The organism is Streptomyces fildesensis (assembly GCF_016107395.1).
Taxonomy (GTDB): Bacteria; Actinomycetota; Actinomycetes; order Streptomycetales; family Streptomycetaceae; genus Actinacidiphila; species Actinacidiphila fildesensis.
In genome coordinates this window covers 57,672-171,150 of the sequence record NZ_JAAIKO010000010.1, presented here as the reverse complement: position 1 = coordinate 171,150, position 113,479 = coordinate 57,672, and the positions used below count along the sequence as shown (strand labels likewise).

The 113,479-nt window shown below is 71.6% G+C and carries 98 protein-coding genes and 1 pseudogene (2 of these 99 only partly in view); 55 read left to right on the top strand and 44 right to left on the bottom strand.

Annotated features, from left to right (window positions below; all coding sequences use genetic code 11):
* The 4 genes from thrC to groL all read left to right on the top strand — a co-directional run.
* Positions 1–1,015: the 3' portion of a threonine synthase gene (gene thrC / locus C6N31_RS17700; RefSeq protein ID WP_232485322.1), read on the top strand. 284 nt of this gene lie to the left of the window's left edge; the window shows 1,015 of its 1,299 coding nt (coding positions 285–1,299); its start codon lies beyond the left edge, outside the window; the stop codon is at positions 1,013–1,015.
* Complete coding sequence (locus tag C6N31_RS17695; RefSeq protein WP_138355904.1) at positions 1,012–1,287, top strand: ubiquitin-like small modifier protein 1; 276 nt, start codon at positions 1,012–1,014, stop codon at positions 1,285–1,287. Before thrC ends, C6N31_RS17695 begins: the two co-directional genes overlap by 4 nt.
* 418 nt (positions 1,288–1,705) lie before the next feature.
* Positions 1,706–1,909, top strand: a complete 204-nt coding sequence (locus C6N31_RS17690) for a cold-shock protein (protein ID WP_009339379.1) — start codon at positions 1,706–1,708, stop codon at positions 1,907–1,909.
* 351 nt (positions 1,910–2,260) lie between these two features.
* A complete protein-coding gene (gene groL, locus C6N31_RS17685; RefSeq protein ID WP_138355905.1) occupies positions 2,261–3,889 on the top strand; it encodes a chaperonin GroEL in 1,629 nt (542 codons plus the stop codon).
* A gap of 147 nt (positions 3,890–4,036) precedes the next feature.
* On the opposite strand, the gene murQ is transcribed toward groL, so the two are convergent.
* Positions 4,037–4,978 (bottom strand): N-acetylmuramic acid 6-phosphate etherase, encoded by a 942-nt coding sequence (murQ, locus tag C6N31_RS17680; protein WP_138355906.1) that lies wholly within the window; start codon positions 4,976–4,978, stop codon positions 4,037–4,039.
* 128 nt (positions 4,979–5,106) lie between these two features.
* Positions 5,107–6,003, bottom strand: a complete 897-nt coding sequence (locus C6N31_RS17675) for a MurR/RpiR family transcriptional regulator (RefSeq protein WP_138355924.1) — start codon at positions 6,001–6,003, stop codon at positions 5,107–5,109.
* A 141-nt stretch (positions 6,004–6,144) separates the two neighbouring features.
* Between C6N31_RS17675 and C6N31_RS17670 the strand changes: the two genes are divergently transcribed.
* Both C6N31_RS17670 and C6N31_RS17665 read left to right on the top strand, forming a co-directional pair.
* Entirely contained in the window at positions 6,145–6,489 is a 345-nt protein-coding gene (locus C6N31_RS17670; protein WP_138355907.1) for a DUF8819 family protein, read from the top strand.
* Positions 6,490–6,556: 67 nt separating this feature from the next.
* On the top strand, positions 6,557–6,847 hold the full coding sequence (locus C6N31_RS17665) for a DUF4031 domain-containing protein (RefSeq protein WP_138355908.1): 291 nt from the start codon (positions 6,557–6,559) through the stop codon (positions 6,845–6,847).
* A gap of 66 nt (positions 6,848–6,913) precedes the next feature.
* Here the strand turns inward: C6N31_RS17665 and C6N31_RS17660 are convergent, their stop codons facing one another.
* Both C6N31_RS17660 and C6N31_RS17655 read right to left on the bottom strand, forming a co-directional pair.
* A complete protein-coding gene (locus tag C6N31_RS17660) occupies positions 6,914–8,158 on the bottom strand; it encodes a Cmx/CmrA family chloramphenicol efflux MFS transporter (RefSeq protein WP_138355909.1) in 1,245 nt (414 codons plus the stop codon).
* A gap of 107 nt (positions 8,159–8,265) precedes the next feature.
* Entirely contained in the window at positions 8,266–9,000 is a 735-nt protein-coding gene (locus tag C6N31_RS17655; RefSeq protein WP_138355910.1) for an HD domain-containing protein, read from the bottom strand.
* A 60-nt stretch (positions 9,001–9,060) separates the two neighbouring features.
* Here C6N31_RS17655 and C6N31_RS17650 point away from each other — a divergent pair, with 60 nt between their 5' ends.
* The gene (locus C6N31_RS17650; protein ID WP_138355911.1) at positions 9,061–9,777 is read left to right on the top strand and encodes a copper homeostasis protein CutC; all 717 of its coding nucleotides are present in this window, start codon (positions 9,061–9,063) and stop codon (positions 9,775–9,777) included.
* A 396-nt stretch (positions 9,778–10,173) separates the two neighbouring features.
* Here the strand turns inward: C6N31_RS17650 and C6N31_RS17645 are convergent, their stop codons facing one another.
* The 3 genes from C6N31_RS17645 to C6N31_RS17635 all read right to left on the bottom strand — a co-directional run bounded on the left by C6N31_RS17645 (position 10,174) and on the right by C6N31_RS17635 (position 15,021).
* Positions 10,174–12,066, bottom strand: coding sequence for a sensor histidine kinase (locus C6N31_RS17645; RefSeq protein WP_164295833.1), 1,893 nt, complete (start codon positions 12,064–12,066; stop codon positions 10,174–10,176).
* Entirely contained in the window at positions 12,056–12,763 is a 708-nt protein-coding gene (locus C6N31_RS17640) for a response regulator transcription factor (RefSeq protein WP_138358902.1), read from the bottom strand. The genes C6N31_RS17645 and C6N31_RS17640 overlap by 11 nt, the downstream gene beginning before the upstream one ends.
* Before the next feature lie 116 nt (positions 12,764–12,879).
* On the bottom strand, positions 12,880–15,021 hold the full coding sequence (locus tag C6N31_RS17635; protein WP_244809226.1) for a HelD family protein: 2,142 nt from the start codon (positions 15,019–15,021) through the stop codon (positions 12,880–12,882).
* A 287-nt stretch (positions 15,022–15,308) separates the two neighbouring features.
* Between C6N31_RS17635 and C6N31_RS17630 the strand changes: the two genes are divergently transcribed.
* Both C6N31_RS17630 and C6N31_RS17625 read left to right on the top strand, forming a co-directional pair.
* On the top strand, positions 15,309–15,479 hold the full coding sequence (locus C6N31_RS17630; protein WP_187144921.1) for a hypothetical protein: 171 nt from the start codon (positions 15,309–15,311) through the stop codon (positions 15,477–15,479).
* 49 nt (positions 15,480–15,528) lie between these two features.
* The gene (locus tag C6N31_RS17625) at positions 15,529–16,758 is read left to right on the top strand and encodes a glycosyltransferase 87 family protein (protein ID WP_381585048.1); all 1,230 of its coding nucleotides are present in this window, start codon (positions 15,529–15,531) and stop codon (positions 16,756–16,758) included.
* Positions 16,759–16,894: 136 nt separating this feature from the next.
* On the opposite strand, the gene C6N31_RS17620 is transcribed toward C6N31_RS17625, so the two are convergent.
* Positions 16,895–18,535 carry a DNA repair helicase XPB gene (locus tag C6N31_RS17620; RefSeq protein ID WP_138358904.1) on the bottom strand — a complete coding sequence of 547 codons (1,641 nt, stop codon included), beginning with the start codon at positions 18,533–18,535 and terminating at the stop codon, positions 16,895–16,897.
* Positions 18,536–18,666: 131 nt separating this feature from the next.
* Between C6N31_RS17620 and C6N31_RS17615 the strand changes: the two genes are divergently transcribed.
* A complete protein-coding gene (locus tag C6N31_RS17615; protein WP_187144920.1) occupies positions 18,667–19,413 on the top strand; it encodes a VanZ family protein in 747 nt (248 codons plus the stop codon).
* 16 nt (positions 19,414–19,429) lie between these two features.
* On the opposite strand, the gene C6N31_RS17610 is transcribed toward C6N31_RS17615, so the two are convergent.
* Both C6N31_RS17610 and C6N31_RS17605 read right to left on the bottom strand, forming a co-directional pair.
* Positions 19,430–21,970 carry a helicase-associated domain-containing protein gene (locus C6N31_RS17610; protein WP_198357809.1) on the bottom strand — a complete coding sequence of 847 codons (2,541 nt, stop codon included), beginning with the start codon at positions 21,968–21,970 and terminating at the stop codon, positions 19,430–19,432.
* Between the two features lie 532 nt (positions 21,971–22,502).
* Positions 22,503–23,375 (bottom strand): hypothetical protein, encoded by an 873-nt coding sequence (locus tag C6N31_RS17605; RefSeq protein ID WP_198357808.1) that lies wholly within the window; start codon positions 23,373–23,375, stop codon positions 22,503–22,505.
* 223 nt (positions 23,376–23,598) lie between these two features.
* On the opposite strand from C6N31_RS17605, the gene C6N31_RS17600 reads away from it, so the two are divergent.
* Complete coding sequence (locus C6N31_RS17600; RefSeq protein ID WP_138358912.1) at positions 23,599–24,240, top strand: HAD family hydrolase; 642 nt, start codon at positions 23,599–23,601, stop codon at positions 24,238–24,240.
* Here C6N31_RS17600 and C6N31_RS17595 read toward each other — a convergent pair.
* Positions 24,219–24,515, bottom strand: coding sequence for a hypothetical protein (locus tag C6N31_RS17595; protein WP_138358914.1), 297 nt, complete (start codon positions 24,513–24,515; stop codon positions 24,219–24,221). The two genes, C6N31_RS17600 and C6N31_RS17595, sit on opposite strands and share 22 nt — an antisense overlap.
* A 167-nt stretch (positions 24,516–24,682) precedes the next feature.
* Here C6N31_RS17595 and C6N31_RS45585 point away from each other — a divergent pair, with 167 nt between their 5' ends.
* Positions 24,683–25,066, top strand: a complete 384-nt coding sequence (locus tag C6N31_RS45585; RefSeq protein ID WP_138358916.1) for a cold-shock protein — start codon at positions 24,683–24,685, stop codon at positions 25,064–25,066.
* A 199-nt stretch (positions 25,067–25,265) separates the two neighbouring features.
* Here the strand turns inward: C6N31_RS45585 and C6N31_RS17585 are convergent, their stop codons facing one another.
* The 4 genes from C6N31_RS17585 to C6N31_RS17570 form a co-directional block, all read right to left on the bottom strand.
* Positions 25,266–26,102, bottom strand: a complete 837-nt coding sequence (locus C6N31_RS17585; RefSeq protein ID WP_138358918.1) for a 1,4-dihydroxy-6-naphtoate synthase — start codon at positions 26,100–26,102, stop codon at positions 25,266–25,268.
* A gap of 1 nt (position 26,103) precedes the next feature.
* Complete coding sequence (locus C6N31_RS17580) at positions 26,104–26,766, bottom strand: futalosine hydrolase (RefSeq protein ID WP_138358920.1); 663 nt, start codon at positions 26,764–26,766, stop codon at positions 26,104–26,106.
* Positions 26,767–26,779: 13 nt separating this feature from the next.
* Positions 26,780–27,271, bottom strand: a complete 492-nt coding sequence (locus C6N31_RS17575) for a hypothetical protein (protein ID WP_138358922.1) — start codon at positions 27,269–27,271, stop codon at positions 26,780–26,782.
* A gap of 143 nt (positions 27,272–27,414) precedes the next feature.
* Positions 27,415–28,845: an MFS transporter gene (locus C6N31_RS17570; protein WP_198357807.1), complete on the bottom strand. Its 1,431-nt coding sequence runs from the start codon at positions 28,843–28,845 to the stop codon at positions 27,415–27,417.
* 227 nt (positions 28,846–29,072) lie between these two features.
* Here C6N31_RS17570 and C6N31_RS17565 point away from each other — a divergent pair, with 227 nt between their 5' ends.
* Entirely contained in the window at positions 29,073–29,966 is an 894-nt protein-coding gene (locus tag C6N31_RS17565) for a DUF3027 domain-containing protein (RefSeq protein ID WP_138358926.1), read from the top strand.
* Positions 29,967–30,554: 588 nt separating this feature from the next.
* Positions 30,555–33,731: a sacsin N-terminal ATP-binding-like domain-containing protein gene (locus C6N31_RS17560; RefSeq protein ID WP_198357806.1), complete on the top strand. Its 3,177-nt coding sequence runs from the start codon at positions 30,555–30,557 to the stop codon at positions 33,729–33,731.
* 22 nt (positions 33,732–33,753) lie between these two features.
* Here C6N31_RS17560 and C6N31_RS17555 read toward each other — a convergent pair whose 3' ends face one another.
* Positions 33,754–34,218: a MarR family winged helix-turn-helix transcriptional regulator gene (locus tag C6N31_RS17555; protein ID WP_138353495.1), complete on the bottom strand. Its 465-nt coding sequence runs from the start codon at positions 34,216–34,218 to the stop codon at positions 33,754–33,756.
* A 120-nt stretch (positions 34,219–34,338) separates the two neighbouring features.
* Here C6N31_RS17555 and C6N31_RS17550 point away from each other — a divergent pair, with 120 nt between their 5' ends.
* The gene (locus C6N31_RS17550) at positions 34,339–35,769 is read left to right on the top strand and encodes an MFS transporter (RefSeq protein ID WP_138353496.1); all 1,431 of its coding nucleotides are present in this window, start codon (positions 34,339–34,341) and stop codon (positions 35,767–35,769) included.
* Positions 35,770–35,831: 62 nt separating this feature from the next.
* On the top strand, positions 35,832–35,999 hold the full coding sequence (locus C6N31_RS17545; RefSeq protein WP_164295951.1) for a hypothetical protein: 168 nt from the start codon (positions 35,832–35,834) through the stop codon (positions 35,997–35,999).
* Positions 36,000–36,047: 48 nt separating this feature from the next.
* Here C6N31_RS17545 and C6N31_RS17540 read toward each other — a convergent pair whose 3' ends face one another.
* Positions 36,048–38,441 (bottom strand): HAD-IC family P-type ATPase, encoded by a 2,394-nt coding sequence (locus tag C6N31_RS17540; RefSeq protein ID WP_198357805.1) that lies wholly within the window; start codon positions 38,439–38,441, stop codon positions 36,048–36,050.
* 86 nt (positions 38,442–38,527) lie between these two features.
* Positions 38,528–38,812: a DUF2530 domain-containing protein gene (locus C6N31_RS17535; protein WP_138353498.1), complete on the bottom strand. Its 285-nt coding sequence runs from the start codon at positions 38,810–38,812 to the stop codon at positions 38,528–38,530.
* A gap of 163 nt (positions 38,813–38,975) precedes the next feature.
* Here C6N31_RS17535 and C6N31_RS17530 point away from each other — a divergent pair, with 163 nt between their 5' ends.
* The gene (locus C6N31_RS17530; RefSeq protein ID WP_198357804.1) at positions 38,976–40,430 is read left to right on the top strand and encodes an NCS2 family permease; all 1,455 of its coding nucleotides are present in this window, start codon (positions 38,976–38,978) and stop codon (positions 40,428–40,430) included.
* 71 nt (positions 40,431–40,501) lie between these two features.
* On the opposite strand, the gene C6N31_RS17525 is transcribed toward C6N31_RS17530, so the two are convergent.
* Positions 40,502–40,690, bottom strand: a complete 189-nt coding sequence (locus C6N31_RS17525; protein WP_138353500.1) for a ribbon-helix-helix protein, CopG family — start codon at positions 40,688–40,690, stop codon at positions 40,502–40,504.
* A 101-nt stretch (positions 40,691–40,791) separates the two neighbouring features.
* Between C6N31_RS17525 and C6N31_RS17520 the strand changes: the two genes are divergently transcribed.
* The 3 genes from C6N31_RS17520 (at position 40,792) to thpR (ending at position 43,270) form a co-directional block, all read left to right on the top strand.
* Positions 40,792–41,232, top strand: a complete 441-nt coding sequence (locus C6N31_RS17520) for a MarR family winged helix-turn-helix transcriptional regulator (protein WP_138353501.1) — start codon at positions 40,792–40,794, stop codon at positions 41,230–41,232.
* Positions 41,233–41,364: 132 nt separating this feature from the next.
* Entirely contained in the window at positions 41,365–42,714 is a 1,350-nt protein-coding gene (locus C6N31_RS17515; protein WP_164295955.1) for an MFS transporter, read from the top strand.
* A 10-nt stretch (positions 42,715–42,724) separates the two neighbouring features.
* Positions 42,725–43,270 (top strand): RNA 2',3'-cyclic phosphodiesterase, encoded by a 546-nt coding sequence (gene thpR / locus C6N31_RS17510; RefSeq protein WP_138353503.1) that lies wholly within the window; start codon positions 42,725–42,727, stop codon positions 43,268–43,270.
* Between the two features lie 189 nt (positions 43,271–43,459).
* On the opposite strand, the gene C6N31_RS17505 is transcribed toward thpR, so the two are convergent.
* Positions 43,460–44,455: an aldo/keto reductase gene (locus C6N31_RS17505; RefSeq protein WP_138353504.1), complete on the bottom strand. Its 996-nt coding sequence runs from the start codon at positions 44,453–44,455 to the stop codon at positions 43,460–43,462.
* A gap of 83 nt (positions 44,456–44,538) precedes the next feature.
* A complete protein-coding gene (locus C6N31_RS17500) occupies positions 44,539–45,210 on the bottom strand; it encodes a GDSL-type esterase/lipase family protein (RefSeq protein WP_232485338.1) in 672 nt (223 codons plus the stop codon).
* A gap of 94 nt (positions 45,211–45,304) precedes the next feature.
* Here C6N31_RS17500 and C6N31_RS17495 point away from each other — a divergent pair, with 94 nt between their 5' ends.
* A complete protein-coding gene (locus C6N31_RS17495; RefSeq protein ID WP_138353506.1) occupies positions 45,305–46,333 on the top strand; it encodes a hypothetical protein in 1,029 nt (342 codons plus the stop codon).
* A gap of 57 nt (positions 46,334–46,390) precedes the next feature.
* Here the strand turns inward: C6N31_RS17495 and serC are convergent, their stop codons facing one another.
* On the bottom strand, positions 46,391–47,509 hold the full coding sequence (gene serC / locus C6N31_RS17490; protein WP_198357803.1) for a phosphoserine transaminase: 1,119 nt from the start codon (positions 47,507–47,509) through the stop codon (positions 46,391–46,393).
* A gap of 67 nt (positions 47,510–47,576) precedes the next feature.
* Here serC and C6N31_RS17485 point away from each other — a divergent pair, with 67 nt between their 5' ends.
* On the top strand, positions 47,577–50,459 hold the full coding sequence (locus C6N31_RS17485) for an FAD-binding and (Fe-S)-binding domain-containing protein (protein ID WP_138353508.1): 2,883 nt from the start codon (positions 47,577–47,579) through the stop codon (positions 50,457–50,459).
* Between the two features lie 139 nt (positions 50,460–50,598).
* On the opposite strand, the gene C6N31_RS17480 is transcribed toward C6N31_RS17485, so the two are convergent.
* Complete coding sequence (locus C6N31_RS17480; protein WP_138353509.1) at positions 50,599–51,699, bottom strand: citrate synthase 2; 1,101 nt, start codon at positions 51,697–51,699, stop codon at positions 50,599–50,601.
* A gap of 393 nt (positions 51,700–52,092) precedes the next feature.
* Here C6N31_RS17480 and pdxH point away from each other — a divergent pair, with 393 nt between their 5' ends.
* Both pdxH and C6N31_RS17470 read left to right on the top strand, forming a co-directional pair.
* On the top strand, positions 52,093–52,734 hold the full coding sequence (gene pdxH, locus C6N31_RS17475; protein ID WP_198357814.1) for a pyridoxamine 5'-phosphate oxidase: 642 nt from the start codon (positions 52,093–52,095) through the stop codon (positions 52,732–52,734).
* Between the two features lie 355 nt (positions 52,735–53,089).
* Positions 53,090–54,433, top strand: coding sequence for a PAS domain-containing protein (locus C6N31_RS17470; RefSeq protein ID WP_307811453.1), 1,344 nt, complete (start codon positions 53,090–53,092; stop codon positions 54,431–54,433).
* 116 nt (positions 54,434–54,549) lie between these two features.
* On the opposite strand, the gene C6N31_RS17465 is transcribed toward C6N31_RS17470, so the two are convergent.
* Positions 54,550–55,311, bottom strand: coding sequence for an SIS domain-containing protein (locus C6N31_RS17465; RefSeq protein WP_138353511.1), 762 nt, complete (start codon positions 55,309–55,311; stop codon positions 54,550–54,552).
* A gap of 117 nt (positions 55,312–55,428) precedes the next feature.
* Between C6N31_RS17465 and C6N31_RS17460 the strand changes: the two genes are divergently transcribed.
* Both C6N31_RS17460 and C6N31_RS17455 read left to right on the top strand, forming a co-directional pair.
* On the top strand, positions 55,429–56,121 hold the full coding sequence (locus C6N31_RS17460; protein ID WP_138353512.1) for an iron-dependent transcriptional repressor DtxR: 693 nt from the start codon (positions 55,429–55,431) through the stop codon (positions 56,119–56,121).
* Positions 56,122–56,433: 312 nt separating this feature from the next.
* Entirely contained in the window at positions 56,434–57,312 is an 879-nt protein-coding gene (locus tag C6N31_RS17455) for an alpha/beta fold hydrolase (RefSeq protein ID WP_138353513.1), read from the top strand.
* 16 nt (positions 57,313–57,328) lie between these two features.
* Here C6N31_RS17455 and C6N31_RS17450 read toward each other — a convergent pair whose 3' ends face one another.
* The 4 genes from C6N31_RS17450 to C6N31_RS17435 form a co-directional block, all read right to left on the bottom strand.
* Complete coding sequence (locus tag C6N31_RS17450; RefSeq protein ID WP_138353514.1) at positions 57,329–58,000, bottom strand: hypothetical protein; 672 nt, start codon at positions 57,998–58,000, stop codon at positions 57,329–57,331.
* A 13-nt stretch (positions 58,001–58,013) separates the two neighbouring features.
* Positions 58,014–58,907, bottom strand: a complete 894-nt coding sequence (locus C6N31_RS17445; RefSeq protein WP_198357802.1) for a hypothetical protein — start codon at positions 58,905–58,907, stop codon at positions 58,014–58,016.
* 109 nt (positions 58,908–59,016) lie between these two features.
* The gene (locus C6N31_RS17440) at positions 59,017–60,360 is read right to left on the bottom strand and encodes a putative T7SS-secreted protein (protein ID WP_198357801.1); all 1,344 of its coding nucleotides are present in this window, start codon (positions 60,358–60,360) and stop codon (positions 59,017–59,019) included.
* Positions 60,357–60,656, bottom strand: coding sequence for a hypothetical protein (locus C6N31_RS17435; RefSeq protein ID WP_187144916.1), 300 nt, complete (start codon positions 60,654–60,656; stop codon positions 60,357–60,359). Before C6N31_RS17435 ends, C6N31_RS17440 begins: the two co-directional genes overlap by 4 nt.
* Before the next feature lie 373 nt (positions 60,657–61,029).
* Between C6N31_RS17435 and C6N31_RS17430 the strand changes: the two genes are divergently transcribed.
* On the top strand, positions 61,030–63,282 hold the full coding sequence (locus tag C6N31_RS17430) for a serine/threonine-protein kinase (RefSeq protein ID WP_198357800.1): 2,253 nt from the start codon (positions 61,030–61,032) through the stop codon (positions 63,280–63,282).
* 80 nt (positions 63,283–63,362) lie between these two features.
* On the opposite strand, the gene C6N31_RS17425 is transcribed toward C6N31_RS17430, so the two are convergent.
* Entirely contained in the window at positions 63,363–67,925 is a 4,563-nt protein-coding gene (locus tag C6N31_RS17425; protein WP_198357799.1) for an FtsK/SpoIIIE domain-containing protein, read from the bottom strand.
* Positions 67,926–68,106: 181 nt separating this feature from the next.
* On the opposite strand from C6N31_RS17425, the gene C6N31_RS17420 reads away from it, so the two are divergent.
* Complete coding sequence (locus tag C6N31_RS17420; RefSeq protein ID WP_198357798.1) at positions 68,107–69,111, top strand: hypothetical protein; 1,005 nt, start codon at positions 68,107–68,109, stop codon at positions 69,109–69,111.
* 18 nt (positions 69,112–69,129) lie between these two features.
* Here the strand turns inward: C6N31_RS17420 and C6N31_RS17415 are convergent, their stop codons facing one another.
* Positions 69,130–70,152 carry a hypothetical protein gene (locus C6N31_RS17415; RefSeq protein ID WP_198357797.1) on the bottom strand — a complete coding sequence of 341 codons (1,023 nt, stop codon included), beginning with the start codon at positions 70,150–70,152 and terminating at the stop codon, positions 69,130–69,132.
* Positions 70,140–70,787, bottom strand: coding sequence for a hypothetical protein (locus C6N31_RS17410; RefSeq protein ID WP_307811451.1), 648 nt, complete (start codon positions 70,785–70,787; stop codon positions 70,140–70,142). Before C6N31_RS17410 ends, C6N31_RS17415 begins: the two co-directional genes overlap by 13 nt.
* Before the next feature lie 400 nt (positions 70,788–71,187).
* On the opposite strand from C6N31_RS17410, the gene C6N31_RS17405 reads away from it, so the two are divergent.
* The 10 genes from C6N31_RS17405 (at position 71,188) to C6N31_RS17360 (ending at position 80,557) form a co-directional block, all read left to right on the top strand.
* Positions 71,188–71,862, top strand: a complete 675-nt coding sequence (locus tag C6N31_RS17405; RefSeq protein ID WP_232485321.1) for a hypothetical protein — start codon at positions 71,188–71,190, stop codon at positions 71,860–71,862.
* A gap of 8 nt (positions 71,863–71,870) precedes the next feature.
* A complete protein-coding gene (locus tag C6N31_RS17400) occupies positions 71,871–72,671 on the top strand; it encodes a hypothetical protein (protein ID WP_138353523.1) in 801 nt (266 codons plus the stop codon).
* A gap of 13 nt (positions 72,672–72,684) precedes the next feature.
* Entirely contained in the window at positions 72,685–73,992 is a 1,308-nt protein-coding gene (locus C6N31_RS17395; protein ID WP_138353524.1) for a TadA family conjugal transfer-associated ATPase, read from the top strand.
* On the top strand, positions 73,992–74,882 hold the full coding sequence (locus C6N31_RS17390) for a type II secretion system F family protein (RefSeq protein ID WP_138353597.1): 891 nt from the start codon (positions 73,992–73,994) through the stop codon (positions 74,880–74,882). The genes C6N31_RS17395 and C6N31_RS17390 overlap by 1 nt, the downstream gene beginning before the upstream one ends.
* The gene (locus tag C6N31_RS17385; RefSeq protein WP_232485320.1) at positions 74,879–75,790 is read left to right on the top strand and encodes a type II secretion system F family protein; all 912 of its coding nucleotides are present in this window, start codon (positions 74,879–74,881) and stop codon (positions 75,788–75,790) included. The genes C6N31_RS17390 and C6N31_RS17385 overlap by 4 nt, the downstream gene beginning before the upstream one ends.
* A 92-nt stretch (positions 75,791–75,882) precedes the next feature.
* The gene (locus C6N31_RS17380; protein WP_138353525.1) at positions 75,883–76,131 is read left to right on the top strand and encodes a hypothetical protein; all 249 of its coding nucleotides are present in this window, start codon (positions 75,883–75,885) and stop codon (positions 76,129–76,131) included.
* Positions 76,132–76,139: 8 nt separating this feature from the next.
* On the top strand, positions 76,140–76,619 hold the full coding sequence (locus C6N31_RS17375; protein WP_138353526.1) for a TadE family protein: 480 nt from the start codon (positions 76,140–76,142) through the stop codon (positions 76,617–76,619).
* A gap of 8 nt (positions 76,620–76,627) precedes the next feature.
* The gene (locus C6N31_RS17370) at positions 76,628–77,065 is read left to right on the top strand and encodes a TadE/TadG family type IV pilus assembly protein (protein ID WP_138353527.1); all 438 of its coding nucleotides are present in this window, start codon (positions 76,628–76,630) and stop codon (positions 77,063–77,065) included.
* A complete protein-coding gene (locus C6N31_RS17365; RefSeq protein WP_244809219.1) occupies positions 77,062–77,520 on the top strand; it encodes a TadE/TadG family type IV pilus assembly protein in 459 nt (152 codons plus the stop codon). The genes C6N31_RS17370 and C6N31_RS17365 overlap by 4 nt, the downstream gene beginning before the upstream one ends.
* Before the next feature lie 55 nt (positions 77,521–77,575).
* Entirely contained in the window at positions 77,576–80,557 is a 2,982-nt protein-coding gene (locus C6N31_RS17360; RefSeq protein ID WP_198357795.1) for a BTAD domain-containing putative transcriptional regulator, read from the top strand.
* A 72-nt stretch (positions 80,558–80,629) separates the two neighbouring features.
* Here the strand turns inward: C6N31_RS17360 and C6N31_RS17355 are convergent, their stop codons facing one another.
* The 3 genes from C6N31_RS17355 to C6N31_RS17345 all read right to left on the bottom strand — a co-directional run bounded on the left by C6N31_RS17355 (position 80,630) and on the right by C6N31_RS17345 (position 83,789).
* Positions 80,630–82,231 carry a transporter gene (locus C6N31_RS17355; protein WP_198357794.1) on the bottom strand — a complete coding sequence of 534 codons (1,602 nt, stop codon included), beginning with the start codon at positions 82,229–82,231 and terminating at the stop codon, positions 80,630–80,632.
* A complete protein-coding gene (locus tag C6N31_RS17350; protein ID WP_138353530.1) occupies positions 82,228–83,055 on the bottom strand; it encodes an ABC transporter ATP-binding protein in 828 nt (275 codons plus the stop codon). Before C6N31_RS17350 ends, C6N31_RS17355 begins: the two co-directional genes overlap by 4 nt.
* A 77-nt stretch (positions 83,056–83,132) precedes the next feature.
* Complete coding sequence (locus C6N31_RS17345; RefSeq protein WP_138353531.1) at positions 83,133–83,789, bottom strand: bifunctional DNA primase/polymerase; 657 nt, start codon at positions 83,787–83,789, stop codon at positions 83,133–83,135.
* A 273-nt stretch (positions 83,790–84,062) separates the two neighbouring features.
* Here C6N31_RS17345 and C6N31_RS17340 point away from each other — a divergent pair, with 273 nt between their 5' ends.
* The gene (locus C6N31_RS17340) at positions 84,063–85,445 is read left to right on the top strand and encodes an NsdA family TPR-like regulatory protein (protein WP_198357793.1); all 1,383 of its coding nucleotides are present in this window, start codon (positions 84,063–84,065) and stop codon (positions 85,443–85,445) included.
* A gap of 273 nt (positions 85,446–85,718) precedes the next feature.
* Complete coding sequence (locus tag C6N31_RS17335; RefSeq protein ID WP_198357792.1) at positions 85,719–87,149, top strand: hypothetical protein; 1,431 nt, start codon at positions 85,719–85,721, stop codon at positions 87,147–87,149.
* Positions 87,150–87,183: 34 nt separating this feature from the next.
* Here the strand turns inward: C6N31_RS17335 and C6N31_RS17330 are convergent, their stop codons facing one another.
* On the bottom strand, positions 87,184–88,407 hold the full coding sequence (locus tag C6N31_RS17330) for an ABC transporter substrate-binding protein (RefSeq protein ID WP_232485318.1): 1,224 nt from the start codon (positions 88,405–88,407) through the stop codon (positions 87,184–87,186).
* A gap of 193 nt (positions 88,408–88,600) precedes the next feature.
* On the opposite strand from C6N31_RS17330, the gene C6N31_RS17325 reads away from it, so the two are divergent.
* Complete coding sequence (locus C6N31_RS17325) at positions 88,601–89,047, top strand: SCO4402 family protein (RefSeq protein ID WP_187145299.1); 447 nt, start codon at positions 88,601–88,603, stop codon at positions 89,045–89,047.
* A gap of 46 nt (positions 89,048–89,093) precedes the next feature.
* Complete coding sequence (purU, locus tag C6N31_RS17320) at positions 89,094–89,948, top strand: formyltetrahydrofolate deformylase (RefSeq protein ID WP_343241464.1); 855 nt, start codon at positions 89,094–89,096, stop codon at positions 89,946–89,948.
* Positions 89,949–89,988: 40 nt separating this feature from the next.
* On the opposite strand, the gene rfbC is transcribed toward purU, so the two are convergent.
* Both rfbC and rfbA read right to left on the bottom strand, forming a co-directional pair.
* Positions 89,989–90,591: a dTDP-4-dehydrorhamnose 3,5-epimerase gene (gene rfbC / locus C6N31_RS17315; protein ID WP_138353537.1), complete on the bottom strand. Its 603-nt coding sequence runs from the start codon at positions 90,589–90,591 to the stop codon at positions 89,989–89,991.
* On the bottom strand, positions 90,588–91,469 hold the full coding sequence (gene rfbA / locus C6N31_RS17310) for a glucose-1-phosphate thymidylyltransferase RfbA (protein ID WP_138353538.1): 882 nt from the start codon (positions 91,467–91,469) through the stop codon (positions 90,588–90,590). The genes rfbC and rfbA overlap by 4 nt, the downstream gene beginning before the upstream one ends.
* A gap of 139 nt (positions 91,470–91,608) precedes the next feature.
* On the opposite strand from rfbA, the gene rfbB reads away from it, so the two are divergent.
* Together rfbB and rfbD are read left to right on the top strand one after the other, a co-directional pair.
* Complete coding sequence (rfbB, locus tag C6N31_RS17305; RefSeq protein ID WP_138353539.1) at positions 91,609–92,595, top strand: dTDP-glucose 4,6-dehydratase; 987 nt, start codon at positions 91,609–91,611, stop codon at positions 92,593–92,595.
* Positions 92,592–93,509 carry a dTDP-4-dehydrorhamnose reductase gene (gene rfbD, locus C6N31_RS17300; RefSeq protein ID WP_138353540.1) on the top strand — a complete coding sequence of 306 codons (918 nt, stop codon included), beginning with the start codon at positions 92,592–92,594 and terminating at the stop codon, positions 93,507–93,509. The genes rfbB and rfbD overlap by 4 nt, the downstream gene beginning before the upstream one ends.
* A gap of 114 nt (positions 93,510–93,623) precedes the next feature.
* On the opposite strand, the gene C6N31_RS17295 is transcribed toward rfbD, so the two are convergent.
* Positions 93,624–95,234: a N,N-dimethylformamidase beta subunit family domain-containing protein gene (locus C6N31_RS17295; protein ID WP_138353541.1), complete on the bottom strand. Its 1,611-nt coding sequence runs from the start codon at positions 95,232–95,234 to the stop codon at positions 93,624–93,626.
* A 128-nt stretch (positions 95,235–95,362) separates the two neighbouring features.
* A complete protein-coding gene (locus C6N31_RS17290; RefSeq protein WP_198357790.1) occupies positions 95,363–96,688 on the bottom strand; it encodes a lipopolysaccharide biosynthesis protein in 1,326 nt (441 codons plus the stop codon).
* 307 nt (positions 96,689–96,995) lie between these two features.
* On the opposite strand from C6N31_RS17290, the gene C6N31_RS17285 reads away from it, so the two are divergent.
* From C6N31_RS17285 to C6N31_RS17270, 4 genes are all read left to right on the top strand, one after another.
* Positions 96,996–97,412 (top strand): DUF2304 domain-containing protein, encoded by a 417-nt coding sequence (locus C6N31_RS17285; protein ID WP_198357789.1) that lies wholly within the window; start codon positions 96,996–96,998, stop codon positions 97,410–97,412.
* Entirely contained in the window at positions 97,409–98,146 is a 738-nt protein-coding gene (locus C6N31_RS17280) for a glycosyltransferase family 2 protein (protein ID WP_138353544.1), read from the top strand. Before C6N31_RS17285 ends, C6N31_RS17280 begins: the two co-directional genes overlap by 4 nt.
* On the top strand, positions 98,143–99,093 hold the full coding sequence (locus C6N31_RS17275; RefSeq protein ID WP_138353545.1) for a glycosyltransferase family 2 protein: 951 nt from the start codon (positions 98,143–98,145) through the stop codon (positions 99,091–99,093). Before C6N31_RS17280 ends, C6N31_RS17275 begins: the two co-directional genes overlap by 4 nt.
* 164 nt (positions 99,094–99,257) lie before the next feature.
* Positions 99,258–100,928, top strand: coding sequence for a hypothetical protein (locus tag C6N31_RS17270; protein ID WP_138353546.1), 1,671 nt, complete (start codon positions 99,258–99,260; stop codon positions 100,926–100,928).
* Positions 100,929–100,952: 24 nt separating this feature from the next.
* Here the strand turns inward: C6N31_RS17270 and C6N31_RS17265 are convergent, their stop codons facing one another.
* Positions 100,953–102,086 carry a maleylpyruvate isomerase family mycothiol-dependent enzyme gene (locus tag C6N31_RS17265; RefSeq protein ID WP_198357788.1) on the bottom strand — a complete coding sequence of 378 codons (1,134 nt, stop codon included), beginning with the start codon at positions 102,084–102,086 and terminating at the stop codon, positions 100,953–100,955.
* Positions 102,083–102,640, bottom strand: coding sequence for a sigma-70 family RNA polymerase sigma factor (locus tag C6N31_RS17260; protein WP_198357787.1), 558 nt, complete (start codon positions 102,638–102,640; stop codon positions 102,083–102,085). The genes C6N31_RS17265 and C6N31_RS17260 overlap by 4 nt, the downstream gene beginning before the upstream one ends.
* 312 nt (positions 102,641–102,952) lie before the next feature.
* Here C6N31_RS17260 and C6N31_RS17255 point away from each other — a divergent pair, with 312 nt between their 5' ends.
* Positions 102,953–103,324: an STAS domain-containing protein gene (locus C6N31_RS17255; protein WP_138353549.1), complete on the top strand. Its 372-nt coding sequence runs from the start codon at positions 102,953–102,955 to the stop codon at positions 103,322–103,324.
* 76 nt (positions 103,325–103,400) lie between these two features.
* Here C6N31_RS17255 and C6N31_RS17250 read toward each other — a convergent pair whose 3' ends face one another.
* Positions 103,401–104,606: a tetratricopeptide repeat protein gene (locus C6N31_RS17250; RefSeq protein ID WP_187144914.1), complete on the bottom strand. Its 1,206-nt coding sequence runs from the start codon at positions 104,604–104,606 to the stop codon at positions 103,401–103,403.
* A gap of 236 nt (positions 104,607–104,842) precedes the next feature.
* Positions 104,843–106,519 (bottom strand): class I adenylate-forming enzyme family protein, encoded by a 1,677-nt coding sequence (locus C6N31_RS17245; protein ID WP_138353550.1) that lies wholly within the window; start codon positions 106,517–106,519, stop codon positions 104,843–104,845.
* Between the two features lie 164 nt (positions 106,520–106,683).
* Here C6N31_RS17245 and C6N31_RS17240 point away from each other — a divergent pair, with 164 nt between their 5' ends.
* The 4 genes and pseudogenes from C6N31_RS17240 to C6N31_RS17225 form a co-directional block, all read left to right on the top strand.
* Complete coding sequence (locus tag C6N31_RS17240) at positions 106,684–107,943, top strand: amidohydrolase family protein (RefSeq protein ID WP_232485317.1); 1,260 nt, start codon at positions 106,684–106,686, stop codon at positions 107,941–107,943.
* Between the two features lie 7 nt (positions 107,944–107,950).
* A complete protein-coding gene (locus C6N31_RS17235) occupies positions 107,951–109,117 on the top strand; it encodes an acyl-CoA dehydrogenase (protein ID WP_138353551.1) in 1,167 nt (388 codons plus the stop codon).
* A gap of 30 nt (positions 109,118–109,147) precedes the next feature.
* Positions 109,148–110,269 carry an acyl-CoA dehydrogenase family protein gene (locus C6N31_RS17230; RefSeq protein ID WP_198357786.1) on the top strand — a complete coding sequence of 374 codons (1,122 nt, stop codon included), beginning with the start codon at positions 109,148–109,150 and terminating at the stop codon, positions 110,267–110,269.
* A gap of 374 nt (positions 110,270–110,643) precedes the next feature.
* A pseudogene (locus C6N31_RS17225) lies at positions 110,644–111,051 on the top strand (ATP-binding protein); the annotation flags it as partial.
* A gap of 198 nt (positions 111,052–111,249) precedes the next feature.
* Here the strand turns inward: C6N31_RS17225 and C6N31_RS17220 are convergent.
* Positions 111,250–112,176, bottom strand: a complete 927-nt coding sequence (locus tag C6N31_RS17220) for a cyclase family protein (protein ID WP_138353553.1) — start codon at positions 112,174–112,176, stop codon at positions 111,250–111,252.
* 90 nt (positions 112,177–112,266) lie between these two features.
* Between C6N31_RS17220 and C6N31_RS17215 the strand changes: the two genes are divergently transcribed.
* Together C6N31_RS17215 and C6N31_RS17210 are read left to right on the top strand one after the other, a co-directional pair.
* Complete coding sequence (locus C6N31_RS17215; RefSeq protein WP_138353554.1) at positions 112,267–113,175, top strand: SDR family oxidoreductase; 909 nt, start codon at positions 112,267–112,269, stop codon at positions 113,173–113,175.
* A 54-nt stretch (positions 113,176–113,229) separates the two neighbouring features.
* Positions 113,230–113,479, top strand: the 5' portion of a protein-coding gene (locus C6N31_RS17210; protein WP_138353555.1) for an acyl-CoA dehydrogenase family protein. It continues 893 nt past the right edge of the window; only the first 250 of its 1,143 coding nucleotides appear in the window; it begins with the start codon at positions 113,230–113,232; the stop codon falls past the right edge of the window.

Sequence of the window (113,479 nt, the reverse complement as noted above, 5' to 3'; positions counted from 1 at the left end):
CCCGGGCTGGACCAAGCTCGTCAAGGCCGACAACCTGGCCCGTGAGCTGGGTGTCACCGGCGGCCTGTACGTCAAGGACGACTCCGGCAACCCGACGCACTCCTTCAAGGACCGCGTCGTCGCCATCGCCCTGGAGGCCGCCCGCACCTTCGGCCTCAAGACGCTCTCCTGCTCCTCCACGGGCAACCTGGCGGGCGCCGTCGGCGCCGCCGCCGCCCGCGCCGGGTTCCGCTCCTGTGTGTTCATCCCGCACGACCTGGAGGCCGGCAAGGTCGTCATGGCCGCGGTGTACGGCGGCGAGCTGGTCGGCATCGAAGGCAACTACGACGATGTGAACCGGTTCTGCTCCGAACTGATCGGCGACCCGATCGGCGAGGACTGGGGCTTCGTCAACGTCAACCTGCGTCCGTACTACGGCGAGGGCTCCAAGACCCTGGCGTACGAGATCTGCGAGCAGCTCGGCTGGCGGCTGCCGGACCAGATCGTCATCCCGATCGCGTCCGGATCGCAGCTCACGAAGATCGACAAGGGGCTGCAGGAGCTGATCAAGCTCGGGCTGGTCGAGGAGAAGCCCTACAAGATCTACGGTGCGCAGGCCGAGGGCTGCTCCCCGGTCTCCGCGGCCTTCAAGGCCGGCCACGACGTGGTGCGCCCGGTGAAGCCGGACACCATCGCCAAGTCGCTGGCGATCGGCAACCCGGCCGACGGCCCGTACGTGCTCGACATCGCCCGCCGCACCGGCGGAGCGGTCGAGGACGTCACCGACGAGCAGTGTGTGGCCGCGATCAAGCTGCTGGCCCGGACCGAGGGGATCTTCGCCGAGACCGCGGGCGGGGTGACGGTCGGTGTGCTGAAGAAGCTCATCGAGACCGGTCAGCTCGACCCGGCCCTGGAGACCGTCGTCCTCAACACCGGTGACGGACTGAAGACCCTCGACGCGGTCGCTCCGACCACCGGCCCGACCGCCGTCATCCGCCCGACCCTTGCCGCGTTCCGAGAGGCTGGCCTCGCATGAGTGCTTCTGTTCGTATTCCGACCATTCTCCGCACCTATACCGGCGGCCAGTCGGAAGTCCCGGCCGAGGGTTCGACGCTCTCCGAGATCCTTGAGTCGCTGGAGAAGAACCACACGGGTATTTCGGCGCGCGTTCTCGACGACACGGGCAAGCTGCGGCGCTTTGTGAACGTCTATGTGAATGACGACGACGTGCGCTTTTCCGAAGGTCTGCAGACCTCGGTTCCGGACGGCGCGAATGTCTCGATCATTCCGGCGGTAGCCGGAGGCTGACCTCCGTCCCTACCCAGTCCCGCGTGAACTCATGCCCGCCTCATGCCCCGTCCGCCCTGTGGTGGGCGGGGCATCTGGGTGTGGGGCGGTAGTTGAATCGAGGTACAGTTGCGGTGGACTCCCGCCCGGCCCCGCACGCGGTTCGACGATTTATCGCCAAATTCGCGAGATGATTGTCGTGTAGGCGAGGTATGTCCGGTCCGAGTTGCCCCGGATCCTTATTGTTCCTCCCCGTATTTCCGATCAGTCGTGCCTGGAATTCTCGTCGGATTGACCTGTTGCAGAGGGCATCCGTACGGATACATTCGGCCGCGGTCGACGCGTTCCGGCGCACGCCCCCGACCTTGGCGGGGGTGAGGTCTGACCCGGGTCCGCGAAGTGCGGATTCGCGATAGGGCCAGCAATAGGGGAGTTAGGGATGGCTCAGGGCACCGTCAAGTGGTTCAACGCGGAGAAGGGCTACGGCTTCATCGCGGTCGACGGTGGTGCGGATGTTTTCGTCCACTACAGCGCGATCCAGATGGACGGCTACCGCACCCTCGAGGAAGGCCAGCGGGTCGAGTTCGAGATCTCGCAAGGTCAGAAGGGGCCGCAGGCGGACATGGTCCGCCTGGCCGGCTGAAGCTCCGGAGCGTCGCCGACGGCGCTACGCACTCACGCCGAAGGGTCCGTGTCCCGACAGGGGCGCGGGCCCTTCGTGCGTCCCGGTCCCGGCGGTCGTGGAGGCACCCCTGGCCGAAGCTCGGGGAGCCGCGCGGCGCCCCTCCGGGACCCCGAGTTGTCCACAGTCGCTTGCACTCGACTAGGGCGAGTGCTAATCATTGGCGTTAGCACTCTGACAGTGAGAGTGACAGAAGGACCGGGTCGGCGAGGCCCGATCGAGCGCCGGGAAGAGCCCGGTGATCGGCAGGCCGTCCGTCGCGGGCGCCACGCGGTCCACTGAAATCCACCCCTGTCCGGGAGGACCACTTCTATGGCCAAGATCATCGCGTTCAACGAGGAAGCTCGGCGCGGCCTCGAGCGCGGGATGAACCAGCTCGCCGACGCCGTCAAGGTCACCCTCGGCCCGAAGGGCCGCAACGTCGTCCTCGAGAAGAAGTGGGGCGCCCCCACGATCACCAACGATGGTGTTTCCATCGCCAAGGAGATCGAGCTCGAGGACCCGTACGAGAAGATCGGCGCCGAGCTGGTCAAGGAAGTCGCGAAGAAGACCGACGACGTCGCCGGTGACGGCACGACGACCGCGACCGTTCTCGCCCAGGCCCTCGTCAAGGAAGGCCTCCGCAACGTAGCCGCGGGCGCCAACCCGATGGCCCTCAAGCGCGGCATCGAGAAGGCCGTCGAGGCCGTCTCCGCCCAGCTGCTCGAGCAGGCCAAGGACGTGGAGACCAAGGAGCAGATCGCTTCTACGGCCTCCATCTCCGCCGCCGACACCCAGATCGGCGAGCTCATCGCCGAGGCGATGGACAAGGTCGGCAAGGAAGGCGTCATCACTGTCGAGGAGTCGCAGACCTTCGGGCTCGAGCTTGAGCTCACCGAGGGCATGCGCTTCGACAAGGGCTTCATCTCCGCCTACTTCGCGACCGATCTGGAGCGTATGGAGTCGTCCCTCGACGACCCGTACATCCTGATCGTCAACTCGAAGATCGGGTCCGTGAAGGACCTGCTCCCGCTCCTCGAGAAGGTCATGCAGTCCGGCAAGCCGCTGCTGATCATCGCCGAGGACGTCGAGGGCGAGGCGCTCTCCACCCTCGTCGTCAACAAGATCCGTGGCACCTTCAAGTCCGTCGCCGTCAAGGCTCCGGGCTTCGGTGACCGCCGCAAGGCCATGCTCGGCGACATCGCCATCCTCACCGGTGGCACCGTCATCTCCGAGGAGGTCGGCCTCAAGCTGGAGAACGCCGGTCTCGACCTGCTCGGCCGTGCCCGCAAGGTCGTCATCACCAAGGACGAGACCACGATCGTGGACGGATCCGGCGAGGCCGACCAGGTTGCCGGTCGCGTCAACCAGATCCGTGCCGAGATCGAGAACTCGGACTCGGACTACGACCGTGAGAAGCTCCAGGAGCGCCTGGCGAAGCTCGCGGGCGGCGTGGCCGTCATCAAGGCCGGCGCCGCGACGGAGGTTGAGCTCAAGGAGCGCAAGCACCGTATCGAGGACGCCGTTCGCAACGCGAAGGCCGCCGTCGAAGAGGGCATCGTCGCCGGTGGTGGCGTCGCTCTCATCCAGGCCGCCGTCGCGTTCGAGAAGCTCGAGCTCGAAGGTGACGAGGCGACCGGCGCCGCGATCGTGAAGCTGGCCCTCGAGGCCCCGCTGAAGCAGATCGCCGTCAACGGTGGCCTCGAAGGTGGCGTCGTTGTGGAGAAGGTCCGCAACCTGCCCATCGGTCACGGCCTGAACGCCGCGACCGGCGAGTACGTCGACATGATCGCCGAAGGCATCATCGACCCCGCCAAGGTCACGCGCTCCGCGCTGCAGAACGCGGCCTCCATCGCCGCGCTCTTCCTCACCACGGAAGCCGTCATCGCCGACAAGCCCGAGAAGGCCGGAGCCGGCGCCGGCGCCGGTGGCGGCATGCCCGGTGGCGACATGGACTTCTGACCTTCTGGTCAGAACTCCGGTCAGCGGTACCCGTAGTAAGACCGAGGGCGGCATCCCCAGCTGGGGATGCCGCCCTCGGGCGTTGTGTGCCCGGACAGGCCCTACACGTCGGATCCGGTGGGCGTCAGGCGCCGGAACCAGTCGGTGTCAGGCGCCGGCCGACTCCAGGGCGGCGCGCAGATGGCCGTTGCTCTTCGCCAGCAGCCGGGCCGCCGTGGCCGCGTCCACATCGGCCAGGATCGCCAGGATGGCGTGCTTGACCTCGCCGTCCGCCGCGGCCAGCGCCGCCTCGATCGCGGCGTCCGGTGCCCCCGTCGCCAGGGCGACGATCCGGCGCGACCGCGCCCGCAGCTTCTCGTTCGACGCCCGGACGTCGACCATCAGGTTCCCGTACGTCTTGCCGAGCCGGATCATCGTGATCGTCGAGAGCATGTTCAGCACGAGCTTCTGCGCCGTGCCGGACTTCAGCCGGGTCGAGCCGGTGAGCAGCTCGGGGCCGACCACGACCTCGATACCGTGCTCGGCGGCCGCCGCGAGCGCCGAGTGCGCGTTGCAGGACAGCCCGACGGTGAGCGCCCCCAGCGAGCGGGCGTGCTCGACGGCGCCGATCGCGTACGGGGTGCGGCCGGACGCCGAGACGCCCACGACGGTGTCGTCCGGGCCCAGCGCCAGCGCGTCCAGATCGGCGGCGGCCAGCGCCCTGCTGTCCTCGGCGCCCTCCACCGCGGTGACCATCGCGGCCGGCCCGCCCGCGATCAGGCCGACGACCTGCCCCGGCTCGGTGTTGAACGTCGGCGGGCACTCGCTCGCGTCGAGCACCCCGAGCCGGCCGGCGGTGCCCGCCCCGGCGTAGAGCAGCCGCCCGCCGCGCGCCATCCGCTCGGCGATGTCGTCGATGGCCGCGGCGATGGCCGGCAGTTGTGCGGCGACCGCGGCCGGGACGGTGGCGTCCTCGGCGTTCATCGTCCGGGCGATCTCCAGGGTGGAGAGCCGGTCGATCTCGGAGAGCTCGGGCCGGAACGCCTCGGTGGTGAGGGTCTCCAGCTCCCGGCGCAGCTCGGTGTAGTCGGAGTCGGTGGAGGGGGACATGCGGCTCGTACGTCCTTACGTGAAGCGGTGAGCCATGGCGCCACGTCATCGCGCCACAGCATGATGCTGCGTCCTGTGTGCGGATAGCGGTCGGGGGATCGGGGGCTGGTGCTGGACGGGGGCTCCGGTCAGGAGCGGGAGGCGCGCGGACTGTGCCGGTGGGCCAGCGCCTCGTACGAGGCGGACAGTGCGGGTGCGGCGGTCTCGTAGGTGCGTTGCATGACGCCTATGAACAGGAAGTCCACCACGAGGAGCTGACTGGTCCTGCTCGACATCGCGGCCGGCCGCAGCTCGCTCTCCCGCGAGGTGGACGTGGTCAGCACATGATCGGCGTACTGGGTGACCGCGCCGTCCGGGCGGCCGGTGATCGCCACCGTCGTCGCACCCCGGTCGAAGGCCACCCGCAGCGGCTCGATGACGTCATGGGTGTTCCCCGAGTGCGTGATCGCGATCGCCACATCGCCCTGCCGCAGCTGGACCGCGTTGGTGATGGCCAGGTGCGTGTCACCGTGCGCGTGCGCGATCAGCCCGATCCGCAGCAGCTTCTGGACCAGGTCCTGGCCCACCAGGCTGGACGCGCCGATGCCGAACACCTCGATACGGCGCGCCGCGGCGAGGGCCCCGACGGCCGCCTCCAGCTGCGCCACGTCGAGCTGAGCGGCGGTGTCGGCGAGCGTCTGCTGCTCCTCGCGCGCCAGCTTCGCCACCACCTCGGTCAGCGGATCGTCCACGGCGATGTCCGCGGTCACGGCGGGCGGTACGCCCGCCGCCTGCTGCGCGGCGAGCGCGGCCAGCGCCAGCCGCAGATCCCGGTAGCCGGGATAGCCGAGCAGCCGCGCGGTGCGGACGACGGTGGCCTCGCTGGTGCCGGTGCGCTGCGCGAGCGCGGTCACGGTGAGGTGCGCGCAGCCGGCGGGGTCGTTGGCCACGGCCTCGGCGACCCGCTGCATCGAGCGGGTCATCGACGGCCCGACCGTACGGACCGTGGCCGCCAGCGTCCCGGGGTCGGGGCTCCTGTCGGGCACTCTGGACGTGGCGGGGGCGGCGGACGCGTCACGCGACGGCCGTGCGCGCTGGGGGAAAGTTTCCTTCACGCTGTACGTCACATCTTGAAAGATATTTTCAGGCGGTGGGGCCGTCAAGGGGACAGGAGGCAGAATGGACGGATGGATCGTGATCTGGAAGAGGCCCTGCACGGCGCGCGGGCGCTCATCCTCGCCGACCTCGCCGCCCGGGACGTAGCCGGACCGGACGTCGTCTCCCTGGTCGAGAACGCCGTCGCGCAGCGCCGCTGGTGGGTCGAGCAGTGGCCCGCGGGCATCGAGTTCGTCGCCGGGCTGGTCGCCCAGGACGTCCAGGACGCGCTGCTGGCGCGCTTCGGACGCTGGCCGCTGTGCCCGCTGTGCGAGGAGCCGCACGGGCTCGCCGTCGAACCGGAGCTCGGGCCCGACCCGCACTGGGTCTGCGAGACCGCCGGGGCGGTCGTCGCCCCGGTCGGCGGGCTGAGCTGACGATGACACCCTCCCGAACCGGGGCCCGGTCCCGGACGTGGACTCTGCCCCAGGGGACGGCGGTTTCATGACGCTCTACATCGACCCGCCGACCTGGCCGGGGCACGGCCGCATGTGGTCGCACCTGGTCAGCGACGTCTCCTACGAGGAGCTGCACGCGTTCGCCGCGCGGCTCGGCTGCCCGCCGAAGGCGTTCGAACGGGACCACTACGACGTTCCGGCCGCTCGCTACGCCTCGGCCGTCGAGCTGGGCGCGGTGGAGGTCGGCAGCAAGGAGATCGTGCGGCGGCTCATCGGCGCGGGGCTGCGCCGCCGCAAGGCCCCGCCGGCGGGTGACGCGTCGGCCGCGTCGGCCTGATGAGTGCGTCGAGGTCAGCCTGAGTGGGTCGAGGACGGCCTGAGTGGGTTCCTGAGTGGGTTGCGGTCAGCCTGAGTGCGTCGAGCCGGTGACGTCGGCGGGCGTCGAGCCGGTGACCTCGGCGGGCGCCGGGACCGCGGGCACCGGGTGGCTCGCGATGACGCGGCTCGCGCCGTGCCGGCGCAGCGAGACGAGTACGAGGCCGATGGCGACCGCGGCCATGGCGGCGCCCGCCCAGGCGGTGGCCGCGAAGCCGAAGCCGCCGCTGATGACGAGGCCGCCGAGCCAGGGCCCACCGGTGTTGCCCAGGTTGAAGGCGGACGTGGTGGTGGCGCCGGCGAGGGTGGGGGCGGCGCCCGCCACGTTGAAGATGCGGGCGTTGAGCGCGGGCGCGGTGAAGAACGCCGAGAGGCCCAGCAGGAACGACAGCACGATCACGGCGATCTGGTTCTGCGCGGTGAGCGCCATCGCGCCCAGGAAGACCGTGGACGCGGAGATGCCGCCGATCATCACACCGAACAGGTGGGCGTCCGCGAAACGGCCGCCGATCGCGGTGCCGATCAGCGCGCCGACCCCGAAGAGGCCCAGGATCGCGGGCACCGAGCCCTCGGGCAGCCCGGCGACGTCCGTGAGCAGCGGTGCGAGATAGCTGAAGGCGCAGAACACACCGCCCGCGGAGAGCGCCGTGATGGCGACGGCCAGCCAGACGTTGCCGTCGCGGTAGATGCGCAGCTCCTCGCGGAGCCGGGGGCGGACGTCCGGGATCGGTATGCGGGGGATCAGCGCGATCACGCCGACGAGCGCCACCGCCGACATCAGGGCCACCGCCCAGAACGCGGAACGCCAGCCGAACTGGTCGCCGAGGAAGGCACCGGCGGGGACGCCCAGCACGTTCGCGATGCTCAGTCCGCCGATCATCACGGCCATCGCCCGGGCCCGCGCGTTCATCGGGACCATGGAGATCGCGACGGCCGCGCCGACCGCCCAGAAGCCCGCGCAGGCGAGCGCGCTGATCACCCGGGAGGCGAACAGCAGCGCGTAGTTCGGCGCCACGGCGCCCGCGACCTGCCCCAGGCCGAAGAGCGTGATCAGCGCGATCAGGGTGGTGCGGCGCGGCAGCCGCAGCGTGGCCACGGCGAGCAGCGGAGCCCCGACGACCATGCCGATCGCGAACGCCGAGATCAGCAGTCCGGCCTGCGGGATGCTGACGCCGAGATCGTCGGCGATCGGCGGCAGCAGGCCGGAGAGCATGAATTCCGAGGTGCCGAGCGCGAAGACACTGAGCCCGAGGACGTAGACGGCTACGGGCATGCGGGAGCGGCTGGCGTCGGCGGAGGGCATAACAGTTACCAGCGCCTCGGGTGACCTGCGTATTCCCGCGTATTCCCGGACAGGCTCGGCCCGGTCAGGTGGCCCGGTCAGGTGGCAGGGTCGGTCGCGGGACCGGTTGCGAGGAGCAGTTCCAGCTCGGTGCCGAGGTTGCGGCGGGCGATGTGCTCCCAGCGCTCGTGGCCGACCGGGGTGCGGAAGAGCCGGGGCAGATCCAGCAGTTGGCGCAGGACGGCGGCGCGGCCGGACCGGAAGGCGTCGTCGGGCACGAAGCCGTACTCCTGGCGGACGGCGGCGGCGTAGGCGGCGTACGCGGCAGGCTCACCGGCCAGGACCGCGAGATCCGCGTCACACAGGACCTCGCCGTTCCGGTCGTCGGGTGCCGGGTCGTGGCTGGTCGTGAGCAGCACCAGCCGGACCACCTCGGCGATGCGCGCGGCGTCGACCCCGGCCTCGGCCAGCGCCCGCTCGGCCAGCCGGGCGCTGCGCTCCTCGTTCTCGGAGCGGTCCGGGCGGTACACGGCGTCGTGGAACCAGGCCGCGAGCAGTACGGCGTCCGGGTCGTCGGCGTAAGCGGCCAGCTCGGCGATGTGGTCGAGTACGGCGACCAGGTGATCCGTGGTGTGATACCACCGCTGCTCCTCGCTCCACCGGCCGAGCAGGTCCTCGCCGTAGGCGGCATCGGGTGCGGGGGTGGGGGCAGCGGTGGGGGCGGAGCCGGGAGTGTCCGAAATCGGGGCGACCCGGGTGCGGCGCAGCAGGTCACACCATTGGGTGAGCAATGCGGCATGCTGCGGGTGCTTCGTCGCGGGGGTGACAGCCATGGTGGCTATTGTGCGCCTGAGGGCTCGCGCGGGGGTGACGATTGTGGCACTCTTGGTCATATGTCTAGACCAATTTTCGAGGTGATCGCCCTCGGCGTCGATGACGCCGTAGCGGCCCAGACCGGCGGCGCCGACCGCCTCGAGCTGGTCACCGACATGGCCGCGGACGGCCTCACCCCGTCCCGCGAGACCTTCGCCGCCATCCGTGCCGCCGTGCACATCCCGCTGCGCGTCATGCTGCGGCTCTCCGACGGCTTCGGCGCCGGCGACATCGACGCGCTCTGCGCGGCGGCCGAGGGGCTGCGCCGCGAGGGTGCGGACGAGTTCGTCCTCGGCTTCCTCGACGGGCGCGGCGGGGCCGACCTCGAGGCGGTCTACGCGATCGCCGACGTCATCGACGGGTGCCGGTGGACGTTCCACCGCGCCATCGACCGCGCGGCGGACCGCGACGCGGTGCGATTGCAGCTGGCGGGGCTGCCGGGGCTGGACACGTATCTGACGGCCGGGTCACCCAAGGGCGTCGACGACGGCCTCGCGGTGCTGGTCGCCGAGGCGGCCCGGACGGCGGCGGAGCCGGAGCCGGAGCCGGGGTACGAGCCGCGGATTCTGGTGGGGGGCGGGTTGAACCGGGAGCATCTGCCGGCGTTGCGGGCGGCGGGGATCGACGCGTTCCACGTCGGCGGGGCGGTTCGCCCTGCGGGCTGGGCTTCCCCTGTGGACGTGGGTGCGATGAGGGAGTGGCGGGCGTTGCTGGATGCGCCGGTGCCGGTGGGTTAGGCGGGGTTGGTTTTTTGGTTCCGGTGCCCGGGTCCTGCGGGGCGGCGGTTCGAAATCGACTATTTAGGGCCTGGCGGCCCACAAATAGCCCGGCAGCATTTCGAACCCCCACCCCTCCGGCCCCGGGCACCTCGCGTTCCAGCCCGAGCCCCCGCTCGACCCTGTGCCACCCGCTCAGGTAGGGATGCCCCGGCTGCAGGCGCAACGGTCCGCGGGTAGCCGCGTGTCGGTGACGTGCATTTGTGACGGCAGTGGGGGGCACCCCCGGCCGAAGGTTGGGGGAGGGCGGGGACAGCTCGCCGCAGGCGGAACGGTGCGGTGGGGGCGATGTAACCGCACCCGCGCCGGAGGCGGCGCGGCTCGCCGCAGGCGCAACGGTGCGGTGGGGGCCGGGCTTCAGGCCCCGCCGCCCAGCCGGAGGCTGAACGTTGAGCCGTGGCCTCGGCCGGCGGAGGCGACTGTCGCGGTGCCGCCGTGGGATTCGGCCAGTTGGCGGACGATGGCCAGGCCCAGGCCGCTGCCTCCCGTTTGGCGGTTGCGGGATTTCTCGGCGCGCCAGAAGCGGTCGAAGACGTGGGGGAGGTCGTCGGGGGCGATGCCGGTGCCGGTGTCGGTGATGTCGATCACGATGCGGTCGTCGTCGGTGTAGCCCCGCAGGGAGACGCTGCCGCCCGGCGGGGTGTGGCGGATGGCGTTCGAGACGAGGTTGCCGACCGCCTGGCGGAGGCGTACCGGGTCGGCCTGGAGGCCGAGGTCGCCGGGGGTGACGGTGAGGGCGACGCCGGCCGAGGCGGCGCGGGCGCGGTGGGCCGCGGCGACCTGTTCCAGGATGTCGCCGAGGCGCACCGCTTCGGGGTGGACGCGGAGCGTCCCGGCGTCGGCGGCGGCCAGGTCCTGGAGGTCGTCGATGATGTGCTGGAGCTGGAGCGCCTCTTCGAGGAGCGAGGAGTTGAGGGCGTCGTCGGGTTCCGCGATGCCGTCCTCCACCGCTTCGAGCCAGCCGCGGATGTTGCTGACCGGGGTGCGCAGTTCATGGGCGACGTCGCTGACCATGGCCTTGCGCTGTTCGGCGAGGCGCTGGCGTTCCTGGGACATGTCGTTGAAGGCGGCGGAGAGCCGGCCGATCTCGTCGCCGGTGGCGACGGTGACGCGCGCCGAGTCGTCGCCGTCCCGCATGCGCTGGGCGGCGTCGGTGAGGGCGCGCAGCGGGCGGATGAGGCGGGCGGCGAGCAGGAGGGTGACGGCGGCGGCGAGGGCGAGGACGAGGGCCGCGACGCCGGCGACGCGCAGGGTGTTGGAGCGGGAGAGGGCGAAGCCGGGGGTGGTGGCGCCGCTCGGGTCCGTGACGAAGAGGTACGCGGCGGGGGCGACGAATTCGCGGAGCTGGTCGCGGCGCGCGGTGTCGACGCAGTCGGCGGTCTTGCGTTCGGTGATGCCGCCGCCCTTGGGGTCGCGGACGGCGGGGGCCGGAACGGCCCGGGGCGTCCGGACGGCGCTGGGCGTCGGGACGGGGGTGGGCCCCTGGGCAGCTGCGGCGCCCGTCCGGCCCCAGGTGAGGTCGGGGTTGAGTTCGAGGAGTGGCAGGTTCTCGGTGGTGAGGCACTTCTTGAGACGGGAGTTGAGGTCGGCGAGGGCGGAGCTCTCGGTGGCGGTGGGGGCGGCGAGCCTGCTGCCGTTGCAGGACTCGTCCAGCACGTCGGAGGGGTCGCCGCCGACGACCTTGATGTGCGGGCGGCCGCTGGGGCCGTCGGCGATCTCGCCGGCGATCATGTAGTCGGCGAGGCAGGAGACGCTGCGCCGGGCGAGGTCGTGCAGCTGCTTGCGTTCCGCGGGGAGCAGCCGGAACGGGCCGACGGCGCGCGGGTCGATGTCGCCCGCGGTGGCGCCGGGGACCATGGTGGCGTCGACGTGCAGCGGGTCGAGGGCCGCCGACTGGGTCTGCGGGAGCGGGGAGCCGGCCGGTGCGGAGTCGGCGACCGGCCGCCGGTCCTGGGTGGTGACGGCGATACGGCGCTGGGTGGTGGCGGCCAGCTGGCGGACGGTGGGCGCGATGCCGTCCCAGTTGGCGTGGGTGGCCGCGTACTCGGCGAGCTTGCCGTAGATCAGGGCGTCGTTGGCCAGATAGCGGCTCTGCTCCTGCTGGATGGAACCGGAGGTCGTCTGGACGGCCAGCCAGGTGGTGGCGGCGACCGAACAGGTCGCGACCAGGACGAAGGAGAACAGCAGCCGGCCGAGCAGGCTCCTGCGGAACGGGACCTTGCCGCGGGCCGGCCGGGGTTCACGGGCCATCGTGCCCGCCGTCCGTCAGCTTGTAGCCGACGCCGAAGACCGTCACCAGATAGCGCGGCCGGCGGGGGTCCGGTTCTATCTTCTTGCGGAGGTTCATGACGTGCACGTCCACCGTCCTGGTGGTGATGTACCGGTCGAACCCGTGGACGTGGTCCAGGAGTTGGGCCCGGCTGAAGACCCGGCCCGGCAGCGCGGCCAGGGCCGCGAGGATGTGGAACTCGCCGGGGGTGCAGTCGGCGGGTCTGCCGTCGACGGTCACCTCGTGCCGCGCCGGGTCCACGGTGAGCCCGCCGACGCGCAGTACGGCGTCGGAGGTGGCATCCGGCTTGCGGGCGCCGCTGCGCCGCAGCAGGGTGCGGATCCGGGCCATCAGCTCGCGGGGGCTGTACGGCTTGGTCATGTAGTCGTCGGCGCCCAGGTCGAGGCCGAGCAGCAGATCGTCCTCGGTGGAGCGGGCGGTGAGCATCAGGATCGGCAGGTCGGACTCGGCCCGCAGGACGCGGGCCACGTCCAGCCCGTCGACCCTCGGCATCTGGATGTCGAGCACGAGCAGGTCCGGCTCCCGGCGGCGCGCCTCCTCGATGGCGGCGCGCCCGTCGTGGACGACGGTGACCGTGTGGCCCTCCCGCAGCAGATAGCGGCGGACCAGCTCGGCCTGTTTCTCGTCGTCCTCGGCCACCAGCACGTGTGCGCACATGAGGGCGAGCGTAAGCGCATCGAGCGGCCCGAACACGATCGCGACCGCGACCTGACAACTTCTTCATATCTGCTGGTCAGGGTGGAGGCCGGCCGGATGCCTAGTTCGTCCCCCAGCTACCGCTGGGAGGTGCCCCCAGCGGCCAGCTCCTCCGGCAGCGGCTTCGCGTGGAGCACCGCGAGGCCGGAGACGGCCCGGGTGAGGGCGACGTAGAGGCGGCGCAGCCCGGTGCGCTCGTCCGGCTCGCCCGAGACGATGGCGGCGGGCTCGTCGAGCACCACGTAGTCGTACTCCAGGCCCTTCGCGAGCGTCGCCGGGACCAGGGTGAGCCGGGCCTGCGCCGAGGTCTCCTCGCCGGGGGCGAGGTACGGCAGGCCGGCCGACTCCAGGGCGGCGGCGAGCGCCGCGATGCGCTCGTCGGCGGCGATGAGGCCGATGGAGCCCTCGTACGCGAGGGCGTCGTGGCAGGCCGCGAGAACGGCCGCGTCCAGCTCCTCCGCGCCCGTCCGGCGGATCACGAGGTCGCCGGGCGACTCACGGACCGAGGTGGCCGGGGCCAGCCCGGGGGCGATCGTGGGCAGCAGCAGGGACGCGTAGGCGATCACGCCGCGCGGCACACGGAAGCCGCGGGTCAGCTCCTCGACCGGGGCGCCCGGCTTGCCCAGGTGCGTAAGGGCTTCCTCCCAGCTTGCGGTCGCCCACGGCGTGGTGCCCTGCGCGATGTCGCCGAGCACCGTCGCGGAACCGGTGGAGCAGCGCCGTCCGACCGCCCGGTACTGCATGGGGGACAGGTCCTGGGCTTCATCGAGCACCACGTGGCCGAGCGAGTGGGTGCGCTGTACGAGGTCGAGCGTCTCGTCGATCAGCACCGTGTCGGCCGGGGACCACTTCGCCGAGGCGAGGCTGCGGGGCGGCTTCTCCCACAGCAGCGTCGCCTGCTCCTCCGGCGTCAGGATCCCGTCGGCGCACTCCGCGAGGAACTCGGCGTCGGACAGCAGCCGCAGCACCGTCTTCGCCGGGTCGGCCTTCGGCCAGACCTCCTTCACCGCGGCCTTGACGGCAGGATTGCGGGCCACCGCGTCCTGGACGCGGTCGTCCGGCGCCTCCCCGGACTCCTCCATGCGGACGAGGATGTTGTGCGCGATCCGCTGCGGCAGTGCCTCGTGGGCGGCGCCGTACCGGATGTCACGCTCCATCAGCTCCCGCACCAGCTCTTCGAGTTCGTACGCGGGGACCCGCCAGCGCCGCGAACCGCGCACCACGACGATCGGCTCCTTCGGCATCCGGATGCCGCTGCGCACCGCGCGCCGCAGCACCTCCGCCATCCGGGCGTCGCCCTTGATCCGGGCGCGCTCCGCCGGGTCCGTGCCGCGCACCGTGACGTGCGCGACCAGGTCGTCGACCGTCGCCTGCTTGACCTGCAGCTCGCCCAGGGCCGGCAGCACCTGCTCGATGTACTGCAGGAAGGACTTGTTGGGCCCGATGACGAGGGTGCCGGTGCGGGCGAGCCGCTCGCGGTGCGCGTACAGCAGATACGCGACACGGTGCAGGCCCACGGCGGTCTTCCCGGTGCCGGGGGCGCCCTGCACACAGACGGTGCCGCCGATGCCGGCGCGGACGATCTCGTCCTGCTCCGGCTGGATGGTGGCGACGATGTCCCGCATCGGGCCGACGCGCGGTCGTTCGATCTCGGTCTGCAGCAGCTTGCTGGAGGTGCTGGCCTCGGCGGGGTCGGTGAGGTGCTCGTCCTCGTACGCGGTCAGTTCGCCGCCGGTGTAGCCGAACCGCCGGCGCAGCCGGACGTCCATCGGCTCGACGCGCGAGGCCCGGTAGAAGGGCTGCGAGACCGGCGCCCGCCAGTCGATGACCATCGGGTCGCCGTGGGCGTCGTGCACATGGCGGCGGCCGATGTAGAACTGCTCGCCCTCGGCGCCCTCAGCCCGCCCGTCTCCCGCCACCACCCTTCCATCGGAGCGCTTCGCGCTGCCCCTCCCCATTTCGACGCCGGGGGCGTGCAGGTAGTCCAGCCGGCCGAAGAACAGCGGGGTGTGCGAGAGGTCGGCGAGGGCCTTGATCCGGTTGTCGATCTCGGCGGCGAGGATCTTGGCGTTGACCCAGTTGCCGGTGACATCGGAGATGTCCAGCGCTTCCACGTCGGCGCGCATCGCGGTCAGCGCGGAACGGGATTCGGCGAGGTGGGTCTGTTCGGCCCGGAGCGGGTTCGCGTCCTGGGCGTGGTCGGGGTCGTGCAGGGGCACGGCATTGCCTCCGGCTTGTGCGTACGCAGGGAAGAAGAGAGAAGCCGACCGGTTTCCGTCCGGCCGGCGGCGCTCCCATCGGGAGGCGGCAAGACGGTGGATCTTACGCTCCCGCCCGCCGCACCGCGAATGCTTTTCCCGCAACCGGAGCGGCACCCCGGGGGCCCTCAGGGTTCACCCCGGGGGCGCCCTAGGGGACGGACGTCAACCCAGAGGCGTACGTGACACGGGAGACTTCAGACTTCCGCCCGATGTACTGCAAACGGCGGATTTCCTACCGTAGGGACATGACCACAGAAACCTTCACCCCAGGCCCCTCCGCCGCCGGCAGCACCGCCCTCGGCACCCACCACGAGCACCCCCGCCACCTGCTGGGAAGCACCCTGCGAGCCGTCCGCGTCTTCGCGCAGACCGCCGTCGAGGTCGTCCTCCTGGGCAGCGAGGGCAAGCACCGCTGACCCAGGACGGAGCACGGCCCCCACCCGGCGGTCCACTAACGTCGCGGCGGTGACCGCTCTCAGCGAGGTGCACCCGGCGCCACCCTCCGTACGCGCCCTGTCCCGCCGCCTGCTGCTCGTCCTGGCAGCCCTGCTGGCCCTCGCGCTGGCCCTCGCCGGATACGCGCTCTTCTTCTCGACGTATCCGGTCCCGATGGCGGACATGCTCGTCTACCGCGCCGAAGGCGCCGCCGTCGCCTCCGGCCAGGACCTCTACGGCTTCCGCGTCACCCGGTGGAACCTCCCGGCCACCTACCCGCCCTTCGCGGCGCTGCTCTTCGTGCCCACCACCTGGCTGCCACTCGGCGCTCTGCGCGGCGGCTTCGTCCTCGGCAACCTCGGGCTGCTCGCCGCCCTGACCCACCTTTCGCTGCGCTGCACGAGCCGCCCCGGCGGCTCCCGCCACCCGGCCGCGCTGATCGCGCTGCCCGCCGGCGCCCTGTGCCTGGAACCCGTCTTCCAGACGTTCGTCTACGGCCAGATCAATCTGGCGCTCGCCGTCCTCGTCCTGTGGGACCTGTCCCGGCCCGACGGCGCCCGCGGCAAGGGCTTCGCGGTCGGGATCGCCGCAGGCATCAAGCTCACCCCGGCGATCTTCGCCGTCTACCTCGCCCTGACCGGGCGCACCCGCGAGGCCACCACCGCGGCCTGCGCCTTCGCCGGCACCGTCCTGCTCGGCATCGCCGTGCTGCCCGGCGCCTCCGTCGACTTCTGGACCACGCGCCTCTACGAGACCGACCGCGTCGGCAAGGCCTGGATCATCGACAACCAGTCCCTCCAGGGCCTGCTCGCCCGGCTCCTGCACACCGAGCACCCCGGCCTCGTCTGGGTGGCCGCCGCCGCGCTCACCGCCGCCGCGGGCCTCGCCGTCGCCACGTGCGCCGCCCGCCGCGGCCTCGAAGCGTGGGGCGTGCTCTGCGCGGCCGTCACCGCGCTCCTGGTCTCCCCGATCAGCTGGTCGCACCACTGGGTCTGGTGCGTCCCGCTCCTCGCCCTGCTGGCAGCCCACACCCGCGGCCTCCCCTGGCGCCGCGCCGCGGTCCTCGCGACCGCCGCCGCCTTCGCCTGCCGCAGTATGTGGCTCACTCCCCACCAAGGCGACCTCGACCTCCACCTCCCCTGGTGGCAACAACCCCTGGCATCCCCGTACCCGCTCCTGGGCCTGGCCTTCCTGGCCGGCACGGCGTTATGCCTGCGGCGGGCCAATGGGCGACCCAGCGCGGCCACCCCCGGGCTGTGACGTGAGGGGGCCGGGGCCGCAGGCGTGGTGGTTCGAAATGCTGCCGAGCTATTGGTGGGCCGCCAGGCCCTGAACAGTCGATTTCGATCCGCCGCCCCGGAGGACCCGGCCCCCGGAACCGCGAACCGGCGGCTCGCTACGTCAGCAGCTCGTCCGCGTCCATGATCCGGTAGGCATATCCCTGCTCCGCCAGGAACCGCTGCCGGTGTGCCGCGAAGTCCTGGTCGATCGTGTCCCGCGCCACCACCGAGTAGAAGCGCGCCTCGTGCCCGTCCGCCTTCGGCCGCAGCACGCGGCCGAGCCGCTGTGCCTCCTCCTGGCGGGAGCCGAACGTGCCGGAGACCTGGATCGCGACCGTCGCCTCCGGCAGGTCGATCGAGAAGTTCGCGACCTTGGAGACCACGAGCACACTGATCTCCCCCTGCCGAAAGGCCTCGAAAAGCTTCTCGCGCTGGGCGTTCGACGTCTCGCCCTTGATCACCGGAGCGTCCAGGTGCTCCCCCAGCTCGTCCAGCTGGTCGATGTACTGCCCGATCACCAGCGTCTGCTCGCCCGCGTGCTTCGCGACCAGCGCCTCCGTGACCCGCCGCTTCGACGCGGTCGTCGCGCAGTAGCGGTACTTCTCCTCCGGCTCGGCCGTCGCGTAGGCGAGCCGCTCCGTGTCGGTCAGGTTGACGCGGACCTCCACGCAGTCGGCCGGCGCGATGTAGCCCTGCGCCTCGATCTCCTTCCAGGGCGCGTCGAAGCGCTTCGGGCCGATGAGGGAGAAGACGTCGGACTCGCGGCCGTCCTCGCGGACGAGGGTGGCCGTCAGGCCCAGCCGGCGCCGCGCCTGCAGGTCGGCGGTGAACTTGAAGACGGGCGCGGGCAGCAGGTGCACCTCGTCGTAGACGATCAGGCCCCAGTCGCGCGAGTCGAAGAGCTCCAGGTGCGCGTAGACGCCCTTCCGTTTGGTCGTCAGCACCTGGTACGTGGCGATGGTGACCGGGCGGATCTCCTTGCGGGTGCCGCTGTACTCGCCGATCTCCTCCTCGGTGAGCGAGGTCCGCTTGATCAGCTCGTGCTTCCACTGCCTCGCCGAGACGGTGTTGGTGACGAGGATCAGCGTCGTCGCCTTGGCCGTCGCCATGGCGCCGGCCCCCACCAGCGTCTTGCCCGCCCCACAGGGCAGCACCACGACACCGGAGCCGCCGTGCCAGAAGCCCTCGACGGCCTGCTGCTGGTACGGGCGCAGCGCCCAGCCGTCCTCCTTGAGCTCGATCGGGTGCGCCTCGCCGTCGACGTAGCCCGCGAGGTCCTCGGCGGGCCAGCCCAGCTTCAGCAGCGTCTGCTTGATCTGGCCGCGCTCCGACGGGTGCACGACGACGGTGTCCGGGTCGAGCCGGGCGCCGACCAGCGGCTGGACCTTCTTCGAGCGGAGGATCTCCTCCAGCACCGGCCGGTCGGTGCTGGTCAGGACCAGCCCGTGGACGGGGTGCTTGCTGAGGGTGAGGCGGCCGTAACGGTCCATCGTCTCGGCGACGTCGACGAGCAGCGCGTGCGGGACGGGGTAACGGGAGAACGCGACGAGCGCGTCCACGACCTGCTCCGCGTCGTGCCCGGCGGCGCGGGCGTTCCACAGGCCGAGCGGGGTCAGCCGGTAGGTGTGGATGTGCTCGGGGGCACGCTCCAGCTCCGCGAACGGGGCGATGGCGCGACGGCACGCGTCCGCGCGCTCGTGGTCGACCTCGAGGAGCAGCGTCTTGTCGCTCTGGACGATGAGAGGCCCGTTGTTCAAGTGCCACACCCTTCGGTTCGTGATGGAGGCAAGCCTCCAGTGTCGCGCATCCCGGTCATCGGCAGTGGCGCCCGCTGCGTACGACGGCGGGCAGGGGGTAGACGCCCCCTCGACCTGAATGGGGGGAACGCATGACCCGCACGGATCTGTTCCAACCGGCCCGCGATCGTCTGAAGGCGAAACGCACGTCCAAGCCGCGGTCGAAGGCGGCGGGGGCCCGGTGGAAGCCCACGTCGTGGAAGCCCGTGGGGAAGAACACACGGAAGCCGGCCGCGAAGCGGGTGCCGAAGCCGCGGACGAAGCCGGTGTCCCGGCCCGCCCGCGACCCCCGCGACCACCCCGGCGAGCCCCGGTCGTTCGCCGCCGGGCTGACGCGCGCGCTGGTGATGGTGCTGGCCTTCGTCTTCATGGTCGGTTTCGCCGTGGTGCTGGCGAAGCTGACGCTGCAGCCGTCGCCGGCGTCGGTCAAGCTCATCCACACGAATCTGCGGCCGGGCGACTCCATCCGCCAGTACATCGACCAGCCGGCTTTCCGCGACACGGTGAAGCAGATCGGCGGCAACCTGGTACTCGGCGTGCCGTTCGGGATCCTGCTGCCGGTGCTGTTCCCGAAGACCCGGGGTCTGCTGCGGGTGGTGCTGGTGACCGCGCTGGTGATGGTGCTGGTCGAGGCCGCGCAGGGCGCGATCGTCGAGGGCCGGGCCTTCGACGTCGACGACGTCATCCTCAACACCACGGGTGCGCTGGTCGGTTATCTGCTGCTCGGCCGGCGGCTGGGCCGGGCCCTGCATCCGCGACGCCACCACTGGTGGCAGCGGCGGGACCCGTCCGACGGCGAGGGTCGTGCCCGCCGCCCGCGCAAGCGCGAGGCCGCCTGACGCGGCATTCTCGGTGTCAGGCCGGGTCGTCGGCCAGTTCCGATACGCCGGTGATGCGGTGCAGGGCGAACGTGCGGACCTCGTCGGCGGTGTGGTCGTAGGCGGTGACGAAGCCGCCCTCGACACGCACCGGGCCGATGACGCGCTGGCTGGCGGCGCCGTCCGCGTTCACGTAACCGATCCAGAGCGAGTCGCCGGTCAGTACGGCGGCCTGCATCGTGGCGAGGGTCTCCGCCGCGGCGGTACGGGGCAGCCCGCCGCGGGCCGCGGGCGCGGGGACGCTCTCGCGGTGCACGGCCGTGGAGGCCCGGTCGCCGGCCCTGATCGCCTTCACCGCGGCGCCGAGCAGTGTGCCGTCCGGGACCGGCGGTCCGTCGGTGACGGGGGTGGGCGCGGCCCGCCGCGGGGTGCGGACGGCGTCGGCGCGGGTGATGACGACATCGCCGTCGGCGGATTCCGCGGCCGGCGCGAAGCCCATCGCGCGCAGCCGCTCCAGCAGCGTCTCCGGCGCGCTCTGGGCGGCGAGCACGGTCGGCGCGAGGCGGCGCAGGCCGAGGCCGGAGGCCCTGCGGTCCGCGAGCAGCTCGCTGAGCAGCGCGTCGTCGTCGCACCGCAGGTACGCGGAGGCCGCGCCGACACGCAGTCGGCCGTGCCGGCGGGCCACGTCGTCGATCAGATAGCTGAGCGGCTGCGGTACGGACGTCCGTGAGTGCTCGGCGAGGAACGCGTGCAGGTCGGCGGCCGTACGCCCCGCGTCGAGCGCCCGGCGCACGGACTCCGGCGTGAACCGGTACACCGTCGCCCCGCCCTTGGACTCGATGTCGGCCAGCACGCCGATCATCTCCGCGAGCGGTGCCTCCAGCGGGCCGGGCGCCACCGCGGTGAGGTCCGCCTGCAGCAGCACGTGGTTGAGGGGCTCGGGGAGGAGCGGCGCGAGGCGGCTCGCGGCGGCAGCGGCCGCCGCCGCGGCTTCGGCGGGGGTGATGGCCGCGTTCGTGGCCGCGTTCACGTCCACGTTGACGTTCGTGTTCGCGTTCGCGGAGGTGCGGCGGCGCGGCACCGTCCGGGCCGGCTCGACCAGGGCGCGGGCGTGTCCGGCCAGGGCGCCACGGCCGGTCAGGCCGAGGAGCTCGGCCTCGGTGACGGTCCAGCGCAGCAGTTCCGCGCGGAGCGCGTCCGTCCCCGCGCCGCCGCGCAGCGGCCGGTCCCAGCGCAGCCGGTCGAGCAGTTCCGCGGGGGCGGCGGAGGCTCCCTCGGGGAGCGCGGCGAGCAGTTCCAGAACGCGCCGCCTGACCTCCGGCGCGAGGGAGCGGTCCAGCTCGGGGCCGAGCGCGGACAGCGCGCGGCCCTTGGAGTCCCGGCTGCCGACCAGGCCCGCGACGCGGGTGGCGGACAGCCAGGCCACGGCGAGCACCGTCCAGCGGTCCTGCGCGGGCAGCCGGAGCCAGTCGTCCGAGGCGGGCGTCGGCGCGTACGCCTCGTCCAGCTCGCCGTCCGAGGCCAGCAGGCCCGCCGCGTACGTCAGTTCCAGCCAGAACGCGGCCATCGTCTCGGACACGTCCAGCGTCGTCGCCACCCGCTTCAGGTCGCGGACGCTGACACCGCCGGCCCGCATCACGGGCGGGCCGCCGGTCTCCCACGCCTTGAGCAGTTCCTCGACGGTGCGGACGGCGTTGAACGCCTGGCCGGCGGCGGTGCCGTCCACAGCCTGTGGAGAATGTTCGACGGGCGTGACGGCCGGCGGCGCCGGCTCGACGGTGCGGTGCGCGCGGCCCGCCCGCAGGTGCAGGGCCGCTTCGCGGGGGAGCACGACGTTGTGCTGCCCGGCGGGCAGCAGCAGGCCCCGGGCCAGCAGCCACTGCACGGGCGTGGTCGCGGTCGCGGCCCGCACCGGCGCGATGGCGTCGCCGACCTCGCCGTACGGCGGGCCCCACGCCAGCTTGCCGAGCGCGCCGGTGGCGCCGTCCGGCGCCGTCGCCAGCAGCTTCTTCATCCGCTTGCGATCGCTGAACAGATCGGCCAGGGCCGCCACCGCGCTCATCGGGTCGTGGGTCGCGGGCAGCCCCGCGTCGGCGAGGATCTCCTGCAGCCGGGCCGGCGACATGCCGGACGTCGCTTCCGCGACGGACGGGCCCAGGCCGGTGGGCGACGGTACGGACGCCGACGGCGCGAGCAGGTCGCGGGCGGTGCGCACCAGCCGCAGCCGGTCCTCGCCGCCCCACACCAGCCCCTGCGCGCGCAGGCTCTCCACGGCGTGCGGGAGGGCCGCGTCGGTCGCCTTGTCGGCGGCGTCGCCCGTCATCAGGGCGCGGAGCACGGAGTAGGCGCCGCCGTCGGGCATGACGGCGAGGGCTTCTGCGGTCTGCAGCGTGAAGCGGTCGAGACGCTCCAGGGCGCGGACGACGGAGGCGCGGGTGGCCGCGCGTGTCGCGAGCTGCGTGAGGTCGTTCGGAACCGGACTGAGCAGGTCCGGGCGGGCGCGGAGGAGCGTGGCCAGCGCTTCGTCGCCGCGGGCCCGCAGATCTTCTGCCAGCGTGCGGGGTGCGCTGCCGGTCACGGTCGGCTGCCGGGCTGGCCGGGCTGCTCGGTGGTCATCCGTCCCACATTACCGGTCCCCCCGGGTGGGTGGTTGTGGTGCCGGGGGCCGGGTCCTCCGGGGGAGGGGTCCGAAATCGTATGTTTACGGTCCCCCAACCTTCGGCCGGGGGTGCCCCCAGCGGCCCACACATACACGGCAGCATTTCGGACCCCTCCCCCTGTGGCCCCGTCCCCCTCACGCCACAACAGGTCCGTCCGGCCCGGCGCCCGAAGTCCGCCGCAGGCGCAACGGCGCGGCAGGGGCCGACGTCCCTGCGGGAGCGCGGGTGGTGTCTGTGGCGTGCATTCGTGACGGCGGTGGTGGGGGCACCCCCGGCCGAAGGTTGGGGGAGGGTGGGGGAAAGCCCGCCGCAGGCGTGACGGTGCCGCTGGCGCTGACGTACCCGCACCCCCGCCCCGCGTGCCTGTCCCTCGCCGTGGGGCGGACGCTCACCCCGCGGCCGGCAGGCGAAATCTGCAGGCCGGGTCGTTGGAAGGGAGCCGGCCGCAGGTCAGATGTGGCGGCTTCGCCAGAGGACGTAGAGCGCTGAACCGACCGCCGCCACCCTGACCACCACCGGAAGCCCGTCCTGCAGTGCCTGGCCCATCGTGCCCTGGGGCACGGGCTCGCCCCATTTGCCCGCGGTCCGGCCCCACAGCCAGACGAGGAGGCCGGCCGCCGCCATGCCGGGGATGCCGAAGACCGCGAACTTCGCCTGGTTGCGCGACAGGCGGCGGGAGAAGTAGGCGACGAGCCAGCCCAGACCCAGCGGAATCCACGAGCCCAGCACCGCACCGGCCACGAGCAGGGCGCCGGCCAGCAGCAGCATCGGGTTGGCGCGCCCCAGCGGTTCCCGTACTTCCCGGATGCGGCGCCGGCGCAGCAGCCGACGGCGTGGCGCGGCCTCCTCGACGCCCTCTTCCAGCACTTCCTCTTCGAGCGCCTCGGCTTCCTCCTCCTCTTCGTCCTCCTCGTCGAGGTCGAAGTCGAAGTGCGCCCCGCCCGTCATGCCGGGCAGCCCCGTCAGCTCGTCCCCCGGGCGCCCGGCCGGGGCTCCGACGCTCCACCAGTCGTGCTCGCCCGGTGCGTCGTCCCGCTGCTGGGGGACCTTCCGGACGGACGCGGGCTGCTCCGACGGTGTCTGCGGCCGGCCGGCCGCGGCCTCCACCACTTCGTCCGGCGAACCCAGCCGCCCCAGGATCCGCCGCACGGCCGCCGGACTGTCCCCGGCCCCGGGTCCCGAGGTGCTGACCCGCTCCCGGTCGATGTCGCGGCGCAACTGCGCCACGAGCCGCATCCGTTGGGCAGCGGGCAGCGTCGTCTGTGCCAGGTCACCGACCCGGCTCAAGTAGTCGAACACGAGCTGGTCGCTCTCGACACCCATCCGCCCCACCGCCCAAACCGCTGGCTCCACCGCTCCGTTGAAGGTACCGCGACGGCTCCCGCCGGCGGGAGACCGACGCCTCCGGCGGGGGCGCGGGTACGACGGCCCGCGCGGGCTGCTCGCGCCGCGCGCCGTGTGTGCCCGGGGCGCTGATCGGTGTGTGGTACATCGATCTGCTGGGGGTTCGCTCGGTGTGCAGGTGGTGCGGGGTGAGAATGGCGGTATGACTACCGCTTCGCATGTTCCCGGGACCCCCACGATCACGGTCGGCTTCGACCTCGACATGACCCTCATCGACTCCCGGCCCGGCATCAAGGCCGCCTTCGACCGGCTGTCCGCGGAGACCGGAGTCTTCATCGACTCGGAGCTGGTCGTCACCCGGCTCGGGCCGCCGCTCGACCAGGAGCTCGCCCACTGGTTCCCGGCCGACGCCATCGCGGAGACCGCCGACCGCTTCCGCGCGCTCTACCCGGACTACGCCATCGCACCGACGCCCGCGCTGCCCGGAGCCCGTGCCTCCGTCGACGCGGTGCGCGCGGCGGGCGGCCGGGCGGTCGTCGTCACGGCCAAGTACGAGCCCAACGCCAGGCTGCACCTGGACCACCTGGGCATCGAGGCCGAGGTGCGCGGCTGGCTGTGGGCCGAGGCCAAGGCGGAGGCGCTGCTCGAATACGGCGCCTCGATCTATGTGGGCGACCACACGGGCGATGTGCGCGGCGCCCGTGTCGCGGGCGCGCTCTCCGTCGGCGTCGCCACCGGGCCGTGCGACGCCGCGGAGCTGCGGGCGGCGGGCGCGGACGTGGTGCTGGACAGCCTGACCGAATTCCCCGCCTGGTTCGCCGGCTACGCGCCGGCGGCCGCCTGACCCTCCCTGGCCTCCTGGACCCGGCGCTTCTGCGCGAGGGCGGAGCGCAGCAGCCCGCCGAGCGCGAGCGCCAGACCGGCGCCCATCAGCATCGACACGAAGTACGCGGGCGTCGGCAGCGGGTCGGTGCCGAGGAGCAGCGGAACCATGGTGGCCAGCGTGCTCACGGCGCCCACGAAGAAGACGATCGCGCCGACGCGCACCAGGACGTCGCCCGCCCCGCGGGTTTCGGACGTTGCGGGGGTCGTCCCCCGGGAGTGAGGTGTGTTGGTCACCCGACCAGGGTAGATCGGGTCCAGAGAGATGGGGGACCACGGCGTCTTGTCACGGGCCATCGGGCCAATAGGCTGGTAGCACGAGCAGGTCCGGCCAGGACGGGCCTGCCGCACTGCTATCCAGGGCCCTTTCGGGGGCTTTACGAGCGATGAGGACGAGGTCGGACGTGCCTACCGGCAAGGTCAAGTGGTTCAACAGCGAGAAGGGCTTCGGCTTCCTCTCCCGCGATGACGGCGGCGACGTCTTCGTGCACTCGTCGGTGCTGCCCGACGGGGTGGCCGCGCTCAAGCCCGGTCAGCGTGTGGAGTTCGGAGTGGTGAACGGCCAGCGCGGCGAACAGGCGCTCTCCGTCACGCTCCTCGAACCCGCACCGTCCGTCGCGGCCGCGCAGCGCCGCAAGCCGGACGAACTGCTGCCGATCGTCCAGGACCTCACCACGCTCCTGGAGGAGGTGGCGCGCTCGCTGCAGCGGGGCCGGTACCCGGAGAAGACCCACGGCCACAAGATCGCGGGCGTGCTGCGCGCGGTGGCCGACCAGTTGGACGTCTAGGGCGTGTTGCGAAAGTAGCGCCGTTCGCCCGGAGGGCGTGGTCCACGGCGTCCGGTGCGTGCGCTCGCATGGCGGAGGGTCGTCCTCGTACTGGACGTACGTGGACGAGCCGGACAACGCGGCGAGGGCGCTTGCCGGGCGTCGTGGGCCAGGCGGGACTTTCGCAACACGCCCTAGGGGTCGCGGGGGATTCGCGGCGTCAGAACGTCAGCGCGTCGGGGCCGAGGGGCGGTACCAGTCCCTCGGCCGCCGCGCGGGTGAGCAGGCCGCGGACCGCCGCGTAGCCGTCCTCACCGAGGTCGGCCGTGAACTCGTTCACATAGAGCCCGATGTGCTGGTCGGCGACCGCCGGGTCCATCTCCTGCGAGTGGGCCAGCACGTAGTCGCGCGAGGCCGCCGGGTCGTCCCACGCCATCCGCACCGACGTCCGGATCGCGTCCGCCAGCGCGTTCAGCTGCTCGGCACCCAGCGACCGCTTGGCGATGATCGCGCCGAGCGGGATCGGCAGGCCGGTGGTGTCCTCCCAGTGCTCGCCCATGTCGGCGAGCTTGTGCAGCCCGTACTGCTGGTACGTGAAACGCGCCTCGTGGATGACCAGGCCCGCGTCGACCCGGCCGTCCCGCACCGCGGGCATGATCTCGTGGAACGGCATGACCACGACCTTGCCGATACCCTCCGGCACTTCGGCCGCCGCCCACAGCCGGAACAGCAGATACGCCGTCGAGCGCTCGCTCGGCACCGCGACGGTCTTCCCGGCCAGGCTCATGGGGTCGCGGGTCAGCACCAGCGGGCCGCAGCCGCGGCCCAGGGCGCCGCCGCACGGCAGCAGCGCGTACTCGTCCAGCACCCACGGCAGGACGGCGTACGACACCTTCAGCACGTCGTACTCGCACTCCGCGCCCTGCTCGGCCAGGGTGTTGGTGATGTCGATGTCCGCGAACGTCACGTCCAGGGCGGGCGCGTCCGGCACCAGGCCGTGCGCCCACGCGTGGAACACGAAGGTGTCGTTCGGGCAGGGCGAATACGCGATCTTCATGTCAGGTCCCCAGGTCCTCACCGTCGAGCGCCGCCGGGAGTTTCCCGAAAGCCCCGGTCAGCGCGGCGAGCGCCGCCCCGATCCGCCAGGCCGCGCGGTCGCGCGGGCCCACCGGATTCGACACCGTACGGATCTCCAGCACGGGTACGCGGTGCGCCGCCGCGGCCTCCGCGACGCCGAACCCCTCCATCGCCTCGACGACGGCACCGGGATGGCGGTCCGCCAGCTCGGCGGCCCGCTCGGCGCTTCCGGTCACCGTGGACACCGTCAGGACCGGTCCGTGGACCGCGCCCAGCGCCCGGGCCACGGCCGCGCTCAGCGCGGCGGGCGGCCGGTGCTCGTTCACTCCGAAGCCCAGTTCCGCGACGGGCAGGAAACCGTCGGGCGTCTGCGCGCCCAGGTCCGCAGCCACGATGGTCTCCGCGACGGCCACCGACCCCAGGGGAGCGGCGGGCTGGAAGCCGCCGCCGATCCCGGCGGAGACCACCAGGTCGTACGGGGAGTCCGCCGAGGCCAGCGCGGTGGCCGTGCCGGCCGCCGCGGCGGCCGGGCCGACTCCTGCGGCGATCACGTCGCAGTGCACCGCGGGGTGCGCGGCCGCGCACAGTCCCGCGGTCACGGCATCCCGTTCCGCCGCCACCGCGGTCACCACCAGCAGACGCATCTCCGCGGACCCGCTATGCGGCCTTCTCCAGCTTGAACTGCCAGACACCGAAGACGTTGTCGGCAGTGGCGTCGGAACTGCCGACGATGTTCAGCGTGGCGTTCTTGAGCGGCATCGAGCTGCCGGTCTGCGGGTCGCTGACCGTGAAGATCCCGGCGGACTCGGTGAGCGTCCAGTACGTCTCGTCCTTCAGGACGTCCGTCTTCTGGTTCACGCCCGAGGCGATCAGCCAGCCCTTCTCACCGATGGACGGGTCGACGCCGACCCGGATCTTCTCACCCGGCTTGACCTTGATCGTGTGCTTGGGGGCGGCGCTCAGGCACGCGATGAAGATCGCGCTCGGCAGCTTCTTGCCCTTGGCGTAGCACTTGTCAGTGGCCTCGGTGGTCACGGTCTTGGTGCCCACGGTCACGGTCGCCAGCGGGGTCGGCTTCTCACAAGCGGTGAGGAGGACCAGCCCGAGGGACACGGCACCGAGGGCGGCGGCAGCGCGGCGAATGCTCATGGAGGTGAGGCTACCGGGCGGTCGGCTTCCCGCCGCGCGGGGGTACGGCGTGGCGTCGCGCCGCGGGAGGTCGCGCGGCGGGAGGTCGCGCGGCGGGAGGTGGCACGGGAGGTCGTGCGGCGGGCCGTCCGGCCGTCGGTGCGTCACGCCACGCGCGGGCGGGCCGTTCCGCGGCGGGCCGCGCCCATCAGGCCGCGGACCGACAGGACGAAGCCCACCAGCACCAGGCCGGCCGCCACCGCCATCCCCAGCGAACCGATCAGCGGCAGCAGTATCCCGAGCCCGCCGCCGACGACCCATGACAGTTGCAGGGCGGTCTCCGAACGGGCGAACGCCGACGTCCTGACCTCTTCGGGGACGTCGCGCTGGATGAGCGCGTCCAGCGACAGCTTGCTCAGCGCCTGAGCGATACCGGCCACCGCCGCGACCGCCGCGACCGTCACCGTGCCGTACATCAGCGCGGCGACCGTCGTCGCCGCGAGCGCGCCGATCAGCGCCATCGCGATGATGATCTCCGGGCCGCGGGACTTCAGCCACGCCCCGAGCGCGGTCCCCAGCGCGTTGCCCGCGCCCGCCGCGACCGCCACCATGCCCAGCGAGAACGCCGGCGTCAGTCCGCTGAACGGGTGCTCGCGCAGCAGGAACGCCAGGAACATCGTCAGGAAGCCGGACAGCGCGCGCAGCCCGGAATTGGCCTGCAGCGCGTGCAGCACGGACGATCCGACGCCCAGCAGCCCCGGCTTGCGTCCTGGCCCGCGCAGCCCGTCGCCCGGCAGGCCGGCGCCGGGCGTGTCGATGCCGTCGCCGGCACCGCCCGTGTCGGCGGCCCGCAGCTCGGCGAACCGCGCCTTCGCCTCGCCCTTCGCCGAGTCCACCTTGTGCGGCAGCGACATCGACAGCAGCGCCCCGCCCGCGAACACCACGAACGCCCCGTACAGCGGCCACTGCGGCCCGATCATGTGCAGCCCGGCGCCGATCGGCGCCGCGATCGCCGTCGCCAGCAGCCCGGCCAGCGTGACCCGCGAATTCGCCCTCACCAGCGTCGTCTGTCCTGGCAGGAGTCTCGGTACGACGGCGCTGCGCACCACGCCGTACGCCTTCGACGCCACGAGCACGCCCAGCGCCGCCGGGTACAGGCCGAGGCCCGCCGTCGTCACCACCGACGCCATCGTCCAGGCGAGCACCGCCCGCGCCAGCATCGCCATCGCCATGGCGGCCCGGCGGCCGTGCGTCATCCGGTCCAGCAGCGGGCCGATCACCGGCGCGAGCAACGCGAATGGCGCCATCGTGACCAGAAGATAGAGCGCCACCCGGCCGCGCGCCTCGCCGGTCGGTACCGAAAAGAACACAGTGCTGGCGAGAGCGATCGTGATCAACATGTCGCCCGCAGAATTCACCGCGTGCAGTTCGATCAGTTTCGCGAGTCCGGACTCGCCCGCCCCGTGGGCGTGCGTGGACCGCCGAATGCGGCGGCGCACGGCCCCACCGGACCGCCGCGCCGCGCTCACCAGGGCGCGTCCTGCCCTGCGGAGGGGCCCCGGGCCGGACGTCACTACGCTTGCCACGAAGGCCATCCTGCCCCAAATGAGCTGCCTGTCACCCCCTCCTTTGCGCACGCGGTGCGCACGGGTAGCGTGCGATCGCGCAGAATGGGTGCCAACAGGTGCGCCCGAGGTCGTTCGGGTAGGGAAAGAAGCGTCGACGCGGTCCGCAGGTCCGCTCCGTTTTGGCCCCCGCCCGCTTCCGGCGGCGCACACGTGAGACGGCGTAACGGAGAGAATCGATTCTTGTGAGTGCTGCGATGCGAAGCCGTACCCCAGACCGCCTGTGCGCCGAGGCGGTCGATGTCGCGCTGGCTGTGACCGAGGAGGCCGCCGGGCCGCAATCGGTCGGCGAGCATCTTGGCGTCGTCGCCGAGGGCGACCGCGTCGTCACTCACTATTTCGCCTGCAAGGAACCCGCGTACCGCGGGTGGCGCTGGGCCACGACGCTCACGCGGGCCTCGCGCGCCAAGAACATCACCATCGACGAGACCGTGCTGCTGCCCGGCGACGACTCGATCCTGGCCCCCGAGTGGGTGCCGTGGAGCGAGCGGCTCCGGCCGGGTGACATGGGGCCCGGCGACCTGCTGCCGACCGAGTCCGACGATCTCCGTCTCGAACCCGGATGGAGCGGCGAGGACGCGCCGCTGCCGAACTCCGTGGTGTCGGAGGAGCTCGCCGACGTCGTCGAGGCCGAGGACGCCGAGCTGTCCGGCCCTGCGGCCGCGCTTCCCGCGATCGGCAGCATCGGCGCGATCGCCGGGGAAATCGGGATGGGCCGCCGGCGTGTCCTCTCGCGGTTCGGCCTGCACGCCGCGGCCGACCGCTGGGAGGAAGAGTTCGGCCCCAAGACGCCGATGGCCCAGGCGGCCCCGGCCAACTGCCTCAGCTGCGGCTTCTTCGTCCCGATCGCGGGCTCGCTGCGGCAGGCGTTCGGCATCTGCGCGAACGAGTTCTCGCCGGCGGACGGGCGTGTCGTGTCGCTCGGGTACGGGTGCGGGGGTCACTCGGAGGCGGCGGTGATGCCGAAGCCGCCGGTGCCGGCGCCGATGACTCTTGACGAGATCAATGAGGTGGATCCGCTGGTGCTGCATCCGGATCGGCATGGGTCGGTGGAGGAGTCGACGCCGGCGGAGGAGCTGGGTCACTCCTAGGCCGTTGAGGGCTCCGGTGCCGGGGCCCTCCGGGCCGGGGCTTCGAAATCGACTATTGACGATCCCCCAACCTCCGGCCGGGGTGCCCCCAGCGGCCCACAAATAGCTCGGCAGCATTTCGAGCAACCCCTCCCCTAGCCTCCGGCCGGAGGCGCCCCCAGGCGGCCCCGGTCCCTTCGCGTTACAGCCGGCCTGCGGGAGCGCGGCTGTTGTTTGTGACGTGCATTCGTGACGGCAAAGGTTGGGGGAGGGCGGGGATAGTCCGCCGCAGGCGCAACGGCGCTGCGGGCGTCCGCGTACCGGTACCCGCGACGGGCCTGCGGGCACCCGCCCGTCCGGACCTGGCCAGCAGGCAAGGGGCGGGGGTGGGGAACGGCCCGCCGCAGGCGTGACGGTGTCGCGGGGGCCCGCGTACGTGCACCCCCCGCCGGAGGCGGTGCGGCCCGCCGCAGGCGTGGCGGTGTCGCGGGACCCGCGTCCCGCACCGCCCCGTCGGCAGGGGCTGACCTACCCGCCAGGTCCGCCGGAGGCGCATGAAGCGATACCTTCCCCAGGCAGGGGATTACGCGAGGCGAGGGAGACACCGACGTGAGCGGCGCAGCGGCGGTACGGGAATCCGGCGGGGCAGCGGCGGCGGATGGTTTCGGGACGGGGCGGCTGCGCCGCGGGGTGCTGGACGCGTGGGCGGCGTCGGCGGCGCGGTTCAGGGAGGACGCCAACGCCGAGGAGGACCTGGCGCTCGGCGGCTACCGGGACCGGCTCGTCGTCGAGCTGGCGCAGAACGCGGCGGACGCCGCGGTGCGGGCCGGGGTGCGGGGCAGCCTGCGGCTGACGCTGCACGCGGCGGAGGGCGACAGCCCCGCCGTGCTGGCGGCGGCGAACACCGGGGCGCCGCTGGACGCCGCGGGGGTGGAGTCGTTGTCGACGCTGCGGGCGTCGGCGAAGCGGGAGGACGCGGAGACCACCGTCGGCCGGTTCGGCGTGGGGTTCGCGTCGGTGCTGGCGGTGAGTGACGAGCCGGCGGTGGTCGGGCGCTCCGGGGGTGTGCGGTGGTCGCTGGCGGAGGCCAGGGCGCTGGCGGCGGAGACGCCGGGGCTCGCGGACGAGCTGCGGCGCCGGGACGGGCATGTGCCGCTGCTGCGGCTGCCGTTCCCGGCGGAGGGTTCCGCGCCGGACGGGTACGACACGGTCGTGGTGCTGCCGCTGCGGGACGGTGCCGCGGAGGATCTGGCGGAGCGGCTGCTGGCGGGGATCGACGACGCGCTGCTGCTGACGCTGCCAGGGCTGTCCGAGGTCGTGATCGACACGCCGGACGGCGTAAGGACTTTGACGCAGCGTCAGGACGACGGAACGGTCCTCGTGGAGGACAGCGCGGCGGGTGCCGCGACCCGGTGGCGGGTGGCGTCGGCGGCGGGTCCGCTGGAGGCGGGGCTGCTGGCGGACCGGCCGGTGGAGGAGCGGTTGCGGCCGGTGTGGTCGGTGACCTGGGCGGTGCCGGTGGAGGGGGACGGTTCGCCGGGCCGGCCGCGTACGGCGGGCGTGGTGCACGCCCCGACGCCGACGGACGAGCCGCTGGGCCTGCCGGCGCTGCTGATCGCGTCGTTCCCGATGGATCCGAGCCGGCGGCACGCCGCGCCGGGTCCGCTGACGGACTTTCTGGTCGCGCGGGCGGCCGAGACCTATGTGGAGCTGCTGCGCGACTGGCAGCCGGTCGGGGCCGGCATCGTGGACCTGGTGCCGGGGCCGCTCGGCAAGGGGGAGCTGGACGCGGAGCTGCGCCGGCAGGTGCTGGCCGGTTTGCCCCGTACGGCGTTCCTGCCGCGGGCGGTGGCGGTGCCGATGAGCGGCGACGCGCCCGAGGTGGCGGAGGGCCGGTGGGACGGCGGGGTCGGCGGTCCGGTGGTCGAGGGCGAGGCGCTGCGGCCGGTGGACGCCGAGGTCGTGGAGGGTGCGCAGGCGGAGGCCGTCAGTGTGCTCGCCGAGGTGTTCCCGACGCTGCTGCCGGCGAGTCTTGAGCGCCGCCCGGAGCTGCGTGCGCTGGGTGTGGCGCGGTTGTCGCTGGCCGACGCGATCGACCGGCTGGCGGGCGCCGAGCGCCCGGCGGTCTGGTGGCGCCGGCTGTACGACGCGCTGGCCGGGACGGATCCGGACCGGCTGACGGGCCTGCCGGTGCCGTTGGCGGACGGCCGGACGGTCGTCGGTCCGCGCCAGGTGCTGCTGCCGCTGCCCGACGGCGGGGTGGACCTCGCGCCGCTGGCCCGGCTGGGGCTGAAGGTGGCCGACCCCGAGGCGGTGCATCCGCTGCTGGAGAAGCTGGGCGCGCTGTCCGCGACGCCGAACGCCGTGCTGACGACCCCGCAGGTGCGGGCGGCCGTCGCCGGTTCGCTGGATTCGGGGGAGATCTGGGACGAGGACGGCCTGGACGCCGACGAGCTGGCGGAGGTCGTGCTCGGGCTGGTGAAGGCGGCGGGTCTCGTGCCGGGCGACGAGCCGTGGCTGGGGGCGCTGGCGCTGCCCGACGACGAGGGCGAACTGGCCCCGGCGGGCGAGCTGGTGCTGCCGGGCAGCGCGCTGGAGCAGGTGCTGCGGGAGGGCGAACTCGCCCCCGTGGACCAGGAGCTGGCCGACCGCTGGGGCGAGCAACCGCTGACGGCCGTGGGCGTGCTGGCGACGTTCGCGCTGGTGCGGGCGGCTGACGTGGTGCTGGATCCGGACGAGCTGGAGCCGCGCGAGAGCGACTGGGCAGAGCCGGACGACGTCGGCCTGCTGGACGCCGTCGACGTGTGGTGCGAGGACGTGCTGGACCGGCTGCCGGAGACGGATGTCCCGCCGGTCGCCACGGAGATCGTCGCGGTCCGGGATCTGGATCTGGTCGACGACGACGCGTGGCCGCAGGCGCTGGCCATGCTGTCCCGGCCGCCGCTGCGCGACGCGATCACCGCGCCCGTACGGGTGCTGCTACCGGACGGTACGACCGAGTCGGTGCGTGCGTACTCGGCGTGGTGGCTGCGCGACCACCCCGTGCTGGACGGCCGCCGGCCGGTCGGTCTGCGGGCCGCCGGGGGCGATCCGCTGCTGGCGGGGCTGTACGACGAGGCCGATGTCGATGTGGACGAGCAGGTGCTGCGCGCGCTGGGCGTCCGGACGACGGTGTCGGCGCTGCTGGACGAGCCGGGCGGCGGCGCCGAGCTGCTGGCGCGGCTGGCCGACCCGGACCGGCCGGTGACCTCCGCGCAGCTGCTGCGGCTGTACGCGGCGCTGGCCGCGCTCGACCCTCAGCAGGTGACGCTGCCGGACGAGCTGCGGGCCGTCGTCGACGGCGAGGTGTGCGTCGTGGACGCGGGTGACGCGCTGGTCGCGGACGCCCCGGACCTGCTGCCGCTGGCCGCCGGGCAGCCGCTGCTGCCGGTACCGCCGTACCGGGCGGGGGATCTGGCGGAGCTGTTCCAGGTCCGCCGGCTGAGCGAGGCGTACGACGCGCCGGTGGTCTCCGAAGGGGAGACCCACGAGGTCCCGGCGGCCGTGCACGAGCTGCTGCCGACGGCTCCCCGGTCGTACGTCGAGCACGAGGAGCTCGTGGTGGCGGGCGGCACGGAGCTGGACTGGCGTTACGTCGACGGCGTCCTGCACGCCGCGACCGTCGAGGGTGTCGCGGCCGGGCTGGCGTGGGCCGCGGGGCAGTGGCAGCGCCGCTTCGAGCTCGCGGCGCTGCTGGAGGACTCGTCCCGCACGGAGGAACTGGCCCGCGCCCGCTGGTTCGACTAGGGAGTGACTCCGAACCAGGCCGTCAGTGGCCTGAGCTGAGTCTGGCCGCCTGGGCCCGCCCCACTTCGGTGGCGCGGCCCAGGAAGTCGGCGATGACGTCGAGCTCGCGGTCGCTGTACCCGTCGAGGATCTCGGTGAAGGCCTCGCCGGGCTCGTCCCAGGCTTCCCCGACCCTGGTGAGCGCCTCCGGCGCGAGGGCGACGAGCGCGCGCCTGCGGTCGCCGGGGTCGGCGGTCCTGACGACCAGGCCGGCCTTCTCCAGACGGTCGACGAGCCGGGTCGCGGAGCCGGCCGTGAGGCCGGTCAGTTTGGCGATCCGCCCGGTGCTCAGCGGCTCCGGCTCCATGCCGAGCAGACCCAGGCACTGAAGGTCGGTGGGGTGCAGGCCGAGGTGGTCGGCCATGGCCTGGTTGAAGACCGTCCAGGCGGCGTAGTGGCGCTGGCTCTCGTCGGCGATCCGGGCGAGCAATTCTTTTCGGCTTGACATCGGGTCCTTCTTGCTCCAGATTTATGTGCGTGACGCAACATCTGCGCGGCGCAATCTGATCGCCGCGGTTGCATCCTACGCGGCTCAGGCCGCGCCCTTCTCTCCGAAAGACCAGCTCTCATGTCCACACTCACGCTTTCCCCTGCCACGGCCGCCGAGGCCGTCTCGCCGAACCGGCGGTGGGCCGTCCTCGCCGTCATCCTCATCGCCGACGTCCTGGACCTCCTGGACGCGACGATCACCAACATCGCCGCACCCACCATCAGCAAGGACCTGAACGGGGGCGCCGCCCTCATCCAGTGGCTCGGCGCCGCCTACGCCCTCGCGCTCGGTGTGCTCCTCGTCGTCGGCGGACGCCTCGGCGACAAGTTCGGCCGCCGCCGCGTCTTCCTCGTCGGCCTCACCGGCTTCACCGTCGCCTCCATCGCCTGCGGACTGTCCTTCAGTCCCGCCTCGATCATCGTCGCCCGCCTCGTCCAGGGTGCCTTCGGCGCCCTTCTGATCCCGCAGGGCTTCGGCATCCTCGGTGCCGTCTTCCCGCGTGACCAGATCGGCAAGGCGTTCAGCGCCTTCGGTCCGACCCTCGGCATCTCCGCCGTCGGCGGCCCGATCCTCGCCGGCTTCCTCATCGACGCCGACCTGTTCGGCGCCGGCTGGCGCTCCATGTTCCTCATCAACATCCTGCTCGGCGGCTTCGCGATCGTCGCCGCCGTCAAGCTCCTGCCGAAGGACACCGGCGACTCCACCACCGCCGTCGACGGCATCGGCTCCGGCCTGCTCGCCGGCACCATGCTCGGGCTGCTCTACGGCCTGATCGAGGGCTCCTCCAACGGCTGGAACCTCGTCCCGTTCGCCTCGCTCGCCGCCGGCCTCGTCTTCTTCGGCCTGTTCTGCCACCGCCAGCGCACCGCCGCCAGCCCGCTCATCCAGCCGTCGCTGCTCAAGAACCGCGGCTTCACCTCCGGCCTCATCCTCGGCATCGTGTTCTTCGCCGCCAACGCCGGACTGCTGTTCGTCCTCTCGCTCTTCCTGCAGAACGGTCTGGGCTACTCCCCGATGCGCGCCGCGCTCGGCCTCGCCCCCGTCGCCGCCGGCATCGTCGTCGCCTCCATCGCCTGCTACCAGCTCGTCGGCAAGCTCGGACGCAACCTCGTCCTCATCGGCCTGCTGATCACCCTGATCGGCACCGGCTGGCTGCTCGCCCTCGTCCACGCCTACGGCACCGACCTCGGCACCTGGTCGCTGCTCACCCCGATCCTGATCATCGGTCTCGGCATGGGCACCTGCTTCGGCACCATCTACGACGTCACCATCGGTGACATCGACCCCAAGGAAGCCGGCAGCGCCAGCGGCTCCCTCAGCGCCGTCCAGCAGCTCGCCAACGCCATCGGCGCCGCCGTCGTCACCACGGTCTACTTCAAGACCCTCGCCTCCGACGACGAGGCCCACGCCATGACCTACAGCCTGATCGTCGTCGCCTGCGTCGCGCTCCTCAGCACCGGCCTCGTGTGGCTCATGCCGCGCAACGCCCAGCCCGACGACGACCACTGATCCCGCACCACCGGCCGGCCCTTCACGTTCGACGCCGTCACCCCGAGGCCTGGAAGGCGGAGATGGCGGAGTACGTGCCCGCCGCCTACGCCGACGGCCTGCTCGACTACTGGCGCTCCACCGACGGCAAGCCCGTCGACCTCACCACCGCCGTCGAGGAGCTGACCGGTCACCCGGCGCGCAGCTTCGCGGTGTGGGCCGAGGAGAACGCCGCCGAGTTCGTGAAGTAACCGCCGCATCCCGGGTGTTCCCGGTGTCCGCGGTATCCCGGCGGGTCGTCAGTCGCTGTCGTGGACGCGGAGCGTTCGCCAGACCAGTTCCAGAACGAGCCCGGCCGCGAGAGCGACCCCCACCGCCACCCACGGACCCTCCGTACCCACCAGCTTGAGCGCGAAGAACTTCTGCAGCCAGGGCGTGACCAGCACGATCAGGAAGCCCGCGCCCATCGCCAGCACCAGGCAGACCCGCCACAGCGTGTAGGGGCGGGCGACGATGGCCAGCACCCACATGGAGATCAGGAACAGGGTGAGGGTCGCGTTGCTGGTCTCGGCGTCCAGCGCCCCGTCACCGGTGTAGTGGTGGCGGGCCAGCAGGTACTCGCCGAACGTCGCCACCCCGCAGATGACGCCCGCGGGCGCCGAGTACCGCATCACCCGTCGTACGAAGTGCGGCTTGGCCCGCTCCTTGTTGGGAGCGAGCGCCAGGAAGAACGCCGGGACACCGATGGTCAGGGTGGACAGCAGCGTCAGATGGCGGGGCAGGAACGGATACGGCACCTGCCAGAAGACCACCAGCAGCGCCAGCAGCACCGAATAGACGGTCTTGGTGAGGAACAGCGTCGCCACCCGCGTGATGTTCCCGATGACGCGGCGGCCCTCCGCGACCACCGAGGGCAGCGTCGCGAAGCTGTTGTTGAGCAGCACGATCTGCGCGACGGCCCGGGTCGCCTCGGATCCCGAGCCCATGGAGACGCCGATGTCGGCGTCCTTGAGGGCGAGCACGTCATTGACGCCGTCGCCGGTCATCGCGACGTTGTGGCCCCGGGACTGGAGCGCGGCGACCATGTCGCGCTTCTGCTGCGGGGTGACCCGGCCGAAGACCGCGCCGTTCTCCAGCACGTCCGCCATCGCGTCCCGGTCGGTGGGCAGTTGGCGGGCGTCGACCGGGTGCTCCGCGCCGGGCAGCCCGAGCTTGCCGGCGACCGCGCCGACCGAGATCGCGTTGTCGCCGGAGATGACCTTGGCGTGGACGCCCTGTTCCTCGAAGTACCGCAGGGTGTCGGCGGCGTCGGGGCGCAGCCGCTGTTCCAGGATGACCAGCGCCTGCGGGACGACGTCCGTGGCGACGCCCGGATCGTCGAGCCGGCGGTCGGTGCGCGCGAGCAGCAGCACCCGCAGGCCCTGGTTGTTGAGTTCGTCGATGTCGGCGAGGGCGGTGTGGCCGGTGGGCAGCAGGATGTCGGGCGCGCCGAGCAGCCAGGTGCTGCTGTCGCCGTCGGGCTCGTTGAAGGCGGCGCCGCTGTACTTGCGCGCGGAGGAAAAGGGCAGCGCCTCGGTGCACCGCCAGCCGTCGCTTCCGGCCCCGTCCTTCACCGTCACCGGGTAGGCGGCGACGATCGCCTGAAGGCTGGCGTTGGGCCGCGGGTCGGAGCCGCCGAGCGCGCCGAGCACCTGCTGGACGTACGGCTCAGTGGCGCCGTCGAGCATCCGCAGCCCGGTGACGTCCATCCCGCCCTCGGTGAGGGTGCCGGTCTTGTCGAGGCAGACGACGTCGACCCGCGCCAGGCCCTCGATGGCGGGGAGTTCCTGCACCAGGCACTGCTTGCGGCCGAGCCGGATGACGCCGATCGCGAAGGCGACGGAGGTCAGCAGCACCAGTCCCTCGGGGACCATGGGCACGATGCCGGCGACCGTACGGCGCACCGCCTCGCGCCAGTTGTGGTTCTGGAGCACGAGCTGGCTGATGATCAGGCCGATCGCGGTCGGCACCATCATCCACGTCACGTACTTGAGGATCTCGCTGATGCCGTTGCGCAGTTCGGAGTTGACGAGGGTGAAGCGGGACGCCTCCTCGGCGAGCTGCGCGGCGTAGGCCCCCCGGCCGACCTTGGTGGCGGTGAACGCGCCGCCGCCGGCGACGACGAAGCTGCCGGACATGACGGGGTCGCCCGGTTTCTTCAGCACCGGGTCGGCCTCACCGGTGAGCAGCGATTCGTCGATCTCCAGCCCCTCGGCCTCGACGACCTCGCCATCGACGACGGCCTTGTCGCCCGGGCCCAGCTCGATGAGGTCGCCCAGCACGATCGCGGAGGTGTGGATCTCGACGGCCGTGCCGTCGCGGCGCACGGTGGGCTTGGCCTCGCCGATGACGGCGAGGCTGTCGAGGGTCTTCTTGGCGCGCATCTCCTGGATGATGCCGATCGCCGTGTTGGCGACGATGACGAAGCCGAAGAGGCCGTCCTGGATCGGTCCGACGACGAGGATGACGAGGAAGAGCACGCCGATGATGGCGTTGAACCGGGTGAAGACGTTGGCCTTGACGATCTCGGTGGTGGAGCGCGACGACCGCACCGGAACGTCGTTCACCTCGCCCCGGGCCACCCGCTCGGCGACCTCACTGCTGGTCAGTCCGGCGTTGCGGGCAACGACCTGGATGTCCGTGCGATCCGTCATGGCACCGACGCTACGTGCGGTTCGCCCGGTTCACCCGCCGGACGGAGCGGTCCGGGTGACCGTTCGGACGGGTATGGGGTGATGTTCTACGGGGTGACGTTCCGGCCGTCCTGCCGGGCTTCGCGCTGTGCGGCTTCCCGCTGCAGGGCCGCGTTGCGCCTCCGGACGTACCAGAGGCCGAAGAGGCCGAGCAGGCTGCCGGCGAGGCAGGTCCAGATCCACCAGGCGTGGCCGTGGTCGGCGTACCAGCCGTAGAAGGGGAGCTGCCCGATGAAGAGCACGAACCAGACGACCGTGCCGACGAGGACGGTCGCGATGTCGTTCGCTTCCAGCGGCTCGGGTGTCTCGTGCGTGGCTTTCCACTTGCTCATGCGGTCAGGGTACGTGGTGCCGGCAGGTGCCCCATGGTGGGGTGCGGCCGGTCGCCGCAAGGGTCTACGCGCGGAGATAGCGCTCGATCACTCGTTTGTTCATACTGAAGCGGTCCCCCGGTGACTGGTTTCAGTCGTACGAACGCACAAATAGAGGACCTACATGTCCCCCTCGGCCACCGCCTCGGTCGACGCCAAGAACCCGTCACCCGCACCGCCCAAGAACGGCCTCGACCGCTTCTTCCGGATCTCCGAGCGGGGATCGTCGGTCTCCCGCGAGGTCCGGGGCGGGCTCGCCACCTTCTTCGCGATGGCCTACATCATCGTGCTGAACCCGATCATCCTCAGTTCCGGCGTGGACAAGTACGGCCACCACCTGGACGGTGGCCAGCTGGTCACCGCCACCGTGCTGACCGCCGCCTTCACCACCCTCCTGATGGGCGTCATCGGGAATGTGCCGATCGCGCTCGCGGCCGGCCTCGGTGTGAACACCGTCGTCGCCCTGCAGCTCGCACCCAGGATGAGCTGGCCCGACGCGATGGGCATGGTCGTCCTGGCCGGTTTCGCGATCATGCTGCTGGTCGCCACCGGGCTGCGCGAGCGGGTGATGAGCGCGGTACCGCTGGGGCTGCGCAAGGGCATCGCGATCGGCATCGGCCTGTTCATCATGCTGATCGGCCTCGTCGACTCGGGCTTCGTCACCCGAATCCCGGACGCCGCGCACACCACCGTCCCGCTGCAGCTGGGCTCGGACGGCCACCTCAACGGCTGGCCGGTGCTGGTCTTCATCCTGGGCGTGCTGCTCACGCTGGCCCTGATCATCCGCAGGGTGCCGGGCGCGATCCTGATCAGCATCGTCGCGATGACGGTGCTGGCCCTGATCATCGACGCGGTCGCGGACATCCCCGGCATGGCCTGGGGGCTGACCGTCCCCGAGTGGCCCGGCAACCCGGTGGCCGGCCCGGACTTCGGACTCATCGGCAACGTCAGCCTCTTCGGCGGCTTCGGCGAGGTCGGGATACTGACCGGGGTGCTGTTCGTCTTCACCGTGCTGCTGTCCTGCTTCTTCGACGCGATGGGCACGATCCTCGGCGTCAGCGACGAGGCGCACCTGCTGGACGAGAAGGGCGACCTGCCCGGCATGAACAAGGTGCTGATGGTCGACGGCATCGCCACCGCCCTCGGCGGCGCCACCTCCAGCTCCGCCAACACCTGCTTCGTGGAGTCCACGGCCGGTGTCGGCGAGGGTGCCAGGACCGGCCTCGCCAGCATCGTCACCGGGCTGATGTTCGTGCTCGCGCTGTTCTTCACCCCGCTCGCCACGATGGTCCCGGCCCAGGCCGCCACTCCCGCGCTGATCGCGGTCGGCTTCCTGATCCTGGCGAACAGCGTCCGGGACATCGACTGGGACGACTTCACGATCGCCGTCCCGGCGTTCCTGACGATGGTGATGATGCCGTTCACGTACTCCATCACCAACGGCATCGGCATCGGCTTCGTCAGCTTCTGCCTGCTGCGGCTGGCCGCGGGGCGCGGCCGTGAGGTGCCGGTGGCCCTGTACGTGGTCGCGGCGGTCTTCGGCTTCTACTACCTGATGCCGGCCCTCGGCCTGACCTGAGGCCCGGCCTGGGCCCGGCCTGACCGCCCCGGTGTTGTCGGGGTGGTGTCGGGATGGTGTCGGGGTGCCACTCACCCCGGCGGAGCGGCGTAGAACCGCTCCGTCTCGTCGACGGCGGTCTTGAACCGCTCGTCGAAGTCGTCGCGAACGAGCGTCCGGACCACGTAGTCCTGGACGCTCGTTCCGCATTTGGCGGCGTGGTCACGGAGCCGATCCAGCAGGTCGGCGTCTATACGCAGGCTGAGCACTCTCGATGCCATATGCCAAAGGTCCCCGCCGGGGGTGGTTCCAGGTGTCGTTTTCGGGCGCTAACTCACTCATATGGGTGAGGTTTACTTAGCCTAGGTAATGAGCTACGCTAATGAATGTGACCGAACTGTCCGAGGACGACCGCGCCGCAGTGAACTCTCTGCGCTCCGCAGTGATGCGACTGTCGCGGCGACTGCGCCACCAGCGGGTGGACGAGTCGCTCAGCCCGACCGAGATGTCCGTGCTGGGTACCCTCGCCCGCTGCGGCTCCGCCACACCCGGGGAGCTGGCCCGCAAGGAGCACGTCCAGCCGCCCTCCATGACGCGCATCGTCGCGATGCTGGAGGCCAAGGACCTCGTCCGCCGGGACCCGCACCCCGACGACCGCCGCCAGGTGGTCGTCAGCCAGACGGAGCAGGCCGAGGCGATGCTCGAGGAGAGCCGCCGCAAGCGCAACGTGTGGCTGGCGCAGCTCACGGAGGGGCTGAGCGACGACGAGCGCGCCGTGCTGCGTGCCGCCGCGCCGGTCCTGGAGAAGCTCGCGCAGCTGTAGTGACACCCGAGACGTTCCGAGAAGCAGTGACACCCGAGATGTAGTGATACCCGACCGGCGGACGGCGGGTGCAGAAGAACGTGGAACAACCAGAAGTGAAGCGCAACGCCACACAGGGGAGGCGAACCTAGATTGAGTTCGGCAGCCGGCTCAGACACCGCACCCGGACAAGAACCCGATACGACCACGAAGCGCGGCATGTTCAGCTCGCTCAAGGTTCGTAACTACCGGCTCTTCGCGACCGGCGCCGTGGTGTCCAACACCGGCACCTGGATGTCGCGGATCGCCCAGGACTGGCTGGTGCTCAGCATCACCGGTTCTTCTTTCGCGGTGGGTATCACCACCGCGCTGCAGTTCCTGCCGATGCTGCTCTTCGGCCTGTTCGGCGGTGTCATCGCCGACCGTTACCCCAAGCGGCAGATCCTGCTGTGCACCCAGGCCGCGCTCGGCGGGCTCGGGCTGCTGCTCGCCGCACTGACGCTCAGCGGGCACGTCCAGGTCTGGCACGTGTACGTCATCGCCTTCGCCCTCGGCATGGTGACCGTCGTCGACAACCCGGCCCGGCAGACCTTCGTGGTCGAGATGGTCGGCCCCGGCGAGATCCGCAACGCGGTCTCGCTGAACTCCGCGAACTTCCAGGCCGCCCGGCTGATCGGCCCCGCCGTCGCCGGTGTCCTGATCACCGCGGTCGGCAGCGGCTGGGCATTCCTGCTCAACGGGCTGTCGTTCCTCGCCCCGCTCGCCGGCCTGCTGATGATGCGCACCGCTGAGCTGCACAAGGTCGAGCGGGTGCCGCGCGGCAAGGGCCAGCTGCGGGAGGGCCTGCACTACGTCGCCGGGCGCCCGGAGCTGATCTGGCCGATCGTGCTGGTCGGGTTCATCGGGACCTTCGGCTTCAACTTCCCGATCATCCTCACCGGCTTCGTCAACCACGTCTACCACTCCGGTGCGAGCACCTACGGGCTGCTGAACACCATCATCGCGCTGGGCTCGCTCGGCGGCGCGCTGCTCGCGGCCCGCCGCGGACGGACCCGGCTGCGGCTGCTGGTGGCCGCCGCGTTCGCCTTCGGGGCGCTGGAGGTGGTGGCCGCGGTGGCGCCGTCCTTCTGGATGTTCGCGCTCCTGCTGCTGCCGATCGGCGTCTTCGGGATGACGTTCAACACCTCGGCCAACGCCTCGGTGCAGCTCGCCTCCGACCCCGCCATGCGGGGCCGCGTCATGAGCCTGTACATGATGGTCTTCGTCGGTGGCACCCCCATAGGCGGCCCGGTCGTCGGCTGGGTGACGGACACCTACGGGGCCCGCGTCGGGTTCCTGTCCGGCGGCCTCGTCGCGGCGCTCGCGGCGGTCGGTGTCGGCCTGGTGCTGGCCCGGGTCGGCGGGCTGCGGCTCAAGGTGGACCTGCACCGGGGAAAAGACCACCGGCTGATCGAGTTCGTGCCCCGTGAGGGCGCGGCCGCCCCACTGGTGACGGCCGCGTGAGGCCGTCGGCATGAGACTGTTCGCCGCGGTCCTGCCGCCCTCCGGGGTGGCGGACGAACTCGATCTGGCCGTCTCCCCGCTCCACCGGCTCCCCGGAGCCGGCCGGCTGCGCTGGACCGAACGCGCCGGATGGCACTTCACGCTCGCCTTCCTCGGCGAGGTCGCCGACGGGACGCTCCCCGCGCTGCGGGACGGCCTCGCCGCCGTCGCGCGGCGGTACGCGCCCTGCGAACTGCAGCTGTCCGGCGGCGGCCGGTTCGGCGAGCGGGCGCTGTGGGCGGGCGCCGCGGGCGACACCGGCCGGCTCGCGGAACTGGCGGACTCCGTCCAGAGCGCCGCCCGGCAGGCCGGCGTCGATCCGGCGCAGGAGCACGCGTACACCCCGCACCTCACGCTGGCCCGCAGCCGCGGCGGCGTGGCCCTCGGCCCGTACGCCGCCGCGCTCGACGGTTTCCTGGGTACGCCGTGGTCCGCGGACACCCTCGCGCTGGTGCGCAGCCACCCGGCGCCGGACGCCCACTACGAGACGGTGGCGACCTGGCCGCTGGGCCGGTGACCCCGGCCGGTTAACCTCGACACGTGGACCCCAAGACCCGAACCCGTGTAGTGACCGCCGCCCTCGTCCTGATGCTCGTCGTGGTGGTCGCGGGCGCACTGCTGCGCTGAGAGGCCGTCGCGCCCGCCCGCGGCCACCGGCCCCGCCCGCCGGGCCCCGGTTCTCACCGGGACCCGGCCTGGCCGGGTCCTACCAGGCGAAGGCTTCCGGGGACGGCCCCGGGCCGGGGAAGACCTCGTCCAGTGCGGACAGGAACTCCTCCGACAGCTTCAGCTCGACCGCGTTGAGCGCCGAGTCCAGCTGCGCCTGCGTCCGCGGGCCGACGATCGGCCCGGTCACCCCGGGCCGGGTCAGCAGCCACGCCAGACCGACATCACCGGGCGCCAGGTCGTGCTTGTCGCACAGGTCCTCGTACGCCTGGATCTGGTCGCGCTGCGCCGCGCTCTTGAGCGCGTCCGCGCTGCGGCCGGACGTCGAGCGCGCGCCGCCGCCCTCGCGCTCCTTGCGGAGCGCCCCGCCGAGCAGCCCGCCGTGCAGCGGCGACCACGGGATGACCCCGAGGCCGTACGCCTGCGCCGCCGGGATGACCTCCATCTCGGCACGCCGCTCGGCCAGGTTGTACAGGCACTGTTCGCTGGTCAGGCCCAGCGAACCGCGACGGGCGGCCGCCTCGTTGGCCTGCGCGATGTTCCAGCCGGCGAAGTTCGACGAACCGGCGTACAGGATCTTGCCCTGCTGCACGAGGACGTCGACGGCCTGCCAGATCTCGTCCCAGGGCGTGTTCCGGTCGATGTGGTGGAACTGGTAGAGGTCGATGTAGTCCGTACCGAGCCGCTTCAGGCTCGCGTCGGCGGCACGGCGGATGTTGAGGGCGGAGAGCCGGTCGGCGTTCGGCCAGGCGTCACCCTCGGCGGCCATGTTGCCGTAGACCTTCGTCGCGAGAACGGTCTTCTCGCGGCGCCCGCCTCCCTTGGCGAACCAGGACCCGACGATCTCCTCGGTGCGGCCCTTGTTCTCGCCCCACCCGTACACATTGGCGGTGTCGAAGAAGTTGACGCCCGCGCCGAGCGCGGAGTCCATGATCGCGTGACTGTCGTTCTCATCGGTCTGGGGACCGAAGTTCATGGTGCCGAGCACCAGGCGGCTGACTTTGAGACCCGTGCGTCCGAGCTGCGTGTACTCCATGACCCCTAAGCCAAGCTCTTCGAGTGCGCTCGAAGCAAGGGGGTGGCCGCCCGCTGGGACGGGCGTGTCAGGGGGCGCCGCGCCTATCGGCCCGCATACGGTCCGCCGACCCCCCAGGCCTGGTGCATCGCGTCGGCGAACGCGGCCGCGAGGCGGTGTTCGCCGGAGGGACCGGGGTGCGTGCCGTCGTAGGTGTCGGTGAACAGCTCGTAGCCGTCCGGCCGGGACGCGAGCAGCAGGGGAGAGGCGCCGGTGTCCAGATCGGCGACGGCCTTGGCCATCCGGACGTTGAGGTCCCGGCACTGCTCGGCGAAGGGGAGATCGTGGTCGGCCCGGATGTTGGGTATCACCGGCAGCAGCACCATGCGGATCCGCGGATTGGCGGACCGTGCCTCGCCGACGAAGCTCCGCAGGTTCTCCGCGGTCTGCTCGGCGGTCGTGTAGAAGCCGAGATCGATCAGACCGAGCGAGATCAGCAGGAGATCGGGACGGTGCGCGCGCACCGCGTCCCCGATCAGCGGCGCCATGTGCAGCCAGCCCTCACCCCAGCCGGCCAGATGCCGCCGGGCGTCCGCCGGGAAGGCCGGGTCGGCGTACGCGTGCGAGACGGGCTCGCCGCGCTCCTTGTCGTGCAGCGCGGTGCGCGGGCCGACCACCGTGAACGGCTCGCCGAGCGAGCACAGGTGCTGCCACATGCGGTAACGCCAGGTGAAGTCGCCCGCGCTGCCGATGGTCATGGAATCGCCGACGAACATATAACGCACGCTGAGATCATCGCGGATACCCGGCCCCGGCCGCGATGCCCGGCGGCGTGAAGCCCGACACATGACGGGATGGCAGGCTGGGGGCATGCCGCGCTCCCGCATCGCCCTCGCCGCCTCAGTCGCCGCCGCGGCGTTCGCCGTTCTCGGACCGGTGCCGGGGGCCGTCGCCGACGGCGGGCCCGCCGTCGCGTTCACCATCAGCGACCCCCGGATCACCGAGTCCAGCGGACTGGCCGCCAGCCACCTCCACAAGGGCGTGTACTGGACCCACAACGACAGCGACGACGGCCCGTACGTCTACGCGGTGGACTCCGCGACCGGCAGGACCGTCGCCAGGGTCACGATGCGCGGCATCGACCCCCGTGACGTGGAGGCGATCTCCATCGGCCCGGACGGCGACATCTACGTCGGCGACATCGGCGACAACCTCGGCGGGACCTGGCCGCATGTGTGGATCTACCGGTTCGCCGAGCCCAAGCAGCTGGGGAACACGACGGTGGACGTCATCCGCTACACGGTCCAGTACGAGGGCGGCCCGCGGAACGCGGAGGCGCTGATGGTGCACCCCAAGACCGGCCGGGTCTACATCGCCAGCAAGAACGAGGACGGCGGCGCCCTGTACGCGGGCCCGAAGAAGCTCAGCCCGAAGGGGGTGAACGTCTTCCGGAAGATCGCCGAGGTGCCCTGGGTGACCGACGGTTCGTTCTCGCCCGACGGCACCCGGCTGGTGCTGCGCGGCTACTTCTGGGCGACCGCCTGGCGGTGGTCCGGCGACGCCCCGACGAAGATCGGCAGCCTCGATGTGCCGATGCAGCGGCAGGGCGAGTCGGTGGCCTTCACCCCGGACGGCCGAGCGCTGATGTACGGCAGCGAGGGGAAGAACAGCGAGGTCTGGCGGGCGCCGCTCAACGGCGAGGACCTGCCGGACTCCGTGGCCCCGGACGCCACCGGATCCGCCGGCACGGGCCGGCCGGGCGGCAAGGGACCGGCCGCGGACGCCGCCAAGGACGGCTCGTCCGGCCACAGTGTGACCGTCGTCGGTTTCGCGGTGCTCGCCGCGATCTTCGTCGCGGCCACCGGCCTGCGCCGGATCCTTCGCCGCCGTCCCGACTGACGAGGGGCCCGGCCGTCACCGGCCGGACCCCTCGTCAGTCGTGCGTCGCGGGTGCGGTTACAGCTTGTCGATGACGTAGTCGATGCAGACCGTCAGCGCCTCGACGTCGGCCGGGTCGACCGCCGGGAACATCGCGACCCGCAGCTGGTTGCGGCCCAGCTTGCGGTACGGCTCGGTGTCCACGATGCCGTTGGCGCGCAGCGCCTTCGAGATCTGGGTGGCGTCGATCGCGTCGTCGAAGTCGATGGTGCCGATGACCTGCGAGCGCTGCTCCGGGTCGGCCACGAACGGCGTCGCGTACGACGACTTCTCGGCCCAGACGTACAGCCGCGACGAGGAGTCCGCGGTGCGGGCGACCGCCCAGTCCAGGCCGCCCTGGCCGTTGATCCAGTCGAGCTGGTTGGCGAGCAGGAAGAGCGTGGACAGCGCCGGGGTGTTGTACGTCTGGTTCTTCGTCGAGTTGTCGATCGCGGTCGGCAGGTCGAAGAACGCGGGGATGTGCCGGCCGGACGCGGCGATCTCGGCGGCGCGTTCCAGCGCGGCCGGGGAGAACGCGGCCAGCCACAGGCCGCCGTCCGCCGCGAAGGACTTCTGCGGGGCGAAGTAGTAGACGTCCGTCTCGGTGATGTCGACCGGCAGGCCGCCCGCACCGGAGGTGGCGTCCACCAGGACGAGTGAACCGGCGTCGGCGCCCTGTACGCGCTTGATGGGTGCGGCGACACCCGTCGAGGTCTCGTTGTGCGTGAACGCGTACACGTCCACACCGGCCTCGGCGACCGGCACCGGGTGGGTACCCGGGTCGGACTTGACGACCGACGGGTCGTCCAGCCACGGCGCGAGCTTGGCCGCGGTCGCGAACTTGGAGGAGAACTCGCCGAACGACAAATGCTGGGACTTCTGCCGGATCAGACCATGGGTGGCGATGTCCCAGAACGCGGTGGACCCGCCGTTGCCGAGCACTACCTCATAGCCCTCGGGCAGGGAGAACAGCTGCCGGACACCTTCACGGACCTGGCCCACCAGGTTCTTCACCGGAGCCTGCCGGTGAGAGGTGCCGAGCAGGGACGTGCCGGTCGCGGCCAGCGCTTCGACCGCCTCCGTCCGTACCTTGGAGGGGCCCGCGCCGAAACGGCCGTCGGCGGGCTTGATGTCAGCGGGAATCTGGATATCAGCCACGGGCGAAGCGTAATCCGTCCTGAACCCGGTCCCGCTACTGGTCCACCCGGTGAGACAAGGTTGGCGTATGGATCTTGAGCAGGCGATGCGGGCGGCGGTACGCGGCACGGTCGCGTTCGACGCGGGGGCGCGGGCGCTGGTGACGATGGACGCGTCGAACTACCGGAGGGTCCCGCTGGGCGTGGTGGCGCCCCGCGACGCGGACGACGTGGCGGCGGCGCTGGCGGTGTGCCGCGAGTACGGCGTGCCGGTGGTGCCGCGCGGCGGGGGCACCTCGATCGCCGGGCAGGCGACGGGGGTCGGAGTGGTGCTGGACTTCACCCGCCACATGCGGGCGATCGAGCACATCGACCCCGAGGCGCGCACCGCGGTCGTGCAGCCGGGTGTGGTCCTCGACGATCTGCGGGCGGCGGCCGCCGGCCACGGGCTGACCTTCGGCCCGGATCCGTCCACCCACAGCCGCTGCACCCTCGGCGGCATGATCGGCAACAACGCGTGCGGCTCGCATTCGGTCGCCTGGGGGACGACCGCCGACAACGTGCACGAGCTGGAGGTGCTGACCTACGGCGGGGAGCGGGCCACCCTCGGCCGCGGCCTGCCGGGGCCGCTGCACGACCGGACCGCCGCCTTCGCCGACGAGCGGCTGTCCGTGCTCCGCACCGGCTTCCCCGACCTGCCGCGCCGGATCTCCGGCTACGCCCTGGACCGGCTGCTCCCCGAGCACGGCCGGGATCTGGCGCGTGCCTTCACCGGCAGCGAGGGCACCCTGGGCGTGCTGACCCGCGCCACCGTACGGCTGGTGGAGCCGCCGGCCGCCCGCGCGCTGGCCGTGCTCGGGTACGAGGACGAGAGCGCCGCCGCCGAAGCCGCGCACCTGCTGCTGCCCCACCACCCGCTGACCGTCGAGGGCATGGCGGCCGACCTGGTGGGCGCCGCCGCCCGGGAGTCGCTGCCGCGCGGCGCCGCCTGGCTGTTCGTGGAGATGGGCGGCGGCACCGCGGCCGAGGCGCGGGCCCGCGCCTCGGAGCTGTGCCGCCACGCCGCCGCCGACGGCGCCAGGGACCACACCGTCGTCTCGGAGCCGGCCGACCAGCGCGCCCTGTGGCGGATCCGCGAGGACGCCTCGGGGACCGCGACCCGGATGCCCGACGGCACCGAGGCATGGCCCGGCTGGGAGGACTGCGCGGTGCCACCGGACCGGCTCGGCGCGTATCTGCGGGAGTTCAGGACGCTGCTGGGCGAGCACGGCTTGCGCGGCTCCCCGTACGGACACTTCGGCGACGGCTGCGTGCATGTCCGTATCGACTTCGACCTGCTGACGCCGGCGGGCATCGCCCGCTTCCGGCGCTTCTCCGAGGCGACCGCCGACCTGGTCGTCGCCCACGGTGGCTCGCTGTCGGGCGAGCATGGCGACGGCCAGGCGCGGGCGGAACTCCTGCCGAAGATGTACGGCCCCGAACTCGTGGCTCTCTTTGGAGTTTTCAAGGATCTCTGGGACCCGGCGGGCGGAATGAATCCCGGGATGCTCGTCCGCCCCGCTCCTATGGATAGCAACCTCCGCTTCGGCGTGCTGCCGTCCCGTGCGTCGCATCCCGTCGATGTCGAGTTCACCTATCCGGGTGACGGCGGCGATTTCACGGCGGCCGTCCGGCGCTGCGTCGGCGTCGGCAAATGCCGTACGTCCGCGACCACCTCGTCCGGCGGGGACAGCGTGATGTGCCCGTCGTACCGGGTGACGGGGGAGGAGCGGCACTCCACGCGCGGCCGCGCCCGGCTGCTGCACGAGATGCTCGCCGGCGAGATCATCGAGGACGGCTGGCGGTCGGAGGAGGTCCGCGACGCGCTCGACCTGTGCCTTTCCTGCAAGGGCTGCCGCAGCGACTGCCCGGTCGAGGTGGACATGGCGACGTACAAGGCCGAGTTCCTGCACCACCACTACGCAGGACGGCTGCGCCCCCGCTCGCACTACTCGATGGGATGGCTCCCGGTCTGGCTGCGAGCCGCCGCACCGTATGCGCGCGTCCTGAACGCCCTGGCCCGGGGGCCGCTGGCGGGGGTGGCCAAGCGCGCCGGCGGCATCGCGCCGCAACGCCACATCCCCGCGCTGGCCCACGAGCCCTTCCGCACTTGGTGGAACCACCGCGCCCTCCGCCGGCAGGCCGGCCGCCCGGCCGGGGCGGGCAAGACCGCGACGGACGTCGCTGGAACGACCGCGCCCGGCACGACCGCGCCCGGCACGACCGTCGTGCTGTGGCCCGACACCTTCACGAACTATCTGTCGCCGCAGGTCGGACAGGCCGCGGTGAAGGTGCTGGAGGCAGCCGGCCTGCGGGTCGTCCTGCCGCCGAAGGCCGTCTGCTGCGGTCTGACGTGGGTGTCCACCGGGCAGCTGGACCGGGCCCGTACGGTCATGCGCCGCACGGTCGACGCCCTCGCACCCGCGCTGGACGCCGGGCTGCCGATCGTCGTCCTCGAACCCAGCTGTGGGGCGGCGCTCCGCGCCGACCTGCCGGAACTGCTCGGCTCCGGCGATCCCCGCGCGGCCCGGCTGGCCGCCTCCGTCCGGACCTTCGCGCAGGTGCTGGAGGAGCTGGCCCCCGACTGGGTACCGCCCCGCCTCGACCGTGCGGTCGTCGGACAGACGCACTGCCACCAGCACGCCGTGCTCGGCGACGCCGCAGAACGGCGGCTGCGCGAGCGCGCCGGCCTCACCGGCACGCCCTCCGGCGGCTGCTGCGGTCTGGCCGGCAACTTCGGTTTCGAGCAGGGCCACTACGACGTGTCGGTGGCCTGCGCCGAGGAGCAACTGCTCCCGGCGGTCCGGGAGGCACCCGCGGGGGCCGCCGTTCTGGCGGACGGGTTCTCCTGCCGCACGCAGCTCGCGGAGCTGGCCGACACCCCGGGCCGGCACCTGGCCGAACTCCTGGCGGAGGCGCTGCCGGACGCCTGAACCAAGGGCAGGGGGGCCGGACGCCTGAATCCAGGGCGTCAGGACGGCAGGGCCCGCCGACGACTGTGGCCTGCTCCCACCCCGTACGAGGGTGGGAGCAGGCCACAGCATCAACGATTCAGCAGCACCTGACGTGGACTCAGTGCCCGATGCCCGCGAAGCCGTCGACCTCGCGCGGGTCGCGCGGGCCGGGGCCCATGTAGCGGGCGGAGGGGCGGACGAGCCGGCCGGTGCGCTTCTGCTCCAGGATGTGGGCCGACCAGCCCGCCGTCCGGGCACAGGTGAACATCGACGTGAACATGTGCGCCGGAACCTCGGCGAAGTCCAGGACGATCGCCGCCCAGAACTCCACGTTGGTGGCGAGCACCCGGTCGGGGCGCCGCGCGTGCAGCTCCGCGAGCGCCGCCTTCTCCAGCGCCTCCGCGACCTCGAAGCGGGGGGCGCCCAGCTCCTTCGCCGTACGCCGCAGCACGCGCGCACGCGGGTCCTCGGCGCGGTACACGCGGTGGCCGAAGCCCATCAGGCGCTCGCCCTTGTCCAGGGCGCGCTTGACGTAGGCGCTCGCGTCACCGGTCCGCTCGATCTCCTCGATCATGCCGAGGACGCGGGAGGGGGCGCCGCCGTGCAGCGGGCCCGACATGGCGCCGACGGCGCCGGACAGGGCCGCGGCCACGTCGGCACCCGTGGAGGCGATGACGCGGGCGGTGAACGTGGAGGCGTTCATGCCGTGCTCCGCGGCGGACGTCCAGTACGCGTCGACGGCGGCCACGTGCTTCGGGTCGGGCTCACCGCGCCAGCGGATCATGAAGCGCTCGACGATCGTCTGCGCCTTGTCGATCTCCTTCTGCGGCACCATGGCGAGGCCCTGGCCGCGCGCCGACTGGGCGACGTAGGAGAGCGCCATGACGGCGGCGCGCGCGAGGTCGTCACGGGCCTCGTCGACGTCGATGTCCAGCAGCGGTTTCAGACCCCACACGGGGGCGAGCATGGCGAGCGCCGACTGGACGTCGACACGGATGTCGCCGGAGTGCACCGGGATCGGGAACGGCTCGGCAGGCGGCAGGCCCGGATTGAACTTGCCGTCGACCAGCAGGCCCCACACGTTTCCGAATGAGACATGGCTGACGAGATCTTCGATGTCGACGCCTCGGTAACGGAGAGAGCCGCCTTCCTTGTCAGGTTCGGCGATCTCCGTCTCGAACGCGACTACTCCTTCGAGTCCGGGTACGAAGTCGGACATCAGGCGGCTCCTCGTGATGTGGTCGACAGGTGCTTGGCCGGCCGACTGCTTGGACGGCCGTTCCGGTAATGCCCCGCTCGGGTGATGGTCACCCTGCTCCATCGGAGACCCGAGGCCGGAGTCAGAAACGGTATCTCTTGATGTCAAGAGGCCACAGCTGCCCGACCCGCAATTCTGTCGGTTCTGGCACATGACGGGAAGCGTGAGGTGCGGCACACTCTTCGGCCCGGCCGGCCGGTTTCCGGCCCTTTTCCGGCCCGGAAACCCCCTACCGACCACCGCGCCGACCCCACAGGGTCCCCGGCAGGACGGCCCGCGTGGCGCACCGCCGGGACGTACGGGTCCCAGGGGATGCAAGATGTCCGGGTGCAGCATCATGTCGATCCCGCCGTCATGCGCGAGCAGTACCGCGCCCAGGGTCTCACCGAGGCCGAGCTGGCCGCGGACCCGTACTCGCAGTTCACCCGCTGGTTCGCGGACACCGTGACCGCCGGCCTCACCGAGCCGAACGCGATGATCGTCTCGACCGCCGACGCCGAGGGCCGCCCCAGCTCACGGACCGTGCTCCTCAAGGGCTTCGACCCGCGCGGCTTCGTCTTCTACACGAACTACGGCTCCCGCAAGGGCCGCGATCTGGTGGAGAACCCGCAGATCTCGCTGCTCTTCCCCTGGCATCCGATCGCCCGCCAGGTCATCGTCTCCGGCACCGTCGAACGCGTCTCGACGGACGAGACCGCCCGGTACTTCCGCAGCCGCCCGCACGGTTCGCGGCTGGGCGCGTGGGCCAGTGCGCAGTCCTCGGTCGTGGAGTCCCGGGAGGAGCTGGAACGGCGCTACGCGGAGCTGGAGGCGCGCTACCCGGAGGGCAGCGACGTCCCGGTGCCGACGTACTGGGGAGGCATCCGGGTGCGCGCCCGGAGCGTGGAATTCTGGCAGGGGCGCGAAAACCGGCTGCACGACCGACTGCGCTACGAGCGCGCCGACGGGGAGAACAGCGAAACGGGCTCCTGGAACGTCGTACGGCTGGCGCCGTAGAACCCGGCGGCCACGCGGCCTTTCGACAACGCACACGCGGCCTTTCGACAACGCAAACGACCCGCGGGCTGCTCCCTGGAGTTTCCTCCAGGCACCGGCCGGACAAGTCCGACGAGCCCGCGGGTCGGGTGACTGCGTGGGATTGGCCCGCCCCTCGACCCCGTGCACGGAGTCTGCGCGACGAGCTTGGTGCGCGGGACTAGCCCGCAGTCACCTCACGTGTCCGACTGCACATCATGCTGCGAACCACCTCCCTTCATGTGTGACCGCAACATTAGGAACCGGCCCCGGGACGCACAACCGATTTATCGAAATGCCGTGTGGGCTGAGTCACACCGGGGTTGAATGATTCGACGTGCAGCCATTCGATGCGAAGCCGCTCAGTGATGGCGACGAGCAGCTACTCGCCGCTCTGCTCGACGGTATGGAGGCGGGCCTGTGCGCCTTCGACCGCGACGGTGTCATCACCCACTGGAATTCCGAAGCCGTACGGATCCTCGGCTGGTCGGCGGACGATGCCGTCGGCCGCCGCGGCTTCTCGGGCTGGGCCGCCCGTAGCGCCGACGCGCACGACGTGCAGACGAGGCTGCTCGGCGCCATGGACGCGCCCGGCCGCCAGGTGCACGAGTTCGCGCTGCTGACCAAGGACGGCCACCGGGTGCTCGTCCGCACCCAGTCCGCGGCCGTGCAGGGTCAGGACGGCCGCCCCGCCGGGGTCTACTGCGCCTTCTCCGAGGTGCACGCCCAGATCGACCTGGAACGCTCCATCGCGCTCAGCGAGGCGCTCTTCGACGACGCCTCGTGGGGTGTCGTCCTGATCGACGCGGACCTGCGGCCCGCCGTCGTGAACGCGCACGCCGCCCGCCTGCTGCGCACCGGCCGGGACACCCTGCTCGGCCGGCCGCTCGGCGATCTGCTGGAGCAGGGCCTGGAGGAGCTGGAGACGGCGCTGCAGCACGTGCTCGCGGAGGGCAGCCCGCCGGTCCCGTCCGAGCTGTGGCTGAGCCTGCGCGGCGACGAGGGCGCCAAACGGCACTGCTGGCGCAGCGGGTTCGTGCGCCTCGGGTCGCCGCTCGGCGAGGAACCGGTGCCGCTGGGCGTCGGGTGGCTGTTCCTGGACGTAACGGAGGCCAAACTCGCGGAGCAAGAAGGATCGTTGCTGCGCTTCCGGCACAACCAGCTGCACCGGGCCGGGCGTACGGCGTCCGAGTGCGAGGACCCGGTGGAGGCCGCGACCACCTATCTGGACTTCGCGCTGGCCGGGTTCGCCGACCACGCGTTGGTCGACCTCGCCGGGGACGACGGCCGGCTGGTGCGCGCCGCCTCTACCCCGGAGGGGTCCTCGGGGCCGTGTCTGCCCGTCCCGGTCGGCACGATCCCGGTGGCGTACGGGGCGGCGCACCCCGTGCTGCAGGCCGTGGAGCGGATCGGCACCGTACGCGCCAGCTTCGGCGCCCTCGCCGCGGCCGAGCCCGCCTCGCGGGCCAGGATCGACGAGTGGGCGGCGGCCCGCCGTTGGCCCGAGGGGACGGTCCACGGCCTCTCCACGGTCCTGCGGAGCCGCGGACGCACTCTGGGCGCCGTCACGTTCCTGCGGGGCGCGGGGCGCCGTCTCTTCGACCGTTCCGACGCGGCGTACGCGGAGGACGTGGCGGTGCGGGTGGCCGCGGCGCTGGACCTGGCGCAGCAACTGAGCTGAGGGCCGGGCCGAGAGCTGGGCCGAGAGCTGTGCCGGGGCGGCGCCGCCCCGGACGGCCGAACGGCCCGGCGGCCTGCCGCCTCAGCGGCGGATCAGTGGCGGAGGAAGATCCGCACTCAGTGGCGGAAGAAGATCCGCGAGCCGTACTCCTCGAAGATGCGGCCGTTCCAGTCATGGCCGCCGTCCACGTTCCCCGAGCGCAGCAGCGGCGGCGTGATGCCGCGGGCGGCGAGCTCCGCGACCGCGGTGGCGACGACGGCCTGCATGAGTGCGCTGGTCACCACGGTCGAGGCGGGGGCGAAGGGGGCCGGGACGTCGTCGCGGACGATCTCCGCGTCGCCGACGGCGATCTTCGAGTCGAGCACGATGTCGCAGTGGTCCTTGAGGAACGTGCCGGACGCGTGCCGGGGCTTGGTCTCCTTGGCGTAGGCCACGGAGGTGACGCCGATGACCGTCAGGCCGAGGGCGCGGGCGTTCTGCGCCATTTCGACCGGCAGGGCGTTGCGTCCGGACAGCGAGATGACGACGAGGACGTCGCCGGGCTTGGCCGGACTGGTGTCGAGCACGGCGCCCGCGAGGCCGTCGACCCGTTCCAGGGCGCTGCCCAGGGTCGCGGGCATGACGTCGATACCGACGACGCCGGGCACCGCGAGCAGGTTGACCAGGGCGAGGCCGCCCGCGCGGTAGACGACGTCCTGGGCGGCGAGCGAGGAGTGCCCGGCGCCGAAGGCGAAGATCCGGTTGCCGTTGGCGATGGCGTCGGCGATGGCCTTGCCCGCCGCTGTGATACCTGCGGACTCCTCGTCCCGTACCCTCCGGAGAAGGGCGATGGCCGCATCGAAGTATTCGCCGGCCAGATCGTCGCGGGGCTCACTCATGCGGATCACCGTGCGGCCACGCTGCCGTCGCTGTCAAGAATCCCGCGCCGGGGCCGGTTGTCGGTGGGATGCGTCAGAATTGGTGCAGGGCCACGCACTAGCTATTGAGGGGCGCGCATGTCCGGACTCATCGACACGACGGAGATGTATCTCCGCACCATCCTGGAGCTGGAAGAGGAGGGTGTGGTCCCCATGCGCGCCCGAATCGCCGAGCGGCTCGATCAGAGCGGCCCGACGGTCAGCCAAACGGTGGCGCGCATGGAACGTGACGGCCTGGTGCATGTCGCCGGTGACCGTCACCTGGAACTGACCGACGAAGGCCGGCGGACGGCGACGCGCGTGATGCGCAAGCACCGGATCGCCGAATGCCTGCTCGTCGACGTGATCGGCCTGGAGTGGGAGCAGGTGCACGCCGAGGCCTGCCGCTGGGAGCACGTCATGAGCGAGGCGGTGGAGCGCAAGGTGCTGGAGCTGTTGCGGCACCCGACCGAGTCGCCGTACGGGAACCCGATCCCGGGTCTCGAGGAGCTGGGCGAGAAGGCCGAGGCGGATCCCTTCCTGGAGGAGGGCATGGTCAGCCTGGCGGAACTGTCGCCGGGCCCGGCCGGCGCCAGCGTCGTGGTGAAGCGGATCGGCGAGCCGATCCAGACCGATGCCCAGCTGATGTACACGCTGCGGCGGGCCGGTGTGCAGCCGGGCGCGGTGGTGAGTGTGACGACCTCCGCGGGCGGGGTGCTCGTGGGCAGTGGCGGCGAGGCCGCCGAGCTGGGTGCCGAGGTCGCGTCGCACGTCTTCGTGGCCAAGCGGTAGGACCCGCGGTTTGTCCTGGTGGGAGGGGGCGGGGGCCCCGGCGCCTGATGGCGCCGGGGCCCTCCTCCCCTTGTCCCTCCCCTGGTGGTGCTCCCCTCGGAGGACCCGGAACCCCGAGCTTCCCGAGTACTCCGCGCGACCGCTTCCCCTTCGTGTCGCGCCCCGCAGGAGATCTCCCCTCGGCTGCGGCGGTCAATCCTTGAGTGATGTCACTCGAAAGAGCGATGTTGTGCGCGTGGCCCGTCTTGTCGAATAGAAGTTCGATAACGTAGGCGCCGGAAGACCCGACCAGTTCGTCAGGGGGTGCGGCACATGATCCGACGTATCGAGGTGACCGGAGCGGGCTCCGTCCGGCTCGCCGCCTGGGATTATGCCGCCGAGTCCAAGGAGGACGGCTCCGACGACCGACCCGGGGTCCTGCTGCTGCACGGACTCATGGGCCGGGCCTCGCACTGGGCCGGCACCGCCCGCCGGCTCGCCCCCCGCTACCGCGCCATCGCCCTGGACCAGCGCGGCCACGGGCGCAGCGACAAGCCCGAGGGCCCGTACAGCCGGGAGGCGTACCTCGCCGACGCCGAGGCGGCCGTGGAGCAGCTCGGCCTCGCTCCCGTCACCCTCGTCGGGCACTCCATGGGCGGTCTCACCGCCTGGCAGCTGGCCGCCCGCCGCCCGGACCTGGTGCGGGCCGTCGTCGTCTGCGACATGCGCGCCACCGCCCTCGGGGAGGCCAGCCAGCGCGAGTGGGAGTCCTGGTTCGCCTCCTGGCCACTGCCCTTCGCCAGCCTCGCCGACGTCCGCAGGTGGTTCGGTGAGGACGACCCCTGGGCCGATCCTCCGCGCCCCACCAGGGGCGATTTCTACACCGAGATCATGGAGGAGCGTGGTGACGGCTGGCGGCCCGTCTTCGCCCGCCGCCACATGCTCCGCTCCCGGGCCCCCTGGATCCTGGACGCCCACTGGGAGGAGCTCACCCAGGTCCGCTGCCCCGCCCTCGTCGTCCGCGGTCTGGAGGGCGAACTGGGGCGTGCCGAGGCCCAGGAGATGGTCCGCGTCCTGCCCCGCGGCAGCTACGCCGAGATCCCGGACGCCGGCCACCTCGTCCACTGGGAACAGCCCACCGCCTGGTACGAGACGGTGGAGCGCTTCCTCGAGGAGTCCGCGATACCGCGACAGCGCACCGAAACGAGCTGACAGCAGGTGGTGGGCGTTATGCGCCCTCGGCTGCCTGCTCCTCCGGCGGTGTGAAGCTCACGGTGCGCAGGATCGCGACCGTCATGTCGCTGATCTCGCCCCAGTAGTCCACAGCTGCCGTGTCGAGCGTGAAGACCGCGGTGAACGGACCGGTGGGGAACGGCACATAGACCTGGATCTGGCCGGTGAGCAGCGAGGCGTCCTCGCCGGTCGCGGTCATCTCGCCGCCGATGGTGATCTCCCGCATGGAGACGGCGGAGACGGCGGGACCGCACGGCAGGTCCAGCCAGCGCGCGTCGTTGAGCGGGTCGCGGGTCATGATCTCGCGCAGTCCCAGCGCGGCGACCTCGACCGACGGATGGTCGGACTCGACGGCGGAGACGGTGAACGAGCAGTGCGCGATGCCGCCGTCGTCGATGCCGAACAGGCCCATCGCCGAGAAGGCCAGGCCGCCTTCGGTCATCAGCTCGGCGAGTCCCGCGTAGAAGAGCGCGGCCGGCGTCCACAGGTCGTCGTCGCCGTTGGGGAACAGCTCCCGTACGAAGTCGGCCGCGCCCGCGGCGCGTTCCTCCGGGGTGGCGGCGATCGGGAGGGGGTGGAAGCCGTCGGGGACGACGAACCACATGGGAGGTATGTCCGGTCCGCCGAGGGTGGCCGGGATGGAGGGGGTGAGATCGGAAATGGTCATGGAGTCGTGTCGCTCACAGGTCGCCGGGTCGGGGTGCCGCGGGCGCGCCCGCGTGGTCCATCAGGATCGTGTGGGTTTCGAACAGGCGCTTGCCGAGCTTCGCCGGGACGCGTGCCTCGACCCGGACGATGCCGCTCGGGAGCACGGTGAAGGCCGGGGCCTCGGCGTTCGGCGGGAGTTCGGCCAGGAAACGGGCGACGCGCTCGCGCTGGCCGCCGGTCAGCTGGTCGTCGGTCAGGGTGCGGACCGTGCCGTTCAGGTGCTGGACGACCTTGGCGGCGTTGTCGGCCGAGCCGGCGGACATCCGGACCCAGGATCCGTCCGCGAAGGTGATCAGCAGGTCGGCCTTGGTCTCGGCGTACTCCCGGCGTTCCGCCCGCGCGATGCTTTCGCGCGGCGCCTCCCAGAGCACGTCCGCCGGAGCCGTGACGGACGTGATGCCGAGGACGACCAGCCGGCGGTCGGTCACCACCGCGTCGGTGCGGTAGCCCTTGGCCTGCCGGGACGGGTCGAGCTGCCACGGCAGCGTACGGGCCACGGTGCCGGGCGCCGCCCACATGACGGGGAAGTCCTCGACCTCGTTCTCGGGGTCCTGCGGGTCGCCGCGCAGGGCGACGTCGCCGAAGGGCGAGCCCGGCGCGCCGCCCGCGTTGGAGATGAGGTTGAGCAGCAGCGGGATGCCCAGCCAGGCGGCGCGGCCGGCGCGCCGCGTCGTCTGCTCGCTCTTCGTCCGTACGGTGCACTCCGGTCCCGGCGGCCAGCCGGCGGCCACCAGGTCCGGCTGGATGTCGTGGCGGCCGGTGTCCCGGTACCACCGCGAGCCGGAGACGGGCGGGGCCATCCCGGTCGCGAAGCGCAGTGTGGTGCGGAACAGCGAGGCCTCGCCCGCGTCCGGATACCAGTCCATCGTCTCGCCGTCCTCAGTGCTCGGTGCCCGCCGACCAGGGTGGGGTGGATCGGCGAGCGGTGGATCAGGGTGCGGTGGTTCCGTGGGCGCCGGCCCGGTGGGCGGTGCCTCAGTGGGCGGTGGCCGCCTGGTTGAACCGGTCGCCCGGGTGCAGCGCCTCACCGATGTGCTGCGGGACCGACCATAGCTTCGGTGCGATCTTGATCCCGGCGTCGATACCGCGGCCGAGGCCGGACATCGGGTTGATCGCCCACTTGCCCTTGCTGATGAGATCCAGGCCGCGGGTGCCGAGCCACTGGCCCTTGGCGTAGTTCTGCTCGGCGACCAGGCCGAGCCGGCCCATCATGCCCTCGGCCTTGATCAGTCCGCCGCTCTTGAGGCCCCACAGGCCGATCGTCTTGCCCTTGACGGTGAAGCTGACGGCGCCGGCCACCCGGTCGCCGACACCGACGATGTTGCGGCCGATGGTCGTCACCCCGCGGAAGCCTTCGCCGAGTTCGGCCGCGCGGCCGGCCGCCACGGCGCCGTCGGCGACCTTGACGCCCTTGGAGAACGCCCCGAGGCCGGGGACCGCGCCGAGCGCGTCCAGCCCGATGGACATCCAGCTGACGTCCGCGCCGGCCGCCTTGGCGACGAGGTGCGCCACCAGGGCGAGGGCGCTGGTGGCCACCGCCGCGCCCGCGAAGATCGCGCCGAGCGGCTCGAACGGGGCCGTGATGATGGCGAGCATGCCGAGGATGCCGCTGAGGTCGCCGAGCAGGTCACCGATCAGCTTGATCATGTCGGCGTGGTCCTGGACCCACTTGACCGTGTCGTTCCAGGCGCCCTCGACGCCGCTGACCATGCGGTGGAAGAGGCCCGGCTTGTCGGGCGCCATGTCGCCGGCCTTGTCGAGGTCGTGACTGACGGACTGCGCGGCCCGGATGAAGCGGTTGTGAAGCTCCTCGGCCCGGTGCCGGACGCCCTGCAGGGCGGTGTCGGCGTCGGTGACGTCCTTGTGCTTCTTCTTGTTCTCGTCGGCGGCCGTGGGGCTGGGGGAGGCGCCGGGCTGGGGGTGCGGGGTCTCGGTGCCGCTCGGGAGCCCGGTGGGGTTGGAGCCCAGCGCCCGCTTGGCGTCGTCGAGGGTGTCCTGCTTGGTCGCGGCCTCGCGCTCCAGCGCGGCGGCCTCGTCCTGGAAGCCGTGCAGTTGCTCGGCCCAGCCGCCAATCGCGGTGGCGGCGCGGCCGAAGGAGTCGTGCGCCTTCTTGATCAACGGGGTGACGTCATGGGATATGTGCTGGCTGAAGGCCTTGGCCGCCTCGCCCTTCCAGTAACCGCACTCGATCTGCTGCAACTCGCTGACGGTCGTCGTCAACTCGGTCGTCAGATCGCCCAGTTGCCGGGACAGCGCCCGGGTCTGCTCGACGTCGCCGGGCGTCGGATCGAACCCGAGGTGGGGGAAACTGCGGGTCACGAGCACGTGCCTTCCGGCTTGAGGGAGTTGGCGAGCTGGAGATCGGCGTCGTCGAAGGTCTTGCCGATCTGGTCGATCATCTGGACCGCGGTGTCGGCGTGCTCGCCGATCTGCTTGACGCCGTACTTCCACTCGTCCGCGAAGTCGTGCACGTCGTCGATGAGCTTGGGCGCCCCGACACCCTCACCGTTGGCGTTGCCCATGGTCCTGCTGACGTTCTCCATGCGCTGCGCGATGGTGGAGAACGTTCTGCGCAGGTCCCCCATCACGGTTCCGTTGATCTGCAGATCACCCATGGTTCATCCCGTTGCATTCGTTGAGCGTTGGTCGGTCCGGACCTCTCGGACGGTCACATCCGTGGTCCTGAAGAACGTGCCGGACGGGAGGTCCTCATCGATTGTTCCGTCCGGGCCGCTCCGGCTGATCTTCCAAATGATGGAGATCTTGCGTGGATACGGTGTCCCGTTCGTCATGCGCCGTTGGGCGACGTCACACGGCTGGGACGTCACTGGTGCGGCTGATGGTTCCCCACCCTACGCACGGGCCCAAAGGTGACGGGCCTACAGGTGAAGGGACCGCATCCGGGGTGCGAAACCCGGCGCAATAGGCTGCCCCGTCGGGGCGACCCGACCATACGTATGCGCACACAGGAGACGGGGGTGGCTGTTGATGCAGCCATTGGAGCCGGAAGACCCGCAGAGCCTAGGGGCCTACCGCCTGTTGGGACGGCTCGGCGCCGGTGGCATGGGGCGGGTCTATCTCGCCCGGTCGCCGGGCGGCCGGACCGTCGCCGTGAAGGTGGTCCGTCCCGAACTGGCCGAGGACGCGCAGTTCCGGGCGCGGTTCCGGCACGAGGTCGAGATCGCGCGGGCGGTCTCCGGGGCCTATACGGCGCCTGTCGTCGACGCCGACACCGAGGGCCGGCTGCCGTGGCTGGCGACCGCGTACGTACTCGGCCCGCCGCTCGACGAGGTGATCGAGCAGCACGGCCCGCTGCCCGAGGCGTCCGTGCGCGCGCTGGGTGCCGGGCTGGCCGAGGCGCTCGTGGTGATCCACGGCGCGGGACTCGTGCACCGGGATCTGAAGCCGTCCAACGTGCTGCTGGCCGCGGACGGGCCACGGGTGATCGACTTCGGTATCGCGCGGGCCGTCGACGGCGACCGGATGACCAGCACGGGCGTGGTCGTCGGCTCGCCCGGGTTCATACCGCCCGAGCAGGCGGTCGGCGAGGTGGCCGGGCCGGCGGGCGATGTCTTCTCGCTGGGCGTGGTGCTGGCGTACGCGGCCACCGGCCGGCAGCCGTTCGGGATCGGGACGGCGGCGTCGCTGCTCTACCAGGTGGTGCACGGCACCCCCAATCTGACCGAAGTGCCCGCTTCGCTGCGGCCGTTGGTGCTGGCCTGTCTGCAGAAGGACCCGGCGCAGCGGCCGACGCCGCAGCAGATCAGCGAGGCGCTGGCTCCGGAAGGGGCCGCCTCCGTACTGCACAACTGGCTGCCGGGCCCGGTCTCCTCGACCATCGCCCAGCACGCCTCGCGGATCCTCGACCTGGACACCCCCGCCCACGGGACGGGCGCGGCCACCGTGCCGCAGCCCCCGATGCCCGGCGAGGCGCCCACGCCCCGGACTCCGACCACCCTCGACCGGACAGCGCTGGAACCCGCCGCCGCTTCCGGCGCGCGCTCCCGGCGTGGGTTCCTCGCGCTCGGCGCGGGCATCGCGGTCGCGGCCGCGGGCGGCGGGGCCGTGTGGGCGTACAGCGGGAAGGGCGGTAAGGACCCGGTGGTCGATCCGACCGGCCTGGTGACGAACAGCAAGGGGCCCACGCCGGATCCGGTGTTCACCACCCCGGCGAACGGCATGAGCCCGAAGGCGCTGTGGCGCAAGCAGGCCCTATCGCTGAGCCTGCAATACGGCGTTCCGGCCATGGCGTACGGCAATCTGATGATCATCTGTGGCAACCCGCTGATCGCGCACGACATCAGCACTGGTGAACTGAAGTGGTCCACCCCGGAGGTCGCGGACCTTTCGCGTGAACTGGTGATCGGACATGATCTGCTGTTCTTCAGAAGCCCTGAGGCAAACGGTGACTTCGTCGGCATCAGCCCGGTGACCGGCAAGGAGGTCTGGCGCAGCAACCTGGGCGGACGGCTCACCGACCCGAAGCCGATCGCCGCCGACGACAAGCACGTGTATCTCATCGCCACGATCCAGGATCCCAACGCCACCGAGACCAGCAAGACCCGGACAGTGGTGGCCGCCGTCGACATCGGCACCCGCAAGATGCTGTGGCAGCAGGAACGTGACCCGGGCGCCGGTGACTGGGACGTCTCGGCGACGACCGACGGCAGCTATCTCGTCTACGCCGACAACAACTACAACGTGACGGTGCGCGAGGTGGCGCACGGCAACCAGGTGTGGACGAAGAAGGTGGGCGAGAACGCCGCCTACCGGCCGGTCCTGCATGGTGACAAGGTCGTCATCGGCGGCAAGTCCATGCGCGGCTACGACCTGAAGAGCGGCGCCGAGCGCTGGTCGGTACCCGCACAGCACAAGAACGGCTTCAGCTCCCCGCTCTCCTCCGCCGACGGTGTGGTGTATGGCGCCGTGGTGCTCAAGGGCGTCTGGGCGGTCGACGCGAAGAGCGGGAACGTGCTTTGGCAGCGCGAACTCACCGACGGGACCGGGCCGTTGCAGTTCGTACGGGCCGGGGACTCCGTCTACGGGGTGTCGTACTTTCAGGAGGGAGGAATCTTCGCCTTCGACGCCAAGAGCGGTGCCCCGCGCTGGATCTACCGGAACAGCGCCAACGACGGCCTCTCCGAGGACAAGGGTGGCGCCGGCGTCTGGACCCTCACCGCCGCGGGCAAGCGCCTGCTGGTGGTCCACGGGGACCTGCTCTACGCGCTTCCCGCCGTCTGACGGGCTTGTCCCTGGGCGCATGGGCTCGTCCCACCACAGGCGTGATTCGCCTGTGGTGGGACGGCCTGGCCTCGAGGCCGTCAGGCGAGCGGCACCGTCACCGTGCGCGGTTCGCCGTCGCCCAGGTGCAGGAGGGCGCGGCCGGGGGTGACCTGGCCGCCGGCGCTGCTGCGGGCGAGGCGGACGCCGATCAGCTCGCCGCTCATCGTCTGCTGCGGTGACAGCAGCGCGCCGCGGCGGGCCTTCTTCGCGTCGACCTGCCAACCGGAGAAGCCGGAGCAGATGTCCTCCTCGCTGCCGGCCAGCACGAGCGCCCGGCGCAGGTCCGTGCCGCGCGCGATGATGTCGCGCAGGACGTCCTTGGCGTCGATGTCGCGCAGCAGCTCGGCATCGTCGAGGAGGACGACTGCCGGGCTCTCGCCCGCCGCTTCCAGCGCCTTGGTCAGATCCTCGGCGGACAGATCGCTCTCGGTGAAGACGCCCAGCACTCCTTCGGTGCCCGCGAGGTCGCGCAGCGGCGACGGCCGCGGTGCGACGACGATGATGCGGGCGCCCTGCTTGAGGTAGCTGCGGGCGAGCGACAACAGGACGGTGCTGCGGCCGGACTTGCCGGGGCCGCCGATGACGAACGCCGGCAGGCCGTCGGACAGGTCGGGGCCGTAGCCCATGATCTCGTCGCCGCCGACGCCGACCAGTCCCCACAGGGGGGAGCGGGCGGCATCGGTGTCGCGCATCTCCCACGCGTCGGCGAACGACAGCCGCGACGGGAGCACGTCGACCTTGAACGGCCGCCGCGAGCGCGGCACATCGGCGTCCCGCTCCAGGACAGCCGCCCCGATGGCGGTGATCGCGGCAGCCTGGCCCTGCCCCGACGCGTCCGGGTCGAGCAGCGCGACCTGCGTCTCGATGCCGGACTCGGCGCGGTAGGCGCGGCCGGGGGCTATCTCGTCCGGGACCTTGCGGGGGTTGACGCTGATGAGGGAGAAGTCGGAGCGGTCCGAGAGCCGGAACGCCATCTTGTCCTCGGTGAGGGTGGCGATCCGGCCCGCCATCAGCGTCCGGTCGCCGGTGATGATCACGTGGATGCCGACGCTCGCGCCCTCGCGGAGCATCGTGAACAGGTCGTCGGTCAGCGCCCCGTGGTCGAGTTCACCGAGCGAGGGCAGCCAGCCCTCCCAGCGGTCGAGCAGGACGACGATGTGCGCGAGCTGGTCCTCCTCGGGGACGCCGCCGCGCTGCTCGCCGATGTCCGCGTAGCCGTCGGCGGCCAGCACCTCCTGGCGGCGGGTCATCTCGGCCTTGAGGCGGCCGATCAGCCGGATCGCGCGCTCGGTCTGCGCACGGCCGACGACCGCGCCGCAGTGCGGCAGCCGGGACAGCGCGTTGAGCGCGCCGTTCCCGCAGTCGATGCCGTAGATGTGCACGTCCCGGACGCTGTGCGTACGGGCCAGCGAGCCGGCGATGGTGCGCAGCAGCTGGGAGCGTCCGGAGCGCGGGGCACCGGCGACCAGCAGATGGCCGAAGGTGCTGAAGTCCACGGCGACCGGGCGCCTGGCCTGCAGCGCCGGGAGGTCCTCGATGCCGTACGGCGCGGGCGGAAGCGCGCCCGTCGTGACGGGTACCGGCAGGTCGTCGAGGAGGAGGGTGTCGGGGAGCGCGGGCAGCCACGGGCTGTGCTGGGGCGGGATGCCGAGCCGTTCGTTGGCTTCGCAGACCGCCTCGACCAGCACCTTCAGGTCGGTGATCTCGTCCTCCTCGCCCTTGGCGCCGGCGGGGCGCCGCGGTACGGGTCGGCCGAGCTGCGACCACTCGACCAGGCCCACCCAGGGGGACGCGACCGTCGGATCCACGGCGCCGGGGCGCCGGCCGCCGACGCGTCCGGACTGGAACGGCACGAGCGAGGTCGCGCCGAGCCGGACGTAGGCCCGGCCAGGTGTGGACTTGGAGATGGTGCCGGCGTCGGGGGCGTCGATGACGTCGGACGATTCGCTGGCGTCGGTGACGCGCAGCGCGATGCGGAGGTTGGTGTTGGCGCGGATCTCGGGGGAGACGACGCCGGAGGGGCGCTGGGTGGCGAGGATGAGGTGAATGCCGAGCGAACGGCCTCGCTGGGCGATGTTGACCAGACCGGTGACGAAGTCGGGCAGCTCACGGACCATCGAGGCGAACTCGTCGATGACGATGAGGAGCCGCGGCATCGGCTTGAGGCCGGGCTGCCGCTTCATCAGGTCCGTGTAGTCCTCGATGTCCTTGGCCCCGGCCGCGGCCAGGATGTGCTCGCGGCGCTTGAGTTCGGCGCCGAGCGACTCCAGGGCGCGCTCCACGAGGTGCGCGTCGAGGTCGGTCACCATGCCGACGGTGTGCGGGAGTTGCACACAGTCCTTGAACGCCGAGCCGCCCTTGTAGTCGATGAGGACGAACGTCATCGCTTCCGGGGTGTTCGCGACGGCGAGCGACGCGACGATGGTCTGCAGCAGCTCCGACTTGCCGGAACCGGTGGTGCCGGCGATGAGTCCGTGCGGCCCGTCCTTGCGGATGTCGATCGCGAACGGCCCGTCGTAGGACTCCCCGACCACCGCCTGGGTCGAGATGGGGCTGAGCCGCCAGCGCGCGGCGATCGCGTCACCGGTCGGCGGCTCCAGCTCCAGTACGTCCAGCAGGCGGCTGGAGCCGGGGATCGCCGAGTCCTCCGCGTCACCGCTGATGTCGCGGATGGGGGAGAGGCAGCGGGCGAGCCGCGCGCACCAGGCGGGCGACACCAGGTCGGGGCGGACCTTGCGGAGCCGGGCGGCTCCGCTCTGGTCCACGCGCAGCCGGAACGAGCCGGCGGCCGGCTCCACGGCGGTGGCCGTGGACGCCTGGCTGCCTTCGTACCAGGCGTTGAGCGACGGGAAGCCGCCCTGCTGGGCCGCCGGTTGCCCGACGGGCGCCTGTCCCTGGGCCGGGATCCGGTTCTGGTTCGGGGCCTGGTTGGGGGACGGGTTCTGGGCGGGCGTCTCGAACTCCGCGATCACCACCGCCTGGCATTCGCCCGGCAGGAAGCGCTCCTCCGAGTCCAGGCACAGCGCGTACATGCCGACTGCCGGACCCTCCCGCAGCAGCGCCACGACGCCCGGCAGCGACCGCAGGCGCCGCGAGCCGTCGAAGACCACCACGATGTCCGGGTCCTTGAAGAACGCGGCATGGTTGGAGGCGCTGCCCGCCTTCTGCTTGGCCTTCTGGCGGCCGTCGAGTATCGACGTCAGCTCGGCGATCCGGGCCGCCACCGTTTCGGCGTCCGTGCCGAGCAGCGCGCTCGCGTCCTGCCCGTCGGTCGGCCGCGAATGCGGCAGCCAGCGCACCCAGTCCCAGCTCTCCTGTCCCGACGCGTCGGTCAGTACATAGAACTGCACGTCCATCGGGCTGTGCAGGGCCGCGGCCTGTGCCACCGCCCACCGGCCCATCGCCCGCACGCTGTCGCCGGGCGCGGCGAAACCGACCACGCCGAGCCGGCGCAGCTCCACCGCGACCGGTGCGTCATCGATCTCCCAGGCGACCTGCCTGCGGTGTTCGTCCTGTTCGGGGTCGTCCAGCACGACCTCCGACGGGAGCTTCGCGGTGCCGACGCGCAGCAACAGGTGGTCGGTGTCGCTGCGGCGGCGTTCCCAGAGCCGGGTGCGCGGCCCGGTCGCGGTGTTGAGCACCGTCGCCGGGTCGGGGGACGCGGCGGCCCGGTCCTGCCGCTCGGCCTGGAGGGCTTCCTGCGCGTCCGTCTCGATGCGCTCCTTGTGGGCGCGGTACTCCGTGACGGTCTTCGTGTGCGACTTGCGGCCGTTCTTCTTGTCCATGAAGTAGTTGCCGATCATCACCATCGGACTGACGACCGCCATGAGCAGGTACATCATCCGGTGCATCATGAACGCCATCGTCACGGACATGACCAGCGGCATCAGCGCCATCAGCCACGGCAGCGGCCGGGCGTTGATGTCCCCGGGGGGCGACGGCAGCCGGAAGAGCGTGGTGCGCTCGGGCGGCAGCATGCGCGGCGGCCGGTTGTAGTCGAGGGTGCTGCCGTCGTCGCCCGGGTGCAGGGCGGCGTTCGGCGGGATGTAGGGGCCCAGTTCCAGCAGCGAGTTGCCGAGCGCGATCTGCTCGCCGAGCGGCCAGTCGCGGGTGGCGCCGTCGATCGTGACCTGGCACGTGCCGCCCATCCCGACGGAGAGCACGGCCGCGCGCTCCGCCAGTTCCGAGTCCTCGATCCGGATCCGGACCGATGTGCCGCGCCCGATCTCCACCCGGCCGATGCCCAGCCGGTGCACCGCCCCCGCGTCCGGCCCGCCCGCCACCCGCAGTTCGACCACGCCGGCCGGCTCGCCCGGCAGACAGCCCGCCGGGTCGTAGAGGCTCACGACCGCGCCCTCGCGCAGCGGGGACTCCGCCACGGTCCGCGCCGGATCCACGGCGTACCCGTCGATGTACAACGCGGGCGATCCCGGCTGCCGGGCCGTTCCGCCGCTGATCGAGATGATCGCCGCGCCGTCCCCGCCGACCTGTCGGTCCAGCTCCCGCGCGATGTCGGCCACGGTCGACGCCGCGTCGGCGTCCAGCACGACATCCGCCCGGTTGCCGCCGAGCGGATCCACCACGGTCAGTGTCAGTCGCACGATCGTCCTCCGGGGGGTCCGACTAGGTCATACGGACGATATCCGCCCCACGAGTCCCAGGAACAGCCGCGCCGGGGATGCGAGGGCGCTGCGCCGCTGGTACGGAGGTCGGACGGCCGGTTCGCAGAAAGTTATCCACAGGCGGAATCGGGGGAGGAAAGGGACGAGTCATCATCGGTACATGACCACGAACCGAGTCTCTCCGCGTACCCGTCCCCGTACCGCCCGCACCGCTCGCAGCTCTCCCCGCGATGGCCACGCCCTCGCCCACCTCCGCCAGGACGGCGTCGCGACCGTCCGCCAACTGCGAGCCCTCGGTGTGGGAAGCGGAGCCCTCGCCCACCGCTGCCGCCCCGGCGGCCCCTGGCAGCGGCTGCTTCCGCGCACCTATCTCTTCCACAACGGCCCCCCGACCGCACGACAACGGACCAGAGCGGCGCTCCTGTACGCGGGCGACGGCGCGATGCTCACCGGGCCCGAGGCGTTACGGCTCTTCGGGCTGCGCTACGTACCGCCCCTGCCGGGAACGCATGTGCTCGTCCCCTGCAATCGGTACCCCGGCAGCCGGGACTTCGTCACCGTCCTGCGCTCCCGCCACGTACCGAGACCCCGCAACGTCGCCGGCTTCCCCACCGCGCCGCTGCCGCGGGCGCTGGTGGACACCACCCGGCTCGGAGCCGACCTCCAGCAGGTCCGGGCGGCCTGCGCCGAGGCCGTCCAGCGCGGCCGCTGCTCCGTCGAAGCGCTCACCGAGGAGATCCTCGGCACCTCGGCCCGCGGCATCGCCCCGATCCGCGCCGTCATACAGGAGCTGCTCGCCGGAGTCCGCTCCGTCTCCGAGGCCCAGGCCCGCGAAGTGCTGCGCACCGGCGGCCTGCCGGAACCGCTCTGGAACGCCACCCTGCTCCTCGCCGACGGCACGTTCCTCGCCACCCCCGACGGCTACTGGCCGGACACCGGCGTGGTCCTGGAGATCGACTCCCGCGAGTACCACCTCAGCCCGGCGGACTGGCACCGCACCATGAACCGCCGCAACCACCTGGCATCCCACGGCCTCCACCCCCTGGCCTTCACCCCGGCCCAACTCCGCCACACCCCGACCGACGTGATCCGCCACGTCGCCCAGGCACTGACCACGTACGCGGGCTGTGCGCCGACGCATATCCGGGCGGTGCCGATCGGTTAGGCCGGAACGAGGTGCGGTTCAGCGGACGATGGCCTGGATCTCTTGGACCGTCACATCAGTGGTGCGGCCAAACGTGCCGTCAGAAAGTCGCGTCGGCTGCGGGTGGCCGGTACCGACCCACTCGATCTGCCAAGTGATGGTGGCCTTGAGGGGGAACGTTCCACCGGTCGAGGCACGGAGGTATTTGAGGCCGCACGGAGGATCACCCCGCTGGCCCTCGGAGTACGGGGTGCCGACGCTGCCGTCTTTGTTGATCAAGCAATTACCCGAAGCCGGATACGAGTCAGCGTCCTTCGTGCCCGGATCGAGGTGCAGGCTCACGGGCGTGGCGGTCGTCGTGGCGGAGATGCCGAGGACATCGGCGGTCGCTGTGACCGAGACCGGCTTGAAGACTGCCTTGTCGAGCCAGGCCCAGGTCGCGAGGTTGACCGTCTGCTTTGTCTGCGGACTGAGGCTGATATCCGTGTCGGGGACGCGAATCCTTGCGTAGGCGAGCTGCGCCAGGATCTCGGTCGTGATGGCGTTCTTGATGGTCGGCGGCGGTGCGTCGCCCTGATCTACCCAGAAGTAGGGCTCATTGCAGTCGAGCGCACCGGGGACGCCCGCGCCCCCTGTCGGGACGTACGACGTCCACCAGGCGCCCTTGCCCGCCTTGTCCAGGTTGAAATTCGTGTACGGGTTGCCCTTCTCGTAGCGATCCCGCTGCGTGGCGTCCCATTCGGGGCCGGTCGACTCGGCATTCCAAATGGCTTCCACGTATGTCTTGAACTGCGCGGGTGTCCACCTTGGCGAGTACCAGCAGGGAGGGGGAGTCCATGCGGTGACGGGAGTGACCGGTCCGGTCGTGTCGCCGCTGCCGTTCTTCGACTCGTCGTAGGACACTCCGCCGGCGTGGGCCCACAGGTCCTGGCCGTTGCTGCCGCCCTCCGGAGGGGGCGGGTCACCGCGGTCGGCGCGTGCGGTCCCCGGCAGCAGGACCATGACGAGTGTCAGTGCTGCGGCTGTGCCGGGCTTCAGGATCCGCTTTCCTATGGCTGGCACTGAGCCGCTCCCCTCTGGGAAATCATCTTGATGGTCTGCCAGACGCCCTGCTTGTTCTTCTCCAGACGGGTGTTGTAGACGATGTACGAGTTCTTGGTGACCGGAGTCGTGGTGATCTTCCCGGTCGTTCGGCTCTTGTTGAAGGCCTTGCTCTCGTCCGCGCAATAGATCAGCGTCGCGCTGGTGGCGCCCTTCAGCGTCACATCCCGCTTGTAGTAGCGGACGGTTCCGGTCGTGGTGTTCTTGTGGGTGAGGAAGGACTGGACCCACTCGGTCATGGTGACGGCGCCCTCGCCGTCGTAGTAGAAGCGGACGGCGGGTGTGCTGGCCTTGCCCGCCACGATCGCCGCGTCGACCGCCTTGATGCCCTCGGCATTGTCGGCCAGAACAGCGTCCTTCACGGGGTCGCCGGTCTGTCCGCCGTCGAAGACGTCCTTCACATCACTCGGGAGCGTGATTACCGGTCGCTGGGCGGAACCGGTCTGGCTCGCCGACGGGCTCGGCGGGGTCGTCAACGGCTTGCTCGTCTCGACGCCGTCGATCTTCTCTCCGCCGTCACTGCCGCCGCAGGCGGTGAGAAGGAGGGTCGCCGAGGCGGCCAGGACGACGGCGGTGGGCAGCGTGCTGCGGGTCACGATGAGGGTCCCCCGTGTTATGCGCGGACAGAGCGTAGGAACGCCGACGTTACCCGTGATGCCGGTGCGATTGCAGGGACCCTGCCCGTTCTGTGACCGGGTCCGCACGGCGGGGTCACATTCCTGGGCGGAAGTTGTCCATCATTGAATGATCACGGACAGTTCCGTTGCGCTTCCGTGAGTCTCCCGTCACACGATGCGCCTTGAGGGTGTTTATGCGGCGCTGATAGCGTGCGGTGACTTGACACCGGCCTGCGGGCTGTCGCCATCCGGAGCGCGACGACCTCTCCCCACGCAGCCAGGAGTCCAAGCACGCCAGCTCGACGGGGGCATTGACGTGAAGATCAGGGAACGTTCCGCTGCAGGTGGCAGTGGTGGTAGGCCGTCTGTGCCCGGGCCGATGATGGGTGGGCCGACGGGTGAGCGGCTGCCGGTCGCGCCGCGGGAACGGAAGCCCGCGCTGGCCGCGCTCGCCGTACTGCTCATCCTCGTTGGGGCGCTGGGTGCGACGGTGCTGGTCATGCGTGCCGGGGACCGGATTTCGGCGATCGAGATCACGGAAGCCGTGCCGGCGGGAGAGGTCATTCCGGCTTCGGCGATCCGCGAAGTAATGGTCGCCGCTGGTTCGGATATTAAGTACGTACCGTGGAGCGATAAGGGCTTGCTGGCCAAGTACTGGGCCGCTACCGACCTCGTCAAGGGGTCCGTTCTTGTCGGGGCGATGCTCAGCAGTGAGGACAATCAGCTCAAGGCGGGCAAAGCGATCATCGGACTCTCCCTCAAGGGCGGGCAGTTCCCCGAGGGACTGAAGGTCGGCGACACGGTCGCCGTCTACCGCGTGGGCAACGACGCGGCGAAGTCCACTGCCGGCAACTCCGGCAACTCCGGCGGCGGGAACACGCTGCTCAGCAACAACGCCAAGGTCAAGTCCGCACCGACGAGCGGAGGCGACGCGCTCGGCAGTAGCGGCACCGCGTACTCGATCGTCGTCGACCAGAGCGACGCCGGCCCGCTGACGCTGGCCGCGTCCGCCGGTGAGGTCTCGCTGGTGCTCGTTCCCGCCAGCAAGGGCTGAGGCCCGCCATGGCACTTATCGCGATCGCGGCGGACAAGGGGTCGCCCGGTGTGACGACGACGGCTGTCGCCCTCGCCGCCGTCTGGCCGCGCCGCGCGCTGCTCGTCGAGGCGGACCCGTCCGGCGGTGACCTTGTCTACCGCAGCCAGGCCGCGCACGGCGGTGTGCTCGACCCGAACACCGGCATGCTGTCGCTGGCCGCGACGGCCCGCCGCGGGCTGGCCGCCGAACAGCTGTGGGACCACGCGCAGCCGCTCGCCGGGGGCCTCGATGTGGTCGTCGGGCTCGGCGGTTCCGAGCAGGCGGCCGGGCTGGTCGGGCTGTGGCCGACGCTGGGCCGGGCGTTCGCGACGCTCGCCGAGTCGCCGAACGGCGCGGCCGACGTGCTCGCCGACTGCGGCCGGATCGGCGCCGATTCGCCCTCGCTGGAACTGTTCTCGCATGCCGCGCTCGTCCTGTTGGTGTCCCGGACGGAGCCCGAGCAGCTCGCCAGGGTGCGGGACCGCGCCGCGGCGCTCTCCGCCAAGCTGCACGGTTCGCAGCGCGGCGCGGCCGCGCTCGGGTTCCCGCCGATCGGCGTGCTGCTGGTTGCCGAACCGGGACAGAGCGCCCGTATCGTCAGCCAGGTCAACGACATGCTCGTCGCCTCGCAGATCGCCGCCCGCGTCGTCGGCACCCTCGCGCACGACCCCGCGGGCGCCGAGCAGCTGGCCGGCCGCCGCCGTGGCCGTCTCGACAAGTCGTTGCTGATCCGTTCGGCCCGGCAGATCACCGCCGACGTGCCGCACCGGTACGGGGTTCTCCGATGAGCGGGGTTCTTCGATGAGCGCCATGGACCACCAGCTCGTCAAGCGGTTCCGGCAGGACGCGGGCGACCGCATATCCGAGCAGCGCCGCCTCGACCAGGTGTCGGGCGTGCCCGCGATGTCCCCCGAGGACGAGCGGCAGTTCGCCCGCGCCGTCATCGCGCAGATCCTGGAGGACTACGCGCGCGCCGAGATCAACCTCGGCCGCACGCCGCCCAACGCGGAGGCCGAGGAGGCGTACGCGGCGGCCGTGCACGCCGCGCTGTTCGGCGTCGGACGGCTGCAGCCGCTGCTCGACGACCCCGAGGTCGAGAACATCGACATCAACGGCTGCGACCAGGTGTTCGTCGGGTACTCGGACGGCCGGGAACTGCGCGCCGACCCCGTCGCCGAGTCCGACGAGGAGCTCATCGAGCTCATCCAGGTGCTCGGCGCGTACTCGGGCCTGTCGTCGCGCCCCTTCGACTCGGCGAACCCACAGCTCGACCTGCGGCTCCCGGACGGCTCGCGTCTGTCCGCCGTCATGGACGTCACGCGCCGCCCCGCGCTCTCCATCCGCCGGGCGCGGCTCGGCAAGGTGTTCCTCTCCGACCTGGTCGGCAACAACACGCTCACCCCGGAACTGCACTCGTTCCTCAGCGCCGCCGTGCTCGCCCGCAAGAACATCATGATCGCGGGCGCCACCAACGCCGGGAAGACGACGCTGCTGCGCGCGCTCGCCAACGTCATCGGGCCGACCGAGCGTCTGATCACCGTCGAGCGGGCGCTGGAGCTCGGGCTCGACCAGTTCCCCGAACTGCACCCGAACGTCGTGGCGTTCGAGGAGCGGCTGCCCAACTCCGAGGGCCAGGGCATGATCTCGATGGCCGAGCTGGTGCGGCGGTCGCTGCGTATGAACCCCTCACGCGTCATCGTCGGTGAGGTCCTCGGCGACGAGATCGTCACCATGCTCAACGCGATGTCGCAGGGCAACGACGGCTCGCTCTCCACGATCCACGCCAACAGCTCCGCCGAGGTCTTCAACCGCATCTCGACGTACGCCCTCCAGGCGAAGGAGCGGCTGCCCGTCGAGGCGTCCCAGATGCTCGTCGCGGGCGCCATCGACTTCGTCGTCTTCGTGCAGCGGCGCAACGACTTCGAACGCGGCGGCACCCTGCGCCGTGTCGTCACATCCATCCGGGAGGTCAACGGCATCGACGGCCGCGTCCTGTCCAGCGAGGTCTTCGCGGAGGGCCAGGACGGGCGGGCCTACCCGCACGCGCCCTTGTCCTGCCTGGACGAACTCCTCGCCAACGGCTACCAGCCCTCGGGGGTGTGGCGATGATGACCGGTGTGTTCTCCCTGCCCGTGCTGTACGGACTGCTGGCCGGCACGGCCGTCGGCGGCGGTATCGCGCTGTTCGTCGTCGCGCTGCGCGGCTGGGCGCCCAAGCCGGGCGCCGCGAACGACAACGGGAAGCGTGCCGCCGAACTCGTCCGCTTCCTGTCCACCCGCGGCTCGCTGGCGATCGGCGGCGGACTCGTCGTCCTGGCGCTGACCCGGTGGATGGTGATGGGCGCCGCCACCGGCATCCTCGTCTTCACCTGGGACCGCCTCTTCGGCGGCGCCGCCGAGGAGCGCGCCGCGATGAAGCGCGTCGAGGCGCTCGCCGCCTGGACCGAATCGCTGCGTGACACCATCGCCGGCGCCGTCGGCCTGGAGCAGGCCATCCCCGCCTCGGCGCGGGCCGCCGCCCCGGCGCTGCGCACCCACCTGGAGGCGCTCGTCGACCGGCTGCGGTCGCGTACGCCCCTCCCGGACGCGCTGCAGCACCTCGCCGACGAGATCAACGACGCCTCCGCCGACATCATCATCGCGGCGCTCATCCTCAACTCCCGGCTCCGCGGCCCCGGTCTGCGCGAGGTCCTCGGTGCCCTCGCCAAGTCGGCCCGCGAGGAGGTCGACATGCGGCAGCGCGTCATGGCGCAGCGCGCGAGCACCCGGCGCAGTGTGCAGATCGTCATCGTGGTGTCGGTGACCTTTGTGCTGGGGCTGGCGATCTTCAACCGGAGCTTCGTCGAGCCGTACGGGACGGCCGTCGGCCAGCTGGTGCTGGGCGTCGTGTGCGCGTTGTTCGCTGCCGGGTTCTGGTGGCTGCGCAATCTGTCGAAGATCGAGACGCCGGAGCGGTTCCTGACGCACGCACCCGAGCGACAGGAGATGGGCGCCCGATGAACAGCATCTTCCTGACCGTGACCGTGACCGTCGGCGCCATCGCCGGACTCGGCATCTTCGCCCTTGTCCGGGCGCTGATGCCGAACCGCCGTGGTGCGGTCGCGACCGTCGCGCAGATCGACGCGCTGCGCGCGGCGGGGCCGTCGAGCGGTCCCGCTCCGCGCGCCACCGACCTCAAGGGGCGGCTCGGCCAGCGCGTTTCGGCCTTCTACCTGCAGCAGGGCTGGGAACAGCGCTCGCTGCGGGCGGACCTCGCCGTCCTCGACCGCAGCTGGGACAGCTTCCTCGCCACGAAGGTGATGCTGTCCGCGGTCGGCGTGTTCTTCGGCCCGTTCCTGTTCGCGATCGCCTGGCAGCTCGGCGTCGGCAGCAACCCCGTCATCCCGCTCTGGATGGCGCTGCTCTTCGGCGGGCTCTTCTTCTTCCTGCCGGACGTGGAAGTACGGCGCGACGCCGTCGACAAGCGCCGCGACCTGCGGCGCGTCATCGGTGCGTACCTCGACCTGGTCTCCATGAACCTCGCGGGGGGCCGCGGTCTGCCCGAGGCGCTCATGGCCGCCGCCGAGATCGGCGACGGCTGGGCGCTGCTGCGCATCCGCAACGCCCTCGCGGACGCGCGGATCACCGGCACGAGCCAGTGGGTCGCCCTGGGGCGGCTCGGCGACGAGCTGGGGGTCGAGGAGCTGAAGGACCTGTCGGTGACGCTGGGGCTGGTCGCCGACGACGGTGCGAAGGTGCGCGAGTCGCTCGCCTCGCGTGCGGAGACGATGCGGCACCGGGAGCTTGCCGAGATCGAGGGCGGGGCAGGCGAGAAGTCGCAGTCCATGCTCGTGGCCCAGCTGTTGCTCTGTGCGGGCTTCCTGGTCTTTCTGATCTTTCCGGCGGCGATGCGGGTCTTCAAGGTCTGAATCGCCGAATCGTCGAACCATCCGGACCCTGTGAATCGTCTGATGTCGAAGAGTCTGATCCACGTAGTCACCGAGTCGAGAGGACTTGAACCATGAACCGTTTGCCCATCAGTCACCCCGCGATCGATTTCCTCGTCACGTTCATTCAGGGGCGGGTGCGTCACGCCCGCTCGGAGGAGACCTCACGCGGCGCGTCCGCCGTCGAGTGGGTCATCATCTCGGCCGTGGTCGTGACCATCGTCGGTGTGGTCGCCGCACTGATCAACAACGCGCTCAAGGGCAAGGCCACCGACGTCGGCAACTGCATCTCGGGCACCACCGACACGGGTACCTGCAAGTAAGCGGAGTGATGAGCAGCCGATCAGGGTCTTTCGTACGCCGCAGGCTCGATGCCGCCCGCGGTGACAGCGGTGTGGGCAGTCGCACCGGCTCCGGTGGCGACCGCGGCATGACCGCGATCGAGTTCGTCTTCCTGACCCCGGTGCTCTTCTTCATGATCTTCGCGACCGTGCAGTTCGGGCTCTTCTACTTCGCCGACCATGTCGCGCAGGCCGCCGCCCAGGCGGGCGCCCGCAAGGCGCGGGCCGAGGCGGACGGGAACCCCGGCGGCTGGGAGGCGAAGGCCAGATCGACGGCGTTGAGCTATATCGCGCAGCTCGGACCGAATCTGCTGGAAGGCCCGACGGTGACGTCCTCCGGACCCGCCAACAACACCGTGGGGATCCGGGTGACGGCCACCGTGCCGACGGTCTTCCCGGGGATGACGTTCACGGTGAACGAGCAGTCGCAGGGGCCGATCGAGCGCTTCGTACCGGACATCGGGGGCTGAGGCCGGTCATGCGCAGTTGGCTGCGGAACAGGGCCCGTCGGGCCGGCCGCTCCGGCGATCAGGGGATCTCCACCATCGAGGTGGTGATCCTCGCGCCGGTCATGATCCTGTTCATTCTCGTCCTGGTCGCCTTCGGACAGCTGGTCGACGGCCGGGGCGCGGTGGACAGCGCCGCGCGCGACGCCGCCCGCGCCGGCTCGCTGCAGCGCGACGGCACGACGGCGATGAGCCAGGCCCAGGCGGCGGCCGAGGCGGATCTGGCGGACACCTGCCTCGACCACCCCACCGTGACGAAGACCAGTAAGGGCTTCGAGGCCGGCGGGCTCTTCTCCGTCGATGTGACGTGCACCGTGCGCGGCTTCGGGGTTCTGGGACTCAACATCAAGAACACCATCACCGCCACGAGCGCCTCGCCGCTCGACCCGTACCGGAGGGCAGCACCGTGACGTGGCTGACGGCGCGACGGCCCGCGGCCCGCGACGATCGCGGCTCCGGCACCGCGGCGGTGCTCATGTTCGCCCTGGTGTTCATGACGCTCGCCGCCTTCGTCGTCGACGGCGGACTGTCCATCCACAAACGCGAGCGCGCCGCGGACATCGCCGAGCAGGCGGCCCGTTACGCGGCCCAGGACATCGACGTGGAGGCGCTGCGGAACGCGCCCGCGGGCACTCCGCCGCGGATCAACACCGCGAACTGCGACGCCCGGGTCAAGGACTTCGCCGCACGGTCGGGGCTCAGCATCGAGGACGCCGCCGCCTCCGGCTGCGACCTGGCCAGGACCACCGACCAGCATGTAGAGGTGAGGATTCAGCTCACCTACAGTCCCACTCTGACGGGTTTCTTCTACAGCAAGGACTTCACAGTCCACGGGACGGCGGCGGCCGAGATCGCCACCGGCTGATTCGTCGCCGTCCATCCACCGCACCACCGAAGGCAGAAGGCAGAGGAACGAGCCCATGGCACGCACGACCGCCAGTCGGCGACCGGCCCAACCCGCGCAACCGGGCCGGCCGCAGCCGCCACGCCGCCGCCGTACGTTCGGTGACGTCGTCCGGGCGCTCCTGGCGTTTCTCGCGCTCGCCGTCCTGGTGGTGGGCGTGCCGGTCGCGCTGCTGAAGATCGTCGGCTCGCCGCTGCCGCACTCCTACTCGATGGAGGTGCTGCGGGAGCCGATCACGACGGAGACGTTCATCAACGTGCTGGCCGTCGTGGTCTGGCTGGCGTGGGCGCAGTTCGCGGCGTGCGTGATCGTGGAGACGAAGGCCGCGATCTCCGGGATCGGGATGCCGTCGCGGGTGCCCGCGTCGGGGCCGAGCCAGTTGCTGGCGCGCCAGTTGATCGCGGCGCTGCTGTTGATCGGCGCGAGCGCCGCCAGCCTCACGCCGGGGCTCGCGCAGCTCGGCAACCTGCACGACCAGCCGCACCGCGGCGGCCCGGCCGTGACCGCCCAGCAGACGCCGGGGCAGGTGCAGCAGCACCAGCAGCACGCGGCCGGTGGTACGCAGCAGCAGGGCGGCGGGCCCGCCTCCACGACGGTGACGCCGGGTGCGGCCGCCGCCGCGGAGGCCGCCAAGGAAGCGACGAAGTTCTACCGGATCCAGCCGCCCGAGGGCCGGCACCACGATTCGCTGTGGGAGATAGCCGAACGCCACCTCGGCGACGGCCGCCGCTACAACGAGATCTACCAGCTCAACAAGGACCGGGCGCAGCCCGACGGTTCGAAGCTGTCCAAGGCGAGCCTGATCCGGCCCGGCTGGATCATGGAGATGCCGGCCGACGCGCGCGGCGGCGACCTCGTGGAGATGCCCGTCGCGGCGCCGAAGCCCGCTCCCGACGTGCAGCACTACGCGGAGCGCGGCGGGGTCAAGGACACGGCGGCCGAAGGGGCTCACGCGGCGCACACCGCACCTGTCCGGACACCCGCCCAAACGCCGGTTCAGACCCCGGCCCAGACGCCCACGCAGAAGCCCGCCCAGCAGCCCGCCCACGCCGAAGAGGCCCCGGTCGGGCCGGCCGTCGCCGCACCGTCCGTATCCCAGGGCTCCGGGCACGGATTCGGGCTGCCCGAGGCGCTCATCGGCGCCCCGCTGCTGGCGGCCGGGCTGCTCGCCGCGCTGGGGCGGCGCCGCCGTACCGCGCTGTGGCAGTCGGTTACCGCCGGCGCGGTCCGCACGCCCCGCACCCCCAACGGGCCCGAGGCCGACGCCGCCGACGCGCTGCGGATCGGCGCGGACGCCGATACCGTCGCGTTCCTCGACCGCGCGCTGCGCGCCCTGTCGGCACGGCTCGCCTCGGACGGCGGCAAGCTGCCCACGGTCTACGCGGCATGGCTCACCGACGAGGCGCTGCACCTCCAGCTGGCCTGGCCCGAGGGCCAGCCGCCCGCGCCGTGGCGGCTCGGCCAGGACCAGACGTTCTGGCGGCTGGACCGGGCGGACCTGCCCGCCGACGCGGACGTCTCCGCCAGCGCCCCGTACCCGGGCCTGGCCGCCCTCGGCACCCTCGACGGCGCCCGGCTGATGCTCAACCTCGAAGCGGTGCCCGGCATCGTGTCGCTGACCGGAGCCCGCGCCGACCGTGAGGCGGTTCTCGCCTCCGTCGCCGCCGAACTCGCCACCAACGGCTGGTCGGACCGGATGACGGTGACGCTTGTGGGCTTCGCCGAGGACCTCACGGCCCTCGCGCCGGCCAGGATCCGGCACCTCGCGGACGTCCCCGAGGTCATCGAGACGATGGCCGCCGAGACCGCGCAGCGCTCCGCCGCGCTGCGGACCGCAGGACAGGACAACGTACTGACCGGCCGGACCGGCAGCGCCCAGCACACCCAGCGCTCCCCGCACCTCGTCCTGATCGCCACCGAGCCCACCGAGGAGGAGGCCGACCGGCTCGCCGAACTCGCCGCCGACTCCGGCCGGCTGGGCATCGGCTACCTCGTCGCGTCGGCCCGGGACGACCTGCCGGGCGCCGCCTGGGCGCTCGAGGTCACCTCGGCGGGCCGGCTGCTCGCCCCGCTCCTCGGTCTGGACCTGGAGGCACAGCTGCTCCCGGCCGCCCAGTACGAGGCGATCCTCGGGCTGTTCGCGGCGGCCGACCCGGACCGCGAACCGTCCGCCTCCGTGCCGCCGTTCATGGTCGACCTCACCGACCAGGGCCGGCCCGGGGTGTACGCCCGCCTCCTCGGCCCGTTCGAACTCATCGGCCTCGAAACCCCGGAGGCCGGGCGCAGCCTGCTCCTCCACGAGGCGCTGGCGCTGCTCCTGCTGCACCGTGAGGGCGTCCACCCGCGGGTGCTGGCCTCCGCGCTCTGGCCGCGCGGCGTCACCGACGACGTGCGCGACGCGCTCATCGACCGGCTGCGCGACTGGCTCGGCACCGACGCCGACGGCTCGTCGCGGATGTCGTACGACGCCACCGGCCGCCTCGTGCTGTCCAGCACGGTCGTCTCCGACTGGGACGTCCTGCAGACCCTGCACCACGCGGCCTCCGAGGGCCCGGGCGCCGACGATCCGCAGACCCGCCGCCGGCTGCTGGCCGACGCCCTCGCGCTGGCCCGCGGCTCCCTCCTGGAGGACCGCGCCCCGGGCCGCTACGGCTGGCTCGCCCACGAGATCGTCGACGCCCAGCACCCGGTCCTCGTCGCGGAGGTCGCCCTCGCCCTGGCGGGCCTGCACCTCGACGCGGGCAAGCCGAAGGCCGCCGTCGCCGCCGTGCAGACCGCCCTGGCGGTCACCGGCTCCGACGAGCGCCTCTGGCTCGCCCTCCTGCACGCGACCCACGCCACCGGCGACCCGGCCCGCCTCGAAGCCGCCGCCGAATCCCTCCTGGCCCGCAACCACACCCTCAACGGCGCGGCCCGCGGCCTGCCGCCCCGCGTCGAAGCCCTGCTGGACGAACTCCTTCCGTCCTGGCGCGGCAGCATCGGCAGTATCGCCAACTGAACGATCGCCAACTGAGCAATCGCGGATCGGCCAACCGGCGCCCGGGCGTTCGCGCCCGGGCGTTCGCTGTGCTCAGCCCTTCGCCACCGCCGTCAAAATCTCCGGGAGGCGGTTGAGGAGGCGGGGGGCCGTGAAGCGGAGGGATGCCGCGGCCAGGGTCACGGCGTAGAGGGCGCCGATCGGCAGCAGGATCCAGAGGTAGGCGTGGTGGTCGGCGACGTGGAGGTAGATCGTCAGGCCGACGAGCGGGAGACAGCAGGCCGCGCCGGTGAGACCGCCGCCGAAGAGGCTGATCGCGGCGAGGCCGCCCTGGCCGGGGGCCGAGCTGCCGAACGGGTTGTCCTGGGGGAGGGCGTACGGGAAGCGGACGCTGGCGAAGGCGCCGGCGGCGATGAGGGCGCCCAGGAGGGCGAGGGACAGCCCCAGGGTCTCCGGGACGGCGTCCGGCCGGCCGAGGAGCAGGGCCGCTCCGATGGTGACGATCGTGACGTACGGGACGGCGACGGTCGACAGGGCCAGTGCGCGGGCGCGCAGTTCCGCGTGGGCGTCGGCGCGGGTGGAGATGGTGGAGGCGACCGTCCAGAAGGCGGAGCCGTCGACACCGAACTGGTTGTACATCTGCATGCCGAGGAGCCCGGCGGCCCAGCACGCCGAGTAGATGCTGCCGTGCTGGACGGCGGCCACGATCGGCAGCAGCAGTCCGACGGCCAGCGCCGTCGCCCAGGCCGCCTTGGAGCGCGGATCGCGCCAGGCGTAGCGGAACTGGCGTTCCATCACGGTGCCGGTGCGGCCGCCGGGCAGCAGCGCGGCGAGCCGGCCGCCGCCGGTGCCCGCCTCCTTCTCCGCGGCCTGGAGGGTGGAGGCGTCGGGGGTGACCATCAGCCGGTACAGGCTGTGGTGCCACCAGCGGATCACCAGGGCCAGGACGGCCGCGACGTAGAGGAGTTCGAGGACGGCGAGACCGTAGGAGCCCCCGGTCGCCGCGCGGACCGCGTCGATCGCGGGGGCGGGTGGCAGCCAGCGGAGCACGGAGGCGAGGGACTTGACGCGGTCCAGGCCGTCGGACGAGGCGAGCGAGCTGGCGCCGAGGTTGACGAGCTGCGCGCCGACCGCCACGAACAGGCCGCTGAGCAGCGCGAGGTCGCGCCCCTTGCGGCTGGTGAGCAGACGGGTGTTGGCGGCGGCGACGGCGCGCGACAGCGCCACGCACAGCAGCAGTACCAGCGCGACGGCGACGATCGCGACGACGATGGAGACCGCGTTGCCCGCCAGCGCGGACACCGCGCCAGCCGTCACGATGACCGTGAAGACCGGTCCCACGCCCAGCAGCGACGAGATCAGCAGGGCGGAGATCAGCGGCCGCGGGCGCAGCGGCAGCATGGCGAGGCGGGTGGGGTCGAGGGTGTCGTCGCCGCCGAAGAGGAACAGCGGCATGACGGCCCAGCCGATGATGAGGACGACGGCCAGCCCGACGGCGGCCGCCGGCCCGTATTCGCTGTGGCGCAGCGCGATCATCCCGACGCCCATGGCGAGCCCGTACAGCATCGCGAAGACGACGCCGACGATCCAGCCGATGGTGCGGCCGGTGGACTGCCGCAGTCCGTTGCGGATGATGGCGAGTTTGAGACGGATGAAGACCGGCGTGACCGACGGGTGCGTGGCCGGGGCGCTCATCGTGCGCCGCCCAGCCAGTCGAGGTCCTGGCCGCCGCGTTCGGTGGCGCCGACGAGCGACAGGAACGCGTCCTGGAGGGAGGACGCCTCCCCCCGTACGTCGGCGAGCGGGCCCTGGGCGACGATCCGGCCGGCGGCCATCACCGCGACCCAGTCGCAGAGGCTCTCCACGAGCTCCATGACGTGCGAGGAGAACACGACGGTGGCGCCCGAGCGGGTGTATCGCTCCAGGACACCGCGGATGACCTGCGCGGACACCGGGTCGACGCCCTCGAAGGGCTCGTCGAGGAAGAGCACTTCGGGGTTGTGGAGCAGCGCCGCGGCCAGTCCGATCTTCTTCCGCATACCGGTCGAGTAGTCGACGACCAGCTTGTTCTGCGCGGCGGAGAGGTCGAGGACGTCGAGCAGCTGCGCGGCGCGCTTGTCGACCTCGGCGCCGGGCAGACCGCGCAACCGGCCGGTGTAGGCAAGCAGTTCGCGGCCCGACAGACGTTCGAAGAGCCGCAGCCCCTCGGGGAGCACGCCGATCCGGGACTTCACGGCGACGGGGTCGGTCCAGACGTCGTGGCCGGTGATCAGGACGGTGCCGTCGTCGGGGCGGAGCAGGCCGGTGACCATGGAGAGCGTGGTGGTCTTGCCGGCGCCGTTCGGGCCGACCAGGCCGATGAACCGTCCGGCCGGGAGTTCGAGGTCGATCCCGGCCACGGCCACCTGCTCGCCGAAGGACTTCCACAGGTTGTGGACGCTGACCGCGTAGCCCTGGTCCGCTGCGCCTTGATCCGGTGCGCCCTCGTCGGGTGCACCCGCCTCGAATGTCTTCGGCACGTTGCGCCGTCCTTCCCCGTGGAGACCGCTGATCCACGGGGAAGCCTAGAGCAGGCCCTGTCAGGCCCCGGCGGGTGCTATCGGGCCCGGCTCGCCGCCGCCTCGCGGCCGCACGCGTACGCCAGCGGGCTCAGCAGTTCCTCGACGTCGGGGAGCCAGCGGTTGAGGGCGGTGGGCTGGCGCGCCCACTGCACGGAGCCGCCGGTGCCGGTGCGGGTGGGCGGGGACGCGATGAAGTCGCCCTCGCCGCGGACCAGGAGGTCCAGGGAGGCGGGCGGCCAGCCCAGCTTGCGCAGCAGGTCGGGGACCTTGACCGACGCGCCGGGCAGCACCAGGAAGATCAGCCGCCGGTTGGGGGTGCAGAGCACCGGGCCCAGCGGCAGGTCCATCCGTTCCATGCGGGCGAGGGCGAGGCAGCCGGCCACCTCGGGGACGTCGATCGCGTCGAAGGTGCGTCCGGTCGGCAGCAGGATCGACGCCCGCGGCTGCTTGGACCACATCCGGCGCACCGCGACGGCGCTGCCGCTGGCCTGGGTCGCCCAGTCGGGGCGGGTCGGGTGCGCGCCCGGCGCCGGGCAGGCGGGGGAGTCGCACGAGCAGCGTGACCCGCCGCCGTCGTCCTCCAGCCAGGAGCCGGGCAGCACGTCCCAGTGCCGCTCCTCCGCGTATCGGACCGCTGTGTCGAGCAGTTGGTCGGTGAGCTGCTGCGGGGGGGCTCCGATGGTGTCTTCCACGCGCTGCACAACTACCTCGGTCACCAAGGGTTACGGGGTGGAGCCGCGGCTCATCGCGGGCGCACGGGTGCACGGCCGGGGGCGCGTGCGGGAACGCGGCCCAGGATGCGGGTAGTCCCTGGTGGGTGCGGTGACGTACGCCCTGGAAGAAATGCCGTGAAAACGGTGAATTCACGTCATGTGTGCTGGGCATTGATCTCTTATCGAAGATCGCCAGGGGGAGCGGGACGACGGGCACAGGCCCGTGATCCCGCGATGAAGGAGGGGCACTATATGGCCGCACGACCACTGGTGGCGCGGCAGCCGAACGAACGGCTGCAGGCGCTCATCCAGGAAGCCGGCTGCTCCAACGCCGGCCTGGCCCGCCGGGTCAACATGTGCGGGGCCGAGCACGGCCTCGACCTGCGGTACGACAAGACGTCCGTCGCCCGCTGGCTGAGAGGCCAGCAGCCGCGCGGCCGGGCGCCGGCCATCATCTCCGAGGCGCTGGGCCGCAAGCTGGGGCGCGCCGTCTCCATCGACGAGATCGGCATGGCCAACGGCAAGAACCTCGCCACCGGCATCGGGCTGCACTTCGCGCCCACCGTTCTCGGTGCGATCGAGCAGGTCTGCGAGCTGTGGCGCAGCGACGTCGGGCGCCGGGACTTCCTCACCGGGTCGACGGTGGCCGCCTCGGCCCTCGTCGAGCCCAGCCGTGACTGGCTGATCACCCGTACCGACGGCGCCGTCGCCCGGGCCGGCGGGTCGCGGGTCGGCAAGGCGGACGTGGAGGCGGTGCGGGCCACGACGAAGGCGCTCGTCGACCTGGATCACCGCTTCGGCAGCGGCCATGTGCGGCCGGTCGTCGTGCACTACCTCAACAGCGTCGTGTCGGGGCTGCTGGCGGGCTCCTACCGCGAGGCGACCGGCCGTCAGCTCTTCGGCGCGGTGGCGCGGTTGACCGAACTCGCCGGCTACATGGCCGTCGACACCGGGCAGCCGGGGCTCGCGCAGCGCTACTACATCCAGGCGCTGCGGCTCGCGCAGGCGGCGGGCGACCGCGGCTACGGCGGCTACGTGCTGGCCGCCGGGATGAGCCATCTCGCCGAGACGCTCGGCAATCCGCGCGAGATCGCGCAGCTCGCGCGGGCCGCGCAGGAGGGCGCGCGCGGGCAGGTCACCCCCACCGCGCAGGCGATGTTCTACGCGGCGGAGGCCCGCGGGCACGCGCTGCTCGGCGACGCCCGGACGTTCGCGTCGGTCGCCGGACAGGCCGTCGACGCGCTGGAACATTCCAACCCGGACGACGACCCCGACTGGATCTCCCACTTCGACCAGGCCTATCTGGCCGATGAGTTGGCGCACGGCCACCGCGACCTCGGCCAGGCGGCCCCGGCCGCCCGGCGCGCCGAGGAGTCCCTCGCGGGCCACCCCCCGACGCGGGTGCGCCGCCGCGCGATCGGGCTGCTGCTCCTCGCCGACGCCCAGGTGCAGCAGCGCGAGATCGAGCAGGCCTGCCACACGGGCACCGAGGCGGTGGCCCTGCTGACCGGGCTGCGCTCCCATCGCGGTGCCGAATATCTGGACGACTTCCGCCGCCGCCTGGAACCGTACGGAGCGGAGCCCGCGGTACGGGAGTTCGGCGCCCATCTGCAGGAGCAGGAGGCCGCCGCATAGCGCCCGGCGGTCCTCCCGGGGTGCGCGCCGCCCCGGCGCACGCGGTACCGGCGGAATCGCCACCCGCCGGAATCGTTACCGGAACGACATCGCCGTGCACGACCGCCCAAGAGACGGCCGATACCTCGCCATTCGGTCCTTCCCCGTCGTCAACGCGGCCCTGTCCGGCCCTCGCCCGATCGGGTGCGTGGTGGGTTCTCAGGCTGACCCGGTAGCGTGAGCCGTCGAGTCCGATGACGGGTCCGACGACGGGTAAAGGCGGGAGTTCCGGCGATGCACAGCGGACACGGCGACGAGACGCCGGACGATCAGTACCGGCAGAACCCGGGAACGCCCGAGCCCCGAAGGGGTGTGGTGCTGCCACCGGAGCAGCCGCCGCAGCATTACGACGACCATGTGCGGCCCGCCGGCGGCCAGCCGTGGGACCAGGCGCCGGGCGCCGCGCAGCCGCTGCCGCCCGAGGCCGGCGCGGGGGCGGACGCGACGATGATGTTCCCGCCGTATCCGCAGGCCACCCCGCCTGCTCCCGCGATGCCGCCGATGCCGCCCGCGATGCCCCCGGCGCCGCAGGCGGCCGCCGCACCGGTGCCGGAGGCGGACGCCACCCAGTTCCTGCCCCCGTATCCGCGTTCGTCGCCGCCCCCGGAGCCGTTCACCCCGGACCCGTTCAAGGCCGAGCCGTTCGCTCCCGAGCCGTTCACGCCCGAGCACTTCGGGGCGGGGACCGGTCCCGCCGGGTACCCCGCCGAGAGCGAGGCGGAGGCCACCCGGCACCTGTCGCTCTCGATCTTCGACGAGCCGTCGTACGACCAGCCGCAGGGGCCCTCGTACGACCAGTCGTACGACGAGCCGCAGTCCGCCCCCTCGGGCGACTACGACCACCTGTACCGGCAGGACGGCCCCCGGCAGCAGCCGAGGCCGGAGCCGGCCCGTCAGCAGCCCTACCGGGGCCAGGCAGCGCCGCCGGCTCCGGCGCCCGCTCAGGCCTATGCGGATCCGTACGACGGAGCGAACGGTGCGAACCACGCAAATGGTGCGAACGGTGGCGGCGGTGGCGGATCGCGCCGCCGGCTCTCCCCGGCCGCGGTGATCGGCATCGTGGTCGTCGGCTGCGCCCTGGCCGGGCTGGCCGCGGGCGCCGCGCTCAGCGCGGGCGGCGACGACAGCAAGGACGCGGCCAAGGCGAGCAAGCCACCATCCTCGTCGACCGGAGCGTCCGCGCAGCCGGGCGGAGCCGCCGACGACGCCGTCACGAAGCAGGCGAAGTCCCTGGACACACTCCTCAAGGACAGCGGCAGCAGCCGGTCCTCCGTGGTCAGCGCGGTGGAGTCGATCAAGTCCTGCAAGAACCTGCCCCAGGCGGCGACCGACCTGCGCGCGGCGGCCGGCCAGCGCGGCACGCTCGTCACCCGCCTCGCGGCCCTGCAGGTGGACCAGCTGCCGCAGCACGCGGAGCTGACCGAGGCGCTGAACAAGGCGTGGGCGGCGTCGGCCGCGGCCGACAACGCGTACGCGTCCTGGGCGGACCAGGCGGCCAGCGACGGCAAGACCTGCAAGGGCGGCCACGCGAAGGGCACCCCGGTCAAGTCGGTGGGCGACCGCGAGAGCGGCAGCGCTACGGCGCAGAAGAAGCGGGCCGTCCGGCTCTGGAACGCGATCGCGAAGCAGCACAACCTGACCGAGCGGGAGTACTCCCAGCTCTGAGCCGAGCGGGCGCCCGGGGTCCGGGCGCCCGCTGCTAGCCGTTCTGGCTCACCTGGCGGCCGAGCGTCGCCGCCATGTCGACGAATCCGGTGCGGGCGGCGACCAGCCGGCCGTCCTTGACGACCTGGTAGACGACCTTCGCGTTCACCATCCGCGGGTGGCCCGGCACCGGGAGCATGTTCTCGTTGCGCCAGCCGAGGTCCGGGGTGAGGCCGCCGGTCGAGATGGCGTTCGCCTTGTCCAGCGCGCGCTTGAGGGTCATGGGGTTGACCTCCTCCTCGCCCATCGCCCGGACGACCTCGGTGAAGACCGAGTACGCGATCCAGGTGGTCTGGACGCCGGGGTCGGCGACGTCGATCCGGTTGTCACCGAAGGCGTACTTCTTCACGACCTCCTTCATCGCGTCCCACTTGGGATCCGAGGTCGGCGGGTACCAGCCGGTGGCGAACGCGTTCTCCAGCGGGCTGTTCCTCCCGCCGGTGCTGTCGATCAGCGACTGCTGGATGCTGCCGATCACCGAGGAGAGCCGCACGTCGGGCAGCTCGTTGCCGAGCCGCCGGAGCGAGTCGATGAAGGTGTCCGTGCGGTCGCCGAGCACGGCCGAGACACAGGTGCCGGAGTGGGCGTTGCCGACCGCCCGCTGGGCGACGCCGGTGTACTCGGTGGAGTCGTCGGCCGTCGGCAGGTCGTTGGCGGCGGGCCGGCCGCCGGCCTTGAGACCGGCGTCGAGGAACAGCGGGAACTGGTCGCCGACGATGGTGTCCGGCCGCACCAGGCTGACCTTGGAGCAGGAGGCCGCCAGTTGCTTCCCGCTGCCCGTCAGCAGGGCCGGCAGGCCGCCGTTGACGGGATAGGACATGGGGCTCTGGAACTCCTCCTGGGTTATCCCGTAGCCCCCGATGTACGGGATCCCGGCCGACTCCAGGATGGAGGTGAAGCTGTTGGCGTGCTCGCTGTACGAGCCGATGACGGCGACCGCGCCCTCTTCCTGGGCCCGCTGCGCGCACTTCGCGGCCTCGACCGTGTCGTTGTGGTCGTTGCAGGTGAGGACCTTGAGGTCGCGGCCGTTCAGCCCGCCCGAGGCGTTGACGTGCGCCGCGAACGCCTGCGCCATGGCGGGCATTCCTGGCATGTTGGTCGATTTCGTACCGTCCGGCGCCCAGGTCATGACGACCACGGGTCCCGGGGAGCCCCCCGCGCTCCCCGGGATCGCACCGCAGCCGCTGATCAGCGCCGCGCAGGTCGTCGATACAGCCAACAGGACAGCCTTGCGCGAACGCCGCTCAGTCATGAACATGGACGTTTCCGTCCCGCCCTCAACGTGCGGGTGATCGTGGGCGAACGCAGCGTCACGTTCAGGTGAATTGCAGGTGCGGATTCGAGGGAACGTACGATCGGTCACCGTGCAGACTTCGGAGAAGACTTCCCGCCGCGGTACCCGCTCCTCCACGATGGGGGGCATGCCGCTCAATGACATGCCTTGGTGGCGCTGGCGCAGCAATGTGCGCTCGGCGCTGCACATGATCAGCGACCCGGTGTTCCAGCAGGAGTGCTGGCTCGCCGGGGTGCCCGGTTTCGGCGACGTCACCGACGCCGTCTACCGCCTCGTCGAGGACACCTGGCTCGACAACTGGTCCGCCGAGAAATACGTCGGGACGATCTTCCGCGACTCGCAGGAGGCCGCGCTCGTCGACGTCGCGGTGCTCCGGGTGCTGAAGATCCTGCACCAGGTGGGCGCGGACGCGCCGGTCAGCACCTACCTGGAGCACCACGCCTGGCCGGAGGCGGTCCGCGCCGCCCGTGAGGCGCACGTCAAGCTCGCGACGGCCGACGGGGACGACGTGGACGCGCCGCCGCGCTCGCTCGACGTCCTGGCGATCTACACGCGTACCGCCTGACGGACGGCGGCGCCGTGCGAGCGGCCGCGTGTGCGAGGCTGACGTGGTGAACGAACCGCAATATGTGCTGACGCTGTCCTGTCCCGACAAGCAGGGCATCGTGCATGCCGTGTCGAGCTACCTCTTCATGACCGGCTGCAACATCGTGGACAGCCAGCAGTTCGGGGACCAGGACACCGGGCTGTTCTTCATGCGGGTGCACTTCACGGCGGAGCCGCCGGTGGACCAGGACAAACTGCGCGCGAGCTTCGCGGCGATCGGCAGCGCCTTCCAGATGGACTGGCAGCTGCACGCGGCGGACGAGAAGATGCGGGTCGTCCTCATGGTCAGCAAGTTCGGGCACTGCCTGAACGATCTGCTGTTCCGCACCCGGATCGGCGCGCTGCCCGTCGAGATCGCGGCCGTGGTCTCCAACCACACGGACTTCGAGGAGCTCGCCGGCTCCTACGGCATCCCGTTCCACCACATCCCGGTGACCGCCGACACCAAGGACCAGGCGGAGGCGCGGCTGCTGGAACTGGTCGAGGCGGAGCGCGTGGACCTGGTGGTGCTGGCCCGCTACATGCAGGTCATCTCCGACGACCTGTGCAAGCGGCTGCCCGGCCGGATCATCAACATCCACCACTCGTTCCTGCCGAGCTTCAAGGGCGCCAAGCCCTACCACCAGGCGCACGCGCGCGGGGTGAAGCTGATCGGCGCGACCGCGCACTACGTGACGGCGGCCCTCGACGAGGGCCCGATCATCGAGCAGGAGGTCGAGCGGGTGGGGCACGAGGTCACCCCCGAGCAGCTCGTGGCGATCGGCCGTGACGTCGAGTGCCAGGCGCTGGCGCGCGCCGTGAAGTGGCACAGCGAGCACCGCGTCCTGATCAACGGGCACCGCACGGTCGTCTTCGCCTGACGTGCGGTGCCGCGGGCCGTACCGGTCCGGTCCGGTCCGGTCAGGCGCCGGCGCCCAGCTCCTTGTAGCGGGCCTGGCAGACGTCGAAGTCCGGCAGCCGGCCGCCGTCCCGCATCTCCGCGAAGCTGGGGGCGGCCGCGTCCCGGGCGGACAGCTGGGGCGCGCCGGTCTGCCAGTCGATGCCGAGCTCGGGGTCGAGCGGGTGCACACCGTGCTCCTTGTCGGGACGGAAGACGTCCGAGACGAGGTACGAGAGCGTGGCGTCGTCGCTGAGGGCGCAGAAGCCGTGGCCCATGCCCTCCGCGATGTAGAGGGCCTTGCGGTCCACGTCGTCCAGCCGGACGCCCTCCCACTGGCCGAAGGTCGGCGAGCCGACCCGCAGGTCGACCACCACGTCGAGCACCGCGCCGCGTACGCACGTCACGTACTTGGACTGGCCCATCGGGACGTCGGCGAAGTGGATGCCGCGCACGACGTCCTTCGACGACACCGACATGTTGGCCTGCGCGAGCCGCATCGGATGCCCGACCTCGGCCTCCAGCCGGTCGAAGCGGTACCACTCCAGGAACAGGCCGCGCGGGTCGCCGTGCTGCTGGGGGGTGATCTCCCAGGCGCCGTGGAAGGACAGCGGTCGGATGTTCATCGCGGGAGGTCCTCTTCGAGGGCGAGCGTGTTGACGAGGTATTCGCCGTAGCCGCTCTTCAGCAGCGGTTCGGCCAGTTTGCGCAGCTGCTCGGAGTCGATGAACCCCATCCGCCAGGCGGTCTCCTCGACGCAGCCGAGCTTCAGCCCCTGCCGCTCCTCGATGACCCGGACGTACTCCGAGGCCTGGACGAGGGAGTCGAAGGTGCCGGTGTCCAGCCAGGCGGTGCCGCGGTCCAGTACGGAGACCCGGAGCTTGCCCTGCTGCAGGTAGGTCGCGTTGACCTCGGTGATCTCCAGTTCGCCGCGCGCGCTGGGCTTCAGGCTGTTGGTGATGTCCACGACCTGGCTGTCGTAGAAGTAGAGGCCCGGGACGGCGAAGCGCGACTTCGGCCGCTCCGGCTTCTCCTCGATCGACAGCGCGTTGCCGTGCTCGTCGAACTCGACGACGCCGTATGCGGTGGGGTCCTTCACCTGGTAGGCGAAGATCACGCCGCCGTCGGGGGAGCTGTGGTCCTGCAATTGCCGCCCGAGGCCCGCGCCGTGGAAGATGTTGTCACCGAGAATGAGCGCCACCGGCTCACCGCCGATGAAGTCCGCACCGATCTGGAAAGCCTGGGCGATTCCACCGGGATTCGGCTGCGAGCGGTATTCGATATTGATACCGAATTGCGAGCCGTCGCCGAGGAGCCGGCGGAACTGCTCCTGGTCCTGCTCGGTGGTGATGAGCAGTATGTCGCGAATTCCCGCCATCATGAGCGTCGACAGCGGGTAATAGACCATCGGCTTGTCGTAGACCGGCATCAGCTGTTTGGAGACCGCTTTGGTGATCGGCCACAGCCGGGACCCGGTCCCGCCGGCGAGGAGGATACCACGCATGTTGTTTCTACTTTCTCCGGCGGCAGGCGGCCGAAGACTGCTCGGCTTCGCCCCTGCACTCGGGGAACGGCTAGAGTTACGGCGAAGCAAACCATCTTACGCCGCCCCCCAGTAGGGGCCTGACTGGACTCTGGCACTCATGAACATTCTTGTTACCGGTGGCGCCGGATTCATCGGCTCGCAGTTCGTCCGCGCAGTCCTGTCAGGGGAGATGCCGGGGCTCGAGACCGCCTCCGTCACCGTACTGGACAAACTCACCTACGCCGGCAACCCGGAGAACCTCGCTCCGGTCGCCCACCTGCCCGGCTACCGGTTCGCGCACGGCGACATCTGCGACGCGGACTTCGTCGCCTCCGTCCTGCCCGGCCATGACGCGGTGGTGCACTTCGCCGCGGAGTCGCACGTCGACCGGTCGATCACCGGCGCGGCCGCGTTCGTCACCACGAACGTGCTCGGCACCCAGACCCTGCTGGACGCCGCCCACAAGCTGGGCATCGGCCGCTTCGTGCACGTGTCCACGGACGAGGTGTACGGCTCGATCAGTGAAGGTTCGTGGACCGAGGACTGGCCGCTCGCGCCCAACTCCCCGTACGCCGCGGCGAAGGCGGGCTCCGACCTGATCGCGCTCGCCTACCACCGCACGCACGGGATGGACGTGGTGGTCACCCGCTGCTCCAACAACTACGGGCACCATCACTTCCCCGAGAAGATGATCCCGCTGTTCGTGACGAACCTGCTGGACGGCAAGAAGGTCCCGCTCTACGGCGACGGCGGCAACATCCGTGACTGGCTGCACGTCTCCGACCACTGCCGGGGCATCGCGCTCGCGCTGCAGGGCGGCAAGGCCGGTGAGGTCTATCACATCGGCGGCGGCACCGAGTTGACGAACAAGGAGCTCGCCGGCCGGCTGCTGGAAGCCTGCGGCGCCGGCTGGGACATGGTCGAGTACGTCGAGGACCGCAAGGGCCACGACCTGCGCTACTCCCTGGACATCAGCAAGTCCCGCGCCGAGCTGGGCTACGAGCCGCAGATCGGCTTCGACCAGGGCCTCGCCGACACCGTCGCCTGGTACCGCGACAACCGGGCCTGGTGGGAGCCGCTGAAGGCCAAGGCGGCGCTTTCATGAGCGATGCCGTGACGAACGACGACCCGGCCGCCGGCAGCACCCGCTGGCTGGTGACCGGCGCCGGCGGCATGCTCGGCCAGGAGGTCGTGGCGGCGCTTGCCGCCGACCCGGCCGCCGCCGTCACCGCCGCCACCCGGGCCGACCTGGATCTGACCGACCCCGCGGCGCTGCTCGCGGCGGTCCGCGGTCACCGGATCGTGGTCAACGCGGCAGCCTGGACGGACGTCGACGGCGCGGAGGCCGACGAGGCCGCCGCCACCGTCGTCAACGGCGACGGGGTGCGCCATCTGGCCGCGGCCTGCGCCGCCGCGGGCGCGCTGCTCATCCATGTCTCCACCGACTACGTCTTCCCCGGCGACGCCAAGGAGCCGTACCGCGAGGACGACCCGACCGGGCCGGTCAACGCGTACGGCCGCGGCAAGCTCGCCGGTGAGCTCGCGGTCGCCGAGCTGCTGCCCGACAGCGGCTACACCGTCCGCACCGCCTGGCTGTACGGCGCGCACGGCCGCAACTTCGTCGCGACCATGCTGAAGCTGGCGGCCACCCACGAGACGCTCGACGTCGTCGACGACCAGCTCGGCCAGCCCACCTGGGCCCGCGCGCTGGCCGTCCGGCTCACCGAGCTGGGCCGCGCCGCGCTCGCGGGCGACGCCCCGGCCGGCGCGTACCACGGCACGGCTTCCGGCCAGGCCACCTGGTACGAGCTGGCCCGCGCCGCGTTCGAGCTGTCGGGGCTGGACCCCGACCGGATCCGCCCCACCACGGCCGACAAGTTCGTCCGGCCGGCCCAGCGCCCGGCCTACAGCGTGCTGGGCCACGACCGCTGGTCCGCCGCCGGGCTCCCGGCGATGGCCGACTGGCGGGACGAGCTCAAGGCGGCGGTCGCGGCAGGAACGTTCGCACCGCGGCCGTAGCCGCACCACCGGTCACGCCCACCGGGTACGACGCACGAAAGCCCGGCCGCCACTGCGGTCGGGCTTTTCGTGTTCGGTGCACCCGCGCGGACCCTTCGGAGGGCCCGCGGCGGGTCAGTGCGCGTAGGAGAAGCCGGCGGGCGGCCTGGCGTACGTGTTGTAGTTGTCGACCGCCGGGTGCTTCGCGCCGGCGGGGCCCGCCTGGAACGCCGTCAGGATGTTCTCGCTGACCTTGCGGGCGAACTTCACCGAGCTCTGCGGCACACGGTAGGAGCACCGGTCGTTGTTGACCGTGCAGGTCCAGCCGAGGGTGCCGCTGGAGAACACGCCCGCCCCGGAAGGCGTCGTGTAGTAGGTGGAGTTGGAGAAGCTGTGCTTCTTGCCCAGCGTGACGGGTGAGTCGGAGAGGGCCTGTATCGGGCGCGGCACCTCGGGCCCGGTGAACAGCTTGTCGTACTCGACGGCGACCAGACCGGGGTACTTCGACCCGTTCTTCGCGCCGGTGCCGGCGTAGACCCAGCTGTCCGCGTCCGTGACGACGTACGGCGCGGTCACGCCGAGCCATTCGTACTGGACGCCGAGCAGTTCACTCTCGGGACGCGGGTTCGGCGGCAGCCGCCACTGCTGCGTCGCCTCGTTCGGGTCGGTGAGCACCATCGGGTCCTCGGACGGGTCCTTGTAGCACGTCACGAAGCGCTGGTCGCCGAGGGCCGAGGCCTCGAAGCGGACGTGGCGGTAGACGTTGTTGGCACCGAAGAACGCCATGTTGATGCCGGTGTCGCGGGCCTTGGTCGCGGTGTCCCGCATCCCCGAGGACCAGTACTCGTCATGGCTGGGGAATATCAGCGAGCGCGCGCCCTTGAACAGTTCGGGCATGTTGTCGAGCTCCGACGAGGTGACGTAGGCCATCCGCAGGCCCAGCTTCTCGGCGGTGACCAGCATGGGCAGCTCGTGCCACAGGAACTGGCCGCTGCCACCGCGGTCGTAGGGCCGGTCGAAGCTCACCTTGCGGGAGCGCTCCGCGTAGGAACGCGGGCCGGGAGGGCCCGCGTAGATGTTGTGCCCGCCCCACGAGTTGTAGGCCTGCCAGGTGGCGGTCGCGTTGACGAACACCGTCTTGCCCGCGGTGGAGGTCGAGCGGACGGTGATCGGGACGTTCCGCTCGTTGCCCTTCCTGGACGTGAGCTTCAGCAGGTAGTCGCCCTCGGGCCAGCCCTTGGTGCCGATGCTCATGGACGGCTTCCACGGGGCGGTCGCCATGAATATGCCCGGCACGACCTTGGCCGGCGGCTGTATCTGACCGCGTACCGACTTCGAGGACCAGACCAGCCGGCCCTGCTTGCCGCCGTAGTAGCCCATCCGGAAGGCCTGGACTTCGAAGCTGCTGGCCGTGGTCGACACATACAGGTCGAACGGCTGACCGGACGTCACGCTGACGTGATTGGTGTATCCCTCGATCGCGTTCTGCGGACCGGGGTTCCGCACCTCCCAGGCACGGGTGCCGGGCAGGGCGTTCTCCTTGGACACGGAGAAGTCGCCGGTCGACTGCCGTGGCGGCGGGGCGACTTCGGCGACCTTGTGCGGGGCGGTACCGGTAGCCGACTCGGGCACGGACGCGGCGACGGCATCGCGGGTGTGGTCCAGGACGTAGGGAACGGCCGGGACGGCTATCGCGATGAGGGCGCCGAGGGCGCACATAAGAAGGATGATACGGCGCACATTCATGGTCCAGCGACCGTACATGCGTCCGGCAACCGACTTTGTCGATGCTGTCTGATCGTCGGGTCGCTGTGACAAGACTGTGAACTTCGCCGGGCCTTTGCCGGCTGTTCACCACCTGAATGTGGTCTGTGTCACCCGGGTTTGACGGTTCCGAGGGCCTCGGCGTCCCCGACCAGTGCCCGGGTCTTCGCGTCGAACGGCTGGTCGAAATGGCGCAGTCCGGAGCGCAGCCCGAACAGCAGAGCGACGGCGGCGGCGCCGGCGGCGATCGCGTAGGAGAGTTCGACCTGCAGCGCCGTGCCGCCGGGCAGCAGGGGTGCGGTCCCCAGGGCGAGGGCCCCGATCGTCCAGGCGACGCACAGTATGCGGTGGCCGCCGGTGGCCAGGGTGCCGCTGCTGAGCACGATCGCCGCGAGGTGGGCGACCGCGCCGAGACCCAACAGACCGAAGTCCAGGGAGCTGAGGGCCGGCGGTGCGTGGAAGGCCGTCTCGTTCAGGGCCGGGCCGATCACCGCGCAGACGACCGCCCAGCCGGCGCCGAGCGCCGACACCATCAGCAGGTTGCCGCGCAGCGTGCGCAGGAAGCCGGCCTTGTCGCCGGCGGTGTGCCGGCCGGTGAGCTCCACCAGCAGGGACGCCTGCATCGAGCTGACCAGGAACTGCGGCACGCGCACCAGGATCAGCGCCGAGACCAGGGCGGTGACCAGTGGGGTGTTGTCCGGGTCGAGGAGCTTGGCGGTGACGACCGGAGCATTGGCCACGGCCTGCATCAGCGTGGTGGAGACGACCAGGACGCCGAAGCCGTTGTGGATCTCGCCCACGCCGGCGGCCGGTCCCGGCCGGGACGCCCGGCGCATCGCGGGCAGGCACAGGAGCACGGCGGGCAGCGGGGCCAGCGCCATCGCCAGGCCGAACGCGAGGAAGGAGCCGTGTACGGCCAGCAGCGTGATCGCGGCGCCCACCCGCAGCACCGCGTCGGCGGTCAGCTGGACGGCGTACCAGCGGAAGTTCCCGTACCCGGCGAGGATGCCGCGCGCGGTGTGCTGGGCGGCCCAGCCCACGAAGGCCGCGCCCAGGACCGCGACCATCGCCCGGTCGCCGTTGAAGAGCAGGTTCGCCAGCGGACCGGAGGCCGCGGCGAGCGCCGCCAGGACCACGGCCAGCATCGCCGTCGCGGTGAGTATCCCGCGCCGGATGGCGGGCCCGGCGCCCAGTCCCGCGGCGGTCCGCGCGGCCACCACCCGGGTCAGTTCCTGCTCGACGGGGAAGAACAGCCCGATGCCCGCGAAGGCGATCACCGACCACAGGACGGAGATCTGGGCCATGTCGTCATGGCCGAGCGTCCGGCCGGCCAGGGCCAGGAAGATGTACGAGGCGCCGGCGTTCGCCGCCACCCCGGCCCCGACGAGAAGGGTTCCGGAAGGGAGCGTGCGCAGGAGTGCTGTGGGCGACTTCATGTGGCGGCAAGAATACCCCGGGGGATATGACAGGTAGTCGCCGGACCGGCTCCCCCAGCGGCCCGGAGACCCTGGGGCGTGGGCGTCCACCCGGCTTTCGGCTCTTGTGGCCAAGGGGTACCATGAGCGCCGTGTCCGGCAGCGTGTGTGACGTCGCCACCCAGTCGCGGGTTGGCGGGACGTCTTCTTCGCCCTCTGCCCGGTAGCCGGTCATTCCCTGGACGTCAGCCGACGCCGGTATGACGCGGCAGCCTCGTACTCCGACCGGAAAGACGGCTGAATCGTGCAATTGTCCGTACTTACCTCGGTGACCGGCTTGGCGGTGCTCGGATGCATCGTCGAGCTGTTGCGTCGCCAGCAACTGCGCGAGAAGTATGCGGCCCTGTGGCTGCTCATCGGCCTGATCATCGCTCCGCTCGGTTTCTTCCCGACCTGGCTCGACTCGATCGCCAACAAGCTCGGCGTCGCCTCCGGCGTGAGCCTGGTGCTCTTCGCCGGCTTCGTCCTTGTGCTGCTCGTCACACTGCACCTGAGCTGGGAGTCCAGCCGTCTCGAAGCCGAGACGCGCACCCTGGCCGAGGAAGTTGCCCTGATCCGGGCGCACTTGGCGCAGACCGCCGACCCGATGCCGGCCAACGCGGTGAAACCCGTCATCGACGGCGACACGGGCACCGACAGCACCACTGCCACCACCACTACGGATGATCGCGAGGCCCGGGCATGATCGATGGCCGACGGGTACTGGTGATCGTGCCGGCGTGGAACGAGGACGCCGGGCTGGCGACGACCCTGGGTGAGATCAACAAGGAACTGCCCGACGCGGACATCCTCGTCGTGGACGACGGTTCCACCGACCGCACGGCCAAGGTCGCCGCGGCGGAGGGCGCGATCGTCGCCCGCCTGCCGTACAACCTCGGCGTCGGCGGTGCCATGCGGCTGGGCTACCGCTACGCGCTGGAGTACAACTACGACGTCGCGATCCAGATCGACGCCGACGGCCAGCACGACCCGAGCTATGTGCCGGCCCTGCTGCGCGAGCTCGACAACGCCGACCTGGTCGTCGGCGCCCGCTTCGGCGGCGAGGGCGACTACCAGGCCCGCGGCCCGCGCCGCTGGGCGATGCGGCTGCTGTCCGGCGTCATGTCCAAGCTGGCCGGCACCCGGCTGACCGACGCCACCTCCGGCTTCCGCGCCTGCAACCGCGACCTGATCGAGTTCTTCGCCGGCTGGTACCCGGTGGAGTACCTCGGCGACACGGTGGAGAGCACCGTCGGCGCGATCCGCTGCGGCTACACCGTCCGGCAGGTCCCGGTCGCGATGCGGCCGCGCACCACCGGCAAGCCGAGCCACTCGCCGCTGCGCGCGATGGTCTACCTGGCCCGCGCGGGCCTGGTCCTGCTGCTCGCGCTGATCCGGCGGGTGCCGTCCCAGGCCCCGCACACGATGGTCTCGGCATGACGGACCAGGATCCGTCCGGCGGCGGCTCCGCCGGACTCCGCTTCCACATCCTGATGCCGTACTACGGCGATGTCGCCGTCATGCAGGACGCCGTCCGCAGCGTGCTCGCCCAGGACGGGGACGACTGGCGGCTCACCGTGGTCGACGACGGCAAGGAGGCGGGCGTACCGGAGTGGTTCGCCGCCCTCGCCGACGACCGCGTCCGCTATCTCCGCAACGAGCACAACCTCGGGGTGACCGGGAACTTCAACCGGTGCGTGGAGCTGTCGGAGGGCGAGCACACCGTCCTCATGGGCTGCGACGACCTGCTGCTGCCCAACTATCTGCGCACCGTCCGCGCCGCCCTGGACCATGAGCCGAAGGCGACCATGGTGCAGCCCGGCGTCGATGTCATCGACGGCGAGGGCCGGCCGTCCAGGACCCTGGCGGACACCACCAAGGACCGGCTCTACGCGCCGAAGGGCGCGCGCCCCCTCACGCTCAGCGGCGAGGACCTGGCCGTGAGCCTGCTGCGCGGCAACTGGCTCTACTTCCCCTCCATCTGCTGGCGGACCGAAGCGATGCGCAAGTTCCGCTTCCGGGCCGACCTCGGGGTGATCCAGGATCTGGCGCTCGTCGTCGACCTGCTGCTCGACGGGGCCTCCATGGTCGTCACGGACACCGTGGCCTTCCAGTACCGCAGGCATGCCGTCAGCGAGTCGTCCGCGAAGGCCCTCTCGGGGGACCGCTTCGACGAGGCGCGGCGGTTCTTCCTGGAGACGTCCGACCGGCTGACGGCCCACGGCTGGAACCGTGCCGCGAAGGCCTCGCGCCGGTACTGGTCCTCACGGCTGCACGCGGTCACCCTGCTGCCGGCCACGGCCCGCCGTGGACCGAAGGGAAGTACCCGCGCGATGCTCCGGCACGCGTTCGGGCCCATCGGTGGTGGCCGCGCCGGCAGTGCCTGACCAACGCCTGGCAGGTGGGGCCGGGGACCGGGTCCCCGGCCCGATGGCGACGCGGGGGCGGACAGGCTGTCCGATATCCTCGACCCCGATCTAGATCGACGCGAGTGCGGCAGCCGTTGGCCACCAACCGCCAGGGGGGTGGCCGACAAGTTACGGGAGCATTGATGACGACGTTGAACTGGCGGCCGCGGAATCTGATCCGGAGGGACCCGGGCGATCAAGCCGCGGCCCCCGGCGGGCGCCGGTGGGTGGGACTGCTCGCCGAGGCGGGTGTGGCCATGACCGCCGCCGCGCTGCTGCTGCTGTACAGCGCGACCATCCACGTCAACCCGATGAAGCGCCCGGGACAGGTCAGCGGCCTCGCCGCCATGCTGCTCCCGTTCATGGTCATCGCCATCGCGATCGTCGTCGCCGTGCTGCTGGTGCAGCGCTTCGGCCGGCCGGTCCACTACACCTGGGCGGTACGGCTGGCCTGTGCGGCGACCGCCGGCCTGTTCACCGGGCTGATCGCGGGCGGCGTCGCGGTGGCGCTGCACGGCACCCCGTGGCCCATCAACGGTGTGATCTCGGACTCCTCGGTCATCCAGAAGTACGCCCACTCGGTGGCCACCGGGCACGGCATCCCGGACGATTCCGGGTACCCGCCGCTGTACATCTACCTGCTCGCCGCCTGGGCCAAGCTCTTCTACAACGGCAACACCGGCTACGCGCTCAAGACGCTCTCGCTGGTCACCGTCGCGCTCATCGGCCCGCTGGCCTATCTGATGTGGCGGACCATACTGCGCCCGGTGTGGGCGTTGATCATCGGTGTCGTCCCCACCCTCCCGCTGATCGACCCGTACAAGCCCTACGGCAACCTGTCGCTCTTCATCTTCATCCCGGCGCTGGCGCTGCTGCTGAGCGCACTGCGGCGCAGTCCGGTCACCGAACCGAGGCGCCTGATCGCGGTGGGAGCCGGGCTCGGGCTGCTGATCGGCCTGGACTTCCTGCTCTATTCAGGATGGTTCGTCTGGTCGGCGGCCGGCATGGTCGTGCTCACGCTCGCGTACTTCCCCTGGAAGGCCGGCCCGAAGCGGGCGCTGATCCTGCTCGGCTCGACCGCGTTCGTCTTCCTGGCCGTGGCCGGCTGGACCCTCTCCAAGCTCCTGCTGATGTCGACGGACAACGTCGACCGGTACATGTACGTCGACACCGACACCGACCCCGGCTACTTCTCCATCTGGCTCTGGGTGCAGAACGGCAAGCCGGACCAGTGGCCGCCGCTGGGAGAGCTGGGCGGCGTCGGGCTCTTCGCCATCCTGCTCGCGATCGGCCTCGGCGTCTCGCTCATCCTGGGCGCCAGGCGGTCCGTGGTCATCGTCGCCGCCACCTGCATGGCCAGCGCCTGGGTGATGCGCCTGTGGTACGCCTCGCACATGTACCGGGACAACGCCGTACAGCTGTGGCCGCGCACGTCGTGGCAGATCATGTACTGCCTGCTCGTGCTGTGCGGATTCTCCATCTATCTCGGGGTGCAGCGACTCAAGCGGATCAAGCTCCCCAAGCTGACACCGGCTGCTTCGTCCGCTCCCGCGGGCACGGCCGGCGGCGCCAGGAGCGGTCTCCGGGCCCGTCTGCCGCTGCACGCCGGGGTGCTCGCCTGTCTGCTGCTGCTGTTCGGGATGTCGGGTTCCGCCATCGCCAACAAGTACATGCCGGGGCCCGGGCTGTACCCCGCGTACCGGTCGATGCTGGCGCACATCACGCCGAAGCTGGACGGCAAGTGCCCGGCCTACACCAACCCGAAGGCGTGCGTTCCGCGGAAGCACCCCTGGCTGGACCACTTGAAGAAGTAGCAGGAGCGGGGAGCTGCCGCCGCGTCACAGCCTCGACAGTGACGCGGCGGCGAAGAGCACATCGCGGATGACGTCGCGGTCCCCGTCCTGGCCCACCGCTATCCGCTCGGGCTCCAGATGACCCGCGGCCAGCTGGCAGAACTCGACGCTGTCGAGCGCGACATGGGCCACCGCCTCCTCGGCGGTGGCCGGCGCTCCGGGCGAGTCCAGGGCGATGTACCAGTTCCCCCCGCCCTGGCCCTCGACCTCCAGATGCACCGACCTGCCGGGCGAGCCCGCGGCGGTGAGCCGGGCCGGGGAGGCCGTGAGTCCGGCCCGGCGGCGCCCCGCGATGGCGGTGGGCAGCATCCGGGCCGCCAGGTCGATCATGCGGTTGAGGTTGCGCGGCGCCGGAGGGTCGTACGGGTAGTCGACGGCCTCGGCGATGTCCCAGGCGTGTATCCAGCACTCGAAGGCCCGGTCGAGGAACGCGTCCCGCAGCGGCAGCGTGAACGCGCCGTATCCGACGTCCAGTCCGGCGGTCCCGTGCCCGGCGAAGGACACCGTGCGCACCAGCGTCTGGCTCTGCTCGCGCCACCGGGCACGCAACGGGGCGCCCGGCACGTTCCGCGCCGTGGCCCAGTAACTCTCGGTGCGCTGCGCCGGATCGAACGGCAGCTCGTCGATGGGCAGCCCGAGCGCGGACGCGACCAGGCCGTCCACCGCGCAGAGATGGCCGATGACCTGCGCGACGGAGACCTCACGGGCCACCCGCTTGTCCTCGTACCAGCGCAGCTCGACGGGCGCGTCCCAGTAGCCGTCGCCGAGATCGCGCAGCAGCGCGTCCAGCCGGGCGGACTCCGCGTCGTACGGACCCGCCCATTCGGGCACCGGAATGCGCGCCGGGCGGCGGTCGAGACAACCCGACAACACCCGGGACCGCAGCAGCGGATCAAGGTCGAGCGTCTCCTCCTGGTGCAGCAGGCCGACGGCGTCGCGCAGCCGCAGCGCCTCGTCCGCGCAGGACGCGCAGTCCGTGAGGTGCACCTCGACCGCGAGCGACTCCTCGCGTGAGCAGGCGGCCAGCGCCCAGGCCCCGAGGAGGGACTTGAGGGTGCTGTGGTCGTACGGGGGGAGTCGTCCGCGGTCCGGCCCGGGGCCCGTCGTCCCGGCGGTCACCGCTGCCACCCGTCGAGACCCGCGGGCGCGGCGGGTGCCATCGCGGTGGACAGCAGCTGCAGGCCCAGGCGCAGCCGGCGCCGGGCCTCGTCCTCGGTGACGCCCAGGTCGGCGGCGGTCTGCCGGTAGTCGCGCCGCCGGAAGTAGGCCAGTTCGAGGGCGTCGCGCAACGGGGCCGGCATGGAGGTGACGATGAAGTCGGCGCGGGCGGCGGTATTGGCCTCGCGGACCTTCGCCTCGATCTCGTCCTGGCTGCTCCGGCCGCGGTTCTCCGCATGGCGCAGCCGCTGCACGGCCCGGCGCTGGGTGAGCGCGGCGATCCAGGAGCGCAGCGAGCCGCGCCTCGGGTCGTAGGCGTCGGGGTTCTCCCAGAGGAAGCCGAAGACCTCGCGGGTGATGTGGTTCGCGGCCTCGTCGTCGTCCAGCACGCGGTGGGCGAGGCTGTGCACCAGCGACGCGTACCGGTCGTACAGCTCGCCGAGCGCGGCTTCCTCCCCGCGGGCCAGACGCTGCTGCATCTTGCGGTCCCAGCGGGGTGGTGCCGGTGTCGCCATGCGAACCTCTCCCCTCGGCGCCGGCGTTCCGCCGGCCGCGTCGCCCTGCCGGACCTGCCCGGCCTCATCAGTTCGAATGTAACCGCCACCTACGACGGCGTACGCCCCTTTGCGCCATCCTGCCGCCGTATCGGACCGCTTCTGGCGATGTGTTATGCGGGTGTGACCGCGGTACTGCTCGGCTGTGCGGGATTCCGGGCATAGGGTTCACATGATGACGCTGTCGCAATTCCCCGAGGAGCGGCCTTCCGGGCCTCCGCGGACCGCCAGGGTGGCCGGGCTGCTCCCAGCGACGTCGCGAGGTGAGTCTCAGTGGAAGTAACGCAGGTCGAGCAGGACGGCTGGGCCGTGGTGATCGTCACGGGCGAGATGGACCTCCTGACCTCCCCCACCGTTCGCCAGCACGTGCACGAGGCGGTCGCCGACGGGCGGCGCAGCGTGGTCCTCGATCTCGCGGAGGTGCGCTTCTGCGACTCCAGCGGAGTGGGTGTGCTGATCGCCGCGCGCCGACTGATGCGTTCGTGCGCGGGCCGGCTCCGTATCGTGCTGCCGGACCAGGGCGCCGCCGACGACGGGTCCCATGTGAACCGGGTGCTCGCCGCCCTCGGCGTCCGCCGCCTCTTCGACGTCTATCCGGACCTCGCTTCCGCGACCGACGACTCGGCCCGGCCGATATCCGCCTAGGGCGCGTGCCAGACGCCGTGGGCCAGGCGGGACTTTCGCAACACGCCCTGGTCCGCACCGGATGTCGCGGGCGGTCTCAGTACGCCGGTGGTCTGGTGGGCTTCGCCGGAGCCGGGCCCAGTGTGGTGGTGCCGATCGCGGCACGGTGGCCGAGGCCGGTGCGATAGGCGTCCAGGGCGGCCTCGACCCGTCCGGTACTGCGCAGCAGATCGCCCAGCAGCCGGCAGAGGTCGGCGAGATCGCCGGCGGCGCCGGCGCGTTCCAGCAGGGACAGGGCGTTGACGTAGTGCTCCTCGGCGGCGTCGAGTTCGCCGTCCTCCTGCGCGATCAGACCGAGCAGCCGGTGGGCGCCGGCCGCGTGGATGGCGCCGCGCTCGGGACCGATGCGGTCGAGCAGCCGGGCGAGCAGTTCGCCCGCCTCGGTGTGACTGCCGCGCCGGCGCAGCACGTCGGCGAGTTCCACCTCCACCTGATCGGTGAAGAGCACGGACTGCTGTGCCGCCAGCATGTCGCGGGCGAGCCGCAGTTCACGTTCCGCGTGCTCCAGATTGCCGTCCTGGGCGTGTACATACCCGCGCATCCAATGACATTTAGCCAGGTCGGAGCGGAATCCCAGGCGCTGGTACAGCTCCTGTGCCTTGGCGAGCGAGGCGTCGGCCTCGGTGATCCGGCCCTCGGCGATGAGGGTGCGGGCCACACTGCGGTGCATTCCGGCGACCAGTGCGGGATCGGTGGCGCTGGGGGCGAGTGCGAGGGCGAGCTCGGCGGCCTGGGCGGCGCGGGCGTGGGCGCCCATGTCCATGTACGGGGCGATGACGGCGGTGTGGAGGAGCAGCAGCGCGTCCGGGTCCTGGGTTCCGGCGGCGTGCAGTCCGTCGATCGCGCTCTCCAGCAGGTAGCAGGCGTAGCGCAGTTCACCCGCGAGCAGATGGGAGACCGCCCGGCCGCGGATCGCGGCGGCCCGGCGCGGCAGCGGCTCACCGGCCAGCAGCTTCTCCACGGCCTCGAAGTGCTCGCGGGCGACGGTGAGTTCCCCGCTCTCGAGGGCGCAGTCGCCCAGCCCGAGCAGGGCCGAGACCTGCTCGTCCGCGAGCTCGTGGTCCCCGGCGGTGGCGAGCGCCGCGCGGAACCGGTCCGCCGCGCCGGCCGCGTCGCCCGCGGCCAGCGCGATCCTGGCCTCGCCCAGCCGGCGCGCCGCGTGCACCTGCGCCTGCGCGCGGCCCGGCCGGCGGTCCCGCGGACCGCTCTGCGCCGCAACCGCACTGTCCGTAGCGTCCGCCACGTCCGCCTCCCAAGACCTGGTCGCGCCACGCGGCCGGACGTCCTGCGCGCGTCAACTCGGCGACGCGTCCCGGAAGTTACGTGGTCAGCAGACGCAGACTAGCGGCTGTTGCGGCATGCCCGGCCGCGGCTGTCACGGCCCGCTAATCCTTACGGTGCCGGTGGCCCCATTGGTCCCGGTCGTCCCGGTGTTCCCGCTGGTTTCTGCTGGGTCCCGCGTCTCCTGAGGGGCGCGGCCTAGGAGGAGCGGGTGCCGCCGAAGCGCTCCCGCAGCTTGAACTTCAGCACCTTGCGCAGCACGTCGTTGCGCGGCAGGGCGTCCACGATCTCCAGTTGTTCCGGCAGCTTGTGGGCGGACAGCCCGTGCTCCCGTAGATATCCGGTGATGTCCGCGAGAGTGATCGGCGGCGCTCCGGCGGGCTGTTCCACGACGGCGCAGACCCGTTCACCGCGCTCGGGGTCGGGCAGTCCGACGACGGCCGCGTCGGCGACGGCGGGGTGCTCGTAGAGCAGGTCCTCGATCTCCTGGGCGGAGATGTTCTCGCCCTTGCGGATGATGATGTCCTTGAGCCGGCCGGTGAGGACGAGATAGCCGTCCGGGGTGAGCCGGCCGAGGTCGCCGGTGATGAGGAAGCCGTCCGGGTCGAAGACCTCGGCGGTCTGGGCGGCGTGCAGATAACCCTGGCAGACGGCCTCGCCGCGCAGCCTGACCTCACCGTCGGTGCCGGCGGGCAGCGGCTTGCCGTCGGAGTCCGTGATGCGGATCTCCATGGCCGCCGGGGGGCGCCCCTCGGTGGTCGCGAGGTGGTCGGGGGTGTCGTCGGGGGCGCCCATGGTGATCATGGGGACCTCGGTCATGCCGTAGCCGTGGGTGAGTTGGCAGCCCATCTCGCGCGTGACCTCGTAGTACAGCTCGGGCGGCATGGGCGCGCCGCCGCCCGCGAGCAGCCGCAGGCCGGGAATGAGCTTGGCGGTGGGGTCCTTGCGCTGCTCGGCCAGGAACATCGAGTAGAAGACGGTGCTGCCGCCGGCGACCGTGACGCCGTGCTCCCGGTAGGCGTCGAGCGAGGCGGGCAGCGCGAAGTGCTCGAGGAGCAGCGCGGGAAAGCCGTAGAGCAGCAGCATCACGGTGTAGTCGGGTCCGGCGACATGGGCGTAGGGGAAGGCCATGGAGCCGACGTCGTCGGGGGTGAGGCGCAGCGCGTGGGCGAGGCAGCCGCCGGCGGCGATGAGGCTGCGGTCGGTGTGCAGCACGCCCTTGGGGTCGGAGGTGGTGCCGGAGGTCCAGTAGATCCAGCGGACCGAGGTGCCGTCGGCGGGCGGTTCCGGCAGCACGGCCGGATCGCCGTCGGGGAGCCGGTCGTAGGTGGTGAGCAGGAGCGGCGGCCGGGACAGCCGCGGCGCGAGGCGGTCGGCCATCGCCGCGTAGTCGTAGCCGCGCCACTCGCCGGGTATCGCGAAGAACTCCGCCCCGGCCTCGCGCAGCGCGTAGCCGACCTCGCGGTCCCGGTAGAAGGGGATGAGCGGGGTCTGCATGGCGCCGAGCCGGGCGAGGGCGAAGGTCAGCAGCACCGTCTCGATCCGGGTGGGCAGCTGCCAGGCGAACCGGCTGCCGGGCCGGACGCCGAGGTCGTGGAGGCCGGCGGCGACGCGTTCGGCCCGGTGGCACAGCTGGCCGAAGGTGATCCGGCGGCCGTCGGTGTCGAGGAGGACGGGGGCGTCGGGGGTGAGCTCGGCGCGGCGGGCGGCGAGCGCCCAGAGGGTTGACGATGCACCGAGGGCCGCTGCGACGGCGGTCGGGGTCTCCTGCGCCGCGACCGTGCCGGTCCCTTGCGCCGGGGCCGTGCCCGTCCCCTGTGCCGGGGCCGATCCGGTCTGCGTCGGGGCCGTGCCGCTCTCCCGCGTCGGGTCCATGCCGGTCTCCTCCGTACCGTCACCACACCTGACGTAGCGTCAGATCCTGGCGGCAGCGTATGCGGCGCGGCCCCGCCGGTCCAGGGGTGTGACGCCGATGGACGCGACGTGCGTGCGTGCGTACTCTAAATCTGACGATCCATCAGATCTGCAGGGAGAGGCCGATGGAACTGCCCAGGATCATCAGCGTCGACGACCATGTCATCGAACCCGCGCACCTCTTCGAGAAGTGGCTGCCGGCCAAGTACCGCGACCGCGGTCCGAAGCCGCTGACCGCAGGTATCGGTGAGCTGGCGTACGTCGCCGGGAAGTACCAGATCACGATGGACCCGGACGGACCGCCCACCGACTGGTGGATCTACGAGGACCTCAAGTTCCCGTACAAGCGGAACATCGCCGCCGTCGGCTTCGACCGCGACGACATGACCCTGGAGGGCATCACCCGCGCCGAGATGCGCCGCGGCTGCTGGGACCCGAAGGAACGCCTGGCGGACATGGACCTCAACCATGTCGAGGCGTCACTCTGCTTCCCGACCTTCCCGCGGTTCTGCGGGCAGACGTTCTCCGAGGCGCACGACAAGGAGGTCGCGCTCGCCTGCGTGCGCGCCTACAACGACTGGATGGTCGACGAGTGGTGCGGTGACAGCGGCGGCCGGCTCATCCCGCTGTGCATCATCCCGCTCTGGGACATCGACCTGGCCGTGGCCGAGATCCGCCGCAACGCCGCCCGCGGCGTCAAGGCCGTCACGTTCAGCGAGATCCCGACGCACCTGGGCCTGCCGAGCATCCACTCCGGCTACTGGGACCCCTTCTTCGCGGTGTGCCAGGAGACCGGCACGGTCGTGAACATGCACATCGGCTCGTCCTCGCAGATGCCCGCCGCCTCCCCGGACGCGCCGCCCGCCGTCCAGGCCGCGCTCAGCTTCAACAACGCGATGGCCTCGATGATGGACTTCCTCTTCAGCGGGGTCCTCGTCAAGTTCCCGACGCTCAAACTCGCCTACAGCGAGGGCCAGATGGGCTGGATCCCGTACGCCCTGGAGCGCGCCGACACCGTCTGGGAGGAGCACCGGGCCTGGGGCGGGGTGCGCGACATCATCCCCGAGCCGCCGTCGACGTACTACTACCGGCAGATCTTCTGCTGCTTCTTCCGCGACAAGCACGGGGTCGCGTCGCTGGACGTCGTCGGCCGCGACAACGCGACCTTCGAGACGGACTACCCGCATGTGGACTCGACCTTCCCGCACACCAAGGCGGTCGCCGAGGACCATATGAAGGGGCTCGACGACGAGACCGTCTACAAGCTCATGCGCGGCAACGCGATCCGGATGCTCGATCTCGACTTCGACCGCGGTCTCGACCTCTCGTCCTTCGCACGGCAGAGCCCCGCGCCCGCGCCCGCGGCCGGCGGATCCGGTAGGTGAGGCGAGCGTGGATCTGACGTACACCGCGGAGCAGGAGGAGTTCCGGGCCGGACTGCGGTCCTGGCTCGGCGACGTACTGCCCAAGCTGCCGCCCCGGCCGGACCCGCGCGACTGGCCGGGGCGGCGTGCGTACGACGCCGGCTGGCAGCGGATGCTGTACGACGCGGGCTACGCGGGCCTGCACTGGCCGGTCGACGCCGGCGGGCGGGGCGCGACGCCGGTGCAGCACCTGATCTTCCTGGAGGAGACGGAGAAGGCGGGCGCGCCCTATGTGGGCGCCAACTTCGTCGGGCTGCTGCACGCCGGGCCCACCATCGCCGCCGAAGGCACCGACGAGCAGCGGCGGCGCTGGCTGCCGCCGGTGCTGCGCGGCGACGAGGTGTGGTGCCAGGGGTTCAGCGAACCCGGCGCCGGCTCCGACCTGGCCTCGCTGCGGACCCGCGCGGTGCGCGACGGCGACGCGTACGTGGTGACCGGCTCGAAGATCTGGACCTCGCACGCGGAGGTCGCGGACTGGTGCGAACTGCTGGTCCGCACCGATCCGCAGGCGCCCAAGCACCGCGGCATCTCCTGGCTCGCGATGCCGATGGACGCCCCGGGCGTCACGGTACGGCCGCTGCGCACCCTCGCGGGGTCGACGGAGTTCGCCGAGATGTTCCTCGACGAGGTGCGGGTGCCGGTCGAGAACCGGGTGGGGGAGGAGAACGACGGCTGGCGCGTCACCATGGTCACCCTCTCCTTCGAACGCGGCACCGCCTTCGTCGGCGAGGTCGTCGCCTGCCGCCGCGTCCTGGGCGAGGTCGCGCGCGCCGCCAAGGCCAACGGCAGCTGGGACGATCCGGCGCTGCGGCGCGGGCTGGGCCGGCTCGCGGCCGAGTTCTCCGTCCTGTGGCGGCTCACCCAGTGGAACGTCAGCGAGGCGGAGCGCTCGCTGCGGGCGGGCGGCACGGGCGTGCCCGGGACCGGCGGGTCGGTCTTCAAGCTGCGCTACTCGCACGCCCGGCAGGAGCTCTACGACACGGCCGCCGAGGTTCTGGGGCCGCTCGCGCAGGACACCGGGCATCCGTGGACGGCGGAGCGGCTGTCGTCGCTCTCGTACACGATCGCCGCCGGCACATCGCAGATCCAGAAGAACATCGTGGCCGAGCGCATCCTCGGCCTCCCGAAGGGCTGAGGGCCGAGGGCCGAGGAGCGGGGGCCGACCGTGGATTTCCAACCGACAGAAGATCAAGAGGCATTGCGGACGGGTGTGCGGGAGCTGCTCGCCGGGCGGTTCCCTCGCGAGGCGCTGCGCGCGGCGGTCGACGCGGGCGACGCCCTGGAGACCGGCTCAGGCGGTGCCTCCGTGGTGGGAGGCCCGCCGGTGGTCGACCGGGTGCTGTGGCGTGAGCTGGGGGAGGCCGGGTTCTTCGCCCTCAGGCTGCCGGAGGCGGACGGCGGGGTGGGCCTCGGGCTGCCCGAGGCCGTGCTCGTCTTCGAGGAGGCCGGCCGCGTCCTGCTGCCGGGGCCGCTGGTCGGTACGCATCTGGCGGCGACCCATCTGACCGGGCCGGTGGCGGCGGGCGCGGCGGCGGGGGAGCTGCTGGTGGCCCTGGCGCTGCCGCCCGCCCCGGTCGGCCACCTGGGCGCCGCGGACGCCGTCCTGGTGCTGGGGGAGCCCGGGTCCCAGGAGCTCGGGGCCGGAGAGCCCGGGTCCCAGGAGTTCGGGTCCGGGGAGCTCGGCGGGACGGGCGTCGGGCTTTTCGCCGCGGACGGATATCCGGCGGCGGAGATCCGTTCCGTCGACCCCCTCACCCCCCTTCACCTGCCCGGCAGCGTTCTGCCCCCGGCCCGCGCACTCGACGGTGGCGCGGGCGTCGAAGCTGCTTCCGCAGGCGCCGACCCGGTCCTCGCGGGCGCCGACCCGGTCCTGCTGCGGCGGGAAGCCGCGCTGCTGACCGCGGCCCTGCAGGTCGGCAGCGCCGGAAGGACCCTCGCGATGGCCGTGCAACACGCCCGGCAACGTGAGCAGTTCGGGCGGCCGATCGGGGCGTTCCAGGCGGTGAAGCACCTGTGTGCGGACATGCTCGTACGGCTGGAGATGGCCCGCACGGCCGTCTACGCGGCGGCGGTGTCCGGCGACGGCTTCGAGACGGCCGCGGCGCGGCTGCTCGCCGACGACGCGGCCTCCCGCAACGCACGTGACTGCCTGCAGGTCTTCGGAGGGATGGGCTTCACCTGGGAGGCCGACGTACACCTCCACATCAAGCGGTCCTGGGTGCTCGCCGCCGGGCGGGGGGACACGGAGCGCCACGAGGAAGAGCTGGCCGGGGAACTGCTCCAGTGAAGGCCGCGTGAATGATCAGTGACGCTGCGTTGATATCGGGTTGTGTCCTACGCGTTACTCGTGACGGACCGGAGTCGGCGTCCGGCTCGGGTACGCTCCATCGGGTGCGAGAGGTACAGAGGCGCCGAGTGGTCGCCGCCCGGCGGAGCCGGGCGGGCGCCGCGCCTGGGACGCCTGGATGTTCGAATCCTCCCCACACGCCCCCAAATGTGCTTCGCACAGTATGCGGTACGCGTACTCCTTTGCGCTGGAATATGCCCGAAGCGCTTGTTGGGGTGACTGTAGGTCAATCATGCTGTGCTACATGGACGTCACGTAGGGTGACTCCGCTGTGGCGCGAGGCGATGTGTCCGCCGGTTCGGATGGTGTGAGCGGTGCAGGTGCTTCAGGTTCAGCTCGAGGTCGGCGCGGATCCCGCGGAAGTGGGCCGGGCCAGGCGATGGGCGCGCTCACGGCTTCTGGGCTCCGGCATAGGGGCCGACGAACCGCTCGCCGAGACGCTGATTCTGCTGATCTCCGAGCTCGTGACGAACGCGGTCGTGCACACCGGCTGTCCGGCGGTGCTGCGGATGCTCTTCCCGGACACCTCGGATGCCTCGGGCACCTCTGACTCGACGGTCCGGGTCGAGGTGGCGGACACCAGCGCCCGCCCGCCCACCCCGCGGCACGCGCACCGGGACGAGACCGGGGGCCGCGGCCTGGAGCTGGTGGACGGGCTGGCCGACCGGTGGGGCTGGCAGCCCGAAGGAGCCGGCAAGCGGATCTGGTGCGAGGTGGACCGCGCCGAGCGGATCGCCTGTCTGGAGGCCGTGGACCAGCGGCCCGGTGAGCGCCAGAGCGCTGGACACCGGGCCGCCGACCGGCCCCTGGCCCTCACGGACCGGACCCCCCTCGCCGACCGGACCCTGACCGACCGGACCATCGGCGACCGGACCCTCGCCGACCGGACCCTCGCCGAGCAGCGGATCAGCCTGAAGCGCCTAGAGCACTGCGACCGGTGCGACCGGACTGCCTGCCCCGCCCACGAAGGGCTCGGGCGTGGCATCCAGGAAGAACTCGTACCGCCCCGCCTCGGTGCAGGCCTCTGACAACTCCTCCAGGTTCCAGTTCTGGCCCTGCAGCATCCCCATTTCCACGAGATCGAGTCCGTGCACCGGCAGCCAGAGGTTCTCGATCTCCGGCGGGAAGATCTCGAAGGTGAGCGTGTCGTTGGCGACCGCCGCCACATCACGCGCGTGGAACCACTCGGGCGTCCTGATGGACAACCCGGGGGACGGGAAGGCGTAGCCGTGCTTGTCGCCGCCCAGGTAGGAGCGCATCTGACCGGTGCGGACCAGCACGATGTCCCCGGCGCGCACCGTGGTCCCCGCCAGCTCCTCGGCCGCCTCCAGGTCCTCGGGGGTGACCGCGTGGTCGCCGGGCAGCCGGTCCAGCTTCCGGGCCGCGGCCACGTCGAGCAGCACGCCGCGTGAGACCAGGGTCGTCACCTTCTCGATGCCGCTGAAGGCGGCGCCGCCGTGCGCGGTGACGGAGTCGGCGGGACGGCCGTTGTAGATCTTTCCGGAGTGCGAGACATGGGTCAGGCCGTCCCAGTGGGTGGCCGCCTGCAGGCCCATGGTGACGGCGTCGTCGCTGGTGGCGATGGTTCCCGGGCCGAACATCTCCAGGTTGAGCGCGACCATGGTGCGCAGCGGGTTGACCCGGCCGGGGATCATGCCGGTCTGCACCCCGTCCTGCTGCAGCGGCAGGGCCAGCGGGACGCGCCGGCCACTGCGTACGGTCCCGGCCGCGATGCGCACCACTTCGTCGGTGATCAGGTTCAGCGTGCCGATCTCGTCGCCCTCGCCCCACCGCCCCCAGTTGTTGATCCGTTTGGCGATGTCGTGGAACTCGGCGGGAAGCGTCACAGCGGCCTCCTGGTCGTAGGGCTTGTGCTGGGGTGTGTACTCACTCCTAGAATCTAACGGTCCGTCAGAAACCATGAGAAGGGGCGGGACGTGGGCAACTTCCTGACCGGAAAAGTCGTCGCTGTTACGGGTGCCGGGCGTGGCATCGGGCGCGCGGTCGCGCTCGCCTGCGCCGCCGAGGGGGCCAAGGTCGTGGTCAACGACTACGGGGTCTCGATCGACGGCGCGAGCGAACCGGCGAGCGAGATCGCGGAGTCGGTCGTCAAGGAGATCCAGGCGGCGGGCGGTGAAGCCGTCGCCGTCGCCGACGACGTGTCGACGATGGCGGGCGGCGCGCGCATCGTCACCACGGCCGTCGAGACGTACGGGCGCATCGACGGCGTCGTGTGCGTGGCTGGCATCCTGCGCGAACGGATGCTCTTCAACATGGCCGAGGAGGAGTGGGACCCGGTCATCGCCACCCACCTGAAAGGCACCTTCACCGTCTTCCGGGCCGCGTCCGCGGTCATGCGCAAGCAGGGAGCCGGCACCCTGATCGGCTTCACCAGCGGAAACCACCAGGGCAGCGTCTCGCAGCCGAACTACTCGGCGGCGAAGGGCGGCATCATCTCGCTGGTGCGCAGCGCCGCACTCGGCCTCAACAAGTACGGGGTGACGGCGAACTGCGTCGCCCCGGTCGCCCGCACCCGCATGTCCGCCAACGTGCCCATGGAGCTCAAGGAGATCGGCGAACCGGAGGACGTGGCCGCCATGGTCGTCTTCCTGCTCTCCGAGCGCGCCTCCGCCATCACCGGGCAGGTCTACACCGTCGCCGGACCGAAGATCGCCGTCTGGGCGCAGCCGCGGGAACTGCGGTCGGCCTGGGGCGACGGGCCCTGGACGCCGGAACGCATCGCGGACGTCCTGCCCGGAACCATCGGCGTCGACCCGATGCCGATGCTCGAACAACTGGAGGCGATGCGCGCGGCAGCGGCCGCCGCCGAGCGGCCCAACGCCTAGGCCGTGTCTGACGACCGTCCGGCTCTTCATGATCGGCCCGATGACGGAGGATCCGTGGACTTTACGTTCGGCCCGGAGGCCGAATCCTTCCGCGCCCAGGCGCGGGCCTGGCTCGCCGAACACCGTGACGGGTGGCCGGCGGGCGGGCGCGGCTGGGAGCGCACCCTCGGTGCGGCCGGCTGGATAGGGCTCGGCTGGACCGGGGACTACGGCAACCGCCGGGCGACCCTCGCCCAGCAGGTCGTCTGGGGTGAGGAGTACGCGAGATCCGGCGCCCCCGGCCGGTCCGGCCACATCGGCGAGA

Excerpts from the sequence above, each read along its gene's own strand:
- C6N31_RS17695 (WP_138355904.1), top strand. The coding sequence starts at position 1,012 with ATGAGTGCTTCTGTTCGTATTCCGACCATTCTCCGCACCTATACCGGC.
- C6N31_RS17690 (WP_009339379.1), top strand. The coding sequence starts at position 1,706 with ATGGCTCAGGGCACCGTCAAGTGGTTCAACGCGGAGAAGGGCTACGGC.
- groL (WP_138355905.1), top strand. The coding sequence starts at position 2,261 with ATGGCCAAGATCATCGCGTTCAACGAGGAAGCTCGGCGCGGCCTCGAG.
- murQ (WP_138355906.1), bottom strand. The coding sequence starts at position 4,978 with ATGTCCCCCTCCACCGACTCCGACTACACCGAGCTGCGCCGGGAGCTG.
- C6N31_RS17670 (WP_138355907.1), top strand. The coding sequence starts at position 6,145 with ATGGATCGTGATCTGGAAGAGGCCCTGCACGGCGCGCGGGCGCTCATC.
- C6N31_RS17665 (WP_138355908.1), top strand. The coding sequence starts at position 6,557 with ATGACGCTCTACATCGACCCGCCGACCTGGCCGGGGCACGGCCGCATG.
- C6N31_RS17660 (WP_138355909.1), bottom strand. The coding sequence starts at position 8,158 with ATGCCCGTAGCCGTCTACGTCCTCGGGCTCAGTGTCTTCGCGCTCGGC.
- C6N31_RS17655 (WP_138355910.1), bottom strand. The coding sequence starts at position 9,000 with ATGGCTGTCACCCCCGCGACGAAGCACCCGCAGCATGCCGCATTGCTC.
- C6N31_RS17650 (WP_138355911.1), top strand. The coding sequence starts at position 9,061 with ATGTCTAGACCAATTTTCGAGGTGATCGCCCTCGGCGTCGATGACGCC.
- C6N31_RS17645 (WP_164295833.1), bottom strand. The coding sequence starts at position 12,066 with ATGGCCCGTGAACCCCGGCCGGCCCGCGGCAAGGTCCCGTTCCGCAGG.
- C6N31_RS17640 (WP_138358902.1), bottom strand. The coding sequence starts at position 12,763 with ATGTGCGCACACGTGCTGGTGGCCGAGGACGACGAGAAACAGGCCGAG.
- C6N31_RS17630 (WP_187144921.1), top strand. The coding sequence starts at position 15,309 with ATGACCACAGAAACCTTCACCCCAGGCCCCTCCGCCGCCGGCAGCACC.
- C6N31_RS17615 (WP_187144920.1), top strand. The coding sequence starts at position 18,667 with ATGACCCGCACGGATCTGTTCCAACCGGCCCGCGATCGTCTGAAGGCG.
- C6N31_RS17605 (WP_198357808.1), bottom strand. The coding sequence starts at position 23,375 with ATGGGTGTCGAGAGCGACCAGCTCGTGTTCGACTACTTGAGCCGGGTC.
- C6N31_RS17600 (WP_138358912.1), top strand. The coding sequence starts at position 23,599 with ATGACTACCGCTTCGCATGTTCCCGGGACCCCCACGATCACGGTCGGC.
- C6N31_RS17585 (WP_138358918.1), bottom strand. The coding sequence starts at position 26,102 with ATGAAGATCGCGTATTCGCCCTGCCCGAACGACACCTTCGTGTTCCAC.
- C6N31_RS17580 (WP_138358920.1), bottom strand. The coding sequence starts at position 26,766 with ATGCGTCTGCTGGTGGTGACCGCGGTGGCGGCGGAACGGGATGCCGTG.
- C6N31_RS17575 (WP_138358922.1), bottom strand. The coding sequence starts at position 27,271 with ATGAGCATTCGCCGCGCTGCCGCCGCCCTCGGTGCCGTGTCCCTCGGG.
- C6N31_RS17570 (WP_198357807.1), bottom strand. The coding sequence starts at position 28,845 with ATGGCCTTCGTGGCAAGCGTAGTGACGTCCGGCCCGGGGCCCCTCCGC.
- C6N31_RS17565 (WP_138358926.1), top strand. The coding sequence starts at position 29,073 with ATGCGAAGCCGTACCCCAGACCGCCTGTGCGCCGAGGCGGTCGATGTC.
- C6N31_RS17555 (WP_138353495.1), bottom strand. The coding sequence starts at position 34,218 with ATGTCAAGCCGAAAAGAATTGCTCGCCCGGATCGCCGACGAGAGCCAG.
- C6N31_RS17550 (WP_138353496.1), top strand. The coding sequence starts at position 34,339 with ATGTCCACACTCACGCTTTCCCCTGCCACGGCCGCCGAGGCCGTCTCG.
- C6N31_RS17545 (WP_164295951.1), top strand. The coding sequence starts at position 35,832 with ATGGCGGAGTACGTGCCCGCCGCCTACGCCGACGGCCTGCTCGACTAC.
- C6N31_RS17540 (WP_198357805.1), bottom strand. The coding sequence starts at position 38,441 with ATGACGGATCGCACGGACATCCAGGTCGTTGCCCGCAACGCCGGACTG.
- C6N31_RS17535 (WP_138353498.1), bottom strand. The coding sequence starts at position 38,812 with ATGAGCAAGTGGAAAGCCACGCACGAGACACCCGAGCCGCTGGAAGCG.
- C6N31_RS17530 (WP_198357804.1), top strand. The coding sequence starts at position 38,976 with ATGTCCCCCTCGGCCACCGCCTCGGTCGACGCCAAGAACCCGTCACCC.
- C6N31_RS17525 (WP_138353500.1), bottom strand. The coding sequence starts at position 40,690 with ATGGCATCGAGAGTGCTCAGCCTGCGTATAGACGCCGACCTGCTGGAT.
- C6N31_RS17520 (WP_138353501.1), top strand. The coding sequence starts at position 40,792 with ATGAATGTGACCGAACTGTCCGAGGACGACCGCGCCGCAGTGAACTCT.
- thpR (WP_138353503.1), top strand. The coding sequence starts at position 42,725 with ATGAGACTGTTCGCCGCGGTCCTGCCGCCCTCCGGGGTGGCGGACGAA.
- C6N31_RS17505 (WP_138353504.1), bottom strand. The coding sequence starts at position 44,455 with ATGGAGTACACGCAGCTCGGACGCACGGGTCTCAAAGTCAGCCGCCTG.
- C6N31_RS17500 (WP_232485338.1), bottom strand. The coding sequence starts at position 45,210 with ATGTTCGTCGGCGATTCCATGACCATCGGCAGCGCGGGCGACTTCACC.
- C6N31_RS17495 (WP_138353506.1), top strand. The coding sequence starts at position 45,305 with ATGCCGCGCTCCCGCATCGCCCTCGCCGCCTCAGTCGCCGCCGCGGCG.
- C6N31_RS17485 (WP_138353508.1), top strand. The coding sequence starts at position 47,577 with ATGGATCTTGAGCAGGCGATGCGGGCGGCGGTACGCGGCACGGTCGCG.
- C6N31_RS17480 (WP_138353509.1), bottom strand. The coding sequence starts at position 51,699 with ATGTCCGACTTCGTACCCGGACTCGAAGGAGTAGTCGCGTTCGAGACG.
- pdxH (WP_198357814.1), top strand. The coding sequence starts at position 52,093 with ATGCGCGAGCAGTACCGCGCCCAGGGTCTCACCGAGGCCGAGCTGGCC.
- C6N31_RS17465 (WP_138353511.1), bottom strand. The coding sequence starts at position 55,311 with ATGAGTGAGCCCCGCGACGATCTGGCCGGCGAATACTTCGATGCGGCC.
- C6N31_RS17460 (WP_138353512.1), top strand. The coding sequence starts at position 55,429 with ATGTCCGGACTCATCGACACGACGGAGATGTATCTCCGCACCATCCTG.
- C6N31_RS17455 (WP_138353513.1), top strand. The coding sequence starts at position 56,434 with ATGATCCGACGTATCGAGGTGACCGGAGCGGGCTCCGTCCGGCTCGCC.
- C6N31_RS17450 (WP_138353514.1), bottom strand. The coding sequence starts at position 58,000 with ATGACCATTTCCGATCTCACCCCCTCCATCCCGGCCACCCTCGGCGGA.
- C6N31_RS17445 (WP_198357802.1), bottom strand. The coding sequence starts at position 58,907 with ATGGACTGGTATCCGGACGCGGGCGAGGCCTCGCTGTTCCGCACCACA.
- C6N31_RS17435 (WP_187144916.1), bottom strand. The coding sequence starts at position 60,656 with ATGGGTGATCTGCAGATCAACGGAACCGTGATGGGGGACCTGCGCAGA.
- C6N31_RS17430 (WP_198357800.1), top strand. The coding sequence starts at position 61,030 with ATGCAGCCATTGGAGCCGGAAGACCCGCAGAGCCTAGGGGCCTACCGC.
- C6N31_RS17420 (WP_198357798.1), top strand. The coding sequence starts at position 68,107 with ATGACCACGAACCGAGTCTCTCCGCGTACCCGTCCCCGTACCGCCCGC.
- C6N31_RS17405 (WP_232485321.1), top strand. The coding sequence starts at position 71,188 with ATGATGGGTGGGCCGACGGGTGAGCGGCTGCCGGTCGCGCCGCGGGAA.
- C6N31_RS17400 (WP_138353523.1), top strand. The coding sequence starts at position 71,871 with ATGGCACTTATCGCGATCGCGGCGGACAAGGGGTCGCCCGGTGTGACG.
- C6N31_RS17395 (WP_138353524.1), top strand. The coding sequence starts at position 72,685 with ATGAGCGCCATGGACCACCAGCTCGTCAAGCGGTTCCGGCAGGACGCG.
- C6N31_RS17390 (WP_138353597.1), top strand. The coding sequence starts at position 73,992 with ATGACCGGTGTGTTCTCCCTGCCCGTGCTGTACGGACTGCTGGCCGGC.
- C6N31_RS17385 (WP_232485320.1), top strand. The coding sequence starts at position 74,879 with ATGAACAGCATCTTCCTGACCGTGACCGTGACCGTCGGCGCCATCGCC.
- C6N31_RS17380 (WP_138353525.1), top strand. The coding sequence starts at position 75,883 with ATGAACCGTTTGCCCATCAGTCACCCCGCGATCGATTTCCTCGTCACG.
- C6N31_RS17375 (WP_138353526.1), top strand. The coding sequence starts at position 76,140 with ATGAGCAGCCGATCAGGGTCTTTCGTACGCCGCAGGCTCGATGCCGCC.
- C6N31_RS17370 (WP_138353527.1), top strand. The coding sequence starts at position 76,628 with ATGCGCAGTTGGCTGCGGAACAGGGCCCGTCGGGCCGGCCGCTCCGGC.
- C6N31_RS17360 (WP_198357795.1), top strand. The coding sequence starts at position 77,576 with ATGGCACGCACGACCGCCAGTCGGCGACCGGCCCAACCCGCGCAACCG.
- C6N31_RS17355 (WP_198357794.1), bottom strand. The coding sequence starts at position 82,231 with ATGAGCGCCCCGGCCACGCACCCGTCGGTCACGCCGGTCTTCATCCGT.
- C6N31_RS17340 (WP_198357793.1), top strand. The coding sequence starts at position 84,063 with ATGGCCGCACGACCACTGGTGGCGCGGCAGCCGAACGAACGGCTGCAG.
- C6N31_RS17335 (WP_198357792.1), top strand. The coding sequence starts at position 85,719 with ATGCACAGCGGACACGGCGACGAGACGCCGGACGATCAGTACCGGCAG.
- C6N31_RS17325 (WP_187145299.1), top strand. The coding sequence starts at position 88,601 with ATGGGGGGCATGCCGCTCAATGACATGCCTTGGTGGCGCTGGCGCAGC.
- rfbC (WP_138353537.1), bottom strand. The coding sequence starts at position 90,591 with ATGAACATCCGACCGCTGTCCTTCCACGGCGCCTGGGAGATCACCCCC.
- rfbA (WP_138353538.1), bottom strand. The coding sequence starts at position 91,469 with ATGCGTGGTATCCTCCTCGCCGGCGGGACCGGGTCCCGGCTGTGGCCG.
- rfbB (WP_138353539.1), top strand. The coding sequence starts at position 91,609 with ATGAACATTCTTGTTACCGGTGGCGCCGGATTCATCGGCTCGCAGTTC.
- rfbD (WP_138353540.1), top strand. The coding sequence starts at position 92,592 with ATGAGCGATGCCGTGACGAACGACGACCCGGCCGCCGGCAGCACCCGC.
- C6N31_RS17295 (WP_138353541.1), bottom strand. The coding sequence starts at position 95,234 with ATGAATGTGCGCCGTATCATCCTTCTTATGTGCGCCCTCGGCGCCCTC.
- C6N31_RS17290 (WP_198357790.1), bottom strand. The coding sequence starts at position 96,688 with ATGAAGTCGCCCACAGCACTCCTGCGCACGCTCCCTTCCGGAACCCTT.
- C6N31_RS17280 (WP_138353544.1), top strand. The coding sequence starts at position 97,409 with ATGATCGATGGCCGACGGGTACTGGTGATCGTGCCGGCGTGGAACGAG.
- C6N31_RS17275 (WP_138353545.1), top strand. The coding sequence starts at position 98,143 with ATGACGGACCAGGATCCGTCCGGCGGCGGCTCCGCCGGACTCCGCTTC.
- C6N31_RS17270 (WP_138353546.1), top strand. The coding sequence starts at position 99,258 with ATGACGACGTTGAACTGGCGGCCGCGGAATCTGATCCGGAGGGACCCG.
- C6N31_RS17260 (WP_198357787.1), bottom strand. The coding sequence starts at position 102,640 with ATGGCGACACCGGCACCACCCCGCTGGGACCGCAAGATGCAGCAGCGT.
- C6N31_RS17245 (WP_138353550.1), bottom strand. The coding sequence starts at position 106,519 with ATGGACCCGACGCGGGAGAGCGGCACGGCCCCGACGCAGACCGGATCG.
- C6N31_RS17240 (WP_232485317.1), top strand. The coding sequence starts at position 106,684 with ATGGAACTGCCCAGGATCATCAGCGTCGACGACCATGTCATCGAACCC.